General features: G+C 71.2%; 93 protein-coding genes (2 of these 93 cut by a window edge). 41 read left to right on the top strand and 52 right to left on the bottom strand.

The genetic code is table 11. The features are described 5' to 3' along the window. On the bottom strand, positions 1-313 hold the 5' portion of the coding sequence (locus ABH926_RS27205; protein WP_370368627.1) for a SecY-interacting protein Syd. The gene continues 185 nt to the left of window position 1, outside the view; only the first 313 of its 498 coding nucleotides appear in the window; it begins with the start codon at positions 311-313; the stop codon falls past the left edge of the window. 520 nt (positions 314-833) lie between these two features. Here ABH926_RS27205 and ABH926_RS27210 point away from each other — a divergent pair. Next, entirely contained in the window at positions 834-2,189 is a 1,356-nt protein-coding gene (locus ABH926_RS27210; protein ID WP_370368628.1) for an MFS transporter, read from the top strand. Then, positions 2,186-2,794: a hypothetical protein gene (locus tag ABH926_RS27215; protein ID WP_370368629.1), complete on the top strand. Its 609-nt coding sequence runs from the start codon at positions 2,186-2,188 to the stop codon at positions 2,792-2,794. Before ABH926_RS27210 ends, ABH926_RS27215 begins: the two co-directional genes overlap by 4 nt. Before the next feature lie 48 nt (positions 2,795-2,842). Here ABH926_RS27215 and ABH926_RS27220 read toward each other — a convergent pair whose 3' ends face one another. From ABH926_RS27220 to ABH926_RS27255, 8 genes are all read right to left on the bottom strand, one after another. Continuing rightward, a complete protein-coding gene (locus ABH926_RS27220; RefSeq protein ID WP_370368631.1) occupies positions 2,843-3,625 on the bottom strand; it encodes an urease accessory protein UreD in 783 nt (260 codons plus the stop codon). Continuing rightward, on the bottom strand, positions 3,622-4,353 hold the full coding sequence (ureG, locus tag ABH926_RS27225; protein WP_370368632.1) for an urease accessory protein UreG: 732 nt from the start codon (positions 4,351-4,353) through the stop codon (positions 3,622-3,624). The genes ABH926_RS27220 and ureG overlap by 4 nt, the downstream gene beginning before the upstream one ends. Next, positions 4,343-5,032 (bottom strand): urease accessory protein UreF, encoded by a 690-nt coding sequence (locus tag ABH926_RS27230; protein WP_370368633.1) that lies wholly within the window; start codon positions 5,030-5,032, stop codon positions 4,343-4,345. Before ABH926_RS27230 ends, ureG begins: the two co-directional genes overlap by 11 nt. A gap of 10 nt (positions 5,033-5,042) precedes the next feature. Beyond that, positions 5,043-6,767, bottom strand: a complete 1,725-nt coding sequence (locus ABH926_RS27235) for an urease subunit alpha (RefSeq protein WP_370368634.1) — start codon at positions 6,765-6,767, stop codon at positions 5,043-5,045. Further along, positions 6,760-7,113: an urease subunit beta gene (locus ABH926_RS27240; RefSeq protein ID WP_370368635.1), complete on the bottom strand. Its 354-nt coding sequence runs from the start codon at positions 7,111-7,113 to the stop codon at positions 6,760-6,762. The genes ABH926_RS27235 and ABH926_RS27240 overlap by 8 nt, the downstream gene beginning before the upstream one ends. Positions 7,114-7,121: 8 nt before the next feature. Then, the gene (locus tag ABH926_RS27245) at positions 7,122-7,424 is read right to left on the bottom strand and encodes an urease subunit gamma (protein WP_370368637.1); all 303 of its coding nucleotides are present in this window, start codon (positions 7,422-7,424) and stop codon (positions 7,122-7,124) included. Positions 7,425-7,439: 15 nt separating this feature from the next. Next, positions 7,440-9,155 (bottom strand): cytosine permease, encoded by a 1,716-nt coding sequence (locus ABH926_RS27250; RefSeq protein ID WP_370368638.1) that lies wholly within the window; start codon positions 9,153-9,155, stop codon positions 7,440-7,442. A 135-nt stretch (positions 9,156-9,290) separates the two neighbouring features. After that, positions 9,291-10,385, bottom strand: coding sequence for a substrate-binding domain-containing protein (locus tag ABH926_RS27255; RefSeq protein ID WP_370368759.1), 1,095 nt, complete (start codon positions 10,383-10,385; stop codon positions 9,291-9,293). 201 nt (positions 10,386-10,586) lie between these two features. Here ABH926_RS27255 and ABH926_RS27260 point away from each other — a divergent pair, with 201 nt between their 5' ends. After that, complete coding sequence (locus tag ABH926_RS27260) at positions 10,587-11,036, top strand: MarR family winged helix-turn-helix transcriptional regulator (protein ID WP_370368639.1); 450 nt, start codon at positions 10,587-10,589, stop codon at positions 11,034-11,036. A gap of 18 nt (positions 11,037-11,054) precedes the next feature. Here the strand turns inward: ABH926_RS27260 and ABH926_RS27265 are convergent, their stop codons facing one another. Next, entirely contained in the window at positions 11,055-13,718 is a 2,664-nt protein-coding gene (locus ABH926_RS27265; protein WP_370368640.1) for a glucosidase, read from the bottom strand. A 180-nt stretch (positions 13,719-13,898) separates the two neighbouring features. Between ABH926_RS27265 and ABH926_RS27270 the strand changes: the two genes are divergently transcribed. The 3 genes from ABH926_RS27270 to ABH926_RS27280 are packed head-to-tail and all read left to right on the top strand — an operon-like array spanning position 13,899 to position 20,016. Continuing rightward, positions 13,899-15,206 (top strand): glycosyltransferase family 4 protein, encoded by a 1,308-nt coding sequence (locus ABH926_RS27270; RefSeq protein WP_370368641.1) that lies wholly within the window; start codon positions 13,899-13,901, stop codon positions 15,204-15,206. Positions 15,207-15,211: 5 nt separating this feature from the next. Further along, a complete protein-coding gene (gene glgB, locus ABH926_RS27275; protein WP_370368760.1) occupies positions 15,212-17,113 on the top strand; it encodes a 1,4-alpha-glucan branching protein GlgB in 1,902 nt (633 codons plus the stop codon). Then, positions 17,110-20,016 (top strand): AAA family ATPase, encoded by a 2,907-nt coding sequence (locus ABH926_RS27280; protein WP_370368642.1) that lies wholly within the window; start codon positions 17,110-17,112, stop codon positions 20,014-20,016. The genes glgB and ABH926_RS27280 overlap by 4 nt, the downstream gene beginning before the upstream one ends. A 34-nt stretch (positions 20,017-20,050) precedes the next feature. On the opposite strand, the gene ABH926_RS27285 is transcribed toward ABH926_RS27280, so the two are convergent. From ABH926_RS27285 to ABH926_RS27305, 5 genes are all read right to left on the bottom strand, one after another. Further along, on the bottom strand, positions 20,051-23,221 hold the full coding sequence (locus ABH926_RS27285) for a BTAD domain-containing putative transcriptional regulator (protein ID WP_370368643.1): 3,171 nt from the start codon (positions 23,219-23,221) through the stop codon (positions 20,051-20,053). A 137-nt stretch (positions 23,222-23,358) separates the two neighbouring features. Further along, positions 23,359-24,204 carry a flavin reductase family protein gene (locus ABH926_RS27290; protein ID WP_370368645.1) on the bottom strand — a complete coding sequence of 282 codons (846 nt, stop codon included), beginning with the start codon at positions 24,202-24,204 and terminating at the stop codon, positions 23,359-23,361. Next, on the bottom strand, positions 24,201-26,432 hold the full coding sequence (locus ABH926_RS27295) for a tetratricopeptide repeat protein (protein WP_370368646.1): 2,232 nt from the start codon (positions 26,430-26,432) through the stop codon (positions 24,201-24,203). Before ABH926_RS27295 ends, ABH926_RS27290 begins: the two co-directional genes overlap by 4 nt. After that, positions 26,429-27,694, bottom strand: coding sequence for a hypothetical protein (locus tag ABH926_RS27300; protein ID WP_370368647.1), 1,266 nt, complete (start codon positions 27,692-27,694; stop codon positions 26,429-26,431). Before ABH926_RS27300 ends, ABH926_RS27295 begins: the two co-directional genes overlap by 4 nt. 310 nt (positions 27,695-28,004) lie before the next feature. Next, positions 28,005-29,153 carry a serine/threonine-protein kinase gene (locus ABH926_RS27305; RefSeq protein WP_370368648.1) on the bottom strand — a complete coding sequence of 383 codons (1,149 nt, stop codon included), beginning with the start codon at positions 29,151-29,153 and terminating at the stop codon, positions 28,005-28,007. Between the two features lie 481 nt (positions 29,154-29,634). On the opposite strand from ABH926_RS27305, the gene ABH926_RS27310 reads away from it, so the two are divergent. Further along, positions 29,635-30,393, top strand: a complete 759-nt coding sequence (locus ABH926_RS27310; RefSeq protein WP_370368649.1) for a hypothetical protein — start codon at positions 29,635-29,637, stop codon at positions 30,391-30,393. Between the two features lie 65 nt (positions 30,394-30,458). Here the strand turns inward: ABH926_RS27310 and ABH926_RS27315 are convergent, their stop codons facing one another. Next, positions 30,459-32,372 (bottom strand): hypothetical protein, encoded by a 1,914-nt coding sequence (locus ABH926_RS27315; RefSeq protein ID WP_370368650.1) that lies wholly within the window; start codon positions 32,370-32,372, stop codon positions 30,459-30,461. A gap of 283 nt (positions 32,373-32,655) precedes the next feature. On the opposite strand from ABH926_RS27315, the gene ABH926_RS27320 reads away from it, so the two are divergent. From ABH926_RS27320 to ABH926_RS27330, 3 genes are all read left to right on the top strand, one after another. Then, positions 32,656-33,960, top strand: coding sequence for an alpha/beta fold hydrolase (locus ABH926_RS27320; protein ID WP_370368651.1), 1,305 nt, complete (start codon positions 32,656-32,658; stop codon positions 33,958-33,960). Next, positions 33,957-35,777, top strand: a complete 1,821-nt coding sequence (locus ABH926_RS27325; protein WP_370368652.1) for an amidohydrolase — start codon at positions 33,957-33,959, stop codon at positions 35,775-35,777. Before ABH926_RS27320 ends, ABH926_RS27325 begins: the two co-directional genes overlap by 4 nt. An 81-nt stretch (positions 35,778-35,858) precedes the next feature. Continuing rightward, positions 35,859-36,686, top strand: a complete 828-nt coding sequence (locus ABH926_RS27330) for a hypothetical protein (RefSeq protein ID WP_370368654.1) — start codon at positions 35,859-35,861, stop codon at positions 36,684-36,686. Here the strand turns inward: ABH926_RS27330 and ABH926_RS27335 are convergent. Both ABH926_RS27335 and ABH926_RS27340 read right to left on the bottom strand, forming a co-directional pair. Continuing rightward, positions 36,683-37,879: an NAD(P)/FAD-dependent oxidoreductase gene (locus tag ABH926_RS27335; protein WP_370368655.1), complete on the bottom strand. Its 1,197-nt coding sequence runs from the start codon at positions 37,877-37,879 to the stop codon at positions 36,683-36,685. The genes ABH926_RS27330 and ABH926_RS27335 overlap by 4 nt on opposite strands. Before the next feature lie 70 nt (positions 37,880-37,949). Further along, the gene (locus tag ABH926_RS27340) at positions 37,950-41,519 is read right to left on the bottom strand and encodes a cell wall-binding repeat-containing protein (protein WP_370368656.1); all 3,570 of its coding nucleotides are present in this window, start codon (positions 41,517-41,519) and stop codon (positions 37,950-37,952) included. Between the two features lie 234 nt (positions 41,520-41,753). Between ABH926_RS27340 and ABH926_RS27345 the strand changes: the two genes are divergently transcribed. Beyond that, on the top strand, positions 41,754-41,972 hold the full coding sequence (locus ABH926_RS27345; RefSeq protein WP_370368657.1) for a hypothetical protein: 219 nt from the start codon (positions 41,754-41,756) through the stop codon (positions 41,970-41,972). A 108-nt stretch (positions 41,973-42,080) separates the two neighbouring features. On the opposite strand, the gene ABH926_RS27350 is transcribed toward ABH926_RS27345, so the two are convergent. Both ABH926_RS27350 and ABH926_RS27355 read right to left on the bottom strand, forming a co-directional pair. Next, positions 42,081-43,991 (bottom strand): RICIN domain-containing protein, encoded by a 1,911-nt coding sequence (locus tag ABH926_RS27350; protein WP_370368658.1) that lies wholly within the window; start codon positions 43,989-43,991, stop codon positions 42,081-42,083. Between the two features lie 192 nt (positions 43,992-44,183). Next, complete coding sequence (locus ABH926_RS27355) at positions 44,184-45,212, bottom strand: LacI family DNA-binding transcriptional regulator (protein ID WP_370368659.1); 1,029 nt, start codon at positions 45,210-45,212, stop codon at positions 44,184-44,186. 164 nt (positions 45,213-45,376) lie between these two features. Between ABH926_RS27355 and ABH926_RS27360 the strand changes: the two genes are divergently transcribed. After that, the gene (locus tag ABH926_RS27360; protein WP_370368660.1) at positions 45,377-47,338 is read left to right on the top strand and encodes a glycoside hydrolase family 30 beta sandwich domain-containing protein; all 1,962 of its coding nucleotides are present in this window, start codon (positions 45,377-45,379) and stop codon (positions 47,336-47,338) included. Here ABH926_RS27360 and ABH926_RS27365 read toward each other — a convergent pair. Next, complete coding sequence (locus ABH926_RS27365) at positions 47,335-47,985, bottom strand: TetR/AcrR family transcriptional regulator (protein ID WP_370368661.1); 651 nt, start codon at positions 47,983-47,985, stop codon at positions 47,335-47,337. The genes ABH926_RS27360 and ABH926_RS27365 overlap by 4 nt on opposite strands. 82 nt (positions 47,986-48,067) lie before the next feature. Between ABH926_RS27365 and ABH926_RS27370 the strand changes: the two genes are divergently transcribed. Further along, complete coding sequence (locus ABH926_RS27370; RefSeq protein ID WP_370368662.1) at positions 48,068-49,039, top strand: zinc-binding dehydrogenase; 972 nt, start codon at positions 48,068-48,070, stop codon at positions 49,037-49,039. Here the strand turns inward: ABH926_RS27370 and ABH926_RS27375 are convergent. After that, positions 49,029-50,015 (bottom strand): DUF5937 family protein, encoded by a 987-nt coding sequence (locus tag ABH926_RS27375; protein WP_370368663.1) that lies wholly within the window; start codon positions 50,013-50,015, stop codon positions 49,029-49,031. The two genes, ABH926_RS27370 and ABH926_RS27375, sit on opposite strands and share 11 nt — an antisense overlap. 87 nt (positions 50,016-50,102) lie before the next feature. Between ABH926_RS27375 and ABH926_RS27380 the strand changes: the two genes are divergently transcribed. The 5 genes from ABH926_RS27380 to ABH926_RS27400 all read left to right on the top strand — a co-directional run bounded on the left by ABH926_RS27380 (position 50,103) and on the right by ABH926_RS27400 (position 55,780). After that, the gene (locus ABH926_RS27380) at positions 50,103-51,395 is read left to right on the top strand and encodes an MFS transporter (RefSeq protein ID WP_370368664.1); all 1,293 of its coding nucleotides are present in this window, start codon (positions 50,103-50,105) and stop codon (positions 51,393-51,395) included. A gap of 75 nt (positions 51,396-51,470) precedes the next feature. After that, positions 51,471-52,025: a SigE family RNA polymerase sigma factor gene (locus tag ABH926_RS27385; RefSeq protein WP_370368665.1), complete on the top strand. Its 555-nt coding sequence runs from the start codon at positions 51,471-51,473 to the stop codon at positions 52,023-52,025. Between the two features lie 52 nt (positions 52,026-52,077). After that, the gene (locus ABH926_RS27390; RefSeq protein ID WP_370368666.1) at positions 52,078-52,959 is read left to right on the top strand and encodes a hypothetical protein; all 882 of its coding nucleotides are present in this window, start codon (positions 52,078-52,080) and stop codon (positions 52,957-52,959) included. A 228-nt stretch (positions 52,960-53,187) separates the two neighbouring features. Beyond that, positions 53,188-54,387 carry an NAD(P)-binding domain-containing protein gene (locus ABH926_RS27395; RefSeq protein ID WP_370368667.1) on the top strand — a complete coding sequence of 400 codons (1,200 nt, stop codon included), beginning with the start codon at positions 53,188-53,190 and terminating at the stop codon, positions 54,385-54,387. Between the two features lie 145 nt (positions 54,388-54,532). Continuing rightward, the gene (locus tag ABH926_RS27400; RefSeq protein ID WP_370368668.1) at positions 54,533-55,780 is read left to right on the top strand and encodes a carboxylate--amine ligase; all 1,248 of its coding nucleotides are present in this window, start codon (positions 54,533-54,535) and stop codon (positions 55,778-55,780) included. Here the strand turns inward: ABH926_RS27400 and ABH926_RS27405 are convergent. After that, positions 55,777-56,952 (bottom strand): glycosyltransferase family 4 protein, encoded by a 1,176-nt coding sequence (locus ABH926_RS27405; protein WP_370368669.1) that lies wholly within the window; start codon positions 56,950-56,952, stop codon positions 55,777-55,779. The two genes, ABH926_RS27400 and ABH926_RS27405, sit on opposite strands and share 4 nt — an antisense overlap. Positions 56,953-57,197: 245 nt before the next feature. Between ABH926_RS27405 and ABH926_RS27410 the strand changes: the two genes are divergently transcribed. Next, entirely contained in the window at positions 57,198-58,430 is a 1,233-nt protein-coding gene (locus ABH926_RS27410) for a cellulase family glycosylhydrolase (RefSeq protein WP_370368670.1), read from the top strand. Next, on the top strand, positions 58,427-59,245 hold the full coding sequence (locus ABH926_RS27415) for a glycosyltransferase family 2 protein (protein WP_370368671.1): 819 nt from the start codon (positions 58,427-58,429) through the stop codon (positions 59,243-59,245). Before ABH926_RS27410 ends, ABH926_RS27415 begins: the two co-directional genes overlap by 4 nt. A gap of 37 nt (positions 59,246-59,282) precedes the next feature. Here ABH926_RS27415 and ABH926_RS27420 read toward each other — a convergent pair whose 3' ends face one another. The 9 genes from ABH926_RS27420 to ABH926_RS27460 form a co-directional block, all read right to left on the bottom strand. Then, positions 59,283-61,268: a lipopolysaccharide biosynthesis protein gene (locus ABH926_RS27420; RefSeq protein ID WP_370368672.1), complete on the bottom strand. Its 1,986-nt coding sequence runs from the start codon at positions 61,266-61,268 to the stop codon at positions 59,283-59,285. Continuing rightward, positions 61,261-61,713, bottom strand: coding sequence for a hypothetical protein (locus ABH926_RS27425; RefSeq protein WP_370368673.1), 453 nt, complete (start codon positions 61,711-61,713; stop codon positions 61,261-61,263). Before ABH926_RS27425 ends, ABH926_RS27420 begins: the two co-directional genes overlap by 8 nt. 3 nt (positions 61,714-61,716) lie before the next feature. After that, entirely contained in the window at positions 61,717-62,889 is a 1,173-nt protein-coding gene (locus ABH926_RS27430) for a glycosyltransferase family 4 protein (RefSeq protein WP_370368674.1), read from the bottom strand. Beyond that, positions 62,886-65,495 carry a hypothetical protein gene (locus ABH926_RS27435; protein ID WP_370368675.1) on the bottom strand — a complete coding sequence of 870 codons (2,610 nt, stop codon included), beginning with the start codon at positions 65,493-65,495 and terminating at the stop codon, positions 62,886-62,888. Before ABH926_RS27435 ends, ABH926_RS27430 begins: the two co-directional genes overlap by 4 nt. Further along, a complete protein-coding gene (locus ABH926_RS27440; RefSeq protein ID WP_370368676.1) occupies positions 65,441-66,619 on the bottom strand; it encodes a glycosyltransferase family 4 protein in 1,179 nt (392 codons plus the stop codon). Before ABH926_RS27440 ends, ABH926_RS27435 begins: the two co-directional genes overlap by 55 nt. After that, positions 66,616-67,467: a hypothetical protein gene (locus ABH926_RS27445; RefSeq protein ID WP_370368677.1), complete on the bottom strand. Its 852-nt coding sequence runs from the start codon at positions 67,465-67,467 to the stop codon at positions 66,616-66,618. Before ABH926_RS27445 ends, ABH926_RS27440 begins: the two co-directional genes overlap by 4 nt. After that, entirely contained in the window at positions 67,437-68,273 is an 837-nt protein-coding gene (locus ABH926_RS27450) for a glycosyltransferase family 2 protein (RefSeq protein WP_370368678.1), read from the bottom strand. The genes ABH926_RS27445 and ABH926_RS27450 overlap by 31 nt, the downstream gene beginning before the upstream one ends. A 202-nt stretch (positions 68,274-68,475) precedes the next feature. Beyond that, on the bottom strand, positions 68,476-69,237 hold the full coding sequence (locus tag ABH926_RS27455; protein ID WP_370368679.1) for a polysaccharide deacetylase family protein: 762 nt from the start codon (positions 69,235-69,237) through the stop codon (positions 68,476-68,478). Positions 69,238-69,744: 507 nt separating this feature from the next. After that, positions 69,745-70,284, bottom strand: coding sequence for a TetR/AcrR family transcriptional regulator C-terminal domain-containing protein (locus tag ABH926_RS27460; RefSeq protein ID WP_370368680.1), 540 nt, complete (start codon positions 70,282-70,284; stop codon positions 69,745-69,747). A gap of 86 nt (positions 70,285-70,370) precedes the next feature. Between ABH926_RS27460 and ABH926_RS27465 the strand changes: the two genes are divergently transcribed. Beyond that, complete coding sequence (locus tag ABH926_RS27465; protein ID WP_370368681.1) at positions 70,371-71,504, top strand: FAD-dependent oxidoreductase; 1,134 nt, start codon at positions 70,371-70,373, stop codon at positions 71,502-71,504. An 84-nt stretch (positions 71,505-71,588) separates the two neighbouring features. Here ABH926_RS27465 and ABH926_RS27470 read toward each other — a convergent pair whose 3' ends face one another. The 6 genes from ABH926_RS27470 to ABH926_RS27495 form a co-directional block, all read right to left on the bottom strand. Next, a complete protein-coding gene (locus ABH926_RS27470) occupies positions 71,589-72,344 on the bottom strand; it encodes a zinc-binding dehydrogenase (protein WP_370368682.1) in 756 nt (251 codons plus the stop codon). 70 nt (positions 72,345-72,414) lie between these two features. Continuing rightward, entirely contained in the window at positions 72,415-73,446 is a 1,032-nt protein-coding gene (locus ABH926_RS27475) for a methyltransferase (RefSeq protein ID WP_370368683.1), read from the bottom strand. A gap of 220 nt (positions 73,447-73,666) precedes the next feature. Then, positions 73,667-74,830 (bottom strand): MBL fold metallo-hydrolase, encoded by a 1,164-nt coding sequence (locus tag ABH926_RS27480; protein WP_370368684.1) that lies wholly within the window; start codon positions 74,828-74,830, stop codon positions 73,667-73,669. A 4-nt stretch (positions 74,831-74,834) separates the two neighbouring features. Further along, positions 74,835-75,137 carry a hypothetical protein gene (locus ABH926_RS27485; RefSeq protein ID WP_370368685.1) on the bottom strand — a complete coding sequence of 101 codons (303 nt, stop codon included), beginning with the start codon at positions 75,135-75,137 and terminating at the stop codon, positions 74,835-74,837. Between the two features lie 32 nt (positions 75,138-75,169). Further along, positions 75,170-75,862, bottom strand: coding sequence for a DJ-1/PfpI family protein (locus ABH926_RS27490; protein ID WP_370368686.1), 693 nt, complete (start codon positions 75,860-75,862; stop codon positions 75,170-75,172). A gap of 156 nt (positions 75,863-76,018) precedes the next feature. Further along, a complete protein-coding gene (locus tag ABH926_RS27495; protein WP_370368687.1) occupies positions 76,019-78,325 on the bottom strand; it encodes a tetratricopeptide repeat protein in 2,307 nt (768 codons plus the stop codon). Positions 78,326-78,738: 413 nt separating this feature from the next. Here ABH926_RS27495 and ABH926_RS27500 point away from each other — a divergent pair, with 413 nt between their 5' ends. Next, positions 78,739-80,130, top strand: a complete 1,392-nt coding sequence (locus ABH926_RS27500) for a glutamate decarboxylase (RefSeq protein ID WP_370368688.1) — start codon at positions 78,739-78,741, stop codon at positions 80,128-80,130. Here ABH926_RS27500 and ABH926_RS27505 read toward each other — a convergent pair. Beyond that, positions 80,124-80,894, bottom strand: coding sequence for a hypothetical protein (locus tag ABH926_RS27505; protein ID WP_370368689.1), 771 nt, complete (start codon positions 80,892-80,894; stop codon positions 80,124-80,126). The genes ABH926_RS27500 and ABH926_RS27505 overlap by 7 nt on opposite strands. A 112-nt stretch (positions 80,895-81,006) precedes the next feature. Here ABH926_RS27505 and ABH926_RS27510 point away from each other — a divergent pair, with 112 nt between their 5' ends. The 17 genes from ABH926_RS27510 (at position 81,007) to ABH926_RS27590 (ending at position 98,131) form a co-directional block, all read left to right on the top strand. Beyond that, entirely contained in the window at positions 81,007-81,663 is a 657-nt protein-coding gene (locus ABH926_RS27510) for a GAP family protein (protein ID WP_370368690.1), read from the top strand. A gap of 36 nt (positions 81,664-81,699) precedes the next feature. Further along, positions 81,700-83,043: a chloride channel protein gene (locus ABH926_RS27515; RefSeq protein ID WP_370368691.1), complete on the top strand. Its 1,344-nt coding sequence runs from the start codon at positions 81,700-81,702 to the stop codon at positions 83,041-83,043. Positions 83,044-83,114: 71 nt separating this feature from the next. Beyond that, on the top strand, positions 83,115-83,621 hold the full coding sequence (gene msrA, locus ABH926_RS27520; protein WP_370368692.1) for a peptide-methionine (S)-S-oxide reductase MsrA: 507 nt from the start codon (positions 83,115-83,117) through the stop codon (positions 83,619-83,621). A gap of 164 nt (positions 83,622-83,785) precedes the next feature. After that, on the top strand, positions 83,786-85,390 hold the full coding sequence (locus tag ABH926_RS27525) for a phage tail sheath family protein (protein ID WP_370368693.1): 1,605 nt from the start codon (positions 83,786-83,788) through the stop codon (positions 85,388-85,390). Between the two features lie 4 nt (positions 85,391-85,394). Beyond that, a complete protein-coding gene (locus tag ABH926_RS27530) occupies positions 85,395-85,874 on the top strand; it encodes a phage tail protein (protein ID WP_370368694.1) in 480 nt (159 codons plus the stop codon). A 53-nt stretch (positions 85,875-85,927) separates the two neighbouring features. Further along, complete coding sequence (locus ABH926_RS27535; protein ID WP_370368695.1) at positions 85,928-86,395, top strand: phage tail protein; 468 nt, start codon at positions 85,928-85,930, stop codon at positions 86,393-86,395. A 143-nt stretch (positions 86,396-86,538) separates the two neighbouring features. Beyond that, entirely contained in the window at positions 86,539-86,907 is a 369-nt protein-coding gene (locus ABH926_RS27540; protein ID WP_370368696.1) for a phage tail assembly protein, read from the top strand. Next, positions 86,904-87,080 carry a DUF6760 family protein gene (locus ABH926_RS27545; RefSeq protein WP_370368761.1) on the top strand — a complete coding sequence of 59 codons (177 nt, stop codon included), beginning with the start codon at positions 86,904-86,906 and terminating at the stop codon, positions 87,078-87,080. The genes ABH926_RS27540 and ABH926_RS27545 overlap by 4 nt, the downstream gene beginning before the upstream one ends. Before the next feature lie 943 nt (positions 87,081-88,023). Further along, on the top strand, positions 88,024-89,214 hold the full coding sequence (locus tag ABH926_RS27550) for a DUF4157 domain-containing protein (RefSeq protein ID WP_370368697.1): 1,191 nt from the start codon (positions 88,024-88,026) through the stop codon (positions 89,212-89,214). A gap of 154 nt (positions 89,215-89,368) precedes the next feature. Then, positions 89,369-89,872 (top strand): phage tail protein, encoded by a 504-nt coding sequence (locus tag ABH926_RS27555; protein WP_370368698.1) that lies wholly within the window; start codon positions 89,369-89,371, stop codon positions 89,870-89,872. A 151-nt stretch (positions 89,873-90,023) separates the two neighbouring features. Continuing rightward, positions 90,024-91,343 carry a phage tail protein gene (locus tag ABH926_RS27560; RefSeq protein ID WP_370368699.1) on the top strand — a complete coding sequence of 440 codons (1,320 nt, stop codon included), beginning with the start codon at positions 90,024-90,026 and terminating at the stop codon, positions 91,341-91,343. Beyond that, a complete protein-coding gene (locus ABH926_RS27565; protein ID WP_370368700.1) occupies positions 91,340-93,166 on the top strand; it encodes a VgrG-related protein in 1,827 nt (608 codons plus the stop codon). Before ABH926_RS27560 ends, ABH926_RS27565 begins: the two co-directional genes overlap by 4 nt. A 7-nt stretch (positions 93,167-93,173) precedes the next feature. Continuing rightward, on the top strand, positions 93,174-93,581 hold the full coding sequence (locus tag ABH926_RS27570) for a GPW/gp25 family protein (RefSeq protein WP_370368701.1): 408 nt from the start codon (positions 93,174-93,176) through the stop codon (positions 93,579-93,581). Continuing rightward, positions 93,581-95,662, top strand: a complete 2,082-nt coding sequence (locus ABH926_RS27575) for a putative baseplate assembly protein (RefSeq protein ID WP_370368702.1) — start codon at positions 93,581-93,583, stop codon at positions 95,660-95,662. The genes ABH926_RS27570 and ABH926_RS27575 overlap by 1 nt, the downstream gene beginning before the upstream one ends. Continuing rightward, positions 95,662-96,201, top strand: a complete 540-nt coding sequence (locus tag ABH926_RS27580; protein WP_370368703.1) for a phage tail protein — start codon at positions 95,662-95,664, stop codon at positions 96,199-96,201. The genes ABH926_RS27575 and ABH926_RS27580 overlap by 1 nt, the downstream gene beginning before the upstream one ends. Further along, positions 96,198-97,697, top strand: coding sequence for a discoidin domain-containing protein (locus ABH926_RS27585; protein ID WP_370368704.1), 1,500 nt, complete (start codon positions 96,198-96,200; stop codon positions 97,695-97,697). Before ABH926_RS27580 ends, ABH926_RS27585 begins: the two co-directional genes overlap by 4 nt. Beyond that, positions 97,697-98,131 carry a hypothetical protein gene (locus tag ABH926_RS27590; protein ID WP_370368705.1) on the top strand — a complete coding sequence of 145 codons (435 nt, stop codon included), beginning with the start codon at positions 97,697-97,699 and terminating at the stop codon, positions 98,129-98,131. The genes ABH926_RS27585 and ABH926_RS27590 overlap by 1 nt, the downstream gene beginning before the upstream one ends. Here ABH926_RS27590 and ABH926_RS27595 read toward each other — a convergent pair. Genes ABH926_RS27595 through ABH926_RS27610 form a run of 4 tightly spaced genes read right to left on the bottom strand, consistent with a single transcriptional unit; the run spans position 98,100 to position 103,699 of the window. Then, the gene (locus ABH926_RS27595; RefSeq protein ID WP_370368706.1) at positions 98,100-98,804 is read right to left on the bottom strand and encodes a Pvc16 family protein; all 705 of its coding nucleotides are present in this window, start codon (positions 98,802-98,804) and stop codon (positions 98,100-98,102) included. The two genes, ABH926_RS27590 and ABH926_RS27595, sit on opposite strands and share 32 nt — an antisense overlap. Before the next feature lie 34 nt (positions 98,805-98,838). Then, complete coding sequence (locus ABH926_RS27600) at positions 98,839-99,474, bottom strand: ferritin-like domain-containing protein (protein WP_370368707.1); 636 nt, start codon at positions 99,472-99,474, stop codon at positions 98,839-98,841. Then, on the bottom strand, positions 99,471-100,046 hold the full coding sequence (locus tag ABH926_RS27605; RefSeq protein WP_370368708.1) for a ferritin-like domain-containing protein: 576 nt from the start codon (positions 100,044-100,046) through the stop codon (positions 99,471-99,473). The genes ABH926_RS27600 and ABH926_RS27605 overlap by 4 nt, the downstream gene beginning before the upstream one ends. Continuing rightward, positions 100,043-103,699 carry a putative Ig domain-containing protein gene (locus ABH926_RS27610; protein WP_370368709.1) on the bottom strand — a complete coding sequence of 1,219 codons (3,657 nt, stop codon included), beginning with the start codon at positions 103,697-103,699 and terminating at the stop codon, positions 100,043-100,045. Before ABH926_RS27610 ends, ABH926_RS27605 begins: the two co-directional genes overlap by 4 nt. A 279-nt stretch (positions 103,700-103,978) precedes the next feature. Here ABH926_RS27610 and ABH926_RS27615 point away from each other — a divergent pair, with 279 nt between their 5' ends. After that, complete coding sequence (locus ABH926_RS27615; protein WP_370368710.1) at positions 103,979-104,605, top strand: DNA-binding response regulator; 627 nt, start codon at positions 103,979-103,981, stop codon at positions 104,603-104,605. A 150-nt stretch (positions 104,606-104,755) separates the two neighbouring features. Then, a complete protein-coding gene (locus ABH926_RS27620) occupies positions 104,756-107,134 on the top strand; it encodes a LuxR C-terminal-related transcriptional regulator (RefSeq protein WP_370368711.1) in 2,379 nt (792 codons plus the stop codon). 10 nt (positions 107,135-107,144) lie between these two features. Here ABH926_RS27620 and ABH926_RS27625 read toward each other — a convergent pair whose 3' ends face one another. The 9 genes from ABH926_RS27625 to deoC form a co-directional block, all read right to left on the bottom strand. Next, positions 107,145-107,576 (bottom strand): hypothetical protein, encoded by a 432-nt coding sequence (locus ABH926_RS27625; protein ID WP_370368712.1) that lies wholly within the window; start codon positions 107,574-107,576, stop codon positions 107,145-107,147. A 99-nt stretch (positions 107,577-107,675) separates the two neighbouring features. Further along, on the bottom strand, positions 107,676-107,813 hold the full coding sequence (locus ABH926_RS27630; protein WP_370368713.1) for a hypothetical protein: 138 nt from the start codon (positions 107,811-107,813) through the stop codon (positions 107,676-107,678). Beyond that, positions 107,810-108,166, bottom strand: coding sequence for a hypothetical protein (locus ABH926_RS27635; protein WP_370368715.1), 357 nt, complete (start codon positions 108,164-108,166; stop codon positions 107,810-107,812). Before ABH926_RS27635 ends, ABH926_RS27630 begins: the two co-directional genes overlap by 4 nt. Positions 108,167-108,318: 152 nt before the next feature. Further along, entirely contained in the window at positions 108,319-109,836 is a 1,518-nt protein-coding gene (locus tag ABH926_RS27640) for a DUF6777 domain-containing protein (RefSeq protein WP_370368716.1), read from the bottom strand. Positions 109,837-110,022: 186 nt separating this feature from the next. Further along, positions 110,023-111,057: a serine/threonine-protein kinase gene (locus ABH926_RS27645; protein ID WP_370368717.1), complete on the bottom strand. Its 1,035-nt coding sequence runs from the start codon at positions 111,055-111,057 to the stop codon at positions 110,023-110,025. Further along, positions 111,054-111,662, bottom strand: a complete 609-nt coding sequence (locus ABH926_RS27650) for a hypothetical protein (RefSeq protein ID WP_370368718.1) — start codon at positions 111,660-111,662, stop codon at positions 111,054-111,056. Before ABH926_RS27650 ends, ABH926_RS27645 begins: the two co-directional genes overlap by 4 nt. Before the next feature lie 32 nt (positions 111,663-111,694). Further along, on the bottom strand, positions 111,695-114,025 hold the full coding sequence (locus ABH926_RS27655) for an ATP-binding cassette domain-containing protein (RefSeq protein WP_370368719.1): 2,331 nt from the start codon (positions 114,023-114,025) through the stop codon (positions 111,695-111,697). 93 nt (positions 114,026-114,118) lie between these two features. After that, complete coding sequence (locus tag ABH926_RS27660; RefSeq protein WP_370368720.1) at positions 114,119-114,583, bottom strand: phage tail protein; 465 nt, start codon at positions 114,581-114,583, stop codon at positions 114,119-114,121. A gap of 129 nt (positions 114,584-114,712) precedes the next feature. Then, positions 114,713-115,343: the 3' portion of a deoxyribose-phosphate aldolase gene (deoC, locus tag ABH926_RS27665; protein WP_370368721.1), read on the bottom strand. Its footprint extends 131 nt past the window's final position; only the last 631 of its 762 coding nucleotides appear in the window; its start codon lies beyond the right edge, outside the window; its stop codon occupies positions 114,713-114,715.

Genomic DNA, 115,343 nt, shown 5'->3' on the forward strand with positions numbered 1-115,343 from the left:
CGAGCGAGTCTACGAGGTCGCGGAGGCCCTGCTCGTTGAACACGGTGACCAGCGAGACCGGCTCACCGGAGTGTTCGTCGCCTTCGAGGTCGCCGCACCAGTAGCTGCCGTAGAGGGTGATCAGGTCGGGGTGCAGCGTCTGGTCGGACACGGCCAGCGCGCTCTCCACCTCCGAGAAATCCGGGGTCTGAGCCATCGCGACAGGCTTCCACCGGATCATGCCGTCCTCGGTGGGCTCCTCGAACCGCACGGAGACGCCAGTTCGGGCAACTCCTCGACGACCGCCATGCCGGCCTCGTCCCAGAGCGCCCACCTGTCGAGGAGGTAGTGGCCGAGTGCTGCCCGCAGATCGCCTTGGCTCATGAGGATCCCTCCGCTGTGATCGGCCCGATGCCGGCAGCGCAGGCTACCGTGGCGCTGCGACACCTGATCAAGATCGGCCGGTTCCGGCGATCAGACGCCTGACCACCTGGTCCATCTCCAGATGCCGATGTTCGCGCCGGGCCGGACGATCGTGTGAGCCCACTGAATGAAGGCCAAGGCAGCCCGAGAAGGAAGCTGCGGCGGCGTCGAGTTCTATCTGGCGTTCCGACGCCGGCGAGCGGGCCATGTGGCTGTTCAACGCGCTGGCTTCGGCTGTGCTGGGCCTGGTGCTGCTCGTGCGTCCGGACACCGGTGCGGACGGATCCGTACTCGCCCATAGATCCCTTCCTGGCGGTGTCCGACGTAGAGTGCTCTTGCCACCCGGGAGGAGCTTGCGTGAACACCGATTCCGACCAGACCGGAACGCGATTCGGCGGCAGTGTCACCGCCACGAAACCGGTCGTTCCAGGATGAGCCGGCCGGCAGCAGCCCTCCTCGCGTTGACCGTGGGGTGCGTGCTGGCCGACTCCGCGGTCGTCACCCTCGCCCTGCCGGAGATCCTGGTGCGCCTCCACACCACGGTGGGGCAGGTCGCCTGGGTGCTGATCGCGTTCAACCTCGTTCTCGCGGTGATCGCCCGGCCTGCCGCGTGGTTCTTCAAGAGACAGGACCCGGCCGTCTGGTGTGCGGCCGGCATCGCGGTGTTCGCCGGGGCCTCGGCGTTGTGCGCGGTGGCCGGTTCCCTGGACGTCCTGATCATCGCCCGGTCGGTGCAGGCGGTGGGTGGCGCGTTCGCGGTGATCGGCAGTCTTCAGCTGCTGGTCGAGGAACTGGCCGAGCGTCGCGGGACGGCCTGGTGGATCGCCGCCGGCGTGTTCGGGACCGCTGTCGGTCCGGTCGCCGGCGGGCTGCTCACCGATGCGTTCTCCTGGCGCTCGATCTTCATCGTCCAGGTGCCGATCGCGGTGCTGGCCGTGCCTGCCGCACTGAGCAAGCGCCGCAGGAAGGGGCAGAGCCTGGCGGAGGAGGTACCGAGACACCGCGTGCGGATCCGGCCGAACATCGCCCTGGCGCTGCTCTCGGCGGCACTGACCGCGGCGCTGTTCCTGTTCGTGCTGCTCCTGGTCGACGGTTGGCGCCGATCGCCGGCGGTCGCGGCCCTCACGGTCTCGGTGATCCCGCTCGCGGCGCTCCTGGCCCGGCCGCTGATCCGACTGCTGCGAGCCGGACCGCTGGCCCAGACGATGTCAGGGTGCCTGCTCATCGCGGGCGGGCTGGCGGGGCTGGCGCTGCTGCCGTCGTCCGCGCTCGGCTGGACGATCGCACCCCAGGTGCTCGTCGGACTCGGGCTCGGCCTGACGCTGGATCCACTGACCCTGCACGCGATGGACGGCCGCACGCCGCACTTCCTGCACGGCAGCTGGACCATCGCGGCCCGGCACGCGGGAGTGGTCCTGGGCCTCGCGATCCTCACGCCGGTCTTCACCGCGGACCTTCAGAGCGCCCAGCCGCCCGCGAAGGACGCCATCACCGCCTTGGTGCTGAACGCCCCGCTGGCGCCCCAGGACAAGATCACGATCGCCCGCGGACTGGCCGACCAGCTGAAGCAGGACAGCGGCCGGGTGCCCGACCTGGACCCCGCCTTCGCGGGCCTGAGCGTGCCCGCGGCGGAGAAGCCCGCCGCGGCGCAGCTTGAGCACAACCTCGACGTCCAGCTCGAACGGGCCGCCACGCATGCCTTCCGCAACGCCTTCCTGATCGGTGCGGCACTCGCCCTCGTGGCGCTGCTGTCCCTGATCCCGTCGCGTCGAGGGGGCGCGCAATGACCATCGCGGCCCGCCTCCGAGTGGCGGCGCTCCCCGCTCTGGCCGTCGTGCTGGTGAGCGGGGTGCTGGCGGTCCAGCTCGCCAACGGCGGCGGCCGCTACAGCCCGCTTCGCCCGGCCGCCTCGTGCGTCATCCAACCGGCCAGCTCGGTGTCGACGGGGATCGACGGCCTGACCGAGGAGATCGTCCTGACCGGCCTGGCGGCCGCCGCCTGCCAGACCGGCGTGACCCGCGAGGCCTTCGTCCTCCAGATCGCCCAGCCCGGCGCCCACACCGACGCGCAGATCAATGCGTTGCGAGCCGGACTGCTCACCGCCGTCGACGTCCTGAAGGCCGCCGGCAAGCTCCCGAAGGCGTCGCAACTCGCCCGCGAGGCGGTCGACGCGTCGAACCTCAGCGGCTTCCAGAAGACCGCGATCCGCGCGATCCCCGACTCCCTCATCGACAAAGCCCTCACGACCGATGACGTCCTGCGTCGCACGATCAACGATCTCGACCTGCGCGCCCTGCTGACGAACCTCGACAACCGCCCCGCCCTGGCCAAGCAGGTGGACTCGGCCATTTCGAAGGCGGTCATGGAGAGTCTCGGAAACGATCTGCACTAATGGCCACCATGGCCACCATGGTCACCATGGCCAGCCGGGCCGGCGTCGTCACCAGGCCGGCACCGCGTCGAGGAGCCGGCCGAGCGTCACGCCGTCCGGTGCCAGGGCGCTGACGACGATCGCCGGTCCGGGCAGCGGCAGCACCGCGATGGCGCCGTGCGCGTCGTCGCGAGGAGCCAGGGTGAGCCGGTCGCCGGGGGCGGCCCGGGCCCAGGCCGGATCGACGATCACGATCGTGCCGGCGGCGCGGTCGGGGCCGGCGACCGCGGGACCGCGTGAGCCGGGGTGTCCGGGTCCCACCGCGAGGGTCTGGTCCAGCAACACCTTGCCGGCTCGGCGTACCCGCAGCCGTGTCGCGAGGCTTCCGGGTTCCTCGCCGTGCCGGCCGAGGATGATCTCCTCGCGCCACACCAGGCGGGCGTCCTCGGCCAGATCCACGCGCGCGGTGGTGCGGTGCCGGGCGCCGCGGGCCGCGATCAACGGCTGCGGGCTCCAGGAGAGTGCGGCGCCTGCCTCGACCCGCGCGGTGATCTCCAGGCTTGAATCCCTTCCGTGCGGGCCGGGCAGGACGATCGATGCCGCGACGCTGCGCACCCGGAGCCGGGCGCCCGGGCCGACGTCCACGGTGCAGCGCAGCTCGTCGCCGCCGAGCGGACCGGCCGCGCCGCCGACCAGGTGGATCTGCGCGGTGCCTGCGGTGCCCGCGGTGTCTGCGGGACATGCGGTGCTTGTCGTCTCGCGCAGCAGCAGCGGTGCCTGGCCGGCGAGCGCGGTCAGCCGGGTGCCGCCGTCGGGACGTGCCTCGGCGACGAGGCGCGCCGACGCTCTCACACCGGGCTCGATGCGGCAGCCTTGGCCGCTCTGCGTTCCGCGATCAGCGTCTTGATCCAGGCGGTGACGTCGGGGGCGTCCGGATGGGTCGCCAGCGATATGAACATGGTCGGCCGCTGCGTGCCGTCCGCGTCGGTGCGCTGGCGCTCGGCGTCCCGGCACATCACGTCCAGGTCGGCGCGGACCAGCCGGGCGAGGTCCGTCTTGTTCACGATCAGCAGGTCCGAGCAGGTGATGCCGGGCCCGCCCTTGCGGGGCACCTTGTCCCCGCCGGCCACGTCGATCACGAAGATCTGCCGGTCGATCAGCCCTTTGCTGAACGTCGCTGTCAGGTTGTCCCCGCCGCTCTCGATCAGGACCAGGTCCAGCGGATCGAAGCTGTCCTCCAGCGCCCGCACGGCGTCGAGGTTGGCCGAGATGTCGTCGCGGATCGCGGTGTGCGGACAGCAGCCGGTCTCCACGGCGCTGATCCGCTCGGGGTCGAGAACGCCCTGACGCAACAGGATCTCCGCGTCCTCGCGCGTGTAGATGTCGTTGGTGACCACCGCCAGCGAGAACTCCTGCCGAAGACTGCGGCACAGGGCTGCCACGAGCGCGGTCTTGCCGGATCCGACCGGACCGCCGATCCCAATGCGCAGCGGACCTCCGTGCGGTGCGGTGTCGAAGACAGGGGCCTGATGCGTGCCGCCGCCGACCGCGCCGAGTTCGTCAATATGCTTACGATGCAAAGAGACGCACCTCCCAAGTGCTGTGGTGTTCCGCTGAGATGTCGAGCAGTGGTGCGCTGAGCGAGGGCAGTTCCTCGGCGGGGCCTCGGGCCGCCGCCACCGCCTCGGCGGCGACCCGATCGACCTCCGGTTCGAGCACGGCCAGGACCGCGGTGACGGCGTCGGGATCGATGCCCAGCAGCCGGGTCGCGGCGCTGGCCGGACCGGTGACGGCACCGAGCGCCGCGGCGGCGGCCACGCCGAGCGGGCCCAGTCCGGCCGCCGCGCCCGCCGCCCCGAAGGCGATCGGCTGGTGCGGTCCGTCCCGGTGGACCGTTGCTGCCTGGTCGAGGATCGCGTCCGGCCAGCCAGCCCGGATGGCGCGCAGCAGTTGCCGGCCCAGCGCGCGGGAGGCGCGACGCTGCGCGGGCGACGGAGTGCGCGCCTCGAACTCCGCGTCGAGGGTGGCGAACTCTTCGACGGCGCTTCCCGTCACGGAGCCCCCGGCGCCCAGAGCCGCCGCCGCGAAGGCCGCCGAGGTCAGTCCGACGGTGCTGAGCCTGCCGAGCAGGAACGCGTGCAGGCCCGCGGCGTCGGTGACGCGTTTGGCGGCGACGGCGGCCTCCAGCCCGCCGGAGTGGGCGTGGGTCCCGGCCGGCAGCCGGCTGTCGGCGAGCAGGAGCAGCGAAGTCAGGTTCATGGCGGGCCCGTCAGAACAGGAAGTAGCGCTGGGCCATGGGCAGTTCCCCGGTCGGGGCCGGCTCGACGGTCTCGCCGTCGATGCGCACGGTGAAGGTGTCCGGGTCGACCTCGATCCGGGGCAGCGCGGTGTTCTCCGGCAGGTCCTCCTTCGTCAAGCCTCTGACATTGCGCTGGGCGAGCAGCCGCCGCCGGACCCCCAGCCGCTCGGCCAGCCCGTCGGCGAGCGCGGCCTCGGCCACGAAGGCCACGCTGGTGGCCGGTGCGGCGGCGCCGTGGGCCCCGAACATCGGGCGCGGCAGCACCGGCTGCGGGGTCGGGATCGAGGCGTTCGCGTCGCCCATCGCGGCCCAGGCGATCGCGCCGCCCTTGACGACCAGCGCGGGGCGGACCCCGAAGAACGCCGGCTCCCACAGGACCAGGTCGGCGAGCTTGCCCGGCTCGACCGAGCCGAGCTCGCCGTCCATGCCGTGCGCGACGGCCGGGCCGATCGTGTACTTGGCCACGTAGCGGCGGGCCCGGTGGTTGTCCGCCGGGCCGTCCCCGGGCAGCGCGCCCCGTCGGCGTTTCATGGCGTGCGCGGTCTGCCAGGTCCGCAGCACCACCTCGCCGATCCGGCCCATGGCCTGGGAGTCCGAGCCGATCATCGAGATCGCGCCGAGGTCGTGCAGGACGTCCTCGGCGGCGATCGTGGTCGGCCGGATCCGCGACTCGGCGAAGGCCAGGTCCTCGGGGATCTCAGGGCTCAGATGGTGGCAGACCATCAGCATGTCCAGATGCTCGTCGATGGTGTTCACGGTGTGCGGCCGGGTCGGGTTGGTCGAGGCCGGCAGGAAGTTCGGCAGCCCGGCCACGGTGATGATGTCCGGGGCGTGGCCGCCGCCGGCTCCCTCCACGTGGTAGGCCTCCAGGGTCCGTCCGGCCACGGCCGCCACGGTGTCCTCGACGAAGCCCGCCTCGTTGAGGGTGTCGGTGTGGATCGAGACCTGGGCGCCGGAGGCGTCGGCGACCCGCAGGCAGGCGTCGATGACGGCCGGGGTGGCGCCCCAGTCCTCGTGGATCTTGAACCCGGCCGCCCCCGCGCGCAGCTGTTCCCACAGGGCTTCCTCGTTGGTGCTGTTCCCCTTGCCGAGCAAGGCGAAGTTCACCGGCCACGGGTCCAGGGCCTCGAACATCCGGGCCAGGTGCCAGGCTCCGGGCGTCACCGTGGTCGCCTTGCTGCCCTCGGCAGGTCCCGTGCCGCCGCCGATCAGGGTGGTAACCCCCGAGCCGAGCGCCTCGGTGACCGATTGCGGGCAGATCAGGTGGACGTGCCCGTCGATGCCGCCGGCGGTGAGGATCTTCCCGTTGCCGGCGATGATCTCGGTGGACGGTCCGATGACCAGCTCCGGGTGCACCCCGTCCATGGTGTCCGGGTTCCCGGCCCGGCCCAGCGCGACGATCCGTCCGTCGCGGATGCCGATGTCGGCCTTGACCACGCCCCAGTGGTCCAGCACGACCGCGCCGGTGATGACGGTGTCGGGGGTGCCGGGGACGCCGTCGCGCGCGACGCGGGTCGCGTGCGCCATGCCCATCGACTCGCGGATCACCTTCCCGCCGCCGAACACCGCCTCGTCCCCGCCGGCGCACCGGTCTTCTTCGACCTCGATGAACAGGTCGGTGTCCGCCAGGCGGATCCGGTCTCCGACCGTGGGACCGTAGAGCGCGGCGTATCGCTCCCGTGAGATCTCAGCCATCGAGCCTGCCTTCCGCGCGGGCCGCGGCTTCGCCGCGCAGTCCGGTGACGACGCGCCGCCCGGCGATGGGCACCAGGCTCACCTCTCGTTCCAGCCCCGGCTCGAACCGCACCGCGGTCCCGGCCGGGATGTCCAGCCGCTGTCCCCAGGCCGCGGCCCGGTCGAACTCCAGGGCCGGATTGGCTTCCGCGAAGTGGTAGTGCGAACCGACCTGGACCGGCCGGTCGCCGCGGTTGAGGACCACCAGCGTCGTCGTGGGCGCGCCGGCGTTGAGGACGACCGGATCCGCGGCGAGGACGAGCTCACCGGGGACCAGCCGTGCGCCCGAAGCTCCCGAAGCCCCCATGGCCGCGCTCACCCGATCGGCCGGTGCACGGTGACGAGCTTCGTGCCGTCCGGGAAGGTCGCCTCGATCTGTACTTCCTTCACCATCTCCGGCACCCCCTCCATCACGTCCTCGCGGGTGAGCACCCGGCGCCCGGCGTCCATCAGCTCGGCGACGCCCTGCCCGTCGCGGGCCCGTTCCAGCAGGAAGGAGCTGATGAGCGCCACAGCCTCCGGATAGTTCAGGCGCAGTCCGCGCGCGCGCCGCTCCCGGGCGAGCCCCGCGGCCACATGGATCAGCAGGCGTTCCTGCTCGTGGGGTGACAGAAGCATGAGACGGCAGGCCTTTCAGGCTTGGGCGGCGGCCTGGGCGACCGGGATGCCGAGGTCGACGGGGCCGGTCTTCTTGCAGGCGTCGTGGCAGCTCTTCTCCAGGCTGCAGCACAGCGAGCAGATGGCGCCGGAGTGGAACGGGCACGCGGCCATGTCCGGGCGCTCGAAGTCGTCGGCGCACACGGTGCAGGTCAGGGTGACGGCGGAGAGCCGGCCGTCGACGCCGACGAGCGGCTCGGCCATCTCGTCGGCGCGGGCGATGTAATACCGGCCCTTGGTGGCGTAGGCGAGCACGGGGGAGAGCACGATGCCGATGCCCAGTGCGATGAGCGGGGAGAACGCCTTGGCGTAGGCGCCGAAGGCGTTGTAGTACGCGGCGATGGACACCACGGAGGCGATCAGCATCGAGCCGAACCCGACCGGGTTGAAGTTGTACAGGTGCGCGCGCTTGAACTCGATGTAGGACGGGCTCAGCTTCAGCGGCTTGTTGATGACCAGATCGGCGGTCACCGCTCCGATCCAGGCGATGGCGACGTTGGAGTAGAAGCCCAGGACGTTGTTCAGGAAGCCGAACACGCCGCCTTCCATCAGCGCCAGCGAGATGCCGACGTTCAGGAAGATCCACACGACCCGGCCCGGGTGCCAGTGCAGCAGCCGCGAGAAGAAGTTGGACCAGGACAGGGAACCGGAGTAGGCGTTGGTCGTGTTGATCTTTATCTGGGACAGGATCACGAAGAACGTGGCCAGGCCCAGGGCCACCGGTGCGGCGAAGGTCTTCAGGCCCGCGAGGTACTGCTGAATGGGCTGGTCGGCTTTGGTCAGGCCGACCTTGTCGGCGACGTAGAAGGCCAGGAAGGCGCCGCCGAGCTGCTTGAGCGCGCCCAGAACGACCCAGCCGGGCCCGGCCGACAGCACCGAGGCCCACCAGCGCTTGGCGTTCGCCGGGGTCTTGTCCGGCATGAAGCGCAGGTAGTCGACCTGCTCGCCGATCTGGGCGATCAGTGACAACGCGACGCCGGCACCGGCTCCGGCACTCAGGAAGCTGAAGCCCGCACCCGTGGGGGAGTTCCCGCCGAAGTGGGTGAACGCCGAGAACCTGCCCGGATCCTGGATCGCGATCGCCACGAACGGGGCGACCATGAGGATCAGCCAGATCGGCTGGGTCCACACCTGCATCTTCGACAGCGCGGTCATGCCGTAGACGACCAGCGGGATCACCAACAGCGAGGCGATCAGATAGCTGACCGCGAGCGGGATGTGCAGGCCGAGCTGGAAGGCCTGCGCCATGATCGAGCCTTCGAGGGCGAAGAAGATGAAGGTGAAGCTGGCGTAGATGATCGAGGTCAGCGTCGAGCCCAGATAGCCGAAGCCGGCGCCGCGGGTGAGCAGGTCCATGTCGATCGAGTACTTCGCCGAGTAGTACGCGATCGGGATGCCGGTGGCGAAGATGATGAACGCGGCGATCGCGATGGCGACCGCGGCGCTGGAGAACCCGTAGGAGATGGCGATCGACCCGCCGATGGCGAAGTCGGCCAGGTAGGCGATGCCTCCGAGGGCGGTGGTGGCCACGACGTACGGGCTCCAGCGCCGGAAGGACTTGGGCGCGTAGCGCAGCGAGTAGTCCTCGAGCGTGTCGTTCTTGGCCCAGCGGTGGTACGCGCGCTTGGCCGTCGTCGCGCTGGCTTGCGGCGCCGGTGTGGTCACGGCGGACTGGCTGTCCGTGTCGGTCATGGCGAAGAGCGTCGTGCGGACTGATGTCAGCTGTGTTACACCGAGTTACTTCCCCGAGAAAATATTTCTGCGAAGGGATATCTGCTTTGAGCAGGCCGTACGCTGAGTCTCACCAGCCGGGCAGGGACGGGGGTGTCAGAGTTGGGTGATGATGTCGAAGTCGAAGACGTCCGCCTTGGCCAGGTAGATGCGCTGGGACACATGGTTGCCGCGCAGCGCGAGCCGGCCGCGGGGTCCCTCGTAGAGCACGTCCTCGGCCACGGCCTCGACCGCGTGCGCATCGAGGGTGCGCGCCCGGCGCGCCAGTGCCGCCAGCAGCATGACCCCCTCATAGCAGGACTCTCCCAGGCTGCTCAGCGGCGGTGCCTCCGGACCGAAGCGGGCCGTGTAGCGCCCGTTGAAGTCCAGGCTCTCGGCGGTGGCGAGGGTCTCGAAGTAGCCCGCGGCGGCCCACAGGTTCTCGGTCGCCCCGGCGCCGGTGGCCAACAGCATGTTCTCGTCCATGTGCGTGCTCAGCCGCAGGCACCGCTGATGCAGCCCGCGACCGGCGAAGCCGCGGTTGAAGTGCACGGCGTCGGCGCCCACCAGCAGCATCAGGACGGCGTCGGCCTCGCAGCGCTCGACGCGCCGCAGCACGCCGGCGAACTCCTGCGTGCCCAACGGGACGAAGATCTCCTCGACCACGGCCGCGCCGCAGGAGCGCGCGTACTGCCGGGCCGAACGCGCCGTGGCACGCGGCCAGATGTAGTCGTTGCCGACCACGCACCAGCGCCGGGCCCCGGCGGACCGGGCGAGCAGCCGCATGGCCGGCAGCAGCTGCCCGGCCGGGGTCTCCCCGGTCATGAAGACGCCCGGCGTCCGCTCCCCGCCCTCGTACTGCGCGGTGTAGACGTACGGCACGCGCCCGGCGATCCGCGGCACGAGCGCGCGGCGCACCGCGGAGATGTGCCAGCCGACGACCGCGTCCACCTCGCCCAGCCCGACCAGGGCCTCGACCTCGGAGGCGACCTGCCGGGGCGGCGCGCCGCCGTCCACGGTCAGCAGCCGGACCCGCCGTCCCAGCACGCCGCCGGTGTCGTTGAGCTCGCCGGCGGCCAGCCGCGCCGCCAGCTCGCACGACGGGCCGAACACGCTGGCCGGCCCCTGGAGCGGCACCACGAGGGCGACGGTGAGCGTCTCGTGCCCGGGTGCGGATCCGCGCGTGCGGAGCGTCCGCAGGCGTGGTGTCAGGGGTTCCACACGGTCACCTCGGGCGGGGATCAGCGGAGGTCGGCGGGATCGGCGGGATCAGCGGGGATCGGTGGGGATCATGGGTGCGGGAAGGATCGCGGGCGTGAGACGCTATCGTGACCGCCCGGCGGCGCGTCCGTCCAGCCACCGCCCGCCCCTTGCCCAGGAAAACCTCGCCCAGGAAAGGAGCCGGAAGCGGTCATGACCGGGCCTTCGCGGGACCTGTTCCACCTCCTCAGCCACGCCGAGAACCGCGCCACCCGATGGCTCGCGGCGGCCCTGGACGGCCAGGGCTGCTCGATCGAGCAGTGGCGGGTGCTGGTCCTGCTCGCCGACGGCCGGGGGCACCCGATGACCGAAGTGGCCGAGTTCGCTCTGCTGCCGGCGCCCACCGCGACGAAGCTGGCCGACCGCATGGTCGCCGACACCCTCGTCTATCGCCGCGCCGACCCGACGGACCGGCGGCGGGTCCTGGTCTACCTGACCGAACGCGGTCACGAGTTGCACGCGCGTGTGGCCGCGTCGCTGGGACAGGCGCAGGCAGAGCTCATGGACGTGCTCGGCGACGGCACGGATCTGCGCGAAGGGCTTGTCCGCCTGGCCGAAGCCCTCGATCCCGCGGTGAGGCGCGTGCCGGCATCGGGCCGGTAGGGCCTACTGAGTTTCCCCTTACCCCTGCGCCGTATCCCGCCCCGAGCGCCGCAGGATCAGATTGATCACCAGGGCCGTCCACCCCGTCTGGTGCGAGGCGCCGAGCCCGGCGCCGGTGTCGCCGTGGAAGTACTCGTGGAACGGGATGAGGTCGTGCCAGTCCGGGTTCTTCTGGAACAGCTCGTTGCGCCCGAACACCGGTCGGCGGCCGTCGGCGTCGTTCAGGAACAGGGATATCAGCCGCTGTGACAGGTCGTCGGCTATCTCCCCGAGGGTCGCCTCGCGTCCCGGTACGGCGCCGGTCGGATAGGGGACGCGCAACCGGTCGCCGAAGAAGCGGTGGTGCCGGTCGAGGGCGTCGATGAGCATGTAGTTCACCGGGAACCAGATCGGGCCGCGCCAGTTGGAGTTGCCGCCGAACAGCGTCGAGGAGGACTCGGCCGGTTCGTAGCCGACGCTGTAGTCGGCCTCGCCGAGGCGGACGGTGAAGGGTTCGGCGAGGTGCGCGCGGGACAGGGCCCTGAGACCGTGGTCGGACAGGAACTCGTCCTCGTCGAGCATGCGCTCCAGCAGGCGGGGGAACTGGTCGTGCCGGACCATGGTCAGCAGCCGCAGGTCACTGGCCGGCATCATGCGGCCGTGCAGGACGTCGGCGTAGTGCGGCTTGTTCGTCCGGTACCAGGCCAGGCGTTGCTCCAGCTCCGGGACCGCCGCCAGCGCCGCCGAGGACACCGTCGCGGTCGCGCTCAGCGGCAGCAGGCCGACCACCGAGCGCACGCGAAGCGGAACGCCGTCCTGCCCCGGGACGCGGACCATGTCGTAGTAGAAGCCGTCCTCCTCGTTCCACAGCCCCTGGGTGTTGGCCGCCTCGACGATCAGCGCGAAGTGCTCGAAGAACTTGGTGACCATCTCCCCGTAGGCGCTGTCCTCGGTCGCCAGGATCAGCGCCATGTCCATCATCGTGAGCGTGAACAGGGCCATCCACGCCGTGCCGTCGCTCTGCTCCAGCTGCCCGCCGGCCGGGACGCCCGCGCTGCGGTCGAAGGGGCCGATGTTGTCCAGGCCCAGGAAGCCGCCTTCGAAGACGTTCTTGCCCTCGGCGTCCAGCCGGTTGACCCACCAGGTGAAGTTCAGCAGCAGCCGGTGGAAGACCCGCTTGAGGAAGGCGAAGTCCCGGCTGCCGTCGGCGGCGAAGACCTGGAGCGCGGCCCAGGCGTGGACCGGCGGGTTCACGTCGCCGAAGTTCCATTCGTAGGCCGGCATCTGGCCGCTGGGATGCAGGTACCACTCCCGCAGCAGGAGCAGCAGCTGCTGCTTGGCGAAGCCCGGGTCCACCCGGGCCAGGGCGACGGCGTGGAAGGCCAGGTCCCACGCCGCGAACCACGGGTACTCCCAGGTGTCGGGCATGGCGATGACGTCGCGCGCCGACATGTGCCACCAGTGCGCGTTGCGCCGCGCGGTGCTTCCGATCCCGGCCGCGTGGCCGGGATCGTGGTCCAGCCAGCGCGGCACGTTGTAGTGGTAGAACTGCTTGGACCACAGCAGGCTGCCGACGGCCTGCCGCAGGACCATGGCCTCGTCGTCGGAGCAGGACTGCGGGGTCAGGTCCGCGAAGAACTCCTCGGCCTCCTGTTCGCGGGCCTCCATCACCGCGTCGAAGTCCGGCCCCAGGAGTCGGGCGCGGGTCAGCTGCTGGACGTCGGGGCCGTCCATCCGCAGCCGCAGCCGGATCTCCGCGGTCTGCCAGGCCGGGACGGTTAGCACATACCGCAGCGCGGCCTTGGTGCCCACGCGCTCGGGATTGACGGTCTCGGCGCCGTCGACGACATGGTCGTTGATGCCGTCCTTGGGGAACTCGCTGTAGCCGCCGTAGCCCCACAACCGCTCGCTGTTGGTCTCGTTGTCGCACACCAGCGCCTGCGGGCTGCCCTCGCCGTACAACGACAGCGGCCTGAGACGCTCGTGCTCGCCGGCCAGCCGTGCGCCGTGGACCGTGATCCGCGGGACGGCGTCGGGCTCGGGCAGTCCCCAGGACCAGGTGTTCCGGAACCACAGTGTCGGCAGCACGTGCAGGGTCGCCGGTTCCGGGCCCACGTTCTCCACCCGCACTCGGATGCACAGGTCGTGCGGCCCGGCCTTCGCGTAGTCCGCGGTGATCGCCCAGTATCGGTCCTGGTCGAAGATCCCGGTGTCCACGAGCTCGTATTCGGGATCGGCGCCGCCCAGGTCCCGTGTGGTGTCCAGCAGGTCGTGGTAGGGGAACTCCTGCTGCGGGTAGTGATAGCGCCAGCGCATCCAGGAGTGGGTCGGCGTGGAGTCCAGGAACCACCAGTATTCCTTGGCGTCCTCGCCGTGGTTGCCCTCCTGGCCGCTGACACCGAACAGCCGCTCCTTGAGGATCGGATCCGCACCGTTCCAGAACGCGAGCGCGAAGCAGAACCGCTGCAGCTCGTCACAGATGCCGCCCAGGCCGTCCTCGTTCCAGCGGTAGGCGCGGGAGCGGGCGTGGTCGTGCGGGAAGTAGTCCCAGGCGGTGCCGCCGTCGGAGTAGTCCTCGCGGACGGTGCCCCAGGCCCGCTCGGCGAGATAGGGGCCCCATTCCCGCCAGGGCACGCGAGCCTCGCCCTCGGCGTCGGCGGCGTTCAGGCGGATCCGCTCGGCGTCGGTGTCGGCGTCTTCCATGGCGCCCAGTGTGGACCGTATTGGTTTCGGATTGTTTCCGAACAGCCCGCGTGAACTGATCCCGAACACGACGGCCTCACAGCCGCAACGTCCGCGCAATCTGCGTCCCCGATGCTGGTCGCACCGCCGAACACACGCCTTGAGCGGACGGCATCCGTGATCCCTGATGAGGAGGCGACGATGACCGCGACCACCGCGTTCCGCAAGAGGAAGCTCCTCATGCTCTCCTGGGAGTACCCGCCGGTCATGGTCGGCGGCCTCGGACGGCATGTCCACGCGCTGGCCACCACCCTGGCCCGCGCGGGGCACGACGTCACCGTGGCCACCCGCCACGCGCCCGGCGCGCCCCTGGACGAGATCGTCGAAGGGGTGCGCGTGGTGCGGGCCCCGCAGGACCCGCCGGTCATCCCGCTGGACACCGAGCACCTGCTGGCCTGGGCCGTCGCCTTCAACCACACCCTGACCCGCACCGCGCTGCACGCTGCCCGCGGCCAGGACTTCGAACTCGTCCACGCCCACGACTGGCTCGTCGCGCACGCCGCCATCACCGTCAAGGACCACCTGGGCATCCCGCTGGTCGCCACCATCCACGCCACCGAGGCCGGCCGGCACCAGGGCTGGCTGCCCGGCGACCTGAACCGCGGCATCCACTCCATCGAGTGCTGGCTGGCCCAGGAGGCCTCCCGGGTCCTGGTCTGCTCCCAGTACATGCGCCGCGAGGCCTCGGTGCTGTTCGGCATCCCGGAATCCAAGATCGACGCCGTCCCCAACGGCGTCGACATGCCCCGCTGGCGGGCCGCGCCCAAGCAGGTCGGCCTGGCGCGGGCGCGGTACGCCGGCAGCGGCCCGCTGGTGGGCTTCGCCGGCCGCCTGGTCCACGAGAAGGGCGTCCAGCACCTGCTGCACGCGCTGCCCGAACTGCGCCGCGACCACCCCGGACTGCGCGCGGTCATCTGCGGCGACGGCCCGAACCGCGGCGAACTGGAGGACCTGACCCGCCGCCTGGGACTGGAGCACGCGGTCAGCTTCGGCGGGTTCGTCGGCTCCAAACTGTCGGCGACCATGGCCGCCACCGACGCGATGATCGTGCCGAGCCTGTACGAGCCCTTCGGCATGGTGGCCCTGGAATCCGCCGCGGCCGGCGCCCCGTTGGCCGTCGCGGCGACCGGGGGTCTGGCCGAGATCGTCGAGCCCGGGGTCACCGGCGTGACCTTCCCGGCGCGCGACGACGGCGCGTTGGCGCGGTCGGTGTCCACACTGCTGGCGGACCGCCCTGGAGCGCGCCGGATGGTGGTCACCGCCAAGGCGATGGTGCGCAGTCGCTACGGCTGGCCGACGGTCGGCGAGCAGACCGCCGCGGCCTACGCGGCGGCCGTCGACGCGGCGCCGGCGGTGCCGGCCGGACCCGAGGAGCTGTGGCGGTCCCGGCAGCAGCCGATCGCCATACCGGAGGGCAATCTGCTGGTGTCGGCGGGGCTGGCGGCTTGACCGGCGTGCCCCGCTACTGGGATCGGTTCGGCGCCCATCCGGAGCCAGGCGGTACGCGCTTCGCGGTGTGGGCGCCGAACGCGTGGCGAGTGCAGGTGACGGGCGATTTCGACAGCTGGGATCCGAACCGCGCCACCGAGCTGAGCCGCGACGACTGGACCGGCTGTTGGCACGGCTTCGCCGAAGGCGCCGGGCAGTGGGACCGGTACAAGTACCGGGTGCTGTGCGCCGACGGAGTGTGGCGGCTGAAGGCCGATCCGGTCGCGTTCCACACCGAGACGGCACCCGCGGACGCGTCGCGGATCTTCGCCTCGTCCCATCACTGGCAGGACGCCGATTGGCTGAAGGCGCGCCGGGAGACGGCCGGCGAGCAGGCGTCGCTGCCCATGTCGGTCTACGAGGTGCACCTGCCGTCCTGGCGGCGCGGGCGTACCTACGGAGACCTGGCTTCGGAACTGGTGGACCACGTGTCCGAGCACGGATTCACGCACGTGGAGTTCCTGCCGGTGATGGAGCATCCTTATGGCGGCTCCTGGGGCTACCAGACGACCGGCTTCTTCGCCCCGACCTCACGCCTGGGGCACCCCGACGACCTGCGATACCTGGTGGACCGGCTGCACCAGGCCGGAATCGGGGTGCTGTTCGACTGGGTCCCGGCGCACTTCCCCCGGGACGCCTGGGCGCTGGCGCGGTTCGACGGGACCGCGCTCTACGAGCATCCCGATCCCCGCCGCGGCGAACACCCCGACTGGGGAAGCCTGATCTTCGACTTCGGACGTCCGGAGGTCCGCGACTTCCTCATCGGCTCGGCGCTGTACTGGATCGAGGAGTTCCACGCCGACGGGCTCCGCGTGGACGCGGTTTCCTCGATGCTGCACCTGGACTACTCGCGCGGGCCGGGCCAGTGGGAGCCGAACGTGTACGGCGGCACGGAGAACCTGGAGGCCACCGCACTGTTGAGAAGCCTCAATGACGAGGTCCACAACCGGTATCCGGGCGTGGTGACGATCGCCGAGGAGTCCGCGGCATGGCCGGGGGTGACCCGGCCGACGGCGGACGGCGGTCTCGGCTTCGATCTGAAGTGGAACATGGGCTGGATGAACGACACGCTGCGCTACGTCGTCCGCGATCCCGTACACCGCAGCCACCACCACGGCGATCTGACGCAGCCCTCGACGTACGCGTTCAGCGAGAACTACCTGTTGCCGCTGTCCCACGACGAGGTGGTCCACGGCAAGCACTCCCTGGCCGGCAAACAGCCCGGCGCACGGGACGAGCAGGTGCGCGGCCTGCGCGGACTGCTGGCGTACCAGTGGGCCTTTCCCGGCAAGAAGCTGCTGTTCATGGGCGCCGAGTTCGGGCAGCGGGCCGAGTGGAGCGAGGAGCGCGGGCTGGACTGGCCCGCCCCCGGCGAGGGGGACGGCGGCCTCACCCGGCTGCTCGCCGACGCGAACGACCGGTACCGCGAGTACCCGGCCCTGTGGATCCGCGACTCCGATCCGTACGCGACCCGCTGGCTGGCCTCGGACCCGGCCGCGAACCTGCTGGCCTTCGCCAGGTTCGGTCCCTACGACGAGGGCACCGCGCTCGTGTGCGTCGCCAACTTCTCCGGGGTCCAGATCCGGGAGTACCGCATCGGCATGCCGTGGCTTGGAACCTGGCGCGAGATCCTCAACAGCGACGCGTCCGTCTATGGCGGTTCCGGGGTGGGAAACCTCGGAGCGGTGGTCGCGATCGGGGAGCCCTGGTCGGGGGAGCCGGCTTCGGCGCGGGTGACGGTCGGAGCCGGGGCGGTGGTGTGGTTGGCCGGGCGATGCACGACCGATGGCACGCCAGTGTCTTCGAGGCCCGACCGATGCCAGGGTCGTGCGATTCGCAGCGCGGGGCGAGCAACTGTGTCGAAGTGACCTCACTGCCTGTTCTCAGCGCGATCAAGCTCCCATCGCTGCCACCAGTACGGATACCGCCGTTGGCGCCGGTAACGGCACCGAGTTCGGCGCTGGCACCGGTATCAGCACCGGCACCGGCACCGGCGCCGAAACTCGCGGAGCGTGAGACCCTCCTCGCCGAGCTCGAAGCCCTGCTGGCCGCGAGCCGCGACGGCGGCCGGATCGCCTGGGTGACCGGGGAGGCCGGCATCGGCAAGAGCACGCTGGTACGGCGGTTCGCCGAACGGCATCGGGGCCGGGTAAGGATTCTGTCAGGATGCTGCGATCCGGCGGTCGGGCGGCATCGGGGTCGGGCGCTGTGGCGGGACCTGGCGGGGCAGGCCGGCCTGGACGCGAAGGCGGCGAAGCGTCCGGCGGTCCTGGCGGACGGCCTCGCCGATCTCGCGCGTGGCCATGGCGGGCTGGTGGTGGTCCTGGAGGACCTGCACTGGGCCGACGAGGCCGTCGTCGACATGGTGACCGCGATCGGGCGCCGACTGGAGCGATGTCGTGCCCTGTTCATCCTGACCTGCCGGACCGAGCAGGGCCCGGCGGGCCATCGGCTCGGTGCGATGCTGGCGGCCGCGCCGGCGCACGCGGTGGCCTACCTCGCGGTACCCCCGCTCTCACCGTTCGCGGTCGCCGAGTTGGCGCGGCATGCCGGGCGCCCGGAGCCGGATCTGTACCGGCTCAGCGGTGGGAATCCGTTGCTGGCGAACGAGATCCTCGCCTCCGGGACCGAGCCGCGCGCCTCGTCCTGGTTCGGCGCGTTGGCCGCGTCCCGGATGGGCGAGTTGCGGCCCGCCGCACAGGAGGTGGCCCGGCTCGTCGCACTGGCGCCGGACGGGGTGGAGCCGTGGCTGCTGGAGGCGGTGCGGGGCGGCGATGAGGCGGCGGCGGACCAGTGTCTGGCCTCCGGGCTGCTCGTGCGCGGATCCGGGCGGATCGATTTCCGGCACGGGATCCTGAAGCAGGTCGTCCGCGATCTGATGCCGCTGTTCACCCGTCGCGCACTGCACCGCGACCTGCTGCGGGCACTCGTCTCCCATCCGGACCAGCCCGGCGTCACCCCCGCCCGCCTGGTGTTCCACGCGATCGGCTGCGACGACGGCGACGTGATCCGGCGGCACGCGCCGCACGCAGCCCGGGACGCGGCGGCTTTCGGAGCACCGGAAACGGCGATCGGACTCTACGAGACCGCGCTCGCCCACACCGATCCACTCGACCGTGCGGGTCGCGGCGAGCTGCTGGACGCGCTGGCCGAGCAGGCTTACCTCAGCAGTCGCCTGAGCGACGCGTGCGCGGCGGGACGGGGCGCGGCGTCGGCTTGGGAAGCCGCCGAGCGGGCCGACCGGGCCGGGCGGGCGCAGCGCCGCCTGGCGCGTGCGCTCTGGCTGACCGGGGACCGGGTCGCCGCGTGGGAGGCCGCCAGCCGGGCTGTCGACCTGCTCCTCCGGCAGGGGAGCATGGCCGAGCTCGCGCTGGCGCACGCCGAGCTGTCGCGGCTGGAGGCGCTCGTCCCGCATCCGGCGGCGGCGCTCGAGTCGGCGAACCTGGCGATCCAGGCCGCCGAACGCGCCGACGATCCGCGGGCCGGGTCTGCCGCGCTGATAGCTCTGGGTTCTGCGAAGCTCGCGCGGGGCGAGGCCGACGGCCAAACCGCCGTGGCCCGGGGCTGGTTGATCGCCGTGGAGCACGGGCTCGGCGACGAGGCCGGGTGCGCGGCGGCCGCGCTGGCCGGGCACGACATCGCCCATCATGAGCACGCCGCCGCTGCCGCAGTGCTCGATGACGGGCTGCATCAGACAGCCCGCGGCGCCCTTACCAGATTTGCTCAGGGTACTGACAACCTCGCCGCCGTCATCCAGCTCGCCCCGCCGCACCACTCCGGCGAACTCCTGGCCCTGCGCTCCTGGCTCCGCCTCGCGCGGGGCGACTGGCGCGGCGCGCAGGCCGACGCCGACGAATCCCTCCACGGCATCGGGTTCGCCGGCCCGACCGCCGTCCCCGCACTGAGCACTTTGGCCCGGCTGCGCGCCCGCCGGGGCCTGGCCGACGGGGGCGAACCGGCCCACCGGGCCGTCCGGATCGCCGAGGCGGCGGGCGGACTGCAGGCCGTCGTCCTGGCCACCGTCGCCGAAGCCGAACACTTCTGGCTCTCGGACCGCCAGGCCCTGCGCGCCGACCGGCTGGTGGCGGCCTTCGGCCTGGCCTGGCGCGCCCGCCATCCCTGGTTCGCCGGCGAGCTGGCGTGGTGGCTGCGGCGGGCCGGGACGCCGGCGCCGGTCGCCGGCTGGTTCGCCGAGCCCTACCGCCTGCTGCTCGCGGGGGAGTGGCGGGCGGCGGCGCGGGCCTGGGCCGTCCTGGGCTGCGGCTACGAGCAGGCCGAGGCTCTGGCTTGCAGTGACGACCCCGGGGATCTGGCGCTCGCTCTGGACCTGTTCAGCGCGTCGGGCGCCGACCCCCTGGCCCGCCGGCTGCGGCGCCGGCTGCGCGGGTTCGGCGGGCTGGTCGTGCAGCGCGGGCCGCGTCCGGCGTCCGTCAACCACCCGGCCGGACTGACGTCGCGGCAGGCGGAGGTGCTGACGCTGCTGTCGGCGGGGCTGAGCAACGCCGCCATCGCCGAGCGCCTGAGTGTGTCGACCCGGACCGCGGAGCACCACGTGGCGGCCGTCCTGACCAAACTGGCCGTCACCTCCCGCCGGCACGCGGCCGACGCGGCGGCCCGCCTCGGGCTGCGACCGGTCGGCTCGGTCGGCTCGGTAGGACCGGTCGGCCCTGTAGGACTGATCGGCCCCGGTGGCCCGGGTATGCCGGGCGGCCCGGGTGTGCCGACCGGACCAGGTGTACCGGGCGGAGCGGAGAGCCTCCGGGTCGGGTAGCGATGCGCGCGATGACCGTTCGCAGTAAACCCGATCAGCCCGCCGCCAGTGCCGCCGCCAGCACGGCGGCGGCCCGGTCGGAGTCCGCGTCGTGGAACATCGCGACGGCCTGGTCGGCGTAGTCGCCCGCGATCTCGGGGTCGCCGTCGCCGCGGGCGACCGCCGCCAGCCCCTCCCAGGCCACGGCCTCCTCGTAGCGGATGCCCCGGTCCCGGCACAAAGCCAGGGCCCGGAGATAGCCGGCGCGGGCCGAGGCCAGGTCGCCGAGCCCGAACTGGAGCCGGCCGATGAGGTTCCAGGTGGTGCTCTCCAGAATGGGGTTCTCGCTCTGCTCGGCCACCGCCAGCGCCCGCTGCGCCCACGGCAGCGCGCCGGCGTGGTCCCCCTCGCGGTGCAGCAGATCGGCGATCGAGCAGCACACGCCGGCTTCGACGTGCCGGGCGCCGATCCGCGCCGCAAGTTCCAGGGCGTGCTTCAGGGCCGTGCGGGCGTGGACTCCCTCGCCGAGGCGCGAGCGCGCCACGCCGATGTTCGTCAGGGCTATGACTTGCAGGTAGGGATTGGCGAGTTCCTCGCTGCGGGTCAGGGCCTGCTCGTGGTGCCACAGCGCCTCCTCGTGCTTGTGCATGCACCCCAGCAGCGAGCCGATGTTCCCCAGCGCCGCCGCCTCGTCGCGGCCCGCGTCGATCTCGCGGGCCAGGTCCAGGGCCCGCCGGTAGTGGCACAGCGCCTTGTCGAAGTCGCCGCGGACGTGGTGGACGCAGCCCAGATTGCGCAGGGTCCGCGACATCCCCTGCCGGTCGCCGAGGGCGTCGAACTCGGCCAGCGCCATGGTCAGCGCCGCGGCCGCTTCCTGGTGCCGGCCCAGCGTCCGCAGCGCGAGGCCGGTATGCAGCCGGGCCGCTGCCCGACCCCTGAGATCGTCGGCCGCGGTGGCGTCGCGGACGGCGAGCTCCAGACCGGGCAGCGCCTCTTGTGCGTAGCCGCCGTGGACCAGCAGCGAGGCGGTCGCCACAGCCAGCTGACAGGTCTGTTCCCGGTGCGGGCCGGAGGCGGTCAGGCCGATGACGGCCGTCAGGTTCGCGCGCTCGTCCCGGAGCAGCGTGACGACGTCGTCGACGGTGCGGGGCAGGCCGGTGTCCGGGGTGTGCGCGGCGTACCCGGTGTGCGTGGCATGTGCGGTGTGCGCGACGTCCTTTGCCTCCTCGGTCCGGTCCCAGATGTCCCGCCACAGGCCCGAGCCCGGATCGGCCAGCGTCATCGCCGCCACGGCCAGTCGCCGGTAGTGCGAACGCAGCCGGTCCAGCGCCGCCTCGCGCCGCTCCGGGGAGTCGCAGCGCAACGCCTTGCCCACCGCGTACCGCCGGATCAGGGCGGGCATCCGGTAGCGTCCGAAACGGTCCTGGCCCAGCAGGTTCACATCGACGAGGCGTTCCAGGCAGGCCGCGGCCCGGGCGGTCGGCAGGCCGGCCAGCGCGGCCGCGGCGGCGGCGTCGAAGTCCCGGCCGGGGTGCAGACTCAACGCCCGGAAGACCTCCTGGTCCGGCTGGCCGAGCCGGCGGTAGGAGACCTCGAACGCGCCGGCCACGCTGCGGTCCCCGGCGACCAGTTCGGTCAGGCCTGCCCCGTCGCGCAGCCGGTCGGCCAGGTCCGCCACCGACCAGCCGGGCCGGTGCCGCAGCCGCGCGGCGGCGATCCGGATCGCCAGCGGCAGCCGGTCGCAGAACCCGATGATGGCGGCGACGGCCGCCGGCTCGGCCCGGGACCGGGCGTCGCCCACGATGCGGGTGAACAGCGCCGCGGCGTCCTGTTCGGACAGCATGTCCAGCGAGCAGACGTCCGCGGCTTCCAGGTCGAGCAGCCGGGTGCGACTGGTGACCAACACCATCGAGCGCCCCGCGCCCGGAATCAGGGGCCTGACCTGACGGGCGTCCAGGGCGTCGTCGAGCACCACCAGCGCCCGGCGTCCGGCCAGCAGCGCCCGCCAGGCGGCCGTCTGCTGCGCCGGGTCGGCGGGGATCTCCGGTCCGTATCCGGCGGCACGCAGCAGCCAGTCCAGCGCGGTGGCCGGCGGCAGAGGGCCCTGGCTCGGCGAGTGGGCGCGCAGGTCGAGGAAGAACTGCCCGTCCGGGAACCGGTCGGCGACCAGGTGCGCGGCCTGCAGGGCCAGCGCTGTCTTCCCGGCGCCGGCCATGCCGTCGACGCACACGACGCCCGCGCCCTCCGGATCGGCGACCAGGATCCGGGTCAGGCCTTCCAGCTCGTTCTCGCGGCCGACGAAGTCGCGGACCGGGCAGGGGAGGAAGTTCTCGCCCGGGGAAGTGCGGATCTGCTCGGCGCGCAACGGCTGGTTGGCGATGGCCTTCTGTGGTTCCGGCGGCGGTGGCGGTTCGGGCGCCGTCACCACCGCTGTCACCGCCGCCGCCGCCGACGCCGCGTGGCACGGCGCGTCCAGCGACGGATCATTGCGCAGGATCGACTCGTGCAGATGCCGCAAGCCGGCCCGCATGTCCAGCCCGAGATCGCCGGCCAGCTGGGCCCGGCCGCGTTCGTAGACCTCCAACGCCTCCGCCTGCCGCCCCGACCGGTACAGCGCCAGCATCAGTTGGCCGCGGAACGGATCCCGGAAGGGGTGCTCGGCGACCAGTTCGCGCAGCACCGGCACGTAATCCGGGCCGCCGCCGAGGTCCAGGCGCAGCCCGACCAGCTGCTCCACGGCGGCCAGCCGCTCCTCCTCCAGCCGGGCCGCCGCCAGCCGCATCGCAGGGCCCTCCATCCCGGCCAGTGCCGACCCCCGCCACAGACCCAGCGCGCTGTCGAACGCCGCGATCGCCTCGGCCGGGCGCCGGTCGGACGCGGCGCGCCCGGCGACGGCGACCAGTTCCCGGAAGCGGTGGACGTCGACGTTCCGGGCCGAGACGCAGGCCCGGTAGCCGTACCGGTGGCTGACCACGACCTCGCGCGCCGGGCCCAGCCGCCGCCGCAGCTCGGAGACCGCGTTGTGGACCTGGCGTCGGGCGGTGGCCGGCGGGTCCTCGTCCCACAGGGCGTCGACCAGGGCCTCGACCGGCAGCACCCGGTCGGCTTCGAGCACCAGCAGCGTCAGCAGCTTCTCCTGCCGCGGCCCGCCGAGGTCGATCGGCTCGCCGACCACGTGGATCCTCGGCGGCCCCAGGAGATCGACGCGGTATTCGTCGGTGGCCAAGTAACCTGCACCTCCCCCGGTGAACGTCGAACCGATCGGGAACTGCTGTTCTGTGAAGCTACGGGGAACATCTACCGTCCGCCGGTTTCGCATAACCCTGAGACGCTATGGCCATGAGGGCTTACCCCGAACGGATTTCACGCCAGCGCACCATAGGCACCGTCATGGTGGATCAGCGGCCGCCGCCCGGCCGAAGCCCGCACGGCGGTGATCCGCCCCAGCACGATCGCATGCCCGTCGAAGTCCAGCCGCCGCACGACCGTGAGCATGATCCACGCCAGCGCCCCATCCAGCACCGGCAGCCCCTCCGCGCCCCGCGACCACCGGATCCCCTCAGCGAACTTCGCACCACCGGAGACCCCGAACAACCGGGCCAGATCCGCCTGATCATCGGCCAGCAGATGCACCATCACCCGATCCTCGGCAGCCAGCACCGGCCACGACGCCGACCGCTTGCGCACCGCGAACGACAGCACCGGCGGCTCGAAGGACACGGTGGCCAGCGACGTAGCGGCGAAGCCCACCGGCTGCCGGACCCCCGCGGTGATCACGGCCACGCCCTTGGCGTGCCAGCGCAGACCGGATCGGACCGCGTCGCGGTCGGCGGCGAAGCCGTCGGCGGCGGCGGGGCCGGTGAGCCAGGTGCCAGGGTTGTCTGCACCGACCGGGCTGGCCGCGCCGACTGCGCCGATCGCACTGGCCGGATCGGTCACGCTGAGCGTGCTGTCGGCCGCGCTGCCGGTGGCCCAGATGCCGCCAGCACTGCCAGCACTGCCAGCACTGCCGGCGCTGCCTGAGCTACCTGCGTCGCCAGCCGCGCCGCCGACCGCGCCGTCGGTGGCCCAGCTGCTGCCGTCGCCAGCCGCGCCGATCTGGCCGACCTTGCCGACCCCACCGACCCCGCCGCCGGCACCCGCGCCGCCGGCGACGGCCCCACCGCCCCGGACACCGCGCGGCGAGTGCGCGGCGGAGGCCGTGCTCATGGCATGCTCACCACCACCGGCGCCACGATCTCCGGCGCCTGCGCGCGGATCTCCTCCAGGAACGGCGACTCCTCGGTACCGTACGCCGCCAGGTGCGTCCGCCAGTCGGCCTGCGCTCCCGCCGGGTCGCCCAGCGCCTGCCGGCTCACGCCGCGCCGGAACAGCAGGTCCGGGTCGTCCCCGCCCTCGGCCAGCGCCGCGTCCAGGTCGGTCAGGGCCCGGTCGTGCTCGCCCAGGTCCTGCAACGCGATCGCCCGGTTCGCACGCAGTGCCGGGTCGTCGCCGAGCGCGATCGCGGCGTCCAGGTCGGCCAGGGCGTCGGCCGGGCGCCCCGCGGTGAAGGCCAGTACCGCGCGGTTCACCAGCGCCACCGTCAGCTCCGGGTCGGCGTCCAGCGCCGCGCTGTAGCTGGCGAACGCGCCCTGCGGGTCGTCGCAGGCCTCGAACAGCGCGCCGCGGGCGGCCAGCAGGTTCGCGTTGTGCGGCTCGACCGCCAGGCCGTGGTCGATGTCGGCGCGCGCGAGCTCGACCTCGCCCAGGCTCAACAGCAGGTCCGAGCGGTTCACCAGGGAGTCGACGTGGTCCGGCTCCAGCTCCAGCGCGTAGCCCAGGTCCTGCATCGCCTCCTCGTCGCGCTCCAGCTCGCGCAGCAGGTCCGCCCGGTTGTAGTGGGCCTCGTAGAACGGCGCGCTGAGTCGGATCGCCTCGGCGTAGTCGGCCAGCGCGCCGTCCGGGTCGCCCGCCGCGCGGCGTTGTGCGGCGCGCTCGAAGTAGTAGTCGCCGTACTCCGGGTCGCGGCCGATCAGGTCGTCGTAGTCCCGCAGCGATCCCGTGTAGTCGCCGTTCGCCGCCAGCACCTGCGCGCGGTTGTAGAGCAGGACCGAGCGGTGCAGCAGCTGTTCGTCCGGGCCACACTCCGCGTCGGTGATCTCCATCGCCTCGGTGACCAGGTCCAGGGCGCCCTGGGCGTTGCGGCTGTGCAGCTCGACCAGCGCCCGCGCGTTGCGCATGAACGCCCGGAACAGCGCGCGCAGCGTCGGGTCCGGCTGGTTCTCGGCCAGCGCCAGCGCGGTGTTGACCCAGGCCATCGCCGCCGGCTCGTCGTGGTCCTTCTTCGGCAGGAACCGCGTGTAGAGCATCGCCAGCTGGTAGGCGCCGTTCATGTGCACGATCGGGTCGATCGAGCCCTGACGCTCCTCGTGCAGGTACGCGATCGCGTCGGCGCCCCGGTCCAGGTACGACAGGCAGGCGCCGACCTTGTGCGTGAGCCGGAAGTACTCCTCGGGCTTGGTGTCGGCGACCAGCTCGCGTCCGCGCAGCGCCAGGTCCAGCACCGCCTCGTAGAAGCCGACCTTGAACAGCTCGTCGACCGCGACGTAGCAGGCCCGAAGCCCGGCCCCGGCCGGGTCCACGCCGCGCTCGGCGTGGAAGGGGATCGCGCCGTAGCGGTGCGTCTGGTCCCCGTGTTCGGCCAGGTGATCGGCACGCGCCGTGTGCCGGCGCGCGCGCTCGTCCGCCGGTAGCGCCTCGTACGCCGCGACGGCCGCCGCCACCCGCAGGGTGCCGTCCGAGTCGATGTACTGCTGCGCCAGGTCCGAACTCGACCCCTCCGGCGCGGGCCGAGGAGCCAGGACCGCCGCATTGCGCTCGGCATGGGCGACCAGCGCCCGCCCGAGCAGGTCGTCCCCGGCGGTGTCGGCCTCGGCGATCACCGTGATCACGGCCGGGTCGCAGCGGCGCAGCAGCGCGGCCGCCAGGTCGCGGTCGGTGGGGTCGGCGTGGTCCAGGTCCCGGAAGGCGATGACCAGTCCGTCGGGGTGCTCGGTACGGGCCCACTCCATGAGCAGCTCCGCCAGGCCGTGCGCGATGCGCAGCGCGCGGGTCGCCGGGTAGAACCGGGTCCGCTCCTTGTGCGAGGCGGTGTTCGTCAGCGTCTGCGGCGCGAGCACGCCGACGTCGGCGAGCTCCGGGGCGACCGCCGCGATCTCGGTGACCCGGGCCTTGGCGATGTGCGGATGGCGCTCCAGCAGCTGCGGGATCAGCTGCCGCATCAGGTCGCCGCCGCCGCTGAACGGGCCGCGCTGGCGTCGGTGGCACCACACGTCGAGCGCGGGGACCGGCAGCGGGGCGTCGGCGGGGTCCGGGGTGTTGGTGGCGTCGGCGGCGTCGGCGGCGTCGCGCAGCGGTGCCGTGCCGATCCACTGGTGCCGGGAGGGGGAAGCCGTCATGACTGTGCTCCTTGGGGTCGAAGGCTCCGGGCCCGGGCACGCCGGTCCCGCACGGACACATAGGCCAGCAGGCCGAATTCGAAGGCTGAGAAGGCGGCGAAGACCGCGGCGTCGACCCGGGCCGAGGTGGCCACACCGGACCTGGTGAACCGGTCGTACACGGTGGACCAGAAGCGCCACAGCGTCGGGATGCCGGCCCAGGCGAAGCTGGCCAGCGAGAACGCGTAGCCGGACAGGAAGACCCACATGTACCAGCGCGCCACCGCCCGGTCGCGCTCGGACCACTCCTCTTCTTCCTGGATCAGTCCACGACGTCGGCTCCGGCGCACGAGCAGCCGGGACAGCGCGGACAGCCCCACGCGCCGCAGCACGGCGTGCAGGCCGTTCTGCACCCGATACCGAGTGGCGTTCTGCAGATCGGTGCAACGCAGAGCGTTGGTGAAGACGTAGTAGAGGTCTGTCTGCAGGTAGAACAGGAACTGCCAGATCAGCCGCAGTACACAGGTGAACGCCACGGCCAGGCACAACTTGTGGCACCAGGCCGGCACGCCCGGCCGATCCAGGCCCAGCGAGGCCAGCGTCAGACCGGTGCATAGGACGATGTCGGACAGCATCCCGGCCAGGAACGGCAGGTACCGCTTGCGGCGCGGCACGCTGAACAGCGAGTCGAGCCGGGTCTCGAACACCAGGAAGTACAACCGCCGCCCGACGCCGAGGGTGGAGGGCAGCCCCAGCCGCCGCCCGGCCAGGGCGTGCGCCGACTCGTGGACGAAGATGCAGGTCATCGCGGCGGCCAGCATCACGATGGGGACCACGGAGACATAGCTGGTGAAGAACACGTTGCGGTACGACGGCCGCAGATCCGGATGGACGGCCATCGCGGCCAGGCCGCCGACGACCACCGCGCCGTACACCGCCCACGCCGGAGCGGAGTAGGCCCATTTCCCGAGCCGCTGCCAGCGCACCGGCTTGTCCGCCGGCTCCTCCGGCTCGTCCTCGCCGCGCAGGAATCCCAGCTCGGTGAGCACCTCGAGGAAGTCCTCGACGTCCAGCGGCGCGCCCGTGGCCTGCTCGAACCACGCGGCCATGTCGGCCACCGGCATGCCGGAGGCCAGCAGCCGCAGCGCCTCGGCGCCCTCCTCGGGGAAGAGCGCGTAGGAGGCGGTGTCCGGCCGGCCGACCATCACCCCGTCGTCTTCGGGCACCATCGTGAGCCGGTGCAGGCGGAGGATGACCGGGAGATCGGGAGCACTCGTGCTCATGATGCCTGCCTTTCTGATTCAGGTCTGACTGGTCGGACCGGGGAAAGCACAGGGCCGGGCGCCTTGGAGAAGGCGCCCGGCCCCGATGTCTGCTAGGCGGCGTAGCAGGTGCCGTAGTAGCAGGCCGTCGTCAGACGGATGGTGCCGGCCTTGCGGATCGACATCTTCTGCATGGTTTTACCCCTCTCGCAATGAGTGATGAGAGGCGCCCGACCGGTGCCGGAACGCTCTGAAGCTCAGTCTCATCAGCGGGAGGGCAGTACGAATCGGTAGTGGGTACCCATATTGGGAGCAGCCGTCAGGGACCGGGTCACCACGGGGCGAAGATCGCGGCGAGTACGAGGGCCAGCCCCGCGATCCCGATTCCGATCCCGGCGCCGACGAGGACTGCCGTGCGGCGGTGTGTGGAGTTCGCACGCTGATCAGCGAGCGTGATCGTCAGCTGATTCAGGTCTTGTAGTTCTTGAAGCGCTTGCAGTTCTTCCAGCGCTTCCATTTCTCGCAACGCCTGCGGTTCGCCGGCCGAAATGGCCGGCCTGGCGCTCGCATCCGGCGCGACAGCCACCGGTTCCGAGGTCAGCCACGGCGGCAGGTCGACGTCCCGCGAGGGGCGTCCCACCGGCTGGGCGTGCGCCCACCCGTCGGGCAGGATCAGCTCCCTGAGTTTCCAGGTCAGCTGCGCGGTGCCGGGCCTGGCCGCAGGGTGCTTCGCCATGGCGGCCCGGATGACCGTCAGGAGCGCGGGCAGTTCCGGGCAGTGCAGCTCCGGCGGTGGTTCGTTCACGATGCGGAACAACAGGGCGATGATCTCCGGACTGTCCGCCCGGAAGAACGGCGGCTCGCCGGCCACCAGGTGGTAGAGCGTCGAGCCCAGGGAGTAGACGTCTCCCGCCGGGGAGGGCTTGGCCCCGGCGACCGTCTCGGGGGCGACGTGGACCGGTGTGAAGGCGTTCCCGCTGGTCATGCCGGACAGGGAGCCGGGAGCCACCGCCACGCCGAAATCGGCCAGCGCCGGCTCGCCGAACCGCGATATCAGGATATTGCTGGGCTTCACGTCGCGGTGCACGATGCCCAGGGCGTGCGCGTCGGCCAGCGCCCCGGCGATCTTCGCCCCGATCGCGGCGACCTCGACGGCCGGCAGCGGCCCGGAGGCGGTCAGACGGTCCTGCAATGAGCCCTGCTCGTACAGATCGGTGGCCATGAAGGGCTGCCCCGCGATCGTGGTACCGGCGTCCAACGCCGTCACGACGTGTGGATGCCCGGTCAGCCGGCCGGTGAGCCGCATCTCCCGGACGAAGCGCCGCGACGCGGTCTCGTCGAACTCCCCGGACAGCACCTTGACCGCGACATTGCGCTCGAATCTCTCCTGCCAGGCCCGGTACACGACACTCGACCCACCGCGCCCGATGACGACCAGGTCGCGGTATCCCGGTATCGAAGCGCTCGGCTCATCCCCCACAGATAGCTCCCCTTGTAGGCTCCGGCGCCGGAGACCCGGCGCCGCACAGCGGGGAGCCTAGGAGCGGCTACGGGATCTACTGCGGGGTAAAGCAGAGTTTTGACTTAGTCGTGATGCAGGAAAAGGCGTGTTCAGGCGGGGAATCCGTGGCGCGCCACGCATGCGAGGCCGAACGCGGTGGTCCCGATGTCATCGGTGCGGCACGAAGCCGCCGCATCGCGCGGGCGCGGGGTTTGGGCCAGGGCGCGATCTAGCGTTCGCCACATCAGCAACGGCTCTCTCAGCTGGCACTTTGCTGTCAGTTTATGAATAACGATTCGATAACTGGGGTGCCGAGTGGTGGTGGGTCCGATGCTTTAGGTCCGGTTTGGCCGGGGTTTCGATCTTGCGAGCGGCGCCGCTCGTCTGATGTTCTTCGCACGCTTCTTCTGCTGGTGTCGTCCTCGTGCCAGTGAATTCTGGTGCTTGGGGTGCAATAAGCGTGGTTAAGAACGTGATGATCCGCACTGTCGCGGCATTGTCGCTGATGGTTGCGGCTGGGGCGTGCGCGCAAGGGAAATCGGCGCCCGCAGCGAACGGGCATCCGAGCGCCCCATCTGCACCGTTGACGGATACCCAACTGAGCGCCCGGCTGCTCGCCGCCGGGGACGTCTCCGACGCCGCGTGGCACGTGACGGCCTTTCCCGCGCCGAGCGGGCCGTCCGACACAGCGCCCAGCGCCGGTTCGAGCAGCACGGAGGCGTTCGACTGCTCTGCGATGATCGACGGTCTCACGTTCCTGAAGAGTGCCGGTTCCCCGGCGGCGGCCGCATCGGAGATGATCGGTGGTCGAGGCGGTGCCGCCACGCCGGCGGGAACTATCGATCGATCGGGGATACAGGGTACCGAGCTGCTGTATTCCTACGCGGGTGAAGGCGCTCGCCAGGCGATGGCCAAGGTGCGTGAACTGGTCGGCCGCTGTTCGGCTCCCCAGAACTCGACCGATATGACCGTGACGTTCAGCCTCGCCGCGGCAGCGGCAGCGGCACAGGCACAGGCACCGGCGCTCGGGGACGAGAGTCTGATGGTCCGGACCGCCAATGACCTTGACGGCGGCTTGGCTCGATTCGTTTCGGACACGCTGATAGTTCGCAGCGGATCCACCGTGATGGTGCTGACGACGCTGCAGACCACCGAACACAACGCGGCCATCATGTCGTCCTCGCTCGGAGCGGTCGCTCTCAAGAAGCTGCAAAGCTGATGGTCCCGGCCAGGCCGCCCCAAAGCGACCTGGCCCGAACCTACCCTGCGATCCTCAGTCCCCTGCTACGGATACGACACCACGTCGCTCGGCCCCACGAACGCCGAACTGACCGCGGCGCCCTTGCCGTTGATGACCGACTGGATGCCGCCGGACCCCGTCAGGAACACCGTGAGGATGTCGTGGAACTGGACCCCGGGCGCCGTCGGCGCCTGGAACGCCATCGAGTTCTGGATGTCCACCCCCTGGTTGAAGAACGTGTAGCTGCCCATGCCGTAGCCCTGGAACGTCTTGACGCGGTCGCCGACCAAGAACGCCGGATAGCCGTTCTGTGTCGGGCTCGCCATCCACGAGGCCTGATTCGGAACCTCGTACGGGTTCTCGTTCTGGAAGAAGACCACGGTGCCCCGCTGCCCGTTCCAGACCGTCTCGTTCTTCTGGAAGTGCTCCACCGCGAGCCCGTAGGCCGTGACGCCGTTCCCGTTGACGACCAAACCGGTGTCGGACTGGTCCGAGGTCCAGGTCCCGGCGCCCGCGCCGTGGTCGGCGCGCCAGATCCAGACGTCGTCGAGGATGGAGTCGTCGCTGTTGTCGACGAAGGCGTCGGTCGCCGTGCCGGCCGTCGCGCCTCCGACCCGGAAGAACACGTCGTCGACCGAGATCGGGTCCGCGGCGTGGTTCACGGGGATGGGGAGCGGTGCCACGTCGAGCAGGGCCGGCGACTTGACCGGTCCGGCGTCGAAGATCAGGCCGGACAGGGTGGTGCCGCCGGTGTCCGCGACGTCCATCGTCACGTTCCCGTTGGTCGGGACCAGGGTGGGGAAGCCGAGTCCGACGATCTCCGTGTTCGGCCACAGGACGTGGATCGTCCGCGGGACGTCGTAGACGCCCGGGGTGAACAGGAGGTCGTCGCCGAGCAGCAGCGCCGTGTTGATCTGCGCGACGGTGCTCGCCGCGTTCACGACGTAGAACCTGCTCAGCGGCAGCGAGGTCCCGGGGGTCTGGCCCGCGGCCCACGTCGGTCCGCTCGAGCTCTTCTGGAGCGAGGGGACGAAGACCCGGTACTGGCCGGAGTCGTCGAGATAGAGGTACGGGGCTTCCTTCGTCACCGGGCACGTGGCCAGCGTCGTGTAGGGCGCCGGGCCGCCGGGGTCTCCGGAGTTCGCGGCGAAGCTCTGGGCCGGAGCGCCGGGGTCCCCGCAGAAGACCTGGTTCCAGACGCCGTTGGTCCAGCCGTCGAGGTCGGTGTCGCGGGTGATGTACTGCTGCTGCGAACCGTTGATGACGGTACCGCCGGTGAACCGGGAGTCGGCGATGAAGCCGCCGCTGGCGTAGTCCGGCGAGCCGTCGCAGTAGTCCATCAGGCTGACGTTGCCGTTGACGACGACCCGGCGGAGCGGGGCGGCCTGCGAGGCCGCCCAGAACTCGGTGTTCGCCTGGCAGCCGTTCCCGCCGGCGACGTTGATCGTCAGGTTCGTCACCGACCGCCAGAAGTTGTCGGTGGCGTTGCAGTTGCTCTGGCTGCCCAGACACTGGTTGTACACGTCCAGCGAGCCGTTGATGACGGTCCGGTCCGGAGTCAGGCCCAGGCCCGCGACGCTGGTGTAGTAGCCGACCTGGAAGACCAGCGGATCGGCGGCGGACCCGTAGGTCCCGGGTTTGAAGAGCAAGGCGTACCGTGCGGTGCCGAACTGGTTCGGCACCTGCTGGGCCGCGATCGTGTCCAGCGTGCTCTGGATCGACGCCTGCGCCATCGTCGGATCGAACACGATCACGTTCGGCCCGAGCGCGCCGCCGGTGGCCGGCACGGATGTCGCGGAGCTCTGGTGCGCGGTGCTTCCGGAAGCGTTTCCGGGTGCGGATGCCGTAGCGGTGAGGGCCGAGGCCGTCACCAGGCCCAGCGCCGCCGCGGCGACTGCCAGAGCCCGGCCCGCGCGCCTGATGGTGCGCGGAGCGAGGAGCCGTTCAGGTCTGATCACATTCCACCTTGCCTTCGTAGCGGATGCCAATGCCTGAGAGCGCTTTCAGGGACGAGAGTGAACTCGTGTGCTGACTGTGCTGTCAAGGGATGTCCTCTGGCTGACCGCAGGTGCCGGGCGCCGCGCGTGCCGCCGGCGTGCGCGGCGCAGCGCAACGCCATCACGCGCCACGATCGCGCTGGTGGGGCGTCCTGGTCCGGCCCTTGACCCGGTCGGCGGACGTCATCAGGATCTGCGGTATCAGAGCGATATCAGACCTCTGTGATAGACAGGGAGGCCTTCGATGGCCAACGACTTCGTGCCGCGCGAACCCCGAGTCGAGTTCTACATCGAGACCGAGGAGGACGTCTCCGGCCGCGCCGGGACCCTGATCCGCCACGAGCCGCTCGCCGACGGCGACGGCGCTCTCGTCGAGGGCGCGGGGGCGATGTACCGGGTCCTGTACGAATCCACCAGCGGGACGAAGGCCCGCCTGGGAGAGCCGATCGCGGTGTCGGGTCTGGTCGCGTTCCCGGAGGGGCCGGCGCCGGACGACGGATGGCCCGTGGTCACCTGGGCGCACGGCACGGTCGGGAGCGCCGACATCTGCGCGCCGTCCATGGATTGCCACGTGCCGGCCAGTCTGGAGGACGAGGGGCTGGGCCTGCTCCGTAAGATCAACAAGGCTCCGCACAAGCTGCTGGGCGCCCTCCTGCGGGCGGGCTGGGCCGTGGCCATGACCGACTACGAAGGGCTCGGCACCCGCGGCAACCACCCCTTCCTGCTCGGCGAATCCGAGGGGCGGGGTGTGCTCGACATCGTTCCGGCCGCGCGAGACCTCGCGGACCGGACCGATCAACCGGCGCTGTCAGAGCGGTACGCCATCGTCGGGCACTCCCAGGGCGGACAGGCCGCGCTGTTCGCGGCCCACCTGGCGAGCCGGACGGAGAACCCCTACCCCACCCAGGGCGACCTCGTCGGCGTCGCCGCGCTGGCACCGGCCTCCAACCTCAAGGGCGGCACCCTGATGGACCCCGAGGGCCTGCTGCCCGCCTACGGGCTCCCCGATCCGGTCGGCGACCTGGGGGGGTTCTACGTGCTCTTCAGCAACGGGGTCTTCGGCGGCAACCCGGACATCCCCGCGGACGAGATCTTCCAGCCGGCGGCACAGACCAAGTACCGCGCGGACTTCGACACCAAGTCCCGCGCGGAACTGAGCCTGGACGAGTTCTGGATGGATCGGCCGCCGTTCGATCCGAAGGACCCGGACGGCAGCCTGTTCCGGTCCCAGGTGGCCTTGCCCGGAAGCGAGCGGGCCAAGGCCTGGGCCGCGTATTGGGAGCAGGTGGAGGGCTTCACCCCGGACAAGCAGATCGGGGTGCCGATCCGCATCTCCCAAGCCCGCGGGGACCAGCGGGTCAAGGCAACCAAGACGGAGAGGCTCATCTCCCAGCTCCGCAGGATCAACGGTCCGGAATCGGTCGCAGAGGTCTTCTACGGGGTCCTCGTCGGCGAGCCGGACCCCGCATCGCTCGGCGACCACTTCGCCCTGCTCGTCGACGACGGCGAGATCGCGGCGATCATCGACTGGCTCGGAGGGCTGTCGTGAGCACCACCGGAACCGAGGCGTCGGCAGTCGCCGACAGCATCTACTTCAACGGGCAGATCATCACCATGGCCGAGCCCGACGACGACTCCTCGCCGCGTCCGGAGGCCGTGGCGGTGCGCGGGGAGACCATCGTCTTCGTCGGCGAGCTGGAGGACGCCGAGCGCGATTGGCGCGGGCCGGCGACCGTCATGCGTGATCTGGAAGGCAGGACCCTGCTTCCCGGGTTCATCGACCCGCACAGCCACCTGGGCGGAATCGGGCTGCAGGCGACCGTGGCCGATCTGCTGGCCGCGCCGGACGGGGACGTGGGCCGGCTCGACGACGTCGTCGAGAGGCTGTCCCGATGGCGGGACGCGAACCCGCCCTACGGCCCGGCGCAGCCGCTCGGCCGCTCCCGCTGGATCATCGGTTTCGGGTACGACGACGCGATCATCGGCGGCCATCCCACCCGCCAGGATCTGGACCGGGTCAGCACCACGCGGCCGGTGCTGGCCATTCACCAGTCCTTCCACCTCGGCGCGGTCAACACGGTGGGCCTTCAGGAACTCGGAATGAGCGCCGACACCCCGGACCCGAAGGGCGGCGTCATCCGGCGTGAGGATGAGCACCCGGAGCACGGGACCCCGAGCGGAGTCCTGGAGGAGGCGGCGTTCACCCTGGCCAACACCGAGGCGTTCCGGACCGCCGCTGCCGACGGCCGGCCGGCCAATTTCAATCCCCTGATCGCCGCCGGGTTCTTCAAAGCCGGCCGGGCGGTGGCCAACCGGTTCGGGTTCACCACCGTGCAGGAAGGGGGCACCACGCCGGAGATCCTGGCCGCGATGCGCTCGGCGGGCGCCTTCCCGCTCCCGCCCTGGCAGGTGGACGTGGTGGTGTACATCAGCGCCGCCGCCGTCGGGGACGCCGACCTCGGTGTCAGCCGGGATTACGTCCGCGGGCTGCGCTGCGCCGGGGTGAAGATGTTCCTCGACGGCTCGCCCCAGGGCCGTACCGCCTGGCTGACCGAGCCGTACAAAGAGCCGCCGGACGACCTGCCCTGTGGCTATCCCGCGATCGAGGACTTCGATGTCGTCGTCGGTCAGGTCCGCCGCGCCTTCGCCAACGACTGGCAGGTCATCGCGCACGTTAACGGCGACGCGGCCATCGACCAGTACATCGCCGCGATCGAAGCGGTCTGCGCGGAGCTCGGGGAACCGGACGCCGCCGCCCGGCGCCCGGTGGCCATCCACGCCCAAACCGCGCGCGAGGACCAGCTGGAGGAGTTCGCCCGCCTGGGCATCATCCCTTCGTTCTTCTCCATGCACACTTTCTATTGGGGCGACTGGTATCAGGACGTTGTTCTGGGTTCGCCGCGTGCGGAGAACATCTCGCCGGCTGCCAGCGCGCTGGCCAAGGGCCTGCGCTACACCTCCCACCACGACGCCCCGGTGGCTCTGCCGGACTCCATCAGGGTCCTGTCGAGTCAGGTGACCCGCCGTACCCGCGGCCGTGGCGAGATCCTCGGCGAGGACCAGCGGGTGTCGGTGCGCGACGCGCTGAGGTCGTTGACCGTCAACGCCGCCTACCAGTATTTCGAGGAGCACCGCAAAGGCACCATCGAGGTCGGCAAGCAGGCCGACCTCGTGGTCCTGAACCACTGCCCGCTCGACTTCGAGGATCCGTACGCGAGCACTGAATGGGCGCGTCTGAAGGTCGTCGAGACCATTCGGCGCGGGGTGCGTATGCCGTTCGAGGCAGCCGACGCGCTTACTGTGGACGCGCTCGCCGCCGAGGCGTCGGAGGAGCCCGTCCTCGTCCCGTTCCGCCCGGCCTGTTGATCGATGTCTTAGCCTTGGCCTGTGAACGGGGGTAAGAAGAACACCGCATCGGGGCGCAAGCCCGCTGGTTTCGGCGCGAGAATGCGAAAGTTCTGGATCGGTGACTTGTGGGACGGCTCCGCCGACGCCGGTCGGCCGCGCCCGGTCCCGATGAAGAAGCAGCCGGAGACCATCACCCTGCGGCGCGTCGACCCTGCACGCTGGGCCGTCCTGTGCGGAGCCATCCGCATCCGGCTGGAGCCGCATCTGGTCGAAGTGGGCGAGCGGCTTGCCGGCTCGGAGCTGAGTCTGCGCGACGACGAGGAGCAGGCGGTCCGCGAATACCGCCTGGCCCTCGACGCGTACGCGGCCGCCGGCAAGCTGTTCGACGAGGCCGCGGAGCCGGTGGAGCTCGCCGGTGTGTCGGCACTGCTCGATATCGCTCTGACCCACTTCGCCGTCGCGAACGCGCGGCACGAGGGCAAGCAGTCTCCGCACCGGCGCGGCCGCTGTTTCTACAACCCAATGCACGGCGCGGCATCCCATGCCGGGCCGGACGCGTCCCACAAACCGAAGAAGCGGCAACGCCGGAACTCACCCTCGGGGCGACCCTCGGGACCGGGATCGATGGTTCCGATGTGCGCCGAGTGCCGGCAGCGCGCCCAGGCGAACCTCCCGCTGGACATCTTGCCGGCGGCGGTCAGCGTCAAGACGGGGCGTAGGTCGCGAGCTCTCGTCGAGGTGCCCTACTTCGTGGTACCCCACGACCGGTCGATCTGGTCGGCCACCGGTTACGGAAGCCTGCCCGGCAGCTCTGATGCGGAGTTGGTGCGGCGGGTGACGTATGGCGAGTATCGGAGTACTGAGAAGGATTCGGTCGTCTCGATCTCGACGAAGAAGCGGGGAAGGCTGCCCGGCCGCCGAGGCTAGGCCTTTGGGTCCGTAGCGCCTTGTCCCGCCGCCGCGACGAATTCCTCCAGCGTGACCTGCCCGGCGTAGATGCCGTAGAACATGCTGATCAGATCCGGGCGGGACTCGATCGCGCGGAGCGCCGGCAGCAGGGCTGCGGAGTTGCCGCCCATCGCGAAGGTGAGAGTGGTCTCGAAGGCCGCGCCGCCGGCCCGGTCCCGGTCGGCGGTGTGGGCCGCCGTCGCCGCGTCCACCGCCCGCGGGCCCGCGGCCAGCGCCGCGGGCAGGCGGTCGGCCAGCGACTGGGTCTGCGCGAACGCGTCGCCGATGCCCTGCGCGGTAACGGGGTCTTTCGCCGTCGCGGCATCCCCGACCAGCACCCACCCCGGCCCGGACGATTCGCGGACGTAGTTGCCCAGGTCGCCGGAGCCGGTGATGCGCCCGGAGCGGGCGGCGTCGGTGAGGTGCTCGGCGATCGCCGGGGCGCCGGCGGCGACCGCGGCGAGGAAGTGCCGGTCGATGTCCTGCCGCACCTCGGCGAACCGCGCGTGCGGCCAGCCGACCAGGACGAGGTGGTCCCCGTCGTGCGTGGGGTACGCCAGCACCGCCTGGCCGCCGCCGACGAAGATCTGGGTGCCGACATCCGGCAGACCGCGCCAGTAGCCATAGAACTGGCAGCCGAAGGTACCGGCGTCACGAACAGTCTTCGCCCCGACCTGGCGGGCCACAGCCGAATGCCGGCCATCCGCCCCGACAACCAGCGCAGCCCGCTCGGCGAAGGCACGTCGCCCTCCGAACTCGGCCCCGACAGCCCGCCCGTCCTCCCAGACCACGCCCTGAAACGAAGCCCCCACCCGCACCTCAGCCCCCGCCGCCCCAGCCGCCTCGACCAGCATCGCGTCGAGCACCGTCCGCCGCGGCGCCAGCGACATCGCGACCCCGTCACACGCATACGGCGCCCCATGCAGAACCAGGTCATCAGCCGCCCGAAAGCTGATGCTCTCGATAGGCGGACACCCGCCGGCCAGCAACGGCTCCAGCAGCCCCCACGAACGCAGCCGCGCCACCCCCGTGGGATGCAACAGGTGCGTCGAGACCGTGTCGCTGGGAAACGCGGCCCGGTCCGTGAGCAGGACCCTGACACCCTGCCGCGCCAGCAGCAGCGCGGTGGCGGCGCCGGCGCAGCGGGCGCCGACGACGATGACGTCGTACATGCTCAGGTTCCGGGTGATTCGGTGCGGAACGTCATACCGGAACCCTAGCCCAGGGCTTCAGCGAATCAGGTTACTGAGCCCTGCCGTTCACCGCCGCCGTCACCTGGCCGGCCAGAACCGGGCTGATGACGGCGGTCCCGCCGAACAGGTCCACCGACGTCAGCTGCGGCCGGAGAGCGCTGAGCAGGTCCGCCGTCTCCTGGGGCAGCGTGGACGGCACCAGCACCAGCTCGCCCCCGGTGGCCGCGGTCAGCGCGCCGCCGGTCAGGGCGTCGGGGAAGCCGGTGCCGGTGGCGACGCCGAGCTGGTGGACGGCTCCGGCGGCCATGGCGGCCTGCACCACCTTGATGTCGGTGTCGTACCGGGTGCTGCCCGCCAGCGGCTTCACGTAGCCGGGCAGGCCGGCCGCCGCCGTCACGGCCTGGCCGCCGATCGCCCACGCCGCGGGTGCGGCCTGGGAGGACTGGGCGACCCGGCTCGCGATGAACGCCCGCACGTCCGGTGCCAGGGTCTTGCCGTCGGTCAGGATCACGGCGGCCGGTCCGCTCGCGGTCGCGGCGGCGCCGGTGGCGAACGGGCCGGCGGCGAGGGCGTCGGCGTAGTCCTGTCCGGTGGCCAGGACCACGTGCTGAGGGCTGCCGAGGCCACGCTCGGCGATGTCCAGGGCGGTGTGGTCGCGGTCGGCGCCGGCGAAGCGGTTCACGCTGTAGCCGAGGCGGGTCAGCTGGCTGACGATGGCGGGGGAGATCGCCTGGGCGCCGCCGAGGACGTCGATCTGGCCGCCGTTCGTCCCGAGAACCCGCTTGATCTCGGTGAGGGTCGCGGGCGTCAGCGCGGCCGGGTCGGTGAGCAGCAGCGGGCCGCCGGCCTTGGCGGCCAGCGGCACGCCGGCCAGCGCGTCGGCGAACTGGTCGCCGCGGGCGAGCACGACGACGTTCGCCTTCTGCCGGCCGGAGGAGTCGCCGCCGGCGTTGGCCCAGTGCGACTGCGAAACGGCGACGCCGGTGAGGAACCGGTTGTCGCCGGACAGCCGGGCGACCGTGGGATTGCCGCCGGCGGCCGGGGGATTGCCCGGGTTGCCGCCGGGGCTGCCGGAAGCGACCCCGTTGCCGCTCATCTGGACGTACATCGCCCCCTGGCCGTCGGCCGGGGTGATCTCGTACTGGGCCTGTTGCGGGCCGGCCGCGGTCGGAGTGAAGGTCATGTCCACGTGGATGCTCTGACCCGGTCCGAGGACCTGGCCCTCCGAGATCGGCAGCGCGGTGGTGAACACGCCGGTCGGCGCCTTCGCCTTCGAGATGGTCAGCGGGGCCGTTCCGGTGTTGGTCGCGTCGAAGCCCACGGTCGCCGTGGCGCCGACGGCGACGTTGCCGAAGTTCAGTGAGGAGGGCGAGATCTGCAGGTTCCCGAAGCCCGACACCGCCCCACCGGTGAGCGGGACGTTCAGGGTGCCGCTGGTCGACACGACGGTCAGCCGGTCGTTGAACGAGCCGGCGGCGGTCGGGGCGAAGGTGATCGTCGCCGAGACCGACTTGCCGACGCCGATGATCGTGCCCTGCGACAGCCCCTGGACCGTGAACGGGGCGCCCGGCAGCGTGACGCTCTGGATCGTCTCGTCCACGGAGCCCGTGTTCCAGATCCGGACCGCCATCGTCTGCTGCGTCCCGGTCGGCTGGTCGTTCTGGAACTGCACCGGGCTCGGCGAGGCCCCGAGCCCGTTCGTCAGGCCGGTGCCGTTCAGGGCCACGCCGACGCTGCCGGCGCTGGTCGCGACCGTCATGATCCCGTTCGCCGCGCCGGCGGCGGTCGGGGTGAAGGTGACGTTGAGCGTGAGGTGGTCGCCGGTGTTCAGCGAGACCGGCGATGCCAGCGGCGTGGTGTCGACGGTGTACGGCGAGTCGTTGACGGTCGCGCCGGTCACCGTGACCGGCTTCGTCGCGGTCAGCGTCACCTGCTTCTGGGCGCCAGACCCCACCTCGACCGGTCCGAACGCCGCCGAGGACGAGGTCAACGGCGTCGTCGCGGGCTTGCCGAAGCCGATGACCTTCCCCACCAGGTCGGTCTGGCGGGTGCCGACGTAGACGCGGTTGGAGTCGGTGGCCACGACCGAGTACTTGGCCGCGCGGCCGATCGGTGCCGAGAACAGCTTGTCCAGGGTGCCGTGGGCGTCGGGGACCGCGGAGTACGCGTTCAGAGTCGCGTTCTCACCGGTCACGCCGCTGCCCCACGAGCCGCTCGGGCAGTCCACCACCCAGACGACGGCGCTGCCGGAGGTCGCGCCGTTCGAGGTGACGATCGGCGATCCGCTGGTGAAACCGAAGGAGTCGGTGCTGGTCCCGGCCTGGGTCAGGGTGGGCTCGCCGTCCGCGGTCGCGCCGGCTTGGAGCGCGACCAGCGGCTGCTGGTTGCCGACCTGGTAGACGTAGCCGCCGTCGCCGCCCCACACCGCCGGGTGCCCCCACAGGCCGCCGGGGAGCGGGCCGATGGTCTGCACGGCGGCGTCCGTGCCGTTGGGGCCCTGTCCCATGCCGCCGAGGTTGTCGCGGTTGAGCAGGAAGATCCGGCCGTCCTTGCCTTCCTGGAAGAGCACGTGGGGCACCTTGGTGGTGCCGAAGCTGTCCGGTAGCGCGGACGGACCGCCGGAACCGAAGTCGGTGTCGTTCAGATCCAGCGTGGAGTTGTTGGACGGGCTGAAGAAGTCCACCGCCGACAGCGACCGGTCCGAGCCCACCTGGAGCCGGACCACCGACTCGGCCAAGTGGCCGCCCGGGCTGGTGCCGGGACCGGCCTTCGGGCTGACTCCGTTGCCGGTGGCCAGGATGATGCGTCCGTCGCCGTCGGAGACCAGGCCGCCGCCGGACTGCCAGATGCCGGCGCCGCTCCCGGCGTCGTTGGTCTCCGAGGTCCACATCGCGGTCTGATGCCCGGAGGTGGCGTCGACGCCGACGACGTACCCGTGCCACGGCGTGAAGTCGCAGTGCGCGCCGAACGCGGCGTAGACCACGCCGTCCATGAGCAGCAGCCCGGGGCGCTGCATCTCGTGGAACGCGTCGAACGGCGTCGAGGGGTCGTTGCTCGGCGAGCCCTTGATGGTGACCGGCCACCCCGACCGCTCGGCACCGGTGCCGGGGTCGATCGCGTGCATCAGCCAACTCGCCTGGGTCGGGTCGTTGTCGGCGTAGGTCTTGGAAGTGAAGTAGACGGTGTTGCTGGCCGGATCGAAGACCGGCGTGGCGGTGACGCCGATCGTGGGCCCGAGGTCCCCGCAGCCGGTCGGCGGGTCGATCGACGAGGCCGGCCAGGCCGGGCCGAGGTCCGAGCGCGTCCACTGGATCGCGCCGGTCTGCGGATTCAGGCCGTAGACCTTGTTGTTCTCGGTCGCGACGACGAGCGTGCCGCCGGCCACCAGGGGCTGGGCGAAGACCTGGCCGTCGACCGTGGTCGAGAAGATCTGGCCGAAGCTGGGGTCTGAGACGTCGGCCGGGCTCAGGCCGGGCTCGTGCTGGTCCCAGCCGGTCCGCGCGTTGTCGACGGACACGGTGGTGTCGTCGGCCTTGGCCGCCTCGGGCTGGGCTATACCGGCGGCGACGACGGCCGCGGTGACGCCCAGCGCGGCTATGCGGGATCGGTGTGTCGGCATGGCTGTCCCTCTCCTGGAACACGCCGACTGACCGGCGGTGACGTTGAAAATGTTCCCAAGTCTTATAGGGCGCGGGGGAGTTGAGTCAACACAGGTGAATCCTCCCGGGGATCTGGCGGCGCGGTCCGTCTTCGCGATGCGCCGAATCGGTCCGCGCGGCGCTGACAGAACTCTGATATTGGAGCTGGGCTATCGTCGAGGTGATGACCACCTGAACCCGTATAGGAGACCGGCATGAGATCTGTCTTCAAGCGGTTCGGCGGGATGGCTGCCGCCACGGGCATCGCGGTCATGATGACCGCCGCGCCCTCGCACGCAGCCGTCGCCGCCGGGACCGTCGCGCCGAACGCCAGCATGGTGGAGTACGCCCTCGGGATCTCGCCGAACGCCACGGCGATCGAGTACGGCCTCGCGGTGTCTCCGGATGCCACCGCGATCGAGTACGGCCTCTGATCCGCCTCCGAGTGCCTGCACCTTCGAGACGACCGGTGGCCCGGACCTGATCAGGTCCGGGCCACCGGCGTGTCGAGCGCCCGCTCAGGACATCAGGACATCAGGACATCAAGCCACCGGCACCAACGTGAACTCCTGCGCGGTATCCCCCGCTGTACACGTCCACTGCTGTAGCCGCGTCCCGTTCGTCGTACCGCGGTTCGTCACGTCCAGGCACTCCGTGCCGCTGTTCCGCGCCGTGAACGTGTACGCGCTCCCCACCTGCGTCGGCAACCACTGCTGGTTCGTCCCGCCGCCCGCAGTCCAGAGCTGGATCGGCGTGCCGTCGCCGGTAGCGCCCTGACCGCCGGTCACGTCCCACGCCTCGCTCGGGGCGTTGCGGTTCACCACCTGGTAGTAACCGTTACTCGTGGCGCGGAACTGCCATTCCTGGTTGGCCTGGCCGCCGCCGCTGCCGCAGACCCACTGCTGCACCGCCGTGCCGTCCGTGGTGCCCCAGCCGGCGGCGTCGGCGCACAGGCCGCTGTTGGTGTTCACCACCTCGTACCACTTCGTCGGGTCGATGCCGCCGGTCCCGCCCCCGCCGCCGGAGGTCAGTTGGGGCCAGGTGAAGGTCGCAACGGCTCGGGCCGGAAGGGTGTAGGTGAAGGACTGGCCGTTCTCCGCGACGTTGAAGGTGTGGGCGTTGGCCGTGTCCGCGTTGAGGACGACCAGGGCGTTGGAGCCGTCGGGGTTGCGGAAGGCGACGTCCTCGATGTTGCCCGAGCCGAAGGTGTTCGAGTCGATGCGGACCGCGCCGGGCTTCACGAACTTGCTGGCCTGGCCGAGGACGTAGTACTCCGCGTTGTACGTCGCGGTGCCGGCGTTGTTGTCGACGGTCACCGCCGCGGTGCAGGTGGTGCAGTTCATGCTCGGGCCGCCGCCCGGGTTCAGGGCGACGTTCCAGGTCGCGACGGTCTTGGCCCAGTTGCGGGTGGCGCCGATGATCAGGTTCTCGGTCTGCCAGTCCAGGCTGTCGGCGAAGGTGTTGGCGGGGTTCGAGGACTGCGAGCCCGAGCATTCGGTGAAGTACGTGTCCTTGCCCGGGTAGGCGTTGTGGACCGTGCTCTGGGCGCTGGGGTCGCCGGAGTAGCAGTGCCACGCCGTGCCGGCCGTGTACTGGGATGCCGTGGAGTCGCCGAGGATCGTCTCGGGGAACGAGGGGTCGTTCCAGTTGTGGTCGTAGCCGATGATCTTCGTCGCCACACCGGACGAGGCCAGTGCCGGCCCGAGGTCGCCGCCGATCAGGCTGGTCTCCTGGGACGCCGTCAGCGTCGAGCCGGGGTAGTTCGAGGGCGAGTACTCCGGCTCGTTCTGCGGCGTCAGCAAGGCGACCGGGACGCCGGCGGCCTGGTAGGCCTGGGCGAACTTGACCAGGTAGTTCGCGTAGGTCTGGTAGTCGGAGGCGTTCAGCGAGCCGCCGACCATCGACCCGCTGGACTTCATCCAGCCCGGCGGGCTCCAGGGCGTGCCCATGACGGTCAGCGCGGGATTGAGCTGCAGCGCCTGCTTGAGGACCGGGATGATGTAGGCGTTGTCGTGGCTGATCGAGAAGTGCGCCAGCGACGGGTCGGCCTGGCCCGCGGGCATGTCGTCGTAGCTGTACTGCGACAACGAGAAGTCGGACGCGCCGATCGGCTGCCGCAGGAAGCTCAGCCCGATGCCCTGGGTGGGATCGAACAGCTTCGTCATGATCGACGAGCGCTGCGGCGAGTTCGCGACCAGCCACGCCGACGAGTCGGTGAACGACGCGCCGAAGCCGGTCATGCTCTGGTAGGCGGTCCCGGGGTTGACCGTGATCGTCTGGCTTGCCGAGCCGGCGCCGCTGGCGAACGTCGTGCCTGCCTGCGGACTGAGCAGTTGGCTCCGGTCCGCGGTGGTCTCCCACACCGACACCGCCGTCGCGGCCGTCGCCGCTGCCGCCGCATGCGGCGCGACAAGGCTTCCGGCCGCCCCGGCGACGAGGGCGAGTGCTCCCAAGGAAGCCGCAAGGGGTCTGCTGTGCCTGCTGCCGAACATCTCCGCGTGATCCTCCTTCACCCCGTGCTGTAACAAATGAAACAGCTATGTAACGGCCGTTGGCATGGAGGAAAGCAGTGACGTGACACGCTGTCAATGGTCGGAGCGAGTTCCGCAACAAGCTCGGTCACGGCGGCTGGTGAAACAGAAGCGTTACATGGCGCGGCGCGGGCCGGTGGAACCGCGCACCACCAGTTCCGTGGCGAGCTCCACGTGCAGGGCGTCCACCGGCCGGCGGTCGATCAGCCGGATCAGCAGGCTGACGGCCATCCGTCCCATCTCCGCGAGCGGCTGGCGGACGGTGGTGAGCATCGGGCTGGCGGCCTGGGCCAGGTCGATGTCGTCGAACCCGGTGACGGACAGATCGGTGGGCACCCGCAGGCCGCGGTCCGCCGCGGCGGCCATGGCCCCGATGGCCGTCTTGTCGTTGAAGCAGACCAGGGCGGTCGGGGCGGCGGGCAGGTCGAGCAGCTCGCCCGCGGCCTGGTGCCCCTGCCGGACTGTCGGCTCGACGGACCGGACCAGCTCCCGATCGGGCAGGATCCCGGCGTCGGCCAGCGCCGAGGTGTGCCCGGCCAGTCGGTCGCGGGCGGCCAGCCACTCCTCAGGCCCGGCGATGACGCCGATGCGCCGGTGGCCTTCGGCGAGCAGATGATGCGTGGCGCTGCGCGCGCCGGCCAGATGCGCGGCCGAGACCGCCGCGATGTCCCGGGGCACCTCGCCGCGCGGGTCGACGACCACGAACGGGAAGCCCTGCGCCCGCAGTGCGACCAGCTGCTCGTCGGGCTCGGGCGGCAGGATCATGATGGCGCCGGCGACCCCGCTGCGGCCGGCGAGTGTCGGCAGCACGGTCGCGGCCTGGGAGATCTCGCCCGCGTCGAGGATCAAAGTCCTGTCATGCGGCTCCAGGCTCTCGGCGATCGAGGAGACGATCAGCCCGAAGTAGTCGGTCAGCGTGTAGGGGCAGCGCAGGTAGACGGCCCCTTGCGCCTCGGGATCCGCCCCCGCGCCGGCCTGCGCGCCGAGCCGTTCGACCGTGCGCTGCACCAGATCCCGGGTCGCCGGGGCGACGTTCGCGTGGTCGTTGAGCACCCGGGACACGGTCGCGATCGACACCCCCGTGGCCGCGGCGATGTCCCGGACGGTCGCCTTCGCCCGCCGGGCCGGAGCCGCGTCAGCCATGCGTTACATCCCGTTTCACTCGCGCAGCATATCCATGTCCCGCAGCGTGTCGGCATCCCTTGACAGGGCAGGGGAAGCGTTGGTTTCCTCAGAGCGATGTTTCACCACTGTTACATGTTGTTACATCCTCGAGAGGGGACAGCCGTATGCCTCGCAGATCCTCCATGCCCCACAGACTCTCAGCGCCGGCCCTGATCGGCGGCCTCGTCGTCACGGCCTGCTCGATCGTCCCGGTCGCCTCCGCCGCCGACGCCGCCGACACCGCCCGCGCGAAGCCCGTCGCGGCCCACGTATGGCTCACGACCCCCGACGGCACGAACCGCCTGGCCGACAAGGGCACCGTCGCTTTCGGCGCGACGCCGGCCACCGCCCCGACCGTGGTGGTCGATCCCACTGTGACCTACCAGACCATGCAGGGCTTCGGCGCGGCGATCACCGATTCCTCCGCGACCGTGCTCTCCCAACTCTCGCCCGCCGCCCGCACCGCGACGATGCGCTCGCTGTTCGACCCGGTGGCCGGCGACGGCCTGGACTACCTGCGCCAGCCGATCGGCGGCTCTGACTTCGTGGCGACCGCCGCCTACACCTACGACGACCTGCCGGCCGGACAGACCGACTACGCGCAGCGGGATTTCTCCATCGCGCACGACCGGGCGCAGATCCTGCCGCTGCTGCGGGAGGCCAAGGCCATCAACCCCCGCCTGCAGATCGTGGCCACCCCGTGGAGCCCGCCGGCGTGGATGAAGACCGGCGATTCGCTGGTCGGCGGCCGGCTCATCGACGATCCGCGCGTCTACCACGCGTACGCGCTGTATCTGCTGAAGTTCGTCGAGGCCTACAAGGCCGATGGGGTGCCCGTCGACACCATCACGGTGCAGAACGAGCCCCAGAACCGGACCCCGTCCGGCTATCCCGGCACCGACATGCCGTCGTGGCAGGAGGAGAAGGTCATCGAGGACCTCGGGCCGATGCTGCGCGAGGCGCACCTGCACACCCAGATCCTGGCCTACGACCACAACTGGACCGAGCACCCCAACGACGTCGCGGCCACCCCGCCCGACGAGACGGCCGACATCGACGCCTATCCGCAGAACGTGCTCAGCTCGCCGGCCGCGAAGTGGGTCTCCGGCGTCGCCTTCCACTGCTACAGCGGGGACCCGGGCGCGATGGCCGCGTTCCACAATCAGTTCCCTGACAAGGCGATCTACTTCACCGAGTGCTCCGGCAGCCAGTCGAGCGACCCCGCGAACACCTTCTCCGACACGCTGAAGTGGCACACTCGGAACCTGACGATCGGCGCCACCCGCGGCTGGGCCGAGACCGTCATCAACTGGAACCTCGCCCTGGACCCCAGCGGCGGCCCGCACGTCGGCGGCTGCGGCACCTGCACCGGCGTCGTCACCGTCGGGCCCGGCGACACCGTCACCGACAACGCCGAGTACTACACCCTCGGCCACCTGGCCCGGTTCGTCCAACCCGGGGCGGTGCGCATCGCCAGCACGTCCTTCGGCACCACCGGCTGGAACGGCCAGGTCATGGACGTCGCGTTCCGCAACCCCGACGGCGGCACCGTGCTCGTCGCGCACAACGAGAACGACAACCCGCAGACCTTCGCGGTGCGGGAGGGCGACCAGAGCTTCACCTACACGCTGCCCGGCGGCGCCTTGGCCACGTTCACGTGGAAGGGCCGCATCCCGGGTGTCAATGCTCTGCGTCAAGTCGATCCGGCCGGCTGGCACGCGACCGCGAACCCGCCCGGCCCGACCGATCCGTGCTGCACCGCGGACGTGGCCGCCGACGCCGTGGACGCCGACGCCAGCACCCGCTACTCCTCGGGAACCGCGCAGGCGGCGGGCCAGTATCTGCAGGTCGACTTCGGCAAGCCGGTCGCTGCGCGCCGGGTCGTCTTCGACACCGGAGCGTCCACCGGCGACTACCCGCGTGGGTACGCCGTGACCACCAGCAGGGACGGCGTCACCTGGACGACCGCCGCTTCGGGAGCCGGTACCGGCCAGTTCACCACGGCGGATCTGGCCGGAGCACCGATCCGGTACGTCCGCTTGACCCTCACCGCCGCCAGCGGGAGTTGGTGGAGCGTCGCCGACGTGCGCGCCTACACGCGCTAACCGTATTGAGGCACGCGAAGCACCTCCGCGACCAGCCGAGGCTGCCGCGGCAGGACACCGTTCGTCTCGCTCGCCCGGAAACCGTCCAGGGCGAGCGCGGCGAAGCGGCGTGCGGCGGGCGTCCTGTTGGCGGGGGCGGTGCCCGACAGGCCGCGGCAGGCCAGGAGGAACAGGTTGAGGTCGTCGAGGACGAAGTCGGGCCGCAGCTGTCCGGTGCGCTTGGCCCGGGTGGTGAGCGTGCGGATGCGGCGCAGGAGGTCTGCGCGGTGGTGGGCGAACGCGGGGGAGCCTGGGTTGGCCGCCATGAAAGCGTCGACGAAACCCTGGTTCTGAACGTTCAGCACACTGAGTCGCTCCACGACGGAGGCGAAGCCGCGCCACGGGTCCGGGTCGGCGCAACCGTCGAGGACGATCTGCTGGCAGGCGCGCAGTTCGTCGGCGAAGACGTCGTCGATGAGGGCCTGCTTCGTCGGGAAGCGCCGGTAGAGGGTCGCCGGGCCCACTCCGGCGTGCCGGGCCACCTCCCGCATCGAGGCGTCGAGGCCGTGCTCGGCGAACAGGGCTCGGGCGGCGTCGAGGATCCTGTCGCGGTTCTCGCGGGCGTCGGCACGAAGCGGCGGCGCCTTGTGAGTCACTTCTCCGGTCATCGTTCTCACTTCCGCTAAGCGGACGCCGGCGTCCGTTACGTTCGAAGCGTACCTGGTCAACGGCAAGGAGAAGGAGATTCACATGCGCGCGGTCGTGATCGAGCGGTTCGGTGACCCGTCCGGGATGGCGGTGCGCGACATCGCCGAGCCGGCGCCTGCCGCCGGGCAGGTGGTGGTCAGAACCGAGGCGATCGGGGTCGGCGGCGTCGATGTGGTGATCCGTCGCGGGGCTCTCGGTGCCTTCGGGTTCGCCGAGGGGCTGATCCCGGGCAGCGAGGTCGCCGGGGTGGTCACCGCGCTCGGGGATGGGGTCGATCCGTCATGGCTCGGGCGGCGGGTGTGGGCGTTCACCGGGACGAGCGGAGGCTACGCGGAGCTGGCCGTCGTCGGTCTCGACGCTGTCGCTGTGCTGCCCGACAAGCTCTCCTCGATCGACGCCGTCACACTCGGCTCCTCGGCTCCGGTCGCCCACTTCGCGCTCAGGCACGCGCACTTCACCGCGGGTGAATCAGTGCTCATACGCGGTGCGGCGGGCAGCATCGGCATCGCGGCGGTGGAACTCGCGTCCCGGGGTGGCGCAAGCGTTGTCGCGGTCACCACATCGTCCGCCGAGCGTGGACGACGGCTTCGAGAACTCGGCGCGACGCTCGTCCTCGATCGCGCCGGGCGCGGCGGGAACGGCGGGAACGGTGACTCAGACCTCTTCGACGTCATCATCGACATCGTCGGCGGACCCGAGACTCCGGCCTTCATCGACCGGCTCGCCCCCAACGGGCGCATGGTCGTCGTCGGCGTCGTGGGGGGCATGCCGCCCGAGGACTTCGGGATGCCCCTGATCCGGTCCTTCCAGCAGTCGCGCTCGTTCGCGACCTTCAGCCTCGACACGATCCCGATGGCCGCGCGCAAGGCTGTGCTGGCCGAGCAATTCGACGATGCCGCAGCCGGCCGCCTGCACCCTGTTGTTCACGAGGTGCTCGGCCTGGATCAGGCTGCTGAGGCGCACCGTCGGATGGACGAAGGCACGGTCTTCGGCCGTATCGTCCTCACGCCGTGAGCGCCGAAGCCGCCAACGCGTCCCCGACAGCCGTCCGTGCGTAGAGCACGACGCGGCCGTCGCGGGCGCGGTCGACAAGCCCGGCCCGCCGCATCACCGCCAGGTGGTCCCCGACCGCGCCGGTCGTCATGCCCAGGGTGCGGGCCAGGTGGGTGGTGCCGGCCGGGCTCTCCAGGGCGAGCAGGATGCGCGCGCGGCTGCGGCCGATCAAGTCCGCCAGGGCCCCCGGCGGCGACGGTGCGGGATGTTCCCAGAGCACTGCGATACCCCGAGCGGGATAGATCAGGGTCTTGGGCCACTCGCCGGACGTGTAGGTGGCGGCGCGCGGCCAGTTGAAGGCCGAGGGGACCAGGAGCAGGCCGCTGCCGGCGAGCGGGATCACTTTCTGTTCGGCTCCCATGCCGGACACCTCGATGCCGTCCTCGTGCCAGCGCACCGAGGTGTGCAGGTCGGCGATGGCGGCGGCCCAGCCGGCCCGGCCCAGGACGCCCGCGCGGTGCACGACGTCGCGTTCGCACAGCGCGCGCAGCTGGAGCCAGTCCGGCGCCATGAGCGTGCGCCAGGCGTGGTCCAGCGCCTCGGCCAGGCGCGGGACCGCGTCTGGGGCGTCGAGCAGGGCGAGCGCTCGGGGATCGCTGATCGGACGCGCGGCCAGGCAGCCGGCGATCTCGGCCCGGGCCTGGGCCAGCGGGGTCGCCCTGATCGTCGCGAGATCGTCCTCCCAGGTCTGGGCCAGGCCGGCCGGGGGAGGCGCGAGGAAGTCCGCGCCCATCCAGCCGGCCTGCAGAGCCAGGACCGCGTCCAGCTCGGTATGGCGGCGGAGGCCCTCGAAAGCCGGGCGCAACCGGGCCGCCGAGGCCACCGGCAGTCGGCCGCCGCGGTCGAGGCGGCGCAGCAGCGAATCGAGCTCGAACGCCGGGGAGATGGCGAAGCGGCTGTGCAGCAGGTCCTCGGTGCCGACCTCGAAGCGGATCACACCGACCAGGCTACGTCGGCGCGAGCCGGGCTTACGTCCAGCGACGAATCTCTCGCCGTGCGATGGCGGCCGGGCCAGTGTGCGGCCATGGAATCCGTCACCGCAGCAGCCGTCAGCGACGCAGCCGACAGCGCCGCAGCCGTCACCGCCGTCCCGAGCCCGCCCCACCGGCGCACGACCTACCGGGACGTGTTCGGCCAACCCCAGTTCCGCCTTCTGTTCTCGACCCGGATCCTGGGCATCAGCGCCGAGACGCTGCGCATCACGACCCTGTCCGTCCTGATCTTCACCGCCTCGCACTCACCGCTGCTCAGCGCGCTGGCCTTCGGTATCGGCTTCCTGCCGCAACTGCCCGGCTCGATGCTGTTCGGCGCCCTGGCCGACCGGCTCCGGCCCCGGCCACTGCTGACCGTCGGCTTCCTGCTGCAGTGCGCCGCGGCGGCGGTGCTGGGGACGGTGCCGATGCCGACGGCCGCGGCACTCGGCCTGGTCGGCGCGGTCGCCGTCCTGGCCCCGGTGTTCGGCGGGGCGACCAGCCGCCTGGCCGCCGAGTTCCTGACCGGCGACGCCTACGTCCTGGGGCGCTCGCTGCTGAACATGGCCTCCTCGGGCGCGCAGCTGGTCGGGCTGGCCGTCGGCGGCGCGGCGGTCGCGGCGCTGGGCACCAGCCAGGCGCTGCTGCTGGCCGCTGCGCTGAACGCCGGGTGTGCCACGGCGGTGTGGCTCCGGCTGCCTGATCGGCCGGCGCCGGGGAGCCTGCCTGGTGGGGCGCTGGATGGGGCACAGGGCCGGCCGCGGGGAGCGGTGATGGCGGCGAGTTGGTCCGGTGCCCGGCGGCTGCTGCGCGACCGCGCGGTGCGCCGTCTGTACCTGGCCCAATGGCTGCCCAGCGGATTCATGGCCGGCGCCGAGGGCCTGATCGTGTCATACGCGGGCCAGCGGGGCTTCGCCGCCGGGACCTACGGCTTGCTCATGGCGTGCGGGCCTACCGGGATGCTGGTCGGCGATCTGGTCGTCGGCCGCATGCTGCGCCCCGCCGCGCGCGAGAGGTTGGTGGTCCCGCTGGCCGTGTGGTTGGGGCTGCCGTTGCTGGGCCTTGCTGCGGACCCGTCCGCGTCTGTCTGTGCCCTGCTGCTGCTGGCTTCCAGCACAGGGTTCTCCTACGCGATCGGCTTGCAGCGCCGGTTCCTCGAGGTCTTGCCGGCCGACAACCAGGGCCAGGCGTTCGGCCTGCTCAGCTCCGGGATGATGACGCTGCAAGGGATCGGGCCGGTGCTGGTGGGCGCAGTCGCCGGTCTGGCCGGGACCGGGCCGGCCATGGCCGTGGCCGGGGGAGCAGCGATGCTCACCGGGGGATGGATGGCGAGTTGGCTGCTGTGAGGGCTTGGAACTGCGAGTGCTCGCGGAAGGGATGTCGCGTGCCACAGTTCGGTACTCTCGCGGCGTTGATCGGATATGAGGCTCATACAGCGCGGGAGTCGCGGCACGCCGGAGGCTGACGGCCCGGCCCTGGACTTCCAGGAGTTCGTCGCGGCCAGCGGAGCGCGGCTGTTCCGTTCCGCCTGCCTGCTCACCGGCGGGGACACACATGCCGCGGAGGACCTGGTTCAGGAGACCTTCGGGCTGCTGTACCGAAAGTGGCAGCGCATCGGCGGGCTGGACAACCCGGTCGGCTACGCGCAGACCACCTTGGTCAACCGGTTCATGTCGGCGCGGCGCAAACGAAGCAACTCCGAACGTCCCGTCGGCGGCGGGTTGGGCGGCGCGGGGGACCAACCCGCGCGAAACGACGACGTCCCGCTCCGCATGGCGCTGCTGGAGGCGTTGCGCTCGCTGCCCCCGGTCGACCGCGCGGTGCTGGTGCTGCGGTTCTGGGAGGACTTGAGCGTCGCCGAGACGGCGGCGCGGCTGAACCTGTCCGACACGGCCGTTCGCTCGCGCTGTTCCCGAGCGCTGGCGCGGGTGCGTGAGCGGCTCGGCGACGATTTCGCCGAGCTCGCCCGTTCTTGAGCGATTCCCGATTCCCGATCACCGACAGATCTGACACGAGAGGTGTACTTCCATGTCCACCGGCCATTTCGAGGACATCGACAACGATCGGCCCGACGGCATCGCCGAAGTGATGCGCGAGACCGCCTTCTCCTTCGAGGCCCCGGCTTCCGCCGTGATGTACGCGGGTGCCCTGGCCCAGGCGCGGCGTCACCGGCGCCGCTCTGCTGCCGCCGGGGTTCTGACGGCGGTCGCGGTGGTCGGCGTCGCCGGGGCGGTCGTCACCCAGAACTCGACGCGCGCCGGGGTCTCCCCGGCCTCGTCGGCCACGACGCCTGCGGGCGGTTCGTCATCGCCAGCGAAGCCCACGACTGAGCCCACAACGAAACCCGCGACAGCGGCTGACCGCAAGGCGCTCGCGGACTTCGTCCTCAACACCGGCATCGGTGCGCTGCCGGCCGGCTCGCACATCGAAGGCGACCCTTCATCCGGCGTGGAGGGCTCGAAGTTCCCGCCGCAGAAGCGGCTGCCGGTCACCCCGCCCACCGACGTCCTCGGCGGCGTCAACGGCGCGTGGGCCGTCGGGCCCGGCGGAGCCACAAGCGTCTCGATCGAAGTTCAGGTCCGCACCCTGGCGCTCACTTGTGACCACTTCAAAACGTTGAGCCCGCAGGACGTGTGCACCACCACTCCGTTCGCCAAGGGCGGCGAGGTTGTTTCGCACCAGTACCGGAAGGATTCGATACACCAGACCGGCCAATACTTCCGCGACTATATCTGGCTGCGCCCGGACGGCGCCGACGTGATCGTCAGCCAGGTGGCGCCGTCGGAGTCGCAGTTCGTGTGGACCGGTGACCAGGTGGACGGGCTGCTTGCGCGGCCGGCGTGGGACCAGGCCGTCACGCAGCTGAAGGCCTTCATCGCCGACGCGGGCCGAGCCGTGACAGGAGGCTGACCAAATCTCGGGCGAGGGTCGCATGGGTCGCACGGGTCTCGGGGTCGCGCGGGTCACAGCGCGAGTTTGTCCAGGTTGGCCAAGTCGAGGACTTGATGGCGGGTATCTTGTCTCGAACACAGCGACGGTTCCCGCGTTTCTGAAACGCAGGGCCCGGTCTGCCGACCCTTCCAGGGAAAGCTACTCGCGGGGGTCGTGGGGTCGGAACTAGGGGAGAAGCGAAAAGCGATGACGGGTATAGAGACCCTGGACACCGCCGTGGTGGGGGCCGGGCCCTACGGTCTGTCGGTGGCGGCGCACGCCACCGTGCGCGGCTCGCGCACCCGGGTGTTCGGCACGCCGATGCGGGCCTGGGCCGAGCACATGCCGGTGGGCATGAAGCTCAAGTCCGAGCCGTGGGCCTCCCACCTGTCCGACCCGCGCGACCGTTACACGCTGAAGGAGTACTGCCGGCTCGAGGGCCTGCCGTACGCGCACGGCGTGCCCACGCCCGTCGAGACGTTCGTCGACTACGGCCGCTGGTTCCAACAGCAGGCGGTGCCGGACGTCCACGAGACCGACGTGGTGCGGGTCGACCGGGAAGGCGCGCTGTTCGCGCTGGAGCTGGCCGACGGTTCCTCGGTACGAGCCCGCTCGGTGGTGCTCGCCGCCGGATTCCTGCCGTTCCCCCGCTTCCCCGAGGCGCTCGTCGGGCTGAAGGCGCCCCAGGTGCTGCACAGCAGCGCGGTGAACGATCTGTCCGGTTTCTCCGGCAAGCGGGTCACCGTGGTCGGCGGCGGACAGGCCGCGATCGAGATCGCGGTGCTGCTCGACGAGGCGGGCGCCGATGTCACGCTGGTGGCGCGCGCCGGCTCGCTGGCCTGGAACAGCCTTCCCGCCGATCTCCCCACCACCCTTTGGCAGAAGCTGCGCCAGCCGGAGAACGGCCTCGGGCCCGGCTACTACAACAAGGTGCTGGGCGACCTGCAGGCTCTGTTCCGGTTGATGCCGGCGGGGTACCGCATGGAGGTCGTGCGCAAGACGCTCGGGCCGGAGGGGTCCTGGTGGATCCGTGACCGGTTTGAGAAGTCTTTCGATGCCCCCCACGTCCTGACCGGTACGCAGATCACCGCGGCCAGGCCCGAGGGCGGCGCGCTCCGGCTGGAGCTGTCCGGCGGCCGGGAGCTGGAGGCCGACCATGTCATCGCCGCGACCGGCTTCGAAGTGGATGTCAGGAAGCTGACGGTACTCAGTGAGGAGTTGCGCGGCCGGGTCCGCGGCATGCGCGGCTCGTACGGCCCGCCGGTCCTGGGAGCGGGCTTCGATTCCTCGGAGCGCGGGCTCCACATGGTCGGGCTGGCAGCGGCGGCGACGTTCGGGCCGTCCATGCGCTTCGTGTGCGGGGCCGCGTTCGCTGCCCGCGCCGCGGCGGCGAGACTGCCGCGCTGAGCGCATAAGGCTTTGGGGCTTCGCATCGATCAAACAGCGGCGAACGATAAGATCGGATGGGGCTCCGTCACCAGGGCTTTCGGGAAATCGGGCATTTCCTTGGACAGGCGAGGGCTACCTTGGACTTCACTATAAGCTGGTTTGCATGGCAGTGACAGCGTCGCCGAACGCGGACACCGCGACCGACGCCGTGCTGCTGAAGCTCGACCGGAACGTCTTCCACCACGGCGGGCTGGGCGTGATCCGCAGCCTGGGGCGGCTGGGCATCCGGGTCCACGCCATGCGCGAGGACCGGTTCGCTCCGGCCGGTGCGTCCCGGTACACCCGTCGGACGGTGTCGCCGATGCCGGCCAGCGCCAATCCCGATGACGTGCTCGAGCTGCTGGACCGGCTCGCCGACCGGCTGCCCGGCCCGGCCGTCCTGGTCACCACTGACGACGCGGGCGCGATCCTGTTGGCCGAGCACGGCGACAAGCTCCGGCCCCGGTACCTGTTCCCCTCCCCGCCGGCCGATCTGCCGCGCCGGGCGGCGGGGAAGGCGACCCTCGCCGAGATCTGCCGCACCGCCGGGGTGCCGCATCCGGCGACGACGGTCCCGGTGGACGCCGCCGAGGCCGTGGCCTTCGCCGATTCCTGCGGCTATCCGGTCGTCGCCAAGGTCAATCTGCCCTGGGCAGCCGACCGGGCGGTGGGATTGCAGAGCACGACCATCGTTCGCAGCAAGGACGAACTGTCGGCACTGGTCGAGCGGGCCCGCCGGGCGACCGGCGACGGCCCGGACACCGGCCTGCTGCTCCAGGAATACCTGGCGCCCGCACCGGCCGGCACGCGCCAGGACTGGTTCTTCCACGGCTATTTCGACGCGGCCTCGCGCTGCCTGTTCGGGCACACCGGCACCAAAGAGCGTTCCTTCCCGGTCCACGCGGGCCTGACCACCTACGGCCAGTGGGCGCCGAACGAGCGGCTGCGCGCCGAGGCGGTCGCGCTGCTGTCCGGGCTGGGCTACCAGGGGATCGTCGATCTCGACTACCGGTGGGACCCGCGGGACGACAGCTACCGGCTTCTGGACTTCAACCCCCGCCTCGGCGCCCAGTTCCGGCTGTTCCAGGACACGGCCGGCATCGATGCCGTCCGGGCCCTGCACCTGGATCTCACCGGGCGCGGCCTCACGGCGGGGGAGGCCGTGCCCGGCCGGGCACTGGTCGTCGAGAACTATGACCCGATCGCCGCCCGCGAGCTTCGACGGGAGGGGGACCTCTCCCTGCGCTCCTGGCTGGCCTCGGCGCGCGCCGCGGACGAGGCCGCCTGGTTCGCCTGGGACGATCCGGCTCCGTTCTTCCTGGCCGGCGCTCGGATGGTGTGGGAGGCCGTGGAACACCGGTTGCGCCGCTAGCGCTTTCGGCCGGCGCGGTCCGCGAGGGCCTGCTCGTACCAGGATTCGTAGTCGTCGAGGCAGCGGTCCAGACTGAAGGCCTCGGCGCGCCGCGCCGAGCCCTCGCCCAACCGCGCCAGTCGCTCGGCGTCCCCGATCAGCCCGGCCAGCGCCTCGGCGAGTGCGGCCGTGTCGGCGGGGGCGACGAGCACGCCGTTGTCCGGGCCGACCAGCTCCGGCAGCGCCCCGATCCGGCTGGCGACCAGGGGCCGGCCCAGGGCCAGCGCCTCCAGGGCGGTCAGGCCGAAGATCTCCGGAGTGGTCGAGGGGACGGCCAGCAGTGCGGAGCCACGCAAGCACTCGGCGACCTCCGGCGGACTCAGCCAGCCGCGGAACTCGACCGTGCCGGCCGCCACCAGGTCGGCGGCCCGCGCCTGCAGCCGGTCGCGTTCCGGGCCGTCGCCGACCACTACGAGCCGTGCCTTGGGCTGGGTGCGGGCCAGGATCGCGAACGCTTCCAGGACGACGTCCGCCCCCTTCAGAGGGCTGAGCCGGCCCACGTAGGCCGTCTGCCACACCTCTGAGACCGGGGTCGGGGTGAAGACCCGGTCCACGGCATGCGGGATCACCCGGACCGGCACCCGGCCGGCGTCGGGGCGGATCACGTCGGCGACGAACCGGCTCGGGGCCGCGAAGCCGTCGATCCGGCGCAGCCCGAACACCCGGTAGGCGGGCCGCATCAGGAAACGCAGGTGCAGGTAGCGGAGCAGGGCGCCGGGCGATATCCGTCCGGCGTTGTCGGCGACCTGCCAGCGCAGCAGTTTGCGGGTCCAGTCCTCGGGGCCGTGGATGGTGAGGATCCGTACGGCGCCGCGGGTGGCCGGGAACACCGCCGGGCCGAACCCGCCGACGGTGTGCAGGTGGACGCAGTCGGGCCGGAACTCGCGCATGATCCGCCGCACCTCGCGGTATCCCCGGTGGTGCCACACGAACCCGGCCAGCTTGCCCAGCGGACCGCCGTCCACCGGCGGGACCAGGTCGTCGGCGAACACGGCCCGGTCGCCCGACGGGGATTGCAGGGCCACCACCCGGACCTGGTGGCCCCGAGCCGTCTGGCCGTCCCGGAGCATGCGGACGAACTTCTCCGCGCCCCCGGCCTCGAAGCCCAGGTTGACGATGTGCAGAATTCTCACCGGTGCCGCGCAATCCTCGAACCGAAATAGTGGGCTGCGAACCGCCCGGGTTCGGGAATCGGCGCGGTGACACCGAAGACGCCGAACCATGGCACTATGAACGCTCGCAGGCGGACGTCCCTTTCCGGGGCGCCCGGCGACGGCGGCGGCCTCCCGGCCGCTCCCGGTCACCGACCGGATCCGCCAAGCGACGAAGTCCGGTCGAGGGGAGCGAAGGGCAGCCGGTCACCGGCCCCGAAATCATAATGGCGAACAGCAAGCGCCGGCACTGGGCGATCGTCGGGGCCGCCGCGGTCGCGGTCGTCATCGCCGCCGTCATCGCGACCGCCGTCTCCGGCGGCGATCCCGGCCAGCCCACGGCGTTCGGCCACTCGCCGGCGGCGAGCACCGCGGCCACCACGGACACGTCGAATGCGACCGCGTCCCCGGGTGCCGCCTCGGGGACCGCCGGGACCGGGCCGTCGTCGAGCAACGCCAAGAACACCGCGCTGGCCGACATGAAGTGGGGCCTGGACTACAGCGACACGCTGACGTTCGACACACCGGACCAGCTCAAGACCGCGCTCGACGATGCCAACCGGCTGGGCATGGACTACATCCGCGTCGACTTCGGCTGGGAGGACTACCAGTCCTTCGCGAACTACTCGCCGGACTTCTCCAAGTTCGACAACGTGGTCGCCGCGGCGAACGCCCACGGTCTGAAGGTGCTGGCCACCATCGACTTCCCGCCGCCGTGGGCGCGCCGGGCCGCCTGCCAGGACACCGCCGCCTGCCCGCCCGCCGACAACGCGGTGTTCGCGAGCTTCGTGAAGAAGGCGGTCGCGCGCTACTCGGCACGGGGCGTCCACTACTGGGAAGTGTGGAACGAGCCCAACATCGATGCCTGGGCCCCGGCCCCGGACACGACGGACTACACCAAGCTCCTGGTGACGGTCTCCACGGCGATCCGTGCCTCGGACCCGCACGCCTTCATCCTGATGGGCGGCCTCGCGGCGGCCCAGCCGAGCCGCGGCGGGCCCTTCATCAGCCCGTACGACTTCATCACGGCGGTGGCCAAGGACGGCGGCCTGAAGGCGGTCGACGCGATCTCCTACCACCCCTACCCGGACGGCGCCCCGGTGACCAGCAAGACCTTCCTGGCCATCAGCCAGTCGCCGACGAGCATCATCACCGCGCTGAACCAGGCCGGTGCGCCGAACATGCCGATCTGGATCACCGAGACCGGGGCGAGCGTGGCCTCCGCGGTCGGGGGCACGCCGGAACGGATCAAATCGGACGAGAGCTATCAGGTGGACCAGGCCAAGGGAGAGGTGGACACGCTGTCCTCGTACCCGAACGTCGCGTCGTTCTTCTGGTTCTCCTATCAGGACGTTCCCGCCGACCACCTGCTGTTCGGGCTGCGGCGGGCCGACGGGACCTACCGTCCCGCGTTCGCCACCCTGCAGCAGCTCATCGCCGGCGCGAAGAAGGCACGATGAACGAGGGCGCGATGAACGAGGCCGGGGCGGACCAGGGCAAGACGCCGCGGGTGTCCGTGCTCATCCCCTGCGCCCCGCGTCAGCACTACCTGGAGGAGACGCTGCTCTCCATCCAGAAGCAGACCTTCCAGGACTGGGAAGTGGTCCTGGTGCTGGACGGCGAGTGCGAAGAGAACCGGCGCATGGCCGCCGTGCTGCCCGAGGACCAGATCCGGATCGTCGTCACCGCGCGCCCCCGTTCCGGCATCGCGGCGGCCCGGAACGCGGGCCTGCCCGAGTGCCGCGGCGACCTGGTGGCGTTCTGCGACGGGGACGACCTCTGCGAGCCCGAGCGGCTGGCCCGCCAGGTCGCCGAGTTCGACCGCCGTCCGGCCCTGGGAATGCTCGCCACCTGGTCCCGCCGCTTCAACAGCGAGACCGGTGCCGACCTCGGCCCGCGCCGCTGCCCCGCCGACTCCGTGGAGCTGGCCCGCCGGCTGCTGCTGTTCAACACGGTGACGGTGTCCACCGTCATGGCGCGGCCGGAGGTCGTGCGCGAGGCCGGGAACTTCCGCGACGCCGCGATCCAGTGCGAGGACTACGACCTCTGGCTCCGGATCCTCGGCCGGGCCGAGGTGGCCGCGCTGCCGGAGGAGCTGGTGCGCTACCGGGTGCACGAGGGCCAGTTCAGCCACCGGGCGAAGATCATGCCGCAGAGCGGCCTGCTGCGGCGCGAGAAGCTGGCGGCGGCCCGGCGGCTGGGCTGGAGCGTGCCGGTGGCCGGGGCCAAGCACCTGGCCTGGGTGGGCGTCCAACTGGCGAACCGGCGCTTCTAGCGCACCGTCCCGGCGTCAGCCCTCGACGAGCGAGCGCTCACCGCTCCGGTGGCGGCCGCCAGCCGTCGTTTGTCTGACCCGGCTCCGGGAGCGGATCGCGGTCTTCTTCGGGCTCCGGCCGGAAGAACGAGTCGGGCACGACGATCGGCCGCATGATGAGGGTCTCCTCCGCGTCCGCCGCGGACGGAGACACCCCCCGGCGCGGCGATCCGATCCGGTCCAGCGGCTCGATACGCTCGGCCGCGGCCGCGGCCGCCTGATCCGCTGGCCCAGCCTGGCGCGGCATCGACCGGGGCCGCATCCGCAGGCCTCCGGTCCGCACCGGCCGCCAGCTCTCCCGTCCGTAAGCGCGCGGCGTGGTGCCGCCAGCGTCGCCGTCCGGGCTGTACGCGTCGAACCGGTCGCTGCGTCCGCGTGCCTCGGGACGGTTCCACGGGAAGAACATCGGCTCGGTGATCGCTGTCGAGTCGCCGACACCGACCCACACGCTCTGCCGGGGCCGCGGACGGTCCCGCGTCCCGCTGCCCGGCCCCGCGGCGCCGACGCCGGCCGGAACCCGGTCCCCGTCCTGCGCGCGGTCCTCGCCGTGCTCCAGCTCGTCGTAGAGGTCGTAGTCCTCGTCGGCCTCGCCGAGGGCCGCGATCTTCGCTCCGGGCACGAACGCCACGGCGAACACCCCCGAGGCCAGGTTGCCCAGCGCCCAGGACCAGCCGATCCAGTTCAGGCCCCGGTGGGCGAAGCCCAGGGCCAGCGCCAGCGTCGCGACCAGGTACACCACGTTGCTGCCGAGCAGCGGCTTCATCCGCCCAGTGATCCGCAGCGCGCTGGTGGCCCAGGTGTGGAACGCGACGGCCAGGGCGCCGAGCGCGAGGATCGTCAGCAGCCCCTGTGCGTGTCCCGGGTACTTGCTGCCGAACAGGCTCAGCAGCGGCTCGCGCACCAGGATCACGGCCGCGACACCCGGGATCATCACCGCGGTCATGATCGTCGCGGACCGCTTCATCAGGCTGCGCAGCTGCTCGGGATCGTGGGCGCCCTCGGAAAAGAGCGCGTTGCCGATCGCGTAGGAGCCGGTCGAGAGGAGGGCCGCGATCTGGGAGCCGAGGTAGTAGTAGGTGACGTCGTCGGGCCCCAGCCAGCGCAGCGTGATGATCGGCAGGGCGAGCTGCGGTATCAGGTTGAGCAGCGAGGAGAAGTGTGTGGTCGCCGAGTAGCCCGCGGTCTCCCGGATCCGGGTGCCGCCCAGCCCGAAGGAGAACCGGAAATCCAGCTTGCGGTACATGAAGTACACCGAAGCCAGCGTGGCCACGACGTATCCCGTTCCGGAAGCCGTCACGATGCCCATGGCGCCCATGCCGACCACGGACGCCGGGACCACCAGCTTGGACAGGCTCTGGATGAAGCCGTCGACCAGCGTGTTGTACTCGGCCCGGCGCGCGGCCATGAAGACCGAGTCGGTCACCAGGTTGATCGTGGCGAAGACGCAGATGACGATCAGGACCACGGCGTAGACGGGTTTGTCATGGACGAAGGACAGATCCGGGGAGATCACCTTCACGAGCAGGACATAACCGGTGCCGAGCACGAAGCTGGCGCCCGCCACCATCGCCAGCATCACCGACACCTGACGGTTCCGCGCCGCGCCGTGGGCCTGATACCGGATCATCGTGGCCCCGAACCCGAACGTGCTCAGGAACGAGATCAGCGAGATCGCCGACAACAGCGTGGTCGCCAGGCCGATCTGGGTCGAGCTGTAGAGGTGGGCGACGAGCGCCCAGAATATGAAGCCGATGCCGGCGGTGAGGCCGGCGGAGAGCATGAGGAACAGCGAGTTCCGGAGCATCTTCGAGCCCGCGGGTCCGCTCCCGCCCTCGGTGTCCGTGCCGTCGGGGTCTGGGCCGTCGCCGTCCGCCGCGTCGGCGTACGAAGGCTCGGTATACGAAGCATCGGCGTAAGAAGGGTGGGCGCCCGAGGTGTCGGCGTCCGGTGCGCCGGCCCCCCGCCGGCGGCGCCCCTTAGCCATGCCGCGCCTTTCGGGCCCGGAGGCCGAACAAGCAAGCGGACAGCACGACGAAGCACAGCACGGCCGTCGTGCCCTCCGACGGGTGCTCGAAGAAGTGGGTGAGCCGGTACCCGGTGGTCCACGGGTGGGACAGGTTGTTGAGGCACAGGTAGACCCACACCAGGAACGCGTACCCGCCGACCGCGGCCATGGCGGCCTCGGCCGCGTCCGGCCGGCCCGGGCGGCGTGCCCAGAACGTGCCGGTCCGGGCACGCAGCGTGTAAGCACACGCGAACGACAGCGCCAGGCTCAGCGCCCCGAAGGTGTCACGCCGCAACGGCAGCACGGCGGCGATCGGCACGGAGAGCGCGTACGGCCGCAGCACCGCGATCAGGGCCACGTAGGCCCAGCCCAGCAGCCCGGCGACCATCAGCGTCTCGGCGGCGGGCCGGTACATCGTCCTCATACGTCATCCCCGGTCGGCGGAACTTCCCCCCGGGCGGCTCGCCGAACGGTAAGTCTCGATCAGCATGGATGCGTGGTCAGGCCACGCGAAACGCTCCACAGCGTACTCCCGGGCGTACTTGCCCATCTGCCGGCGCAGTTCGGAGTCCACGGCCATCTCCCGCAGCCGGACGCGGAGCATCTCCGTGTCCCGGTCCACCAACGATACGCGATCACGATCCAGGTCGTAGGCCGCGTACCCGCTGTCATCGGTGGTCAGCACCGCGATCCCGGAGCTCATCGCCTCCTGGACGGTGAGCGGGAACCCCTCGGAGGTCGAGGGGAGGGCGAAGACGTCGCACGCCCGGTAGGCGGCGGCCACCTCGGCGGGGGCCAGGGAGCCGAGGTAGATCACTGAGTCCCGCGCCCCGGTCAGCGCCTCGGCGGGGCCGCCGGCGAACACCAGCCGGTATCCCGGGTCGTCCGCCGCGAGCAGCAGATCGAAGCCCTTCTTCGGCACGAACCGGCCGACGAACAACACCAGCACGCCTTCCGGCGGCAGTCCCAGCCGCTCGCGCTCGGCGGCCTGCTCGGCGGCGTCCCGGGCCGGCCGGAACAGCTCGGTGTCGACGCCGTTCGGCAGGTGGTGCACCCGCTCCGGCCGTGCGCCCAGGCCGCGGACGAAGGCCGCGACGTCGGAGTTCATCGTGAACACCGACTGCGCGCCGCGCATCAGCAGCCGTCCGGCCGTCGCGTAGACGGCCTTCTGAACCAGGGCCACCGCCGCCGAGTCATGGTGCACCAGCGCCACGTGCTGCGTGGCCACCACCGGAGTGCGGGTCGCCTTCGCCGCGGTGAGCGCGGCCCACGACGTCAGATAGAAGGCATCGTGGATGTGCACGACGTCGGCCCAGCGTGTCCAGCGCAGCGCCCGGCGCAGCAGCTTCGGCCCCAGGATCGGGAACGGCACGCCGGCCTTGCGCTCCAGCCCGTTCCAGGCCCGGACCCGCACCACCCGGACCCCGTCCTCGTCGGTGACGCCGCTGCGCTCCCCGCTGGTGAGCACGGTCACCTGGACCCCGGCGGCGGTCAGATGCCGGGCCTCGGCGTGCACCACGTTCTCGATGCCGCCCAGGTGCGGCGGGTAGTAGTGGCAGACGAGCAGGACTTTGAGCGGCCCGCGGGCGTCGTCGCTCATCGGTAGATCTCCACTCCGGGGCTGACGTAGATCTTGTCCTTCAGGTCTTCGAGCAGGTTGGTCGGGTACACGTAGGGCACTGAGGTGCCCCGGTAGTCGATGGACGCCCGGTCCTGGTCCACCTCCGCGTGCCCGAGCATGACGTAGCTGCCCGGCTGCAACATGAGCGGATCGACCGAGCCCTCGACGGGACCGGCATAGATGCTCTGGATCCGCTCGAAGACGTCCTGACTGGTCTGGAGCAGCATGGTCTGCTGCGCGTCGGGCGGGATGCGGTCGTACACGCTCTGGAGCCAGACCGCCGCGTCCAATTCCTCTGGGGTCGGGAAGTACGCGTCGTAGTACGCGCCGGAGTCGGAAAGCGCGAGCTGCGGCTGATAGCCGCCGGTGAGGCGCGGCACCACGCCGGTGAGGTCGATGACCATCACCGAGACCACCGCCGCCAGCAGCGGCGTCCGGTAGCGGCCGCACCATCGCAGTACCCAGAGCAGACCGGCGGCCATGAACGCGCCGAAGAAGAAGATGCCTTGCTGGAGCGCGCGCAGGACGCTGTAGTCGACGGTGAGCTGTGGCACGAGCGTCAACAGGACCAGGACCGCGATCGAGCCGATGGCCAGCGCGGCCTGGTCCCGGGTCGGGGTCACCTCGGCCCGCAGCCGCCGGTAGCGCAGACCCAGCAGGACGACGGCCGTGCCGAGCAGCAGCAGGAGCTGTATCGCGGCGGCGATGCCGAAACGGACCAGGTCGTTCAGGCTCGCCACCGGCAGCCCGACGCTCTGCAGGCTGTTGCCGACCCCGGTCAGCGGCAGGTCCGGGATGGCGGTGATCGGGGTCGGATACTTGTCGATCACCGACTGTGGGTACAGCACGCCCGCGTCGCGGTCGTCGGCGGTCGCGGTGCGGGTGTCGGCCAGGTAGGCGTCCATGCGCTGGGTGTCGGTGATGTTGGAGCCGCCGACCAGGCTGTTGCTGGTGTCGGCGGAGCCGACGTCCGAGGTGTCGCCGATGATCTCCCGCCACGAGGCGGTGAGGGTGCTGGTGAGCTGCCCGCTGGTGTGGGTGACCGGTCCGGCGTAGCCCACGGCCAGGACCGCGGTGAGGGCGACCACCCAGAGGGTGACGAACGCCGGGCCGGCGGGCTTCGGCGAGGCGCTGCCCGAAGCCCGCAGGGCGGCGATGCGCTGCCGGAGTCCGCCTCTGCCCCGGCCGGCCAGAACACCGGGTGCGCCGACCTCGGCGACCTCAGCGGCCTTGCTCTCGCCGGCGTTGCTCTCGCTGGTTTGAATCTCGGGGGCCTCGACATAGTCCCAGTCGCCGTAGTCCCAGACATCGGCGGCCGGATCGGCCTCGGCCTGGACGGCTGCGGCGGCGGGCGGGCCGTTCCGGTTCCGGCGGCGCTCGCCGATCCGGTCCAGCCAACCCCAGCCCGTCGTCACCACCATGGCGGATCCCAGGACCATGACCAGCACGTACGCCGTCGCGTAGTGCGCGAGCACGATCCCGACCAGCAGGGGGACCATCGTGTAGCGCCGCAGGCGGGCATCCCCCCGCTGGTCGGACATCACCACGGCCACCGCGCCCAAGATGACGAACGCGATTTCCTGGCGTGCCATGTACGCCATGTCCGTGAAGAACGTCGGGAACGTCAGGAACAGCGCCGAGGACAACAGCGCCACCTGCCGCGACGCCAGGTTGTTGACCGACCGGAACAGCGCGACCGGAGCGGCCGCGAACATCAGGGGGAAGACGATCTTCCAGACCCCGGCCGCCGATATCGCGGTGAGCTTGGTCAGCGCCAGCGGCAGCAGGGTGATGCTCAGACAGGCGTTGTACGAGGTCTTGTAGTTCCCGATCATCCAGCGTCCGCCGCTGAGGTTGATCCGGTAGACCTCGTACTCGACCTGGATGTCGTGCCCGGTGATCAGCCAGCCGCGCAGCGACGTCAGCAGCAGCAGGGCGGCGGCGCCGAAGAACACGCCCAGCTCCAGCACCTCGACCGCGTACCGCTCGTGCCGGATCAGCATCAGGACCAGGAGCCCGGCGATCGCGGTGTACGCGAGCATGCTGACCTGCGGGCCGAGCCCGTTGTTCAGCCGCGTGGCGCCCGCGACGGCCAGGACCAGGCAGGCCGCGCCGTAGCCGGCGACGGCCTTCAGCCCGGCCAGTTGCCGGACCCGCATCCAGTTCACCGGCGGGCACTGCGGGGACAGCGCCCCGATCAGCAGGTCGACGAGCGCGAACCCGGCCGCCAGCGGCACCTCCGACAGCGGCCGGTGGTAGCCGGCCAGCGGGCCGCCGAAGTTCACCAGCAGCAGTACGGCGAAATCGGTGACCACAGCGAAGCCGAAGGCGACCAGCACTGCGGCGTCGAGCCGCGACACGACCTGCCGCGCCATGCCCGTCCACAACACGGTCGGCGCACCGAGGATCAGCCACAGGCCGGCCAGTGTGGCCAGCGGGCCGGGGAGGTAGTAGGCGCCGAAGCAGGCGGTCAGCCCGGCGAGGACGACGCTCGCCAGGATCGCGGTCCTGCCGTTCGAACTCTCGGTGTTCAGAATCCCACCTGCTCGTAGACGTCTTCGATCGCCGCCACGACGCGATCCCATCGGCTGTCGGCGACCCGCGCCGCGCCCGCTGCCGCCGCGGCGGTCAGTGCGGCGCGGTCCCGGGCCAGGTTGTCGATCTCGGCGGCCAGCGCCTTCGGATCCGGCTCGACGAGGATCCCCGCGCCCTGAACCGTCTCGATGTTGCCGGGCACCGCGGTGGCCAGCACCGGCAGGCCGGCGGCCATCGCCTCCAGCACCACCAGCGCCATGCCCTCCCGATCTGAGGGCAGGACGAACAATTCGGCTTCCGCGTACTCCTTGAGCAGGTCGTCGCCGTGCTTGCGGCCGACGAACTCCACTCGGTCGCCCAGTCCGAGCCGGCCCGCCTGGGCCAGCAGTTCCTGGCGCAGGTCGCCGTCGCCGACGAGCCGCAACCGCACCGGCTCGGTGACCCGGGCCATCGCGTCGAGCAGCCGGGCGACGTTCTTCTGGACGTCGAGCCGGCCGACGAACAGCAACCGCAGCGGGTCCGCCTCCGAACCGGTCGCGGGCTTCGCGTTCGCGGCGCGCGGGGGCAGGAAGAACTCTTCGGCCACACCGTTGGGGACCACGTAGACCTTCGCCCGGTCCACGCCGTAGCGCTCGGCCAGGAAGTCGCGCTGGGACTCGGTGAGCACGATGACGCCGGCCGCGCCCCGGACGACCCGGCCGAACAGGTGCGTCTTGTAGAACGGCAGCAGCCGGCCCAACGGCCCGGAGGCGTCGACCTCCATGTGGAAGTGCAGGATGTACTTCAGGCCGCGCATGCGGGCGCTGAGCCAGACCTGCTCCGGCACGACCGCTGTCGCGCAGTGCAGGTGGACGACCGTGCCGGGCCGGATCCGCAGCAGCGAGCCGAAAATGCCGGGGGCCAGCGAGGTGTGCGCGACGGTCAGCGCCCGGTGCCGCAGGACCTTGACGCCGCCCGCCTCGACCGCCCGGTGCGGCGCGCCGCCGGCCTTGTTGTCGGTGGTGATCACGCTGACGTCGTGGCGGGCCGCGAGCCGGGTGGCGAGGATCTGGACCACTCGCTCCAGGCCGCCGAGCAACGGCGGGTAGTTCGGCGTGACCTGGACGATGCGTCGGCGCTTGCCCTCCCGGGAGCCGACGGGGGGTATGTGCTCGGGGGAGCTCTGCTCGGTCATGCCACCGCGATCTTGTAGTGGAGGGTTTCGTCGCTGCCCTTGAGGGAGACCCACACGTTCTGGGCCGCGGGGTTGACGGGCATGCTGACGACGGTGCTCATCGCCTGGCCGTCCCACGTGAGGTCGGCGGTCCGGCTGTCGTCGACCCGGCCCTGGGCGTCGACGGTCCAGACCCGGACGCTGTAGGCGTTCGTGCTGGTGTCGACGGCGTGCACGCTCACCGGCACGGTCAGTACGGTGCCGTCGACCTGCGGCGGCGTCGTGAAGTACAGGGCCGTGTACGGCTGGGGCAGCCGGGTGAAGGAGTCCCGCAGTTCGGAACGGACCGGCGGCAGCGCGAGCAGGACGCAGACGGCTGCGAGGCCGCCGGCGCTGATCGTGAGCCGTCGGCGGTGCCGTTCGACGAGCGCGCGGACGGACAGCGGTGGTGTCGGCCCGGCGCCGGCGTCAGGCTGCGGTTCCCTGTCAGGCTGCGATTCGCTGTCAGGACCGGAACCCGGGGCGGCGGGCTCCGCGGTCGGCCGAGGCAGTGTCACCCGACTCAACAGCGTCGTGTCGGCCATCGGGTCCGGCCGATCCGTCTGGTGGCCCTGCGGATTCGGGTGTCCCAGCGGATCCGAGGGCTCCCAGTCCACCCGGCCCAGCAGCATCGTGTCGGCGAACGGGTCCGGTGGCCGGAGCGGCCCGGCGGTGAAGCCAGGCTGGTCCACAGCCGGACCGGCACCCTGGGGCCCTGCGGGACCCCCGGCCCGCCGGCGGCCGGCCGGGGGCGGGGACATGCGGGATCTGGCCGAGAACAACCGGGCGAACGTGTCGCTCAGGCGGCTGTGCCGCTGCCGGTCTGGCATCCCGGGGTAGCTCCTTCTGCCTCTGACACGCTCGCCGACCTCATGGCCGGGAATCGGACGGCTTTGGCCTGCGCCTGGGCGGCGACGTCCTGGTCCTCGTAGGAGCCGCCGGACGCCGGGCCGTCGTGCCGGATCCGGTGGCCGATCAGATGGGCCAGGTTCCGGACGCCGTCGCGGACCGAGTTGAGCTTCACATCGCCGCCGCGTACCCGGTACTCGATGTGAGTCTCGGTCACCTTATAGCCCGCGAGGACCGCCGCGTTCTTGATCTCCTGGGAGAAGGCCATGCCCGGGGAGCGGACGTCGATCCCGGCCCAGACATCCCGGTGGAAGATCCACATTCCGGACTGCGAGTCGCGGATGCCGTGCCGGAAGATGAGCCGGCTGACGAAGCTCAGGGCGTGGTTGGCCCAGAAGTGGGAGTGCTTCATCGCACCCCGGTTCGCCGAGTGCAGGCGGTCGGTGGTCAGGAAGTCCGCACCGGAGCTCTCCAGCTCGGCCAGCAGCTCTGGCAGGTGGTCGAACGGGTAGGTGCGGTCGGCGTCGCCGGAGGCGATCACCTCGCCCTCGGCGGCGGCGAAGCCGGCCTTGTAGGCGTTGCCGTAACCCTTCTCGGGCTGGAACACGACCCGCGCGCCGGCGGCCCGCGCCAGCTCCCCGGTGCCGTCACTGCAGTTGTTGTCCACCACGACTATCTCAGTCGACCAACCCAAATCAGACAACTGCGAAACTGGTATCGAGGCTATTACGTCTTCTATGTTCTCGGCCTCGTTATACGCCGGTATCACGACCGACAGCGATCGCATTCGTGCTCCCCCCAAGGGATGGGTCTGGCTGCGGCGCCTTCAGCCCTGGGGCACCGCTATCGGCTAGTGGCGGAAGGTATACGTCGAGCTACGCGTGGTGCAAGTACTCAGGGGGCACCAGATCGCAAGGGCTTCCGCGCCGGATCACGAGCGGTAGAACTTGCCCGGGGCACCGTGCCGTCGGTGGCGTGCGGCGTCGAAATCATAGGGCATGCCGCCCTGAAATCCGGCGATGAAGCCGATACGTGTAGAGCATTTTAAGAATATGTTTGGATGTGTGCGCTTGGCCGACGTAGATCCTCGGCAGGGCCTGCGGTCCCAGCGACAGCCGGGAGATGATGGCGCAGGCGTAGTCGTAGCCGGCCTCGGCGACCGCCGAGCGGGCCGCGGCGTCCATGGATCCGTAGGCGTAGCAATAGCCGCTCAACGGCTTGCCGATGATGTCCGACAGTTTCTTGCGGCTGTCGGCGACCTCCGCACGGACCACCGCGGGGTCCGCGTCGGCCAGTGCCACATGCATCGTGCCGTGCGACCCGACCTCGAACCCGGCGTCGGCCCAACGCCGGATCCCCGCCTCGTCCACCAGCGGCCACGGGGTGCCCTCGTCCCATTCGTTCGCCCCGCCGATGCGTCCGGCCAGGACATAGGACGTCGCGGAGAAGCCAAAGCGCTGAAGGATCGGCAGCGCGTTCTCGACGACGTCGGTGTACCCGTCGTCGAAGGTCAGCCCGATCAGCCCCCGCGCCGACCCGGCGGCCCGCGCGGCGAGCAGTTCGGCGACGGAGACCCCGCGGAGACCGCGCCGGCTCAGCGTCGCCATCTGCTCCTCGAACCGCTCCGGCGTGACGGCCAGGTTGTTCGGGTCGTGCGGACGGCGGCCCACCGAGTGGTACATCATGATCAACGGCAGGTGCGGCATGCGCCGACCTGCCGCCACCGGATCGTGGGAGAGGGCTTCGGTCATTGAGTTTCCGACACCAATGCAAGTCGAGACGGCCGGGCTGCCAGTGTGCAGCATATGCCTAGGCCGTGCCACCTGATCCGATGGGTCCGGGTCTGCCCCGGGACGGACCGGCCGGTGTCGGCGTGACCGCATACAAGATCATCGCCGATGGGCGGGGGCCGGCGAGGCGATCAAGAACGCTGATCCGCATCGGGCGGTGGCCGGGTATTCGAGATGAAGTGGAACAACGGGTTAACAATATTTTCTTATCGCAACGGGGTAATTGAGGATTCTTACTGAAGTCGCCGCCGTTTACAAGGGCAGAGTATAGGGCGTGCGACGGACGCAGGGCTTTGAGACTCAGGCTGTGATGGCTCCCTGAGTCGGCCGCGGCAATGGCGAGTCGATTGCTGTAGCGGTTGAGTCCTGCCCGCCCAGCTGTGACGGAGCATGAGGGGGGTCGGTCCGCCGACCCGCTCGCCGTCGCGTCGCAAGCCAAGGCCGGGACTTGAGCATCGACTGCTTGTCTCAGGACTCTGTAATAGTGCGCAGCCCCGCGAACACCACGTTCAGCCCGAAGGCGAACCCGCGATCGGCATCGGCCCGCTGCTGATCGGCCTTGTGCGCCTGTTCCTCGATCGTGTAGCCGTTGAGATAGCTGGTCAGCACGTCCGCGGCGTCCTCGGCGGTCGCCCGGTCCATCCCCGCTCCCGCGAGTAGGCCGCGCAGTCGTTCGATGTAGGCCAGTGCGTTCGGGCCGGGTGCGTCCATCTCGACGATGATCCGGGCGCCGTCGGTGTGCGCGAGCATCGCGTTTCGCAGGGCGTGGATCATCGCGGCGGCTTGCTGCGGCCAGTCGCCGTCTGGAATCGGTGTCGCGGAGGCCTCGGCGACGATCTGCTCCGCCACCGCGTCGAGCAGGGCCTGGCGGCTCGGATAGTGCCAGTACAGCGCGCCGACTCGGACGTCGAGGCGGGTGGCGAGCTTGCGGGTGGAGAACGCGTCGAGGCCGGCCTCGTCCAGGAGTGTGATCGCGGCGTCCAACACCGCCGCCGGAGTTAACCGCATGGGCAGATCATGCCACGGGGTTGCGGATTGAACACTGTTCAAGTTAACTTGAGCAGTGTTCAAGTGAGCTCCTCGGGAGGTATGTGATGCGAGTTTCAGTCATCGGCGCGGGCCTGGGCGGTCTGTGCCTGGCGCAGGGTCTGCGCGGTGCCGGCATCGACGTCGACGTGTACGAGCGGGATCCGGCGATCACCGCGCGCTTTCAGGGCTACCGGCTGGTGCTGAACCCGGCGGGCTTCGAGGCGCTGCGCGGCTGCCTGCCGGAGCGCTGGCATCCGCTGCTGGACGCGATCGTCGACGACACCCGCGTCGAGCGGCTGGTCCTGGACCCGCAGCTGACGAAGATCGGTGAGCTCGGTCCGCCGCGGTCCGGACTCGTCGTCGACCGGCACGTGCTCCGGCACCTGCTGCTCACCGGCCTGGACGTGCACACCGGCGCCGCGTTCACCGGCTACGACGTCCTGAACGACGGCTCGAACGGCCAGGACATCAGGGTCCGGGCCCACTTCGCGCAGGCCGCCCCGGCCGTCGCCGATCTGCTCGTCGGCGCGGACGGGGTCAACTCCGCCGTCCGCGCGGTGCTGGCGCCGCAGACGGTCCCGACCGACACCGGAGTCCGGTTCGTCATCGGGCGCACCCCGATGACCGAGCGTTTCGAGGGACTGTCCCGGGCCTTCGGCGCGAAGATCGTCGGCGACGGAGTGAGCCTGCTGCTCGGCGCCATGCGCTTCCGCATCCCGCCGAAGCAGGCGGCCGAAGAGCTGGCACCCGAGGTGACTCTGCCCGACACCGGCGACTACGTGCGCTGGGCCATGATCCTGCCGCCGGACGGCACGCTCGGCGAGCAGACCCCGCAGCAGGCCGTCCTGTCCCGGATCGAAGGCTGGCACCCGGATCTCCAGGCGCTCATCGAGCAGGCCGACCCGGATAACAGCACCCTGCTGTCCATCCGCGTCGTCGAACCGCGCGAACGCTGGGCACCCGGCCCGGTCACGCTCCTGGGCGACGCCATCCACGCCACCTCCCCGACCGGAGGCAACGGTGCGAACACCGCTCTGCGTGACGCCGATGTGCTGCGTCGATCCCTGATCCAGGCCGGCGGGGGCGGTCGAAGCCTGCTCGACGCGGTCGGCGACTACGAGCGGCAGGTGCTGGAGTACGGCGCCGAAGCCGTACGGCAGAGTCTTGAAGCGCTACCGGCTTATGTCGCGAAGCCGTAGTCGTAGCTGTGGCCGTAGCCGTAGGCGGTCGAGCGTCGCAATACTCGGCTGCGCGATCGCGCGATCGCTCGATCGCTCAACCACTCAATCGCGCACCTTCAACACCGCCTTCCCGCGGAAGCCCCGGGCGGCCATCCGCTCGAACACCTCAGGGGTGCGCTCCCAGTCCAGGACCAGCCCGATGTGCGGGGTCAGGCGGCCGTCGGCGACCAGGCGGGCCAGGATCGCCAGGTCCTCGCCCTTGGTCTCCTCGGGGTGGGGGCTGATGAAGCCGACGATGTGCGCGTTCCAGCCCTGCGTGTAGAAGTCGGCCAGGCTGATCTCGGTGGTGCGCCGTCCCGGGTTGCCGTACCAGGCCACGTGGCCGCCGGGGACCACGTGCCGCACCGCCGCGGCCAGGACGTCGCCCCCGACCCCTTCCAGCACCAGGTGGAACGGCCCGAGGGAGGCCTCGTCCAGCGACGTCACCACCCGGTGCGCACCCAGCGCCCGCGCGTCCTCGACCCGCTCCGGGTCGCTGACCAGGGCGGTCACCGTCGCGCCGGCCGCCAGCGCCAGCTGGACCGCGAACTGTCCGACGCCGCCGGTGGCGCCGGTGACCAGGACCTGGCGGCCCAGAACCGCGCCGCCGACGCGCAGCGCCCGCAGCACCACCCCGGCGGCGTCCTGGCCGGGGCGCCAGCCGTCCGGGCGGCGCGCGATCAGGGTGGCCTCGTCGTTGTTCACCGCGTAGGCGCGGACCTCCACCAGCGCCTCGTTCGGCTTCGGCGCGGGCTCGGGCAGGTCGTCGCTCAGGCGCAGCCCGGCAGGGCCCGCCGGGTCGGTGATGAATCCCCTCATGCGGCCTGATTCGATCACACTCCGGGAGCGGCCGAAGGAGAGGTCGAAGGACCGGACGAAGCAGCTGACCTCAGTTAGGGACCGTGCACTCGAAGGCGTGCAGATACGGATTGACGGGTTGCATGTCGTGGACTTGCAGTCCGGCCTCGCTCAGCCGTGCGAGCATGCTCTCCCGCGAATGCTTCGCCCCGCCGACGTTGAGCAGCAGCAACAGGTCCATGGCGGTGGTGAACCGCATCGACGGACTGTCGTCGACCAGGTTCTCGACCACCACGACCCGCGCGCCCGGCCCGGCGGCCCCGACGACGTTGCGCAGCGTCCTGCGGGTGCTGTCGTCGTCCCACTCCAGCAGGTTCTTGATGATGTAGAGGTCGGCCCGGACCGGCACCTCGGACCGGCAGTCGCCCGCCACCAGCCGGGCCCTGGACGCCAGCGCGCCGCCCTCGCGCAGCCGGGCGTCGGCGCCCGCGATCACCTGCGGCAGGTCGAGCAGCGTCCCCTGGACCTCGGGATGCTTCTCCAGCAGGTCCGCCAGGACGTGCCCCTGGCCGCCGCCGATGTCGGCGATGCTCTCGACCCCGTTGAGGACGAGGAACCCGGCGAGGTCGGCCGCCGACTGCCGGCTGGAGCGGGTCATGGCCTTGTCGAACACCTTGGCGGACTCGCCCGCGTCTTCGTGCAGGTAGGTGAAGAACTCCTTGCCGAACAGATCGGGGAAGACGCTCCGTCCGCTCCGCACGGCCTCGTCCAGCCGGGGCCACGCCTGCCACGTCCACGGCTCCGTGCACCACAGCGCGATGTGGTGCAGGCTGTTCGGCGTGTCCTTGCGCAGCTGCAGCGACATGTCGGTGTGGGTGTACCGGCCGTCATCGGTCTCGGCGAAGACGCCGTAGCTGGACAGGGCCCGCAGCAGCCGCTTCAGCGGCCCGGGCTCGACGCGGACGGCCGAGGCCAGCTCCTGGACCGTCATCGGCTCCTCGCCCAGGGCGTCGGGGACGCCCAGCGAGGCCGCGGCCCGGATCGCCGCGGCGCAGGCGGCGCCGAAGACCAGTTCCCGAAGACGCATGGCGGACTGCGGGGCGGAAGGTTGTGTGGAGGTCATCAGCGGTCACCCTCGCAATTGGCAAACGGCTTCGGTGCAGTGGCGACTCCATTCGAGCCGTTCTTCACCGATTCCGCGCCCAGGACTACCCTCTCCGGGTGGTTCCGGGCTGCTTCGCGAGCCGGCCGAGCATGTAGAGGTTCGCGGCGAGCGCGGCCGGGGGTCAATGGTCCGCTTCAGTCGGTCGATGCCCTGATGGCGCTCGGCCGCCGTCGTTCGCTTACGAACCGACAGTGATCGCCTCCAGATCGGCGGCGACGGTGACGCGGCCGGAGTACCCGCGCTGGGCCAGGTGCCAGCGTTCGAGCGGGTTGTCCGCGGGGACCAGGTGGGTGAGCACGAGGTTGCGGGCCCGCGCGGGTTCGGCGACCTCGGCGCCGACCTGCTCGATCGTGGTGTGGGCGCCCAGCAGGTGCGCGCGCAGCGGGCCGGCCTGCGCCGGTGGGAGCGCGCCGGTGACGCGGTCGACGAACTCTGGGTCGATCACCTCGTGCACCAGGTAGTCGGTGTCGCGGGCGAGGTCGATCAGGTTCGCGCTGACCGTGGTGTCGCCGGAGACGACGACGGAGCCGTCCGGGGTGTCGAAGCGGTAGGCGAAGGCCGGCGCGGTGGGGTGGTGGTCGACGAGCGTGGCGGTGACCGTCACGTCGCCGTTCCGCCACACGGGGATCGGCGCGCTCAGCCGTGGCGGGGTCCCGCCGGGATCGGGTGTCCAGATCCCGGAGAGATCGATGTCCTGGATCTGGAACAGGCCGCCGGGATCCGGTGCCGAGCCGTCCCGGGCTCTGTCGTTCAGATCCGCTGCGAAGGCTTGCCGCAGGTACGTCGTCATCGCCGTGGTGCCGGGTGTGGGATCAGCGGGATCGACGACGGGCGGCGCGGTCCGGCCGGGCGGGAACACGCGGGGAAGGCTCTGCCGCGGACCCGGCCCCCAGACCTGGATCGGGGGCGCGGCGCGGCCGATCGAATTCGAGCCGGCGGTCCAGTAGAGCCCGGGCCAGTCGGCGATGTGGTCGCTGTGCAGATGCGTGAAGAAGATCCCGCAGACGGTGCCGAGCGTATTGCCCGCCGAGGTCAGCTCGGGGTTGATCCCGCTTTGCACGAGCCGGTGGTAGGCGCCCAGTCCCAGGTCGACCAGGTACACCTGGTCCTGGTACACGATCGCGGTCGACGTTCCGGCTCGCGCGGGGTTCATGATCGTCGGCCCGCCGGCGGTTCCCAGCGGGATGATCCGGGTCCTGCCATGCGTCCGGGGCGCGGCTTCCTGGTGCGGTTTGCTGTCGGCCGAGGCTGTGCCGGACGTGAGGACCGATGCCGCTGTCGTGCCGCCGAGTATCTGTAGGAACCGGCGGCGGTCTGTGCCGATCGTTTCTGCGCCGTTCATGAACTCACCCATCGCGGCGCGCTCCGCTGACCTTTGAGGACGGCAGCCGTCCCGCCATGGAGGTTCCGGCGAGCGTGTCGCCGTCGATCCGCACGGAGAAGGCCAGGTTCAGCCGCATGGGCTTGGTGATGGCCTGCTTCCAGGTGAGCCGGTCGCCGTCGAGGACGATGTCGTCGAGCCGGACTTCCTCGCCGGCTCCGCGGGCGATGCCGGTCAGCAAACCGTTCTCGCGGCGGAATTCCACCACGGCCTTGATCTTGCCGACGGGGGTCGAGATGGACAGGTCCCAGGTGCCTTCTGCGGACATTGTTTGGCTTCCTTCTGGCGGTTCGGATCGGGTCACAGGGCGGCGGGGTGCGGGCCGGTGTCGCGCCAGACGACGCCGCGGCGCTCGTGGGCGAACAGTTCCTCGACGGCGTGCGCGATCCGCGGGCCGACCTCGCGTTCCAGCAGGTACAGGCCCAAGTCCAGGCCCGAGGTGACGCCGGCGCCGGTGACCAGGTCGCCGTCGTCGACGACGCGGGCCGGCACGGCGTGCGCGCCGGTCGCGTCGAGCATGTTCATGCCCTGATGGTGGGTGGTGGCGTGGCGGCCCTCCAGCAGGCCGGCCATGGCCAGGATCAGCGAGCCGCCGCATACGCAGGCCATCACGACCTCGGGGTTGTCCATCGCGGCCGTCAGCAGCGCGGGCAGTCCGGTGGTCAGGGTGCGGCCGAGCAGCACCGGGATGAACTCGTCCGGCCGCCATTCGCCGACGGCGCCCGCGTCCTGGTCGGGGACCTCTCCGGGCTCGCCGACGCGGCCGGAGGCGCCGGGGACCAGGACCAGGCCGGGGCGGGCCGGGTCGAGGGTGCCGGTGGCGCGCAGCGGCAGGCCGCCGGTGCCGCTGACCACCTCGCGCGGGCCTTCGGCGGTGACCAGTTCGACGGTCACCGCGCCGCCGGAGGCCATGCCTCCGGCGTACAGGACCTCGAACGGGGCGATGACGTCGAGCGGGTCGAACCCGTCGAACAAGATGATTTGAGCGTGCATCGAGAGCGTCCTTCAGGAGCTTGACAAAGCGGCGTTTCGCCGGACGTTCTCGACCGTAGTCAGGGCGGGGTATGTCGCCCCAGTGGCATTTTCGACAAGCTTCGACGGGATAATGACAGCCGTCGATCAAGGCCGCGTCAGCTCGGGCGCAGCCGCTCACCCGAGTCGGTCGATCTCGCTCCTGACGTCTGCGGCCCGCACGTGTTTGCGCGACTGGAAGATCGCGAATGACTGCTCCCACACCTGGAGCGCCTGCTGACGGTCGCCCGTCAGGCGGAGCGCGTCTCCGAGGTTGTACAGGACTTCCGCCCGGAGCAGTGGTCGGTCGTGGAGCTCCGTCAGGGCGAGGGCCTCGCGGTAGGTGGCTATGGCTCGGTCGTACTGGCCGACTCGGGAGTAGGCGTAGGCCAGGCTGTCCAGGGTGCCGGATTGGCCCCAGGAGTCACCTGCCTCGTCGAACAGGATCTTCGCCCGGGTGCAGGGCTCGATGGCGGCCGCCGGCTCCCCGAGGTGGGCCAGGCTCCAGCCGATGAGGTTCAGCGCCTGGGCCAGGTTCGCCTTCGCCAGGCTGTTGGCCGGGATCAGGGACAGTGCCTCACGCACCAGCTTCAGGCAGGCGGCGTAGTCCTTGCGGTACGAATGCGTGCTCGCGACATCGATGGAGGCGCGCACGGCCATTTCCACGTCGCCGATGGCGTGGAAGATCTCGATGGCCCGCTCGTAGTCGACGGCGGAGGTGTCGAATTCGCGCAGGAGCTTGTAGGCCATGCCTCGCGCTCGCAAAGAGAACCCCTGCGCGGAGAGATCCCCGAGTGTCTGGGCCGCGGACAGCGCGACGGACTGCACTTCGACGAGCTCGCGAGGGCGGCCGGCGTTGATGCAGCTCCCCACGACCGACCAGGCGAGTTGCCACGCCCCGACCGGTCGGCTCGTGACGGCTTGGGTGATCAGAGCCCGAAGGGCCGTGAACTCCTCGTCGAACCAGCGCTGTGCGGCACGCGCGTCGGCGAACTCGTCGACCACGTCCGGTGGGGCGTCCAGCGGCAGCACGAGCGGGTCGCGCGACGGGTACTGGACCATCGCCGCCGAGCACGCGGTGTGAATGTAGTAGTCGAGCAGGCGGTCCGACGCCTGCGTCCGTGTCGGTGCGTCGAGCGACTCGCACAGCTCCAGGACGTAGCGGCGCAGCAGGTCGTGCATTTCGTACCGACCGAAGCTGCGCTGCCGCAGCAGGTGTTCGTCGTGGAGGAGTTCCAGCGCGTCGCGGGCGTCGCTGATCGGTATGCCGGCCAGGGCGGCTGCGGCTTGCACGGTGTAGTCCGGCCCGGGATGCAGGCCCAGCAGGCGGAAGACCGTCTGGGCCGAGGGCGGCAATCCGTCGAACGACATCGCGAGGACTCGGCGGACGTTGGTCGCGCCGACGGTGAGTGCGGGCAGTCCGGTGCCCAGACGCTCGGCCAGATCGGCCAGGCTCCACGTCGGCCGCGATCGCAGTCGCGTCGCCGCGAGGGCGACCGCCAGCGGCAGCGCGCCGCATCGCGCGACGATCTGTTCGGCCGCCTCCGGCTCGGCCCGGACCCTCTCGGCCCCGGCGATCGTCGCCAACAGCGCGACGGCGTCGCGGACCGGCAGCACGTCCAGGTGCAGTACCACCGCGTCCGGCAGGGCGGCCAGGCTCCGGCGGCTGGTGATCAGCACGACGCACCCGGGCGAGGACGGAATCAGATCCCGCACCTGCTGCTCGTCGGCGGCGTTGTCCAGCACGACGATCGCGCGCCGCCCGTGCAGCCGGTCGCGGAACATCGCGGCTCGCTCGTCCACCGTCTGCGGAATCTGCTGCCCCGGCACCTGCAACTGCCGCAGGAACGCCGCGAGCACCTCGGCCGGGTCGGCCGGCGGGTGCTCGGGATCGAATCCACGCAGGTTCACGTACAGCTGCGCGTCGGGAAAACGGCCGGCCCGGACCAGGCGGTGCGCGAGGTGGACGGCCAGCTGCGTCTTGCCGACCCCGCCCATGCCCTCGATCGCCGAGATCACGACGGTCGGCGCCGAGCCCGGGGCGTTCCGGACCGCGGCACCGAGACGGTCCAGCTCGGCAGTCCGACCGGTGAACGTCGCGAGGTCGGCGGGCAGCTGCCGGAGCACCCCGGACGGGCCGCCGCTCTTGGCCTCCGCGTGGACCCGGACACACGCCCGCCGCCATCGGCCGACCTCGGGCTCGCCGACGTCGAGCGCTCGGACGATCGCGACCACCAGATCCAGGTTGAGACGCCGCCGCCGGCTCTGGAAGACGTCGGCGATCGTGGACTTCGACAGGTTCTGCGGCGGGCGCAGCAACGGGCCGGTCCTCCTGGCCAACTCGCGGTACGAAGGCGCCCCCGCCCAGGTGACCAGTTCCCCCAACAGCCTGGTGAACTCGGCCAGATCACAGGCCTTACCCGGATCCGGACGTCCTTCGTCCACGCGCCGCCCCCCGTTCTGCCCGATAAGTAAGGACTCTGGTTCAACGTGGCCGGACTCGGCCGGGTTCCTGGAAGCCGCGGGGTCGTCACGCGAGGCTCTGAGCTGTACGGCAAATGATCCACACGGCGCCGCCGCCACCGCGAGTGCCAGCTCCGGTCCGGGCGGACCGGTCGGCGCGTTCGGCAGTGGCGCGTCCTGCTCCAGCTCGGACAGGCTGCTCTCCGGTGCCAGCCAGTCCTGGTTCTCGACGACGTAGACCTGGCGGATTCCCGATCGATGCGGTGATCCGATGAGCCGTCCGAGCCATCGGGAAAACGGCTGGTCGATACGATTTTCACCTAAATGCCGAGATTCGTCACCCGGTGTGGGGGTAGCGCCCAAGGTGTTGACACCTGACGGAAGGAGGCGGGCTGGTGGCTGCCCTGCACGAGGTCGACACCGACGACGCGGATGCCATTGAGGACTGCTACAGCACGGCGCTGGCCAGTCGCGACCTTCCCAAGAAGCGGATGCCGGAGCACCCGTCGCCGGCGAACTCAGTGCGCGACCTCATCCTGGACGAGCTCGCCCTCGACGGGAACGCGTCGCAGAACCTGGCGACCTTCTGTTCGACGTTCCTGGACCACGAGGCGCACGAGCTGATGGCCGTGTGCATCGACAAGAACATGGTCGACAAGGACGAGTACCCGCAGACCGCGGAGATCGAGAACCGGTGCGTGCACATCCTCGCCGACCTGTGGAACGCGCCGCCCGGACCGACCACCGGCACCTCGACGACCGGGTCCTCCGAGGCCGCGATGCTCGCCGGGCTCGCGCTGAAGTGGCGCTGGCGCGCGGCGCGCAAGGCCGCCGGCAAACCCGCGGACCGGCCGAACCTGGTGTGCGGGCCGGTGCAGGTGTGCTGGGAGAAGTTCGCGCGGTACTTCGACGTCGAGCTGCGCCAGATCCCAGTCCTGCCCGACGCCACCGGGCTGCGGCCGGAGCAGCTGCGCGCGGCGGTCGACGAGAACACGATCGGCGTCGTGGGCATCCTCGGGGTGACCTACACCTGCGACTACGAGCCGATCAAGGAGCTCGCCGCCGAGCTCGACGCGATCCAGAAGGACACCGGCCTGGACATCCCGCTGCACGTGGACGCGGCCAGCGGGGGGTTCGTCGCGCCGTTCCTGCAGCCGGACCTGTGGTGGGACTTCCGGGTCCCGCGCGTGGCCTCGATCAACGCCTCGGGCCACAAGTACGGCATGGCGCCGCTGGGCGTGGGCTGGGTGGTGTGGCGCTCCCCGGAGCTGCTGCCGGAGGACCTGGTGTTCCGGGTGAGCTACCTCGGCGGGAACATGCCCACGCTGGCGCTGAACTTCTCCCGGCCCGGCGGCCAGGTCATCGCGCAGTACTTCAACTTCCTGCGCTACGGCCGGGAGGGCTTCACGAAGATCTACGAGATCGCCTCGGAGGCCGGGCAGGCCTTGGGGCGCCGGGTCGCGCAGATGGGCCCGTTCGAGCTCGTGTACGACGGCAAGGACGCCCTGCCGGCGGTGAGCTGGAAGCTGAAGGACCCGGACAACGCCGGCTTCACGCTCTACGACCTGACCGACCGGCTGCGCACGCGGGGCTGGCAGGTCCCGGCGTACCCGCTGCCGGCGGACCGCCAGGAGACCGTGATCCAGCGCGTCCTCGTCCGGCACGGGATCGGCCACGACAAGCTGGCGCTTCTCGCCGACGACATCGAGCGCGAGGTCAAGCGGCTCCAGGAGGCGGATCAGCAGGGGACGTCGGTGGCGCCGCAGGAGACCGGGTTCCATCACTGAGACTGCGACCGTGACGCGCCCTCGGTGTCGTTCCGCTCCACCAGGAGCAGGACGGCGCCGAGGAGGAACAGCACCGCGCCGATCAGCGTCCCGAGGTTGGCGACCGGGGAGCTGAGCAGGTCGGCCGTCCCGGGCTGCACGAACGCGGCGGCCGCCGACACGCCGAAGGCGACCGAGCCGGCCAGGTTCGCCAGCGTGATCCACCACGCGACCGACCGGGGCCGCCACGCGAACCATCCGTGGCAGGCCTCGTACCAGGCCAGCGTGCTGGCCACGAGGAAGCAGACCGAGCCCACCGCGTCCGGCCGCCAGACGTGGCGCCGGTACAGGTCCGAGCCGATGGTCGCGCCGACGGCCAGCCCGGTGCTGACGTTGAACGCCAGCGTCCCGACCGACTGCCAGGCCGTGGCCTGCCAGTCGACGCGGCCCGGCAGCCAGACCAGGACGCGGCGCCCGTGGCGCGGGCCGGCCGGGGCCGCGTCGACCGCTTCCCGGTACTGCAGGAAGCCGGCCGAGGTGAAGAAGACCGACCCGGCGAAGAACGTCAGCCCGTCGGCCCGCAGGCCCACCGCGTTCGCGTAGGCGGGCAGGACGCCGAGGGCGAACAGCGCCGACCCGATCGCGAACAGGACGCCGATCCACCAGCTCCGGTCGCGCGGGGCCCACCAGGTCTCACGGCCGGCCGGGGCCGGCCTCTGGTGTTTGCGGCGCCAGCGGGAGTCCCGTTTCGGGCGGCCTTTCTCCGCGTCGGTGTTCATCATCATGAATCACACCTTTTATTCAGGCCGATCGCACGCCGGCGGCCATTCGGTCGACGCCGCGTTCACCTGGTCGGAGCAATGAGGCCCTTCTGGTGGTTTGTCCGTCCGGCGAAGTGTGAACACGATCATCATGCTCTGGGAGGCGATCCCATCGGCGGTGGCCGCCGCGTTCTCGCCGTCGACGCTGCTGATCGTCGCCGGTCTACTGGGCATGAAGCATCCGCTGCGCAACGCCGTGATCTTCCTGATCACGGCGGCCGCGGTCACCCTCGCTGTCGGCTTCGCCGTGGTGGAGGTGTTGACGAACACCAGCGTGGACGACAGCAGCAAGCACCCCACGGTGCCGCCGGCCATCGACCTGGTCATCGGACTGGTCATCCTCGCGTTCGGGCTGTACGTGGCCCGCCGCAAGCCCCGCGCGAAGAAGGACAAGAAGAAGCCCGAGGAGCGCGAGATGCGGCTTCTCGTGGTCGTCGGGCTGGGCATGGTGCTGGGATCGCCGTCCCCGCTGTATCTGGCCTCTTTGCACTCGGTCGCCAAGGGCAACCCCGGCGCGGCCGCCGTGGTGTTCGACGTGATCCTGCTCGCGGTGATCGTGCTGTTGATGGCCTGGCTGCCGATCGTGTACTACGCGATCGCCCCGGAGCGTGCCGCCGCGGCCCTGCGGGCGGTCAACGAGTGGCTCGCGCGGCACGGTCGGGTGATCGGCTTGAGCGCGGCCGCGATCGTGGGCACGTACTTCGTCATCCACGGGATCGTCGGACTGGCGTAGCGTCCAATGCCCGCATTCGGACACTAACATGCGCTTATGACCGATTCGGCCGCCTCGGCGCCAGCGCCCTCCCCGGATCCAGCCGCCATGCTGAAGTCCCGCGCCTACGTGGCGCTGCTGGTGCTGGCCGCCGCCGTCGGGGTCGTGGTGTCCACCGTGGCCTACTTCTACCTCAAGGCGGTCTCCTCGGCCCAGACCGCCGTCTTCACGGATCTGCCCGAGGACCTGGGGTGGTCCAAGGCCCCGGTGTGGTGGCCGCTGGTCCCGCTCTTCGTCGCCGGCGTGGTCGTCGCGTGCAGCATCAGGTTCCTGCCGGGGACCTCCGGCCACAAGCCCGCCGAGGGGTTCAAGGCCTCCGGTGGGGTCCAGCCGTCCGACCTCGCCGGCATCGTCCTGGCCTCGTTCGCCACCCTCGCGCTCGGCGCGGTGCTCGGCCCGGAGGCGCCGTTGATCGCCATCGGCGGCGGGCTCGGCGGCTTGTCGGTGCGTCTGCTCAAGCGGGACGCCCCGGCCAGCGCGATCGCCGCCATCTCCGCTGCCGGGGCCTTCGCCGCGATCGCCACCCTGCTGGGGTCGCCGGTCATCGGCGCGTTCCTGCTCATGGAGACGGCCGGGCTCGGCGGCCCCATGCTGGGCGTGGTCCTGGTGCCGGGCCTGCTCGCGGCCGGCGTCGGCGCGCTGATCTTCGTGGGACTGGACGACTGGACCGGGTACGGCACGTTCAGCCTGAGCATCCCCGGCGCCCCCGCCTTCACCACGCCCACCGGCTACGAGCTGCTGTGGGCGCTGGTCATCGGCCTGGCGGCCGCGCTGGCCGGCACCATCGTCCGCCACGCCGCCCTGTGGCTGCAACCGCAGGTCGAGCGGCGCATGATCACTCTCATGCCGCTGGTCGGCCTGGCCGTGGCCGGCTGCGCGATCGCCTTCGCCGAGAGCACCGGCCGCGGTACCTCCGAAGTGCTGTTCTCCGGTCAGACGGCCCTGCCCGCGCTGATCCACGACGCGGCCGGCTGGACGGCCGGTGCGCTGGTGCTGCTGGTGCTGTTCAAGGCGGCGGCCTATGCCCTCTCGCTCAGCTGCTTCCGCGGCGGCCCGATCTTCCCGAGCCTGTTCATCGGTGCCGCCGGCGGGATCGCGCTGTCCCATCTGCCCGGCCTGCCGATGGTCGCCGGCGCGGCCATGGGCATCGGTGCCTTGGCGGTGGCGATGCTCGGGCTGCCGATGACGTCGGTCCTGTTGCCGGCCCTGCTGTTCCCCTCCGATGCCTTGGCGCTGACCCCGCTGGTGATCGTCGCAGTGGTGGTCTCGTACGTGCTCAGCGCGAGGATCGGTCCGAAGCCGGTCGCCGAGCCGGACGCTGTCAGGACGCGGGAAGAGTGAGCGCCTACGCTGGTGTTGTACGAGGTGACACTTGAAAGCCCGTACTGACCAGCTAAGGAAGAGGAATAGCGATGGCCACCGAGAAGGCGATTCTCGCCGGAGGCTGCTTCTGGGGTATGGAGGAGCTCCTCCGCCGCGAGCCCGGCGTCGTGTCCACCCGTGTCGGCTACTCCGGCGGAGACACGCCGAACGCCACCTACCGTAACCACGGTGACCACGCGGAGTCGATCGAGATCGTCTACGACCCGGAGCAGACCGACTACCGGGCCCTGCTGGAGTTCTTCTTCCAGATCCACGACCCGTCGACGGTGGACCGCCAGGGCAACGACCTGGGGCGCAGCTACCGGTCCGCGATCTTCTACCTGAACGACGAGCAGAAGCGCGTGGCCGAGGACACGATCGCGGACGTCGACGCCTCCGGCCTGTGGCCGGGCAAGGTCGTCACCGAGGTCACCCCGGCGGGCGACTTCTGGGAGGCCGAGCCGGAGCACCAGGACTACCTGCAGAAGTACCCGAACGGGTACACCTGCCACTACCCGCGTCCGAACTGGAAGCTGCCGCGGCGGGCCGCTCAGTAGGACTGCTTTTCCGCGAAAGGGTCGGCGACGGACTACCGTCGCCGGCCCTTCTTTTTGCGTCATCGCGCACCGGAGACTGCCTACTCGGCGTCCTCGGTGCGCACGTGGGGCGTTCCCGGCTCAAGGAGACTGATCGTCGCCGACCCCCATAAGAAGGAGGGACAGTGCCTGCCTACCGATCCCCCGGAATATACGTCGAGGAAGTCTCTTCCGGCTCCAGGCCCATCGAGGGTGTGGGCACCGCGGTGTGCGCGTTCGTCGGATTCACCGAGCGCGGCGTGCCCGACCAGCCGACCCTCGTCACGAACTGGACGCAGTACACGAAGGCCTTCGGCGGGTTCGTCGACGGCGGATACCTTCCGCAGGCGGTCTACGGGTACTTCCTCAACGGCGGCGGGGCGGCGTACGTGGTCCGCGTCGGCTCCGGCAGCGAGGGGCCCGCCGGGGACGACGCGGCGGCGTCGGCGGCGGTGCGGCCCGAAGCCGAAGCGTCGCCGGCTGGACAGGGCGTGCTGCCCGCGGTCGGAGACGGCACCCGGCCGGCGCTGCGCGCACGGCCCCTGGCCGCCGAAGGATCGGGCGGCGCTCTGGCCGTCGAGGTCTCCGACGCCAGTGAACCCGGCGAGGACTTGTTCAAACTGGTCGTCCTGCTGGACGGCCGCGAGGCGGAGGTCTTCGACAACCTCTCGGCGCGGCGGGGCGCACGCAACGCCGCCACGGTCGTGAAGGAGTCCTCGAAGCTCATCGCACTCGAAGAAATCAAGGGCGGGGCGGCACTGGTGCCGGCCAAGGGCGTCCGGGTCGCGCTGACCCCCACGGCAGCGCCGGCCCCGGCTGTGCCCGACGGCACCGTGCCGGCCCTTATCTCCCCGAGCGACTACGTCGGGAACACGGCCGACCGCACCGGCTTCGCCGGTCTGGAGGCGGTCGAGAACGTGACCATGCTCTGCGTCCCCGACCTCATGTCCGCCTACCAGCGCGGCACCGTCGACCTCGAAGGCGTCAAAGCCGTCCAACTGGCCATGATCGCGCACTGCGAGCTGATGGCGGACCGGGTGGCGATCCTCGACGCGCCGCCCGGACTCGGCGCCCAGCAGGTCCGGGACTGGCGGGTGGACGTCGCCGGATACGACTCCAAGTACGCGACGGTGTACTGGCCCTGGATCAAGGTGATGGACCCGCTCAAGGGGCGTCCGGTGTTCGTCCCGCCCAGCGGCCACGTCGCCGGGGTGTGGGCCCGCAGCGACGAGACCCGCGGCGTGCACAAGGCCCCGGCGAACGAGGTGGTGCGCGGCGTCGTCGACCTGGAGACGAACATCACCCGGGGCGAGCACGACCAGCTCAACCCGATCGCGGTCAACTGCATCCGGTCCTTCCCCGGCCAGGGGATCCGGATCTGGGGCGCGCGGACGCTCTCCAGCGATGCCGAGTGGCGCTATCTGAACGTGCGCCGGCTGTTCAACTTCGTGGAGAAGTCCATCCTCGACGGCACCAACTGGGTGGTGTTCGAACCCAACGACCGGTTCCTGTGGGGAGCGGTGCGCCGCACGGTCACGATGTTCCTGCGCCGGGTCTGGCGCAGCGGGGCGTTGTTCGGCCGCACGCCGGAGGAGGCGTTCTTCGTCAAATGCGACGAGGAGAACAACCCCCCGGAGAACCGGGACGCCGGGATCCTCACCGTCGACATCGGGATCGCGCCGGTCAAGCCCGCGGAGTTCATCGTCTTCCGGGTGTCGCAGTACTCGCAGGGCGCGGCTCTGGAGGAGTGAAGCCATGTCGAGTCCCAGCTACTCCACCGTCGCCTCCGCCCCGATCTTCGTGGTCTCCGGGAACATCCCCGGCAGCAGCCAGCTGCAGAAGCTCGCGTTCCAGGAGCTGGCCGGCATCGAGAGCGGCATCAACATCGAGCAGTACATCTCGGTGGACAACGGATACATCAACCACACCAAGCAGTTCGGGGTGACCACACCGCCGACGGTGACGCTCAAGCGCGGCCTGGACAACAGCGCCGTGCTCTGGAACTGGCACCAGATGGCGCTGCAGGGCAACCCGGCGGCGCGCGCCGACCACCTGAACCTGCAGATCTTCGGCGGCGGGCTGCCCAGCATCAACGGCCAGGCGCCGTTCGCGAGCTACACGCTGGTGCACGCCTGGTGCGCGAAGATCAGCATCTCCTCGGCCAAGGCCGGGGAGGGCATCGTCACCGAGGACGTGACGATCGCCTGCGACCTGATCACGCTGGACTCGGAATGACGGCGCGGACCGACCTATCGGAACTGACGTAACGGACAGGGGTGAGGAGCCAGATGACCGTTGGCGGCGGCAACCCGACGGTGCTGAGCGCGTCGACCTTCGTGATCCAGGTGGACGGGATCCAGGTCGCCACGTTCAGCGAACTGAACGGGATCAGCACCGAGGTGGAGGCGGTGGAGTACATCGCCACCGGCCCGGAGGGGATCTTGCACACGAAGCAGTACGGCAAGACCCGCCCGCCCTCGGTGACGCTCAAACGCGGGCTCGACACGCAGACGTACATGTGGTCCTGGCACCAGGCGGTGCTCCAGGGCGACCCCGGCGCGCGCAAGACCTGCTCGCTGCAACTGTTCTCGGCGTCCTCCTCGCCGAAGTCGGGCCAGCCGATCATCACGTACCTGCTGGAGAACGCCTGGCCCTCGCGGCTGGAGATCGGCGGACTGATGGCCGGCGCGAGCGAAGTGGTGTTCGAGACCGTGACGCTGAACTGCGACCAGATCCTGATGCAGCCCGGCGCATGAGCGGGGGAGAGAGCATGCTGACACAGCGGCCTGGGGCCATGCGCGGGCACGCGTCCGGATCCGCACCCGCATCCGCACCCGCATCCGCGCTCGCATCCGCGCTCGCGCCCGGGCCCGCATCCGTTCCCGCCGACTCGGCCGGGATGACCACGAAGTACCCGTTCGTGCTGCCCCGCGGCTACGTGGACGAGCAGGGCAGCGTGCACCGGGAGGGCGTGATGCGCCTGGCCACGGCCCGCGACGAGATCACGAGCCAGAGCGACCCGCGGGTCCGGCAGAACCCGGCGTATCTCAGCGTCCTGCTCCTGGCCCGCACGGTGTCCGGCCTGGGCGCGTCCCAGGGCGCGGACACCCTGATGATCGAGAACCTCTTCGCCTCCGACCTCGCGTTCCTCCAGGACCTCTACCGGCGCATCAACCAGGACGGCCACACGGAGGCCGAGGTCGCCTGCCCCGAGTGCGGGCACGCCTTCGCGGTGGACATCGCCGGTGATGCCCCGGGGGAATCCTGACGTACACGGCCGACCGGCTCTGGGAGGAAGTCGTGTACCTCGCCTACTACTTGCACTGGCCGCTGCGGGACGTGCTCGACCTCGAACACCCGGACCGAGCCCGGGTGATCAGGGAGGTCGGCCGGATCCACAGCCGGATGGCGGAGGGGAGGGGAGATGCTGCGGCTGTTTAGAGGGCGCAGGCGTAGGAGTAGGAGTCGCCATGAGCGGAATGGTCAGGGTTCTGGCATGCCGCGCGCCGGGGCCGGGGCGGAGTGGCGGTCGGTGCCTCCGCTCACCTTGACGGTTCGCCGACCGGTGGTGACTGTGGCGGCGTCGATGGGCGTGATGGCGGCTGCGGTCGAGGAGCCGTTGGTGTTGGCGCCGGGGCGCGGGCGGTTCGCTGATGATGGTGGCCGGCCGGTCGGGACGGTGGTGGGGCTGGCGACGGTTCGCGGTGACAGTCGGGGGCGCGGGGGCGCGGGGGAGTTCGCTGGCCGGGAGGTGGCGACGCGGGATCGTGGCAGGGGGCAGTTGGGAGGACAGGCGGCAGGTGCCCAACGGCCTTCCGGTGCCGGGGAGCTTGCCGCTCGGGAGTCCGCTGCCCGGGATGCGGCTAGGGAATCTGCAGCGCGAGAGCTTGCCGCCCGGGGTGCCGCTCGAGAATCCGCTGGCGAGCAGCTTGCGGCACAGGCGCTCGCCGCTCGAGAGCAAGCCGCTCGGGATACGGCTAGGAAGTCTGTTGCCCGGGATGCTGCTCGGGACCTGGTTGCTCGGGAATCCGCTGGCGGGCAGCTTGCGGCTCAAGCGCCAGCCGCTCAAGCGCTTCCCGCCAAGCCCAGTGCGGCCAAACCGCGCGCCGCTCGGCCGTTCGCATCCCGGCCAAGCTCTGCTCAGCCGCTTGTGGCCCGGCCGCCCAGCCCTCAGCCACGCGCCGCTCTGGCCTCGGCTGCTGATCCGCCGGCCGCCGAGCTTCCCCCGACCCGGCGGCGTACCGTCCGAGCCGTCGCGTCGCCGGCGCCGCGTCCGAGTCTGCTCAAGGCGGTCGATGAATACGTCGGCGAACCCTTCGCAGACTCCACGCCTTACGCGTCCTCGTCATGGTTGCGTATGGTCGAAAGTTACCGTCCGCCGTGGATGTCCGGTGCCGCTGCCGATGCGATTCCCGAGGGCGTCACGTGGTCGAGCGTCGCGCCGCTGCCCCCGGCCGAAGAGCGTGCGCAGCCGGCCAAGGCGACACGGCGTGCCTCGCTTGCCGAGAGTCGACGGCTCGGCCTGGGTAGTCCCATCCGTGCTGAGGACGCTCCGGAACCGGAACCGGAACCGGAGCCGGAGCCGGAGCTGGAGTCGGCCGTCACCGCCGAGGTCGTGCCATTGCCCGAGCCGGCGCCTCAGGCTCCTGATTCCGCAGACACGCCTGCGCCAGTCCGCCTCGTCTATCGCTTCGCCGCCGGTGCCCGACCACGTTCGTCGCGCACCGTCCCGACGCCGTCGGCCAAGCCGGCGCCCGCCTCGGCGGCTGCCCGAACGCCGTCACCCAAAGCCTTGATCCATCCGCAGCCGATCGTGGTCGAGCCGGAGATGCCTCCACCGGCGCTGGCCGACGAGATCCGCCAGCAGCAGGGTGTCGACGTCTCCGACGTGCCGATCCATCGCGGCCCCGAGGCGACGGTCGCGGCCCAGGCGCTCGGCGCACGTGCGCTCGCCAGGGACGGTGAGGTGCTCCTGCCGTCCGAAGCCGGGCCGCTCGATCATCCCGTCGTGCGCGGACTGCTCGCCCACGAGCTCACCCATGCCGCTCAACAGCGCGTCCTCGGCTCGCGGCTGCCTCCCGAGGAATCGGCTGCCGGTATCGCGCTGGAAGCCGAGGCCGTGGCCGCAGAGCGTCGGGTCCGCGGGCTGAGCACGCCGCCGAGTCCGGGCTTCTCGATGCCCGCCGTGTCGTGGACGGCTCCGTGGCAGGCCCCTGCGACAGCCCATGTGCAGGTGCAGCGCCAAGTCGCCGATGTGACGACAGCCGCCGCGCCCTCGGCCCCGCCGAGCGGTCCGGCTGCGGCGCTCGGGGGCGGCGTGACGACGGCCGAGCCGCCGAATCCAGCCGCCCCGGCTCGCCCGGACGGCCCGGACCCGGAACTGACGGCGGTGCGGGACAAGCTCGCCGAGCTCGACCGCCGGCGCTCGCTGGATCTCGACGATCCCGACGACGTCGAGGAGCTGGCGGGCCAGGTGTACCGCAGGATCGAGGGCCGGCTGCGGCGCGAGCTGCTGCTGGACCGGGAGCGTGCCGGCCGGCTCGGCGAGGTCGGCCCGCTGGGCTGGGCGAGATGAACCGGCGGGCACGGGCTGGTGGGCACGAACCGGCGGGCACGAACCGGCGGCGATGGCAGGTCGATGGCAGGCGATGGCAGGCGATGGCAAGGCAACCGCAGGGCAACGGCAGGGCGGCCGATAGCAGAGATCAAGCAGAGATCGAGGCAGTGGCGTGGACGGATTCGGATCAGCGCTCAGCGGCGCCGAGGGCGCACAGACCACCCTGGAAAGCTTCGTCGGCATGGGCCACCGCTACGCGGTCCTGATCGACAACATCGCCTACCACATCGGCGACTGGGCCAAGGTGACAGGCCTTCAGGTGAGCTGGAAACGCATCGACTACCGCGTGGGCGACCAGGGCAACAAGATCTGCGTCCTGCCCGGGGCCACCGAGTACCCGGTGATCGCGCTCAGCCGCGCGGCCAGCCCGTACTCGCGGGTCGTGCAGCACTGGCTGACCCAGACCTCCAAGAGCCCGAAACCGCAGAGCGGGACGATCCAGCTCGTCGACTTCGCCGGGCTGCCGCTCGTCCAGTGGCGGCTGAACGAGTTCTTCCCGATCAAGTGGTCCATCGGGGACCTGGACGCGGCCGCCGGCAAGCCCGCGATCGAGACCCTCGAGCTCGCGCACACCGGCTTCCTGGAAGACGCCATCTCGATGCTCTCCCCGATCTGAGCGTGTATGGCCATATCTGACCGAATCTGACCGCGCCCGGCCCACGCGCCGCCGCCCGCCGCCCGCCGCCCGTCGCACCTCGGGCACTAGGCCCGCGCCACAACCGTCCGACACCGGCACCGTCCCCCTGGCAGCTGAAAGGCACCCGTCCATGACCATCGATATGTTCACCTCGGCCGCCGGGCAGGGCGGCGGCCAGCTCGCGGGGGCGCTGGCGCCGGCTGCCGGTACCGGGCTGTCGACCGGGATGTCGGCGGCGCGCGCCCTCAAAGGTGCTGACTCCGCGTTCCCGCTCTACGGCCTGGCGATGCGGTTCATCGTGACGTTCTCCACCGAGACCGGCAGTGAGCGGCTCGGCGAGTGGTCCTCGTGCACCGGGCTGCAGGTCGGGTTCGAGTCGGAGGAGATCGAGGTCGGCGGCGAGTACAGCGGCAAGGTCTTGCTGCCGAAGCGCATGAAGTACGCGCCCGTGGTCCTGGAGCGGGCCATGGAGCACAAAACCTCGCAGGCCCTGCAGACCTGGCTCGACAAGCTCGTCAAAAACTGGGTGAACCGTGCCGCCGGTGCGATGGAGCCGCCCAAGGGGATCGTGCTCATCACCCTCCAGGACTGCCAGCAGAACCCTGTGTGCTCCTGGGCCCTGCACAACGCCGTCCCGGTCTCCTGGCACGGACCGGACCTGAAGGCATCCGACAACGGGATCGCGCTGGAGAAGCTGACCCTCGCGCACGAGGGCTTCCTACCGCACACATCCACCCCGGAGAAAGCCGGCGAAGGCAACGCGCAGCTCAGCATGGACGCCGACCGTGTCGTCTTCCACTACAACCCGACCGCGATCACCATAACGCGCACCGCGGCAGACGTTCCCGCCGGTGATCCAGGCGTCCAGACGAGTCCGGGCTCCACCGGGAATGACAGCGACGGCAAGAAGCCGCCGAAGGCCGAGACCAAGACGACCGTCACCCTGGAATCAGTGGTCTTCGACGGCGACGGCGTGGAGAGCACCTGCAACCGCCTCATCGGCTGGACCTTCCTCAAACGCATCTCGGCCGGCAGCTCGACGCAGAAGTGGCAGCTGCCCCGCCTGCAGTTCCGCTGGGGCAAGCAGAAAAGCCTCTCCGTCTACCTCACCGCCGCGACCGTCAAATACACCAGGTTCAGCAGCGCCGGCACACCGGTGCGGGCCTCGGTCACCCTCACCCTCCAGGAGGTCCCCGGCAGCCGGCCCGGGACCAACCCGACCTCCGGTGGCCTGCCCGGACGCCGCACGCATGTGCTCACCGGCGCCGAGACGCTGCCCGGACTCGCGACGCGGACCTACGGCGGTCCGGGGCGCTGGCGCGAGATCGCCGCCGCGAACGGCTTCGACGACCCGCTGCGGGTCCGGCCCGGGACGGCCGTGTACCTGCCGAGCGCGCAGGAGAGCATGCGGGAGAACGTGCGGGAGAACGTCCAGGAGAGCGACCGATGAGCGGGTCGGCGGAGACCGCCCCGGTCGTCTGGCCGAAGGTGCTCCTCGGCGAGGGCGACGTGGCGCTGTCCGGCCTGGCCGCGAGCTGTCTGGTGCGCGTCGAGGTCGACGCGCATCTGCGCTGGCCCACCGCCTTCGCGCTCACCTTCCAGGACCTCACCGGCGCCGCGCTGACCGACGCGGGGCTCCGCATCGGCGCGCGCGTCCAGATCTCCGCCGGTTCCACGGCCGGGGCCCGGCTGGTCGTGGGCGAGGTCACCGCCGTCGAGGGCTGCTACCGCGGCAACAGCGGGCAGACCACCGTGCGCGGATACGACCTCTGCCACCGGCTGCAACGCGCGCGCCGGAGCCGGACCTTCGACGACATGACCGACTCCGACGTCGCGCGGCGGATCGCCGGCGGGGCGGACCTGGAGATCGGCGAGATCGTCGAGACCGACACCGTCCACGACCACTTGTTGCAGTGCAATCAAACCGACTGGGAGTTCCTCGACCAGCGGGCCGGCGAGATCGGCTACGAGTTCGGGATGGCCGACGGCCGCTTCCACTTCCGCAAGGCATCCCAGCTCGCGCACGGCGACGAAGGAGTCCCGGAGCTGACCGTCCCCGGCACGCTGCCTTGGTTCGAGCCGCGTGTCACCGCCGGGAACCTGACCCCCGACGCGGAGGTGCGCGTCTGGGACCCGCTGCGGGCCCGGCTGTCCGCGACCGACCCGGTACCGACCCACGCCGCCGCGGTCTCGGCGCCGCGCACCCAGAGCATGACCGAAGTCAAAGCCCTGTTCGGCAAGAAGGCGCCCGAGGAAGCCGATGCGCACAGCGGCCGGGACCTCGGTCCTCCACCCAGCCCGACAGCCCACGTCGTCGGCACCCTCCCGGTCGCGAACCCCCAGGCGGCCGCGGCGGCGCTCGCCGCGTCCGTCGGCGCCACCTTCGCCGAGGCCGAGGGCGAGGCGTGGGGCGACCCCGCGATCCGCCCCGGCACGACCGTGAAGGTCACCGGCATCCCCGGGCACTTCCCCGCCACTTGGCTGGTCACCCGTGCCCGGCACGTCTTCGACCCGACGGAGAACGGCTACCGCACCGAGTTCGCCGCCGGCGGCGGCCACGACCGCACCCTGCTCGGCCTGGCCTCCGGCGGAGCCGCGGCGCCCGCCGCCCGGATCCCCGGCCCGGTCTGCGCGATCGTCGACGACATCGGCGACGGCCACGCCCGGGTGCGGCTGACGCTGCCGTGGCTGTCCCCGGACGTCCGCACCGACTGGGCGCCGGTGGTGCAGTTCGGCGCGGGGGCGCGCAGCGGCGCGATGTTCCTGCCCGAGGTCGGCGATCAGGTGCTGGTCGGGTTCGAGTTCGGCGATCCCCGGCGTCCGTACGTGCTCGGCGGCCTGGTCACCGAGAACAGCGCCTACAGCCTGGGCGGGGACGCGGTGCGGCAGGGACCGGGAGGGGCGGACTCCTCGGTGGCGCGCCGGGGCTTCGTCTCGGCCTCGGGCAACCGGCTGGTGTTCCTGGACGAGATGGGCCAGGACCCGAAGCCGGAGAGTTCGCAGATCCTGCTCGGGACCGGCGACGGCGCGATCGGGCTCGTCATGGACGCCGTCAGGGGTTCGGTGGAGCTCGCTTGTGCCCCGGAAAGCCCGCCGGGGCAGCTGACCGTCAAGTGCGGCCCGGGCGGAACAGTGAACATCGTCACCGGCCAGGGCGGCACCGTGACCATCGACGGCGGGGACTCGCTGACCCTGAAGTCCGCGGCCTCGCTGACCATCCAGAGCCAGGGCACGGTCTCCGTCTCCGGCGCCTCCATCTCGCTGGGCGGGTGAGCGGCTCATGCCCGACTTCATCGGCAGCGGCTGGGCGTTCCCCTTCTCCGTCAAGCCCACCGGCGGCATGGCCACCGTGTCCGGGACCGCCAACCTGGAGCAGGCGATGCGGCTGATCCTGACCACCTATCCCGGCGAGCGGCCGATGCGGCCCGGCTTCGGCAGCACCCTGCGGGACTACGTGTTCGACGGGGCCGGGATCCACAAGACCGGCGAGATCGCCGACGTGGTCCGCGAGGCGATCGAGCAGTGGGAGCCGCGGGTCGACGTCGCCGAGGTGGACGTGTACCCCGACGCGGACCGGCCCGGTCTGCTCTACATCGACATCGGCTACGTCGTGCCCGGCACGAACAGCCCGCGCAACCTCGTCTTCCCCTTCTACACGATCCCCGAGCGACAGGAGGGTGAGGACTGATGCCCCTGCCGGCCCCCGACCTCGACGACCGCCGGTTCCAGGACCTGGTCGACGAGGCCAAGCGTCTGGTGATGCGGCGCTGCCCGGAATGGACCGACCACAACGTCTCCGATCCGGGCGTCACCCTGATCGAGACCTTCGCCCAGATGACCGACCAGCTGCTGTACCGGCTCAACCGGGTGCCCGACCGGCTGTACATCAGCTTCCTGAACATGATCGGGCTGCGCATGCTCGCGCCCACCCCGGCGCGGGCCCCGGTGACGTTCTGGCTCTCCAGCCCGGCCCGGACCCGGCTGAGCGTGCCCGCCGGGGCGCGGGTCGGGACGCTGCGGACGGCCACCGCCGAGTCGATCGTGTTCAGCACCTGTCGGGAGCTGGTGTTGGTTCCCGCTGTGCTGGCCAAGGTCCGCAGCCCGGGCGATGCGCCGGCCTCCGACTCCGCCTCCGACTCCGACTCCGCCTCGGCCTCTGCCTCGGCCTCTGCCTCGGCCTCTGCCTCGGCCTCTGCCTCGGCCTCTGCCTCTGCCTCCGCCGATGCCCGGGGCGGGACGTCGATCGGCACCGAGGACCGCACTCGGCAGCTGGCCGACGGCCAGTCGTTCCGTGCGTTCCGGCAGCGGCCCGTGGTCGGTGACGCGCTGCTGGCGGGGTTGTCGGATCCGGTGCCCGGCTGCGTGATCAGGCTGGGCTTCCGCGGCCGGGTCGAGGGCGTCGGGGTCAATCCGGAGTATCCGCCGCTGGTCTGGGAGGCGGGCACCGATGACGGCTGGGTGCCGTGCGAGGTGGGGCTGGACGAGACCGGCGGGCTGAACACGTCCGGGGCGGTCGTGCTGCACGTGCCGGACGGCCACGCGGCCAGTGTGGTCGACGGCGAGCGCGCCGGGTGGATCAGGGCCCGGATCACCGAGCCCGAGCCGGGGCAGCCCCCGTACACCGGCTCGCCGGTCATCGAGGGGCTGAGCGTGGGGACGGTCGGCGGCACCGTCGAGGCCGTGCACGCCGAGCCGGTCGAGAGCGAGTCGCTGGGCCGGGCCGAGGGCGTGCCCGGCCAGCAGTTCGCGTTGCGGCGCAGCCCGGTCCTGGTCGGGTACGGGCCGCCGGTCGTGGAGACCAGCTCGCCGGAGGGCTGGCTGGAGTGGACGCAGGTCGAGCACTTCGCCGACAGCGGTCCCGACGACCGGCACTTCACGCTGGACGCGGTCAGCGGACTGGTCCTGTTCGGTCCCGCGGTGCGCGAGCCGGACGGGAGCCTGCGGCGGTACGGAGCCGTGCCCCAGAAGGGCGACGAGGTCCGCATCCGCGGGTACGCGACCGGCGGCGGGGCCCGGGGGAACGTCGCGGCCGGGTCGCTGTGCCGGCTGAAGTCGTCGGTCCCGTCGGTCTCCGCCGTCGAGAACCGGAGGCCGGCGCAGGGCGGGGTGGACGGGGAGACGCTGGAGGAGGCGAAGGCGCGCGGGCCGCTGCTGGTGCGCACGCGCAGCCGCGCGGTCACCGCCGAGGACTACGAGGTTCTGGCGCGGGAGGCGGCGCCGGAGGTGGCGCGCGTCCGGTGTGTCCCGGCCGGACGCGAGGCGAAGGACGCCGGGGGAGTACGGGTACTGATCGTCCCGGCGACGGCTATGGAGGACGGTCGCATACTGTTCGAGAACCTGATACCGCCGGAGTCGACGCTGGCCCGGATCACCGCCGGTCTGGACAAGGCTCGGGTGGTCGGCACGCGCGTCGCGCTCGAACCGCCGCTGTATCGCGGGGTGACGGTGGTCGCGCGTCTGGTCGCCCGGCCTCGGGTGAACACCGAACGGCTGCGCGAGGACGCCCTCGGTGCTCTCTACCGGTATCTCAACCCTCTGCCCGGCGGCGGGCCGGAGGGCGGGGGCTGGCCGTTCGGGCGGCCGGTGCAGGCCGGCGAGATCTTCGGCCGGTTGCAGCAGGTGTCAGGGGTCGAACTCGTGGAGGACGTGCGGCTGTTCTCCGCCGACCCGATCACCGGCGCGCGCGGCAAGGAGAGCACGCGGATCGATCTCGACGCCAACAGCCTGGTGTTCTCTTACGAGCACCAGGTCAGGGTGGAGGCGCGCTGATGCGCCGGGCGGTGGAGGGCTTGGGCACGCCGTACCCGATCGGCACGCTGCTGCCCGGGATCCTGCAGGAGGATCCGCTGCTGATGCAGTGGATGGCGGCCTTCGACGAGGTGCTGGCACCGGCCATCTCGACCCTGGACTGCCTGACCGCCTACGTCGACCCGCTGCTGGCGCCGTCGGACTTCACCCGCTGGCTGGCCGGCTGGCTGGGCGCGGTCCTGGACGAGAACTGGCCGCCGGAGCGCCAGCGCGCGGCCGTGGCGCACTCCGTGCGGCTGTACCGCCAGCGGGGCACGACGGAGGGAATCCGGGCCCTGATAGAGCTCGTCACCGGCGGCGACGTGGAGATCACCGACAACGGCGGCGTCCACTGGTCCGCCACACCGAACGCCGCACTGCCCGGCGAGCCGGGAGCCTGGCTGACGGTCCGCGTCCGGATCCCGCGCGGCACGCAGATCGATGCCGCGGCCCTGGAGGACCTGATCGCCGCGGAGAAGCCCGCCCACGTCACGCACCGTCTGGAGGTCGTCGAGCAATGATCGTGTGTCGCAAATGCGGATTCCGCAACCAGGACGGCGACGCCTTCTGCGGCTCCTGCGGCGGCTTCCTGGAATGGACCGGCGAGAAGCAGGAACCGGCGGTCGCGAAGGAGCTCGTCGAGGAGGTGCACAAGCGCGAGCAGGAGACGGCGGCCGCGCCGCGCGTCGGGCTGCTGAGCAGGGTGATCCATGCGGCGAATGTGGTGATCGCCGGGCCCTCGGCGGAGGCGGAGGCGGAGGTGGAGGTGGAGGTGGAGAAGGAGGAAGCGCCTGATGCGGGCGGTTGGGATGGCGGGGGCGCTGTGCCGGAACCAGCACCAGAACCAGAACCAGCGCCAGAGCCAGCACCAGAACCAGAGCCAGCACCAGAACCAGAACCAGAACCGGAGCAAGAGCCGGAGGCTGAAGCTGAGTCGGAGTCGGGAGGCGAGTCGGAGGCTGGTGCGGCGCCGGAATCTGAGGCCGGGGCAGAAGATGGCGCGGACCCGCAGGCTGAGCCTGAGGTGAATCCGGGATCTGAAACCGAGTCGAAGCCTGCACCGAAACCGAAACCGAAACCGAAACCTGAGCCCAAGACCGAGCCCGATCCCCCCGAGCCACCCCTCGCCCTCCCGGCCCGGGCCCCCGAGCGCATCGCCGAGCAGGCGCCGGGGATCGCGAAAGCGCGGCCGGTCGCGGTGACCAAGACTGCGCCGAGTCGGCGGTTGCTGCCCGGCGATCTGATTTGCGGGGGTTGTGGTGAGGGCAATCCGAGTTCGCGGCGGTTCTGCAGTCGGTGTGGTGCGTCGCTCGTCGAGGCGGTTGCGGTCAAGGAGCCGTGGTGGCGTCGCTTCATCCCGAAGCGTGGTCCGCGCGTGGTGCGGCTTGATCAGGGCACTGCGGATGGCGCCGGTGTGGCCAAGCCGCGCTTGGACCTGAAGTTCGGGCTGCGGCAGGTCTATCGCAAGGGCCGTATGGTCATCGGCGTGCTGATCCTGGTCGGCGGCATGGTCTACGGTGCCTATCCGCCGTTTCGGGAGACTGTCAACAGCAGGGTGAAGGGCGTCAAGACCAGCGTCATGAACGCGATCGGCGACGGGCTGCAGCCGATTCGGCCCGCCGGCCAGAGTGCGAGTGCGTTCGTGGCGGGGCATGCGGCGGCGGCTGCCGCTGATCTGAACACCAACACCTACTGGGCGGCGCCGTGGTCCGCACAGGCTCAGGCGACGCTCACGTTCGACTTCGGGCGGCGGGTGACGCTGAAGAAGATCATCGTGTACTCGGGGGCTGCCGACGCCTACACCCAGGACGGTCGGCCCAGCGAGCTGGTGCTGAAGTACTCCGACGGCGAGTCCTCCACCATCGCCATGAGCGACACGCCCAAGCAGCAGGAGTTCCCGCTGTCCCACGCGACCGGCGTCACCTCCGTCACCATCCAGGTCGTGTCGGTCTACCCGGACGACGCCGAGACCACCGTCGCGATCGCCGACCTCGAGTTCTTCGGCCTGCCGCTCTGATGGCCGACTCCGTGATCAAGACCGGCGACCTGCTCCAGGTGACGATCCCGGAGCCCGCCGTCGTGCCGGCGCTGGAGGCCCCGGTCCCGCTGACCGGCTCCAGTACCAACGTGACCGTCGGCGGCGTGCCGGTCTGCCTCCTGGGCGACCAGCTGCCGATGGAGCTGCGCGTCCCGCTGGCCTACACCGCGCCGCCGTTCACGATCCCCGGTATGGGAACCCTGATGCTCACGCTGCTGCCGGACAACCTCACCCGCAAGACCACCAACGGCGGCAAGCCGCTGCTCGTCAAAGGCGGGTCGTTCCCCGCGATGTTCACCGTGGAGACGCCCGCCACCCAGCCGACGCCAGGCGGCCCGATCCCCGATCCGGTCGTGGAGAAGCCGGGCACCGCGCGGTTCGTCACGACGAACGTGACGGTGGCCGCGGGCTGACCGACCCGGGGAAGTCCCGGCGGCGCACCGTCTCGACGGCCGAGGCGGAGTCTGGCAACTGACGCGCCCCGAGCACGACCTCCGCGACCGGAGCCGCGAGATCCCTCGCCATCGGGGGCATGACGGGAACCACCAGTTCCAGTACAAGGTGCGCGCGCGGCGCGATCCCCAGTCCGGACCACGGATCCGCGACCGGCGAGCCTCCGCAATCATCGTCCGCGCACCGCAGGAACACCGGGAGCCCGACCTCGGCCAAAGCCCCCCGCAGGTGGTCTTCCGCCAGCGTCTCAGTGCTCACACATATATTGATCAGCACGCCGAGCAGATCGTGTTCCTCGAAGACCGATGCCGAGGACGCCTCGCGCTCGCCGACCGCCGCACCCAAACCGGCCCCCGCCCCCGCCCAAGCGGTGACCAGATACGAGAGCCGGTGATACCGGTGGGGCGACTGCCGCCCGACCAGCCGCCCGTCGCCGTCGCGCACGTCCGACCACCCGGAGGAGGGCTGGTGCTGTCCGTCTTTGCGGATGTCGCACAGGAACGCGCTTACGAACGGCGCGTCCGCCGCCTGTTCCTGCCACCGTGCCCGTGGCGCGTCGAACCTGACGCCGGTGCCCGACGGCAGACTGGACTCCAGCCAGCTGGCCAGCGACAGATCCGCGTCCCGCAGCATGCCGCTCTCCGCCCTCTGATTCCTGCTCTCTTGATCACACGGTGAGCGCGGTGACCGGCACTGCGCCGACGGTGCCCAACGCCTCGCCGACCGCCGACCGCCCGGTGAACGCGTACGCCAACGCCGCGGCGTGCATCGCCTCTACCGGCGCGATCGTCGCGGCCGAGACGGCGATGGCCGAGCTGCCCGAAAGCCGGCCGACCGCCGCGATGTACGTCTGCGACGCCTGGACCTCAAGGTTCTGCAACGCCGCGACGACCGCGTCCGCGCTCGTCGCCGCACCGATCGCAGCCGTCAGCGCATGGCCGGACAACGGGGATCCGACGACGACCGGCTTCCCGGCACCGCGCAGGACGTTGTTCCACGACGCGGCATGCTCCGTATGGTGCGCCATGGCGGTCTGCACGAACGCCGCCAATCCCGGCACGGCCGGACCGTACTTTCCCGCACGCAGCGCGGCGTCGACGCCCTGGTACGCACTCACCGCCTGGTTCTCCACAGCTGCCGCGAGCGCCGCAGTCCGCAGGTCTCCGGTGTAGGGGGACGGCGTGGTGCCGGAGGCGCCGCGGCTCTTGCTGTGGCCGTGACCGCCACCGCCGCACCCGCCGACCGTGAGGCCCGCGATGCCCGCGATGCCGAACGTGAACACTCGGCGAGAGGGCCCGCTCATCGCACCGCGCCTTCGTTGACGGCCGAGGCTTCCGCGGTGGGATAGACAGCCCGCGGGATCCCCGCGGTACCGGACCCGGATCCGGGTCCGGGTCCGGGTCCGGATCCGTCAGGCGGCGTCAGCACGATCAGCAGTTCCGAACCGTGCTGCGCCTCGACAGACGCGGTGTCCACGAACAGCGAGCGGACTCCGGCCGCGCCGGCCAACGGCGCGAAGCGTGCGAAGGTCTGCGCCATCAGGTCTTCCACCTCCTCCAACAGCGTGGCCAGCGAAACAGGGTCCTTCGTCGCGGTCACCCTTTGGATCAAGCCGGTATAGCGTGCGTCGATGGCATGCTGCTCAGCTCCGCCCAACGCGACGACCGCTTGGTTGAAGGCTGCGGCGTGTGACGTGTGATGCGCCAGGTTCCGCGCTGTCAGGGCTCGTAGTCGGCCCTGGCCGGACGCCACTGCCGACAGGCCGGCCGCGACCGTGTAGAGCTTGGCGGCGAGGTTCTCCAGTGCCGCGGCCGTCTGCAGGAGCTGAACGTCTAGCGGGGCGACCGAAGGAACTGGGCTCGGTGTCGTACTCATGGGGTGCCCACCGGGGTCGGGACGACCGTTGATGTCGGGTTGGTCGCGCTACTCGACGAACTGGGCGCCGGAGTGGAGCTTGTCGGCGGAGGCGGAGGCGGAGGCGGTGGCGGCGGCGGGTCGATTGTCTCCTGGTAGGAGAAGACCACGTACGTTGTGCTGGACACCGGACCGGTCACCGTGATGTTCACCGTCACCGTACACGGCTGGCTGAACCCGGTCTGGGCACTCACCGTGGTCCCGCTGGCGGTCAACGACGGACACGTGAACGGGTCCACCGTGTAGCCGTAGCCCCCGCCATAACCGCCGCTGAGCGTCGGCCCCTGGGACAGATCGAGATCGGAGCCAGCGGCCAGCGTGGCGGAGGCGGGATAGGTGACGGTCAGCGGCGCGAAATCAGCAGTCACATTCACCGGGACCTTGATGACCTGGTTCAGGGTGTCCGTGATCGTCACCTGTCCGCTGTCCGTGACCGGCGGACAGGTGAACTTCGCCGATCCCGAGGATCCGCCGGGCGGCGAGGACAGATCGCAGGGCGTGTCGATGTTCCAGGAGACCTGGCCCGCGGCGCTGACCTGGATCGACGTCGTCGCCTTGAAGCCTGAGACAGCGTACTGATACGGGCCCAGGCCTCCGCTCACCTGGACGGACGCGGTGTACGGCGTGGTGCCGCCGACCTTGCCCTGCCAGTTATAAGCACCCTGCGTCGTGCCCTGCACACTCAACGGCTGCGCGATCGTGATGGACAGCGGTTGGACGGCGGTCGGCACATTGTCGGTCGCGTCGCTCATCGTCACCTGGAACGAATACGGCCCGGGCGCGACATTCGCCGACACGGTTCCGAAGACGACTCCGGAGGAATTCAGCGACAGGCCGTTCGGCAATCCGGTCGCCTGCCATTGGTATTTCCCGCTGCCGCCTGTGCCGGCGAGCGGCACCCCCGCGCCGTTGGCGCCGTAGGCGGTGCCGATGGCGGCCTCGGGCAAGGCGTTGAGGCTGCCGCCCAGGGAGAAGGCCAGGGGCGCGTCGACGCCGAAGTCGGCGCTCCAGGATGCGGTCTGCGAGGTCCCGGTGTCGGTCACGATGAAGGTGAGCTTCGTCGTCGCGACGGGACTGGTCCCGACCGGCCCCGAGGTCGTGGACAGCACACCGGTGTTGGAGTCCAGGCCCAAGCCGGGCGGCAGGACGTCCCCCGGCGCCAGCTTCCAGGAGTACGTGCCGGTCCCGCCGCTCGCGGTGAGGGTGTGGGCGTAGGTCTGACCGGTGAGCGCGTAGGGCAGCGACACCGTGGTGATCTGCAGCGCCGGCACCACCTGCATCGTCAGATTCTTGATGGCGATCAGCGGGGGCGCGCTGGCGTCCACGGCCTGCACGCTGAACGAGAACGTGCCGGTGAACAATGGTGTCCCGGTGAGCAGGCCGGTCGAGGACAGCTGCAGGCCCGGCGGCAGCGTGCCGGTCGGCTGCCAGGCGTACACCGGCGTGGGGGTCGTGCCCGGCAGTGTGCTGATCGGCTGTCCGCCGGCTGCTTGTAGCTGGATGCCAACCGGTGTCGGAGTCACGCCCGCCTTCACGCCCGCGCCCGTCACTCCCGCGGTCGCCGGCGCCACGCCGACCTGCTGCCCGACCTCGACCGGCGACAGGCTCGACGTCGTGATCGCGAAGCCCGTCACCACCCGGACGGAGAAGGACTGCGACACGGTCCGGGACGGACTGCCGGCGTCGGAGACGGAGACCGAGAACGTGAAGCTGCCGTTCTTCTGCGGCGTCCCGCTGAGCAGCCCGGTCGTCGAACCCAGAGTCAGTCCGGCGGGCAGTTGCGCGGGCGGCACGGACCAGGTGTAGGGCATCGTCCCGCCGGAGGCCTCCACCTGTTGCGAATACTGCGTGCCGGCGACGCCGTCCGGGAGTGTCAGCGTGGTCATCATCAGCGGGTTGGCGACGGCGATGGACAGGCGCTGGGTGGCGGACTGGCCGTTCGCGTCCGTGACCTGGACGGTGAAGGAGGACTTGCCGGCCGTGGTCGGGAATCCGCTGATGGTCCGGGCGGCCGGGTCCAGCGTCAGCCCGATCGGCAGGTCGCCCTGGCCCGGGACCAGCGACCACTTGTACGGTCCGGTGCCGCCGGTGGCGACGAGGTTCTGCGGGGCGTAGGTGACGTCCGCGGTCGCGTCCGGCAGCGTGGAGACGGCCACCGCCGGCACGCCGATGACGGTCAGCCTCAGCTGCGTGGCCGGAGGCGACTGGCCGGGCGGGCCGGCGTCGGCGACGTGGACGACGATCGTGCTCGTCCCGGGCGCGGTCGGGGTGCCGCTGATGATCCCGGCCGCGGAGACGGTCAGACCCGGCGGCAGCGAGGCCGGATCTGCCGACCAGGTGTAGGGCGCGGTGCCTCCCGATCCGTTGAGCGAGGCCGTATAAGCCTTGCCCTGCACCGCGTTCTGCAACGCCGTCGTGGTGACCCCGAGCTTGCCCACGACGGTGAGCGTCGTCTGGCTGCTGACCGGGGCGGACTTGCCGGCGCTCTTGGCCGTGATGGTCGCCGTGCCCGGGCCGACCGCGGTCACCACGCCGGTCGCCGGGTTGACCGTGGCGACGCGCGGGTCGGAGGAGGACCACACGAGATCGGCCGGCGCGGTGCCGCCGCCGGAGGCCTGGGCCCGGACGGACGCGCCGGCGACCAGCGGCGAGTCCAGGACGACGCTGAACGCCGGCGTCGTCGGGGTGCTGGATGCCGAGGACGACGGCGAGGACGGTCCCGCCGCCGGTTTCGGCGGGCTCGACGCGGCCTTGGACACCGCCGCCGAGGCGTTGCCCGCCGCGTTCTTCGCCTGGGCCGCGGCCGACGCCGCCGCGCTCGACGCGGTCGCGGCGGAGTGCACCACCGGCCGCAGCACGGCGAACCAGAGCGCGAGCAGCACGCCGGCGACCGCGAGCGAGATCCCCAGGAACGGCAGCACCCACTCCGGCAGCGTCTGCTTCTCCAGCATCACGCCCTCGGCCTTGGCCGTGCCGTCCTGCTCGGAGCGCACCTCGGCCTCGAAGGGCAGGGTGCGGTTGGTCCCCTTGAAGAAGGTCTTGCGCGGGACGGCCCGCAGCCGGACGAACGTCGCGGTGCCCGGCGCCGCGGTGAACACCGCCGGACGGATCCGGAAGCCCAGCTTGACCGCCGGGTCGAGGCCCTCGACGCGCAGGCGCTCCGACCGGTTGCCGCGGTTCTCCACGACCAGCTTGAACCGTGCCGAGCGGCGGCCGGAGGCGTCGGTGGGGACCAGCTTCGCCGCGAGGTCCCCGAAGGCGCCGACCTTGACGGTGCCCTCCTCGATCCGCGAGCCCTCGGGATCCTCGGTGGACATCGCGCGCACGCCGAACGCCACGTCGCCCGGCGCCAGGCCGGCCGACCGCGGCGGCCGGAAGCAGACGCGGACCTGCTCGGTGGCCCCCGGCAGGAGGTTGACTCGCGCCGGCTCCACCGAGGCCCACTCGGCGGACGGGCCGAGGACGTCGAGCAGGATCTGGTCGACCACCATGCCGGTGTTCTCCAGACGCAGGACGCACCCGGCCTCCTCGCCGGGCACGACCTCGACCACATCGACCGCTTCGGCCGTGTCGGCCGTATCGCTGCCGCCTTCGAAGACGACGGAGACTCCCATCTGCCCGGCCCCTTCCCGTCCTGCTGTGCACCCCGTACCGCGTCTGCCGTCTCCCGGCCCAGCCTCGCAGCGCCCGCGGTCCGGCGCCTGCGCGAACGCGCAGGGAAAAGCGCAGTCGCGCGGTGCCGACTTTGCGCGCGCTGTCACACGATCTGTCACTTTCCACGTGGCTTTCTGCACGATTAGGAGGCTCCTAGGGGGTTCCCTAGGCGACAATTGCGCAACGGCGTGGTCATTTGGGAAGGGCGCAAATCGCCGTTTCGGACGCTGGAGGTCACCATGGAATCCCCGATACCGGTGTCGATCCACGCTGACGACCCCATCACCAGGGCGGGCCTTGAGACGGCATTGCGCCACCGCGCCGAGTTCGAGCTCGTCGATCTGCGCTCGCCGATCCCGGCCCGGGTCGTCGTGTGCGCGCTCGACGCCCTCACGCCCAAGGCCCTGGAGCTGATCAGGGCCGTGCGATCGCGGGACGGTGCGCAGGCGGTGCTGGTCGTCAGCGCCCTGTCCGACGAGGAACTGCTGACCGTCGTCGAATCCGGCGCCTGCTCCGTGCTGTGGCGCTGGGAGGCGACGTCCTCGTGGCTGGCCACCACGGTGATCCGGGCCGCCGCCGGCGACGCCGCGCTGCCCTCGGATCTGCTGACCCGGCTGCTCAAGCAGGTGGGGCGGCTGCAACAGCACGTGCTGCGTCCGCAGGGCATGTCGCTGAGCGGGCTGTCCGAGCGCGAGTGCCGGGTGCTGCGCCTGGCCGCCGACGGCTTCGGCACCGACGAGATCGCGGCCGAGCTCGCGTATTCGCGGCGCACCGTGACCGGCGTCCTGCACGACGTCACAACGCGGTACCACTTGAGGAACCGGACGCACGCGGTCGCGTTCGCCATCCGCGAAGGGCTCATCTAGAGCTCGTCCGGGCTCTCACAGAGTCCTGATGAATCTCATTTGAGCCGTCGTTTAGGCATTCCGCGCACAACGTCTCCGCGATAGGTCTTGGTCGCTGGCCTGAAGAGCGGGACACACGTCGCGCCCTGGCACCGGAGAGAGCGGGAAACCATGTCGATCGCATGGGCGTCGCCGTGGCAGGTTTTCGAGACGCCGGCCCCGCCGGCCGGCCCGGACGAACTGTCGCCGGCCGGACCGGCCGCGGTGCGCGCCGGCGGCGAGCAGGACGCGCTGGGCCGGCTGCGCGCCGAGGCGCTGCGCCAGGCGATCGTGCGCGCGGTCGCCGAACTGCCCGCGGCCGGCCGGCGCCTGTTGGCCGCGATGGCCGTGCTGGACCGGGAGGCGCCGCTGCCGATCCTGGCCGCGGTCGCGGACGTGGCCGACCCGGCCGCCGCGCTCAACGACCTGATCGAGGCCGGATTCGTGTCGGGGCTGCCGCCCGGCCCCGCCGAGAGCGTCCGCATCGAGCCGCAGGCGCTGCGGGACGTCGTGTACTGGAACCTGCCCACCGGGCTGCGGCGCGAGATCCACCGTGCGGCCTCCGACCGGGTGAGCGGCATCAACGGATACCGTCACCTGCTGCTCGGCGGCCGGCGGCCCGACCCGGCGCTGGCCGGGCGGCTGGAGGACGAGGCCGTCTGCTGCCGGGCCGCCGGGGACGCCGAACGCGCCGGCACCCTGCTGCTGTGGTCCGCGGACCTGTCGGTGAACCGGCGGGAGCGGGAACGCAGGCTGCTCACCGCGGCGTGGTGGGGCGGCGAGCACCTCGAAGCCGAGTGGGCGCAGGCCCTGAGCGAACGGCTCACGCCTCTGGAGCCCAGCGTCGAACGCAATCTGTTCCTCGGCCGGCGTGCGGCGAGCGAGGGCAGGTACGGGACCGCGCGATTACTCCTGGGCCAGGCCGGGCTGCTGGCCCGCGACCGTCCGGTCGCGGTGCGCGCCGCCGTCCACCTCGCGACGGCGGCGCTGGCCGCGCAGACCGGCGACCTCGCGGGTGAGGAACGGGTCGCGCTGTCCGTGTTGGCGGTGCCCGGGATCCCCGCGCAGTGCGGCGAGTGGTCGGTGTACTTCGCAGCGGACGCGTACGGCAGGATGCGCGGATCGGCCGACGCCGCGCTGCGGCGGTTGGAGGCGCTCGCGCCGGGGTGCGAATACGTTCCCGGGCCCGGGGGCTCGGCCCGGGACCGTCCCGAGCAGGCGCCGGACCATGAGGCGCCGGACCATGAGGCGCCGGACCATGAGGTGCCGGAACCCGGCGGCCGGCTCGCCGATCACCGCGGCCACGGGATCCTGTGCTGGGCCCGCGGCGCCTGGCTGGGGCTCAGCGGCCGTCCGGCCGAGGCGGTCGTCGAACTCCAGCGGGTCCTGCGCTCCCACGACGGCCCGGTCGAGCCGGTCCTGCCGGTGGTGTACGCCGATCTAGGCTACGCCTCGTTCCAGCTCGGCGACTGGCGCGCGGCCCGGTACGCGGCCGAGGAGGGGATCCAGGCGGCCGAGGAGCGGGGCGACCGAAGGGCCGCCATCCCCGCGGCCGCCCTGGCCGCGAGTATCAGCGCCCTGAAGGGGGAGTGGGCGACGGCCTCCGAGTGGCTGGACTTCGTCACCATGACGCAGTGGGCACCGGGGCCGCCGCACTACGCGGTGTTCCCGGCCCTGGCCGCGGCGATCCTGGCCCAGGCGCGCGACAAGCCGGGCGCCATGCTCACGGCCCTCGCGCCGCTGGCCGCCGAACCCGACCTGTTCGCGCTCTACCAGCTGTGGTGGCGCCCGCTCCACACCGAGGCGCTGATCGAGACCGGCCGCCTCGACGCGGCGCGTTCAGCCCTGGAGGCACTGCACGCCGCCTTCCCGCCGGCCGCGCCCGAGCCGGCGATGGCCGTCCGGCTCCGGGCCCGCCTCGCGGCGGCCGAGGGCGACCGGGCGACGGCGGCCGACCTGGTGCTGCGGGCCATCGAGCGGCCGGCCGGCGCCGTATCGCCGTTCACCCTGGCCCGCCTGGAACACGACCACGGCCGGCTCCTGCTCGCCGCCCGGCGCCGCAACGCGGCCATCAGATGGCTGATATCGGCGCAGAACCGCTACGCGGACATCGGCGCCCTGCCGTTCGCTGATCGGTGCCGGCGGCAGTTGACGGCGATCGGGGTCCAGCTCCCGGGCGGTGGTGGCGGCGGTGGCGGTGGCACCGGTGGTGGCGGTGACGGAACCGGTGGCGGAAGCGCCGGCGAGGATCAGGGCACGCAGATGTCGCTCCTCGTCCCCGCGGCGCTGACCGCGCAGGAGCACCGCATCGCGTGCCTGGCCGCCGACGGCATGACCAACCAGCAGATCGCGCGCACCCTGTTCGTGAGCGCGAAGACGGTCGAGTACCACCTCGGGAAGACCTTCGCCAAGCTCGGCATCACCTCGCGTCACCAGCTGCGCGGCGAGATCGGGGCCTTCGGCGACGGATCGGGGCTCGCCGCCGCACCGTCTGCCGCGGACAGTGCCTAGCGGATAGTGCCTAGTTCGTGAAGATGACGTTCTTGTTGGCGAACTCTGCCTTCAGCGCCGGCAGCCAGGCCGCCGACCTGACCTTCGAGACGTTGACGCACACCCACTGGGCCTGGCTCGACAGCTTGTTGGTGATCATGCCCGAGGCGGCCTGCTTCGACGGCGAGCTCGTCGGCGTGTAGATGTCGATGGTGGCGACCCGGTCGCTGGTGTCCTTGCGCTCGGTGGCCCACCAGGCGTCGATGCCGGTGGTCGGCGGGTCCAGAGTCCTGTTGGAGACCAGGACGTCGAAGGTGTCGCCCCCGCTGGCCCCGCGCCCGCCCTGGGCGCCCTGGAGCACCACCGCCTTGGACCCGGAGAACCGGGAGCTCTGGGCGATGAAGTTGGTCGCGTCCACCTCGTCGGTTGTCGGGTTGGCGGCCGCGATGATGACCTTGGTCATGACGGTGTGCCTTCCTGTCGGTGCGAATCCTTGCGTGATTCACCGTAGGAAGACTCAGTGGTGCATGCCTGCCTCACCTGGCAGAGCTTCAGGCAGCCGTCAGCGCGTCGATGGGTACCGCGCGACCGCCGGCGCGCCGAGCCAGGCGCCGCCGAGGCCGGCGAGCATGGTCAGCCAGACGGGAATGTCCTGCTTGCCGGAGAGGATGAGGCGGGCGAGGGCGGGCCGCCTGGTCAAAGCTCCTGGAAGACGTCGTCGGCCAGCGCCCGCAGGCGTGCGGCCTTGGCGTCGAGGCGGGCGCCCTCGGCGCGCCAGCTTGCCAGGGCTCCGCGGCGCCACCAGTGTGGGCGGCGGTGCTTCCAGTCCTCGGTGGCGGCCTCCCAGCACAGGTCCTCCACCGCCAGGACCACCATCGACGGCGATTCGGTCAGGAAACGGCCGGCCACGTTGCTGCCCACCGACTCCAGGCGCAGGTTCCAGGCCGGCTTCCCGGGGTGCTGCGCGCGATGGCGCTGCTGGCCGTCCGCTGTCGGCTTCTGGGGCTGCGGTTTCGGTTCAGGTCGCGGAACCGGTTCGGGGTATCCGTTCATGACGCCGACCCTCCGGTCCTTGTCCGATGACGCCTCCTGAACACCACGGTATGACGGCCTGGAGACGGTGGGGCAGAGGCGAAGGTCGTTTCCGCACTAGGCCATTGGGCCCGGTTGCGGCAACCGGGCCCAATGGCTTGACCTGCTCGCCTTTACTGCGTCGCTGTCGACGTCCCCGCTGGGGCGGACGGGGAGGTCTGCCCGCCGGTCGAGGTGGAGGTCGGCGCCGAGGTCGGGCTCGACGTCGACGACGAGGAGCCGGTCCCGGTCCCCGTGGGCGACGGCGTGGCCGGGCTGGACGACGTCGGGGTGGTGGACGAGCCGGACGGGGAGGTGGAGGTCGACGTCGGGCTCGTCGGGCATGGCGCGGACGGCGAGGACGGCGAGGATGGCGACGACGGCGAACTGCCGCCGCTCGACGTGGGGCACGGCGAGCTCGGCGTCGTCGACGGCGAACTGCTGCTGCTCGTCGGCGGCGGCGGCACCTTGAGGTCCCCGCTTCCCCCGCTGCCGGCCGGGCGGCCGAAGTACTGGCCGGTCTCCGGGTCGTAGAGCACGATGACGGTGATCACCACCGGGGCCGGCTGGACGACCACGACGTTCTGCGCGTGGAACGTCGACCACTGGCTGCCGGTGAACGCCTCGGAGGACTGCACGGCCGGCGGCAGCAGCGGGTTCCCGCACGAGCAGCGGGCTCGCGGCACCCCGCGGTTGTCGACGAGCACCGCGGTCCCGGCCTGCAGGACCGACTGGAAGGTCGTGGCCTGGCCGTTGCTGAACCCGTGGTTCGTCACCCGGGTGTCGGCCCGCAGGACCACCGGGGTCAGGGAGTGCAGATAGGCCGGGATGTCCGACTGCGCGATGCCCTCGACCCCGGCCCAGGCCCGGCCCTTGTCCGGGTTGGCCACCAGGAAGTCGCTGAGCTGGTTCACGTCGCAGCTGGACTGGTTCTCGGTCCCGCCGTACAGGCCCTCGGAGGACCCGGACATGGTCTTGGTGCCGTTGGTGCTGGTCGCGCTCGTGGTGGCGGAGGGGCTGCTGCTCGCGGCCGACGGCGGCGGTGCCTTGGTCGGCGCGGTCGTGTAGGGGTTCGGGCCGGCCGATCCCGCGGGCTGCAGCAGCACCGGCTTGGCCGCCGCCGGCCCGCTGGACAGCGTGACGGCCAGCGCGGCGGCCAGGCCCACGATCAGGACGCCGACGCCGATCCCGATGGGGCGGCGCCACCAGGGCGTGCCGCCCGCGCCGCCGCCGGAGCCCGGCCCGGAGCCCGAACCCGACCGGCCGGGCGGCTCGGAGGGCGGTCCCGGGGGCGGGGGCGCGGCGGACCCCGGATCCGAGGCGGCGGAGCCGGACGGGGCGCCGGACAACGGGCCGGACGGCGGTCCGGACGGGCCAGGTCCCCCGGTCGGCGACGGGCCGGAAGCCGGGGGCTGGGACGGTTGCCGGGACGGCGGCTGCGACGGCGGCTGGGACGGCGGCTGGGACGGCGGCGGCCCGGAGGGCGGCTGTGACCCCCGGCTCCCCCGACCGCTGGGCGCCGGCGTCGGCGTCGGCGTCGGAGAAGGAGGCTGCGACGACACCTCAGTCGGCGGGTACTGCGAAGCCTGCGTCGGCGGATGCGGCGGGGGCTCGTTCTCCTCGTCGGAGGAGCGCGGCGGCGTGGTGCTCAACGGCTTGTCTCACCTGTCTCGACGTGCTGGACCGGCGCCGACGCCGGCGGATGGTGTCGAAGTCATTCTCAGAAGTCATTCTCAATGGGGCGATTCGGGTGACCGCAACCGCACATCCGAGCCAAGTCCGCCCCGTGGCCCGCGTTCCCGCATGTCAGGACTGTTCCGGCAGCGACCGGCGCAGATTCACGGCCTACTCCGGACGGTGGTGGTGAAGACCGGCATCGCCCACGGAGGTGGCAGCGGCGGCGGCTGTGGCGATGGCGGCAGCACCGCCGCGGGCTCCGGCAGCACCGCCGCGGGCTCCGGCAGCGCGTCCGCCACCTGGGTCAGCGGGTGCTGGACCGCCGGCCGGGTCGCCTCGCGCAGCGCGGTGGCGAACTCCATGCACGTGGGATACCGGTCGCCGGGATCCTTGGCGAGTGCTTTGGCCAGCACCGCGTCCATTTCCGGAGGCAGCCCGGGGCGGGTGCGGCTGAGCTCCGGCGGCGCGGCGTGCAGGTGGGCCCACAGCAGCGCCAGGTCGTCGTCGCGCTGGTACGGGGCCGACCCGGTCAGCAGCTCGAACACCAGGCAGCCCAGGCTGTACAGGTCGCCGCGGCCGTCGACCGGCCGGCCGGAGATCTGCTCGGGCGCCACGTAGTCGGCGGTGCCGACGAACTGCCCGACCGCGGTGAAGCCGGTCAGCGACGACGACTTCTTCGTCAGGCCGAAGTCGGTCAGGTAGACGTGCTCGGGATGCTCGATGTCGGTGCCCTCGGCCACCAGGACGTTGCCCGGTTTCACGTCCCGGTGGACCAGGCCGTGCGCGTGCGCGGCGTCGAGTGCGGAGGCGATCTGCGCGGCGATGCGCAGGGCCTGGGGGACCGGCAGGGTGCCGTTTCGGTCCAGGAGCGTGCGCAGGTCACGTCCTTCGACGTAGCGCATGGCGATGTACAGGACGCCCTCGCTCTCACCGGCGGCGAAGACCGGGATGATGTGCGGGTGGTCGATGGCCGCCGCCGCCCGGGACTCGGAGGCGAAGCGGAGGCGGAAGGCCTTGTTGCGGGCGAGCTCCGGCGCGAGCAGTTTGACCGCCACGGTCCGGCCGAGGGCCAGGTCCCGCGCCCGGTAGACGACCGCCATGCCGCCGTGGCCGATCTCGTGCTCCAGGCGGAATCCGGCGATCTGCTGCCCGCTCAGGCCGGACGGCACGAGCGATCGCCGCGGTTCCTCCGTCATCGGGGCTCACCGGCTCGCGCGGGACCCGCCGCGCCGTGTTCGTGTTCGTGTTCGGGCTCGGGCTCGGGCGCGGGTTCACGTTCGTGTTCGGGCCCGTGCGCGTGTTCGGGTATGGGCTCGGGTTCGGCCTCCACCGTGGCGAAGGTCTGCACCTGCGTGTCGTGGCAGTACCACCAGCGGTCGTGCTCGAGGTCGAGCAGCCACGCCGACTCCCCGTCGACGACCACGCCCACCCGCAGGCCGACGCTGCGGTCCCGGAAGGTCTGCAGGTCGATGTCGCCCGCGGCGAGCTGTTCGACCAGCTGCCGGTACGCGGACAGCGCGCGCTCCAGTCCGGCCAGCAGCGGCCGCGGATCCGCGATCGACGCCGGCGGGTGTCCGGTGCCCGGCGGGGAGTCCGGCAGGGCGATCAGGAGCCGGCCGTCTACCCAGGCGGCCCAGCCGTTCGCGCACAGGATCCGGGCCCAGTCGCCCACGGTGTCGGTGATCCGGACCGGTAGGAGCGCGTCCAGCCAGGCCGAGGGCTCCGAGGTGTCCGGGCCGGCCCAGGTCGGCATCCCGTCCAGCGGCGTCACGTGGGTCGGCCGGAAGCCGGTGTCGTCCATGGCGTGGGCCTCCAGGGGCAGGGGGGCGGTCCTCAGCCTCGCATGATCGTCGGCTCGTGGCGGCGCAGGAGCCGGGCCACGATCAGGCCCAGGACCAGCGACATCAGCACCATGGCGGCCATGTCCCACAGCCAGGTGCCGGCCTTGTGGGCGAACAGCGGGTCCGTGGCCACGGTGCCCTGGACGACCTGCCGCAGATCGATCGTGGAGGCCATGGCGGCCAGCGCCCAGCGGGAGGGGACGAGCCACGAGAGCTGCTCCAGCACCGGGACGCCGTGCAGCCGCAGCAGGGCGCCGCAGAAGACGACCTGGACGATCGCCAGCAGCACCAGCAGCGGCATCGTCACCTCCTCCTTGCGCACCAGGGCGGAGACCACGAGCCCGAGCATCATCGCGGTGAAGGAGAGCATCGCCACCGCGAGCGTGATCTCGATCGGGGCCGGCAGCAGCACGCCGCCGCCGTGCGCCCTGACCCGCACGCCGGCCAGGCCGATCACGGTCATCACCACGGCCTGCGCGACGGTGATGGCGCCGAGCACGATGATCTTCGACCACAGATAGGCGGACCTGGACAGGCCCACGGCTCGCTCGCGGCGGTAGACGGCCCGTTCCTTGACGAGCTCGCGCACGGAGTTCGCCGCACCGATCAGCAAGCCGCCGACGCACAGGATGAGCAGCGCGTTCAGCGCCGTCGAATCGTCCAGCCGGCTGCCGGCCAGCGCGCGGGCCATGGCGCCCATCACGAACGGCAGGATGATCATGACCGCGAGGAAGGTGCGGTCCGCGGACAGCGCGGCCACATAGCGGCGCACCAGCGTGCTCAGCTGACCGAGCCAGCTCTGGGCCTTGGGCGGCTCCGGGTACTTGATCTCGGCCGCGGCCTGCGCGGGCACGCGCTCCATGGTCCCGGCGATGTATTGCCGGTAGGGGTCGGACTCCTGGTAGCGGCCGGCCCAGTCGCGGTCCTGCTCGGTCTCGAACGCCTCGAACGCCTCCGGCCACTGTTCGAACCCGAAGTAGCCCAGCGCCTTGTCCGGCGGCCCGAAGTACGCGATGTGCCCGCCGGGGGCGAGCACCAGGAGGCGGTCGCAGACGTCGAGGTTGAGCACGCTGTGGGTCACCACGATCACGGTGCGGCCGTCGTCGGCGAGGCGGCGCAGCAGGTGCATGACGGAGCGGTCCATACCGGGGTCCAGGCCGGAGGTCGGCTCGTCCAGGAACAGCAGCGAGGGCTTGGTCAGCAGCTCCAGCGCGACGCTCACCCGCTTGCGCTGGCCTCCGGACAGGCTGGAGATGACCTGGTCGGCGCGCTGCTCCAGGCCGAGTTCGGTGATGACCTCCTGGACCCGGTCGGCCCGCTCGGCCTGCGCGGTGTCGCCGGGGAAGCGGAGCTCGGCGGCGTAGGACAGGGCGCGGCGCACGGTCAGCTGGGTGTGCAGGATGTCGTCCTGCGGAACCAGGCCGATGCGCTGGCGCAGCTCGGCGTAGTCCCGGTACAGGTCGCGGCCGTCGTAGCGGACGCTTCCCCGGTCGGCTGGCCGCATCCCGGTCAGCGCGTTGAGCAGGGTGGACTTGCCGGCGCCGCTGGGTCCGACCACGGCCAGCAGGGACTTCTCGGCGACCGGGAACGAGACGGCGTCCAGCAGCAGCCGGGCCGGCGCTCCGACCTGCACCGAGAGCCCCTCGACCTGCAGAGCGATGACGCCGGTGTCGACGAACTCCTGGAGCTCGTCGCCGACCAGGCAGAAGACCGAGTGCCCGATGCCGACCAGGTCGCCGGGCTGCACCACCGCGCTGAGCACGGGCTGGCCGTTGAGGAAGGTGCCGTTGTGGCTGTCCAGGTCGACGATCTCGTAGCGCCCGTCGGGGCGGGCGCGCAGTTCGGCGTGCGAGCGCGAGACGCTCAGGTCGTCGACGACGAGGTCGTTCTCCAGGGCGCGGCCGATGCGGATGGTGCGCTCCGGCAGTCGCCGCACCGTGGTCGGCTGGCGGTGGGAGCCGGTGATCGCGGTGAGCGCGGAGGGCCGCTCGGCCCGCTTGGGGGCCGCCGGCTTCGGCGCGACGAGCGCGGCCAGCGGCCCGTCGGTCGGGTTGCCGAAGCGGATCTTGGTGCCCGGGCCGACGTCGAGGTGCCGCACCCGGTGCCCGACGGCGTCGAAGGTGCCGTTGGTGCTGCCGACGTCGTCCACGCTCCAGTGACCCTCGCGGACGTGCAGGACGGCGTGGTGCCAGGAAACCCGCGGATCGCCCAGTACGACGTCCCCGAGCGGATCGCGCCCGATCTCGTACTCGCGACTCGGGATCAGCACCCGGCGGTCGCCGTCGGTATCGAGGATCAATTCCGCGCCTGGCTGGTCAGCCATAGTTACGAGCCTAGCCCCGGCGGCAGGCTCCCGCCCGTCGCCGCGACCGCGAAGGCGCAGGCGACCAGCAGGAGTACGGACCGAGTAAGGACTTCAGTATTCGCCCTTGATGACGAAGAACGACCCGCGGATCACCCCGGCCAGCTTCGACTTCTGGCGTGCGAACTTGAAGCGCGGCGCGAGTTCCTCGGGGACCTCCATGCCTTCCGAGAGTTTGAACCCGACGGCGCGCTTCCCGCTGTCCTCGATGGTGTACATGACGTTGATCGACAGGCCGGACTCGTAGAACACGTAGGCCATCCGGATGCCCTCCACCTCGAAGGCGGTCGCTTCCAGCGGCCGGGAGGCGATGACGATGTCGCGCTCCTCGGACAGGATGCGGGTCACCCAGTCGAGCGCCTCCGGCGCCTCGTCGGCCGGGCTGACGGTGAACACATGATCGTACTTATTCTTGAAGTAGCGCGCCTCGTTGGCGCGCAGGCCGGCCAGGGCGTCCGCGACCGGGGACGATTCCAGGCCGGTTGTGGACACGTTCTCGAAATCGACGGTGTAGGGCATGAGCCCAGGCTAGCCAGGCTCAGCGCCGCGGGAGCATCATCGGCCCGTCTCGGAGTGTCAGGCCTTTGCTGTCTCGCCTGTGTTTTCTCACCTGTGCTGTCTCACCTCTGCCGTCTCACCTCTGCCGTCTCAGTACCCGCTCGAAGCCGCCTCGGCGGCCGGGCCCGGAGAGTCGTCGCCGGCGAGCCGGCGGTCCAGGTCGGCCAGGATCGACGCCGTGGCCGTGGCGCCGAAGCGGGTGGCGCCCAGGCTGTGCAGCGCCAGCAGCGCGTCCAGGGTGCGCACGCCGCCGGCCGCCTTGATCGCCACGGCGGGCGACACGGTGCGGCGCATCAGGGCGATGTCGGCGGCGGTGGCGCCGCCGGCGGCGAACCCGGTGCTGGTCTTGACGAACGCCGCGCCCGCCGCCTCCGCGGCCTGGTAGCCGGCGATCTTCTCCTCGTCGGTCAGGTAGGAGTTCTCGAAGATCACCTTCACCGGGTGTCCTTCGGCGGCCCGGACGACGGCGGCGATCTCGGCGTGGGTGAACGCGGCGTCGCCGGCGCGCAGGCGGCCGATGTCGATCACCATGTCGATCTCCCGGGCGCCGAGGGAGACCAGCTCGCGGGTTTCGAAGACCTTCGTCGCGGTGGTGTTGCCGCCGTGCGGGAAGCCGACGACGGTGCCGACGGCCACGTCGCTGCCGCGCAGCGCCGCCGCGGCGGCCGCGACGTCGCAGGGGCGCACGCACGCCGACGCCGTCCGGTGCTCCAGCGCGACG

It is taken from the genome of Catenulispora sp. GP43 (assembly GCF_041260665.1).
Taxonomy (GTDB): domain Bacteria; phylum Actinomycetota; class Actinomycetes; order Streptomycetales; family Catenulisporaceae; genus Catenulispora.

Bases quoted from the DNA above. Each gene is read 5' to 3' on its own strand.
- ABH926_RS27265 (WP_370368640.1), bottom strand. From the start codon at position 13,718: ATGGAAGACGCCGACACCGACGCCGAGCGGATCCGCCTGAACGCCGCC.
- ABH926_RS27370 (WP_370368662.1), top strand. From the start codon at position 48,068: ATGCGCGCGGTCGTGATCGAGCGGTTCGGTGACCCGTCCGGGATGGCG.
- ABH926_RS27320 (WP_370368651.1), top strand. From the start codon at position 32,656: ATGGCCAACGACTTCGTGCCGCGCGAACCCCGAGTCGAGTTCTACATC.
- ABH926_RS27425 (WP_370368673.1), bottom strand. From the start codon at position 61,713: ATGAGGACGATGTACCGGCCCGCCGCCGAGACGCTGATGGTCGCCGGG.
- ABH926_RS27270 (WP_370368641.1), top strand. From the start codon at position 13,899: ATGACCGCGACCACCGCGTTCCGCAAGAGGAAGCTCCTCATGCTCTCC.
- ABH926_RS27240 (WP_370368635.1), bottom strand. From the start codon at position 7,113: ATGGGGGCTTCGGGAGCTTCGGGCGCACGGCTGGTCCCCGGTGAGCTC.
- ABH926_RS27480 (WP_370368684.1), bottom strand. From the start codon at position 74,830: ATGAACGGCGCAGAAACGATCGGCACAGACCGCCGCCGGTTCCTACAG.
- ABH926_RS27335 (WP_370368655.1), bottom strand. From the start codon at position 37,879: ATGTACGACGTCATCGTCGTCGGCGCCCGCTGCGCCGGCGCCGCCACC.
- ABH926_RS27550 (WP_370368697.1), top strand. From the start codon at position 88,024: ATGTCCGGTGCCGCTGCCGATGCGATTCCCGAGGGCGTCACGTGGTCG.
- ABH926_RS27650 (WP_370368718.1), bottom strand. From the start codon at position 111,662: ATGGACGACACCGGCTTCCGGCCGACCCACGTGACGCCGCTGGACGGG.
- ABH926_RS27635 (WP_370368715.1), bottom strand. From the start codon at position 108,166: ATGAACGGATACCCCGAACCGGTTCCGCGACCTGAACCGAAACCGCAG.
- ABH926_RS27515 (WP_370368691.1), top strand. From the start codon at position 81,700: ATGACCGATTCGGCCGCCTCGGCGCCAGCGCCCTCCCCGGATCCAGCC.
- ABH926_RS27575 (WP_370368702.1), top strand. From the start codon at position 93,581: ATGCCCCTGCCGGCCCCCGACCTCGACGACCGCCGGTTCCAGGACCTG.
- ABH926_RS27655 (WP_370368719.1), bottom strand. From the start codon at position 114,025: ATGGCTGACCAGCCAGGCGCGGAATTGATCCTCGATACCGACGGCGAC.
- ABH926_RS27470 (WP_370368682.1), bottom strand. From the start codon at position 72,344: ATGAGGGGATTCATCACCGACCCGGCGGGCCCTGCCGGGCTGCGCCTG.
- ABH926_RS27290 (WP_370368645.1), bottom strand. From the start codon at position 24,204: ATGAGCACGGCCTCCGCCGCGCACTCGCCGCGCGGTGTCCGGGGCGGT.
- ABH926_RS27585 (WP_370368704.1), top strand. From the start codon at position 96,198: ATGATCGTGTGTCGCAAATGCGGATTCCGCAACCAGGACGGCGACGCC.
- ABH926_RS27245 (WP_370368637.1), bottom strand. From the start codon at position 7,424: ATGCTTCTGTCACCCCACGAGCAGGAACGCCTGCTGATCCATGTGGCC.
- ABH926_RS27620 (WP_370368711.1), top strand. From the start codon at position 104,756: ATGTCGATCGCATGGGCGTCGCCGTGGCAGGTTTTCGAGACGCCGGCC.
- ABH926_RS27395 (WP_370368667.1), top strand. From the start codon at position 53,188: ATGACGGGTATAGAGACCCTGGACACCGCCGTGGTGGGGGCCGGGCCC.
- ABH926_RS27645 (WP_370368717.1), bottom strand. From the start codon at position 111,057: ATGACGGAGGAACCGCGGCGATCGCTCGTGCCGTCCGGCCTGAGCGGG.
- ABH926_RS27590 (WP_370368705.1), top strand. From the start codon at position 97,697: ATGGCCGACTCCGTGATCAAGACCGGCGACCTGCTCCAGGTGACGATC.
- ABH926_RS27390 (WP_370368666.1), top strand. From the start codon at position 52,078: ATGTCCACCGGCCATTTCGAGGACATCGACAACGATCGGCCCGACGGC.
- ABH926_RS27505 (WP_370368689.1), bottom strand. From the start codon at position 80,894: ATGATGATGAACACCGACGCGGAGAAAGGCCGCCCGAAACGGGACTCC.
- ABH926_RS27345 (WP_370368657.1), top strand. From the start codon at position 41,754: ATGAGATCTGTCTTCAAGCGGTTCGGCGGGATGGCTGCCGCCACGGGC.
- ABH926_RS27420 (WP_370368672.1), bottom strand. From the start codon at position 61,268: ATGGCTAAGGGGCGCCGCCGGCGGGGGGCCGGCGCACCGGACGCCGAC.
- ABH926_RS27535 (WP_370368695.1), top strand. From the start codon at position 85,928: ATGACCGTTGGCGGCGGCAACCCGACGGTGCTGAGCGCGTCGACCTTC.
- ABH926_RS27465 (WP_370368681.1), top strand. From the start codon at position 70,371: ATGCGAGTTTCAGTCATCGGCGCGGGCCTGGGCGGTCTGTGCCTGGCG.
- ABH926_RS27360 (WP_370368660.1), top strand. From the start codon at position 45,377: ATGCCCCACAGACTCTCAGCGCCGGCCCTGATCGGCGGCCTCGTCGTC.
- ABH926_RS27490 (WP_370368686.1), bottom strand. From the start codon at position 75,862: ATGCACGCTCAAATCATCTTGTTCGACGGGTTCGACCCGCTCGACGTC.
- ABH926_RS27530 (WP_370368694.1), top strand. From the start codon at position 85,395: ATGTCGAGTCCCAGCTACTCCACCGTCGCCTCCGCCCCGATCTTCGTG.
- ABH926_RS27230 (WP_370368633.1), bottom strand. From the start codon at position 5,032: ATGAACCTGACTTCGCTGCTCCTGCTCGCCGACAGCCGGCTGCCGGCC.
- ABH926_RS27415 (WP_370368671.1), top strand. From the start codon at position 58,427: ATGAACGAGGGCGCGATGAACGAGGCCGGGGCGGACCAGGGCAAGACG.
- ABH926_RS27215 (WP_370368629.1), top strand. From the start codon at position 2,186: ATGACCATCGCGGCCCGCCTCCGAGTGGCGGCGCTCCCCGCTCTGGCC.
- ABH926_RS27355 (WP_370368659.1), bottom strand. From the start codon at position 45,212: ATGGCTGACGCGGCTCCGGCCCGGCGGGCGAAGGCGACCGTCCGGGAC.
- ABH926_RS27235 (WP_370368634.1), bottom strand. From the start codon at position 6,767: ATGGCTGAGATCTCACGGGAGCGATACGCCGCGCTCTACGGTCCCACG.
- ABH926_RS27450 (WP_370368678.1), bottom strand. From the start codon at position 68,273: ATGCGATCGCTGTCGGTCGTGATACCGGCGTATAACGAGGCCGAGAAC.
- ABH926_RS27210 (WP_370368628.1), top strand. From the start codon at position 834: ATGAGCCGGCCGGCAGCAGCCCTCCTCGCGTTGACCGTGGGGTGCGTG.
- ABH926_RS27295 (WP_370368646.1), bottom strand. From the start codon at position 26,432: ATGACGGCTTCCCCCTCCCGGCACCAGTGGATCGGCACGGCACCGCTG.
- ABH926_RS27595 (WP_370368706.1), bottom strand. From the start codon at position 98,804: ATGCTGCGGGACGCGGATCTGTCGCTGGCCAGCTGGCTGGAGTCCAGT.
- ABH926_RS27435 (WP_370368675.1), bottom strand. From the start codon at position 65,495: ATGGGATCGCGTCGTGGCGGCGATCGAAGACGTCTACGAGCAGGTGGG.
- ABH926_RS27260 (WP_370368639.1), top strand. From the start codon at position 10,587: ATGACCGGGCCTTCGCGGGACCTGTTCCACCTCCTCAGCCACGCCGAG.
- ABH926_RS27330 (WP_370368654.1), top strand. From the start codon at position 35,859: ATGCGAAAGTTCTGGATCGGTGACTTGTGGGACGGCTCCGCCGACGCC.
- ABH926_RS27380 (WP_370368664.1), top strand. From the start codon at position 50,103: ATGGAATCCGTCACCGCAGCAGCCGTCAGCGACGCAGCCGACAGCGCC.
- ABH926_RS27300 (WP_370368647.1), bottom strand. From the start codon at position 27,694: ATGAGCACGAGTGCTCCCGATCTCCCGGTCATCCTCCGCCTGCACCGG.
- ABH926_RS27455 (WP_370368679.1), bottom strand. From the start codon at position 69,237: ATGACCGAAGCCCTCTCCCACGATCCGGTGGCGGCAGGTCGGCGCATG.
- ABH926_RS27430 (WP_370368674.1), bottom strand. From the start codon at position 62,889: ATGAGCGACGACGCCCGCGGGCCGCTCAAAGTCCTGCTCGTCTGCCAC.
- ABH926_RS27580 (WP_370368703.1), top strand. From the start codon at position 95,662: ATGCGCCGGGCGGTGGAGGGCTTGGGCACGCCGTACCCGATCGGCACG.
- ABH926_RS27570 (WP_370368701.1), top strand. From the start codon at position 93,174: ATGCCCGACTTCATCGGCAGCGGCTGGGCGTTCCCCTTCTCCGTCAAG.
- ABH926_RS27440 (WP_370368676.1), bottom strand. From the start codon at position 66,619: ATGACCGAGCAGAGCTCCCCCGAGCACATACCCCCCGTCGGCTCCCGG.
- ABH926_RS27475 (WP_370368683.1), bottom strand. From the start codon at position 73,446: ATGACCTCCACACAACCTTCCGCCCCGCAGTCCGCCATGCGTCTTCGG.
- ABH926_RS27410 (WP_370368670.1), top strand. From the start codon at position 57,198: ATGGCGAACAGCAAGCGCCGGCACTGGGCGATCGTCGGGGCCGCCGCG.
- ABH926_RS27660 (WP_370368720.1), bottom strand. From the start codon at position 114,583: ATGCCCTACACCGTCGATTTCGAGAACGTGTCCACAACCGGCCTGGAA.
- ABH926_RS27485 (WP_370368685.1), bottom strand. From the start codon at position 75,137: ATGTCCGCAGAAGGCACCTGGGACCTGTCCATCTCGACCCCCGTCGGC.
- ABH926_RS27625 (WP_370368712.1), bottom strand. From the start codon at position 107,576: ATGACCAAGGTCATCATCGCGGCCGCCAACCCGACAACCGACGAGGTG.
- msrA (WP_370368692.1), top strand. From the start codon at position 83,115: ATGGCCACCGAGAAGGCGATTCTCGCCGGAGGCTGCTTCTGGGGTATG.
- ABH926_RS27615 (WP_370368710.1), top strand. From the start codon at position 103,979: ATGGAATCCCCGATACCGGTGTCGATCCACGCTGACGACCCCATCACC.
- ABH926_RS27445 (WP_370368677.1), bottom strand. From the start codon at position 67,467: ATGCCAGACCGGCAGCGGCACAGCCGCCTGAGCGACACGTTCGCCCGG.
- ABH926_RS27610 (WP_370368709.1), bottom strand. From the start codon at position 103,699: ATGGGAGTCTCCGTCGTCTTCGAAGGCGGCAGCGATACGGCCGACACG.
- ABH926_RS27365 (WP_370368661.1), bottom strand. From the start codon at position 47,985: ATGACCGGAGAAGTGACTCACAAGGCGCCGCCGCTTCGTGCCGACGCC.
- ABH926_RS27340 (WP_370368656.1), bottom strand. From the start codon at position 41,519: ATGCCGACACACCGATCCCGCATAGCCGCGCTGGGCGTCACCGCGGCC.
- ABH926_RS27565 (WP_370368700.1), top strand. From the start codon at position 91,340: ATGAGCGGGTCGGCGGAGACCGCCCCGGTCGTCTGGCCGAAGGTGCTC.
- ABH926_RS27600 (WP_370368707.1), bottom strand. From the start codon at position 99,474: ATGAGCGGGCCCTCTCGCCGAGTGTTCACGTTCGGCATCGCGGGCATC.
- ABH926_RS27460 (WP_370368680.1), bottom strand. From the start codon at position 70,284: ATGCGGTTAACTCCGGCGGCGGTGTTGGACGCCGCGATCACACTCCTG.
- ABH926_RS27400 (WP_370368668.1), top strand. From the start codon at position 54,533: ATGGCAGTGACAGCGTCGCCGAACGCGGACACCGCGACCGACGCCGTG.
- ABH926_RS27250 (WP_370368638.1), bottom strand. From the start codon at position 9,155: ATGACCGACACGGACAGCCAGTCCGCCGTGACCACACCGGCGCCGCAA.
- ABH926_RS27560 (WP_370368699.1), top strand. From the start codon at position 90,024: ATGACCATCGATATGTTCACCTCGGCCGCCGGGCAGGGCGGCGGCCAG.
- ABH926_RS27385 (WP_370368665.1), top strand. From the start codon at position 51,471: ATGAGGCTCATACAGCGCGGGAGTCGCGGCACGCCGGAGGCTGACGGC.
- ABH926_RS27605 (WP_370368708.1), bottom strand. From the start codon at position 100,046: ATGAGTACGACACCGAGCCCAGTTCCTTCGGTCGCCCCGCTAGACGTT.
- ABH926_RS27540 (WP_370368696.1), top strand. From the start codon at position 86,539: ATGACCACGAAGTACCCGTTCGTGCTGCCCCGCGGCTACGTGGACGAG.